Below are 115,343 nucleotides of genomic sequence, written 5' to 3'. Positions count from 1 at the left end.
TCATGGTTTCCCGGGCACGCGACCGGTCACCGGCGTAGTCGTAGGCGCGGGCGAGCCGGTAGGAGCTGCGCCAGTTGTCGGGGTCGGCCTCCCATTCGGCCTTGACCTCGACGAACAGGGCGTCCGCAGCGTCGCGATCGACCCGTCCGGACGGCATCGTCGGAAGGCCTGAGACGTCGAGGTCGCAGCCCTCCTCCCGGGCACGAGTCACGAGATGCTGGTGCTGGAAGCCGGAGCGCACGGTCGAGTAGACCATCCAGACTCCGAGCACCGGCAGGACCAACACCGCGATCCCGAGGACCACGGGCACTGCGCCGCCATCCCGGATCAGGTCGATGCCGCGCTGGCCGAGAAGGACGAAGTAGAAGCTGATCGCGACGATGATGCCCGCGATCAGCGCGACGACCTTCGTCGACGAACCCTTCACAGGTCCAGGAGAGGGTCGATGCCGATGGTCAGACCAGGACGTGACGCGATCTCGCGCACGCCCAGCAGCACGCCGGGAGCGAAGGAGTTCCGGTCGATGGAGTCGTGCCGGATGGTCAGCGTCTCGCCCTGCGTTCCCAGCAGCACCTCCTGATGCGCGACGAGACCGGCGAGGCGAACGGAGTGCACCCGCACCCCGTCGACGTCGGCGCCGCGGGCACCGTCGAGTTCGTCGGTGGTGGCGTCGGGGCTAGGCCCCCGACCGGCCGCGGCGCGGGCCTCCGCGATCAGTGCGGCGGTGCGGTAGGCGGTGCCGGACGGCGCGTCGACCTTGTTCGGGTGGTGCAGTTCGATGACCTCGACGGAGTCGAAGAAGCGGGCCGCCTGCGCGGCGAACCGCATCGACAGCACCGCACCGATCGCGAAGTTCGGGGCGATGAGCACACCGGTCTCGGGCCGCGCGGCCAACCAGCCACGCACCTTCGCGAGCCGCTCGTCGTCGAAACCGGTGGTGCCGACGACGGCGTGGATGCCGTTCGCGACGAGGAACTCGAGGTTCGGCATGACGACGGCGGGGCTGGTGAAGTCGACGACGACCTCGGTGCGGGCGTCGACGAACGTCTCGATCCTGTCGCCCGCGTCAACCTGCGCCACGAGCTCGAGGTCCGACGCGGCCTCGACGGCCTCACAGATCGCGCGGCCCACCTTGCCCTTGGCACCCAGGACTCCGACCCGAATCACCGTCACTTGATCTCACTCCGTCCGATCGTGTTCCTGCCGGTGCCAGCGACAACCGCGTGGCCCGGTACCAGAGCCTACGCAATCGGTGATACCGACCGGGACGGGTCGTCTCGGCTACGCCACCAATCACCGCCGTGGACGACACGTCGGGAGAGCTGAGAGACAGCGCTGCGGATCTCGTCGCGTCCGAGGTCAGTGACCCCCCGACTCTCCGGCCGCCGCCGTCCCACAGGAGTGGACCGGGCGAGGATGGACCCGACGACCACGGAGGCCCATTCGAACCCCGACGATTCGGGCATCGTCACACGATCGACATACGCGCACGTGGGAGCTCCCCTTCGCACCGAGAATCGCTGCCCGACGCCGCGGAGAACCCTCTCGAAATTGGCCCCGACGCCATTCACTGTGATAGGCAGGACGCAAGTTCATCGAGAATAGGGGAAAAAATTGACGCCAAGGATCGCGATTTTGGGAGCCGGTCCGAGTGGCCTCGCACAATTGAGGGCATTCGAATCCGCACACAAATCGGATCCCGGGTCGATGCCGCACATTGTCTGCTACGAGAAGCAGAGCGATCTCGGTGGAATGTGGAACTACACGTGGCGCACGGGGCTCGATCAACACGGCGAACCGGTACACGGAAGCATGTATCGATTCCTGTGGTCCAACGGCCCGAAGGAATGCCTCGAGTTCGCCGACTACTCGTTCGAGGAACACTTCGGCAGGCCCATCCCGTCGTACCCGCCACGGGCCGTCCTCCACGACTACATCATGGGCCGCGTCGACCAGAGCGACGCCCGCAAACACATCCGTTTCGACACCGCGGTACGGCAGGTCGAGTGGGTGGAATCCGGTGACGGGTCCGGGACAGGGCACTTCGACGTGACCGCAGCGGACCACTGTGCCGGCACCCTGCAGACCGAATCGTTCGACTACGTCGTCGTCGCAACCGGCCACTTTTCGACGCCGAACGTTCCGTATTTCGACGGATTGGAGGACTTCCCGGGTCGCGTGCTGCACGCCCACGACTTCCGGGACGCCCGCGAGTTCATTGGCAAGCGACTCCTTCTCGTCGGCAGCAGCTACTCCGCAGAGGACATTGGTACCCAATGCCACAAGTACGGTGCTGCGGAGGTCACGTTCAGCTACCGGACCGCGCCGATGGGACACGACTGGCCCGCCGGCCTCTCCGAGGCTCCGCTGCTGACCGGCGTGGACGGCAACACCGTGTACTTCGCGGACGGCAGCATTCGGGAGGTGGACGCGATCATCCTGTGCACCGGCTACCAGCACCACTTCCCGTTCCTGTCGGACGAGCTGACACTGACGACAGACAACCGGCTGTATCCCCGCGGCATCTACAAGGGTGTCGTCTCGCAGGCGAATTCGCGGCTGTTCTTCCTCGGCATGCAGGATCAGTACTTCACGTTCAACATGTTCGACGCCCAGGCATGGTACGTACGCGACGTGATCCTCGGCCGCGTCGAATTACCTGATCACGCATCACGCGAAGCCGATGTCGACGAATGGTGCGCTCGCCAAGAACTCCTCGACGGACCAGTTCAGGAAATTGATTTCCAAGCCGCATATATTCGCGACCTGGTCGACCGGACAGATTATCCGGAATTCCACGTGGAAAAGCAGGGCGAGCTTTTCAAGCAATGGAAGACGGACAAGAAGAACGACATCATGGGCTATCGGAACTGCAGTTACGCTTCGACTCTCACCGGAACAGTCGCACCACCACTCCCGGACAAGTGGATGAACATCATGGACGACTCCGCGGAATCGTTCCTGAAACACGAGTTCGACGCGACGTCACCTACGGGCACCGCGTCGACGCGGCCCCGGATCCCCACTCGCGAGCCGATTCGGACACCACAACCGGCGTGACCGACCGATCGGCGGGCGCCGCCGGTCTGCAGTTCGTGCCGGTTGGCTTGAAGGCGGCCGCCGCACCGTCGACGGGACACCCACCGCTGCCGCGCGTGCCGAAAGCCGTCAACGCCCGGCGTCGTATCGTCCACCCACCGTGTGCACGATCTGCAACGTCGGATCCCCCGGCACCAGGCTGTTCACGGTCCGCTGCAGGTCCTCGATCGGCGGCAGCTCGGTCGGCCCGAGGATCGTCACGGTGGCGGTGTCGCTCTGCCACTGTACGGCCACGACCTCGGCGTCGGGCGTACCCGACAGCCAGTCCTGGGTCGCCTCGAACACCTGCCTGGCCCACACCGAGGACAGTGAGTTGACCACCATCGGCACGACGACGGCACATGCCGCGACGCCCAGCGCCAGGTAGGCCCGCGCCCGCCCGGTGTCGGACTCGTGCCCGTAGCCGGCACCGAACAGCACCACGATTGCGGTGAACACCATCGCCACCACATTGGAGGCGAACAGGACGAACGCGCCGACCGCCAACGAGGGGGCGCCGGACCCGAGACACACCCCGACCACGCCGAGCGGTGGCACCAACGAGATCGCGATCGCGACACCGGGCAACACGTCACCGACATCGTGACGGGTGATGGCGATGGCCCCGGCGAACCCGGTCGCGATGGCGGCGAGCAGATCCATCAATGTCGGCGATGTTCGCCCTGTCACCTGCGAGTTCGCCAGCACGTTTGTCGGGTTGGGGAGCAACTGTGCGACGACGGCCCCGATCACGACGACCAGAACGACGCCCGCCGCGACGTACAGCATGCTCGTCGTCACGAGACGCGCTCTGCCCGTTGTGATTCCGAGACCGATTCCGAGGATCGGCGTGGACAGCGGTGCCACGATCATCGCGCCGATCACGGTGGCCGTGGAGTCACCCGCGACACCGGCGACCGCGATGACCGCGGACAGCGCCAGCATCGCCCAGAACGCTGATCGCTTGGCTCGCCGATCCCCCGACTCGAGGTCGAGGCGGTCGTCGAGTTCGTCCAGCGTCCGCCGCTGGTTGTCGGGTATGAGCAGCATGGCGATCCTCCATCCGGAGGGCAGGCCCACCCGTGGACCGGTCCTCGTACCAACCTCACGGCTCGGCGGCCGCGTGTCGTCACCCGGGCAGGGTGAACGGTGGATCGGCGAACACCGCTCGCATGATCCGCTCGGCCACCTCCAGCGCCGCACCCGCAACATTTCAGCAACCGGCCACCGGCGCTGCCGCGGATCGCCTCTGCTGCCCCTTCCGACCCGCTGGTCACTTGCATCTCGCGGCGCGGCGGCAACTGTCGGGTTCTTCCGCATTTCCAACCCGCGAGGGAACCGGCGTGGGCTACGGTCCGGCGACGGAACGAGAGGAACCTCACATGAAGACACTGCACACGAGTATCACGAACAACCCGGTGAAGGTCTCTGCCGCGTTGGCAGTGGCTGCGGGAACGCTCCTGGCGCTCTCCGCCGTGCCCGCCGCAGGCGCACAGGAGGTGGACAACGGACAGCGCACCGGACCGGTGCAGTTCTGGGCGAAGGACCTCGGCGGCTGCCAGGCCGAGTTCAACATCGAGAACCGCACCAACGTCACCACCTACACGATCGACTGGCGCATCGACGACGAAGAGGGCCGCGACATCGGCGTCGGATTCCCGGTGTGGCGGACCGGTACCCCGAACATGGCGTCCAAGTCGGAACTCCCGAGCTGGCCGGACGGCGGCGCGGGTGAGAACACCCCGGAGAACCGCACCATGGTCTCCGACCGCGACCCGGTGCTCGCCACGTACGTCCAGGACCTCAAGAACATCAACGCCAGCTGGAACCCGGCGTTGCCGAACCCGGAGGCCGACACCCACAAGGTCGACTACCGGATCGTGCTCGGCCCTCCCGGGAACAACGGCCAGACCCCGGACGGCAACCCGGAGTGGCTCGGTGACCGTCAGTGGCACACCGTCACGGTCACCGGCTGCAACCCGCCGGCAACCGGCGGATCGCTCGAATCACTCGACCTCGGCTCACTCGCCTCGCTGTTCGGAGCCTGAGCCGGCCCACAATCGGGACTCAGTCGAACACGATGACCTGACGGATCGCATTGCCGTCGGCCAGTTCGTCCATCCCCCGGTTGATCTCGTCGAGGGTGATCCGTGACGAGATGAGCTTCTCCACCGGCAGCCTGCCCTCCCGCCACATCTGCGCGTATAGCGGAATGTCACGGGAGGGCAGGGCCGACCCGAGATAGCTACCGACGATCGTGCGGGCCTCCGCGACCAGGCCCAGCGGCGAGATCTCCGATCGCGCCTGCGGATTGGGCAGGCCGACGGTCACGGTCGTGCCGCCGGGTGCCGTTGCGGCGACTGCCGTCTCGAATGCCCGCGCATTGCCTGCGGCCTCGACCACGAGGTCGGCGCGGACACCGCGTTCCACGAGCTCGGCGGGCGTGTACACCGCGGTCGCACCGAGTTCGATTGCAGTGGCGAGCTTCTCCGGCATCGCGTCGACGCCGATGACCGGGCCGTGCCCGAGGGAGACGGCTGTCAGCACCGCCGCCATCCCGACACCACCGAGCCCGACCACCATGATCGAATCGCCGGGCGCGGTGCGCGCGGCATTGAGCACGGCTCCCCCACCCGTGAGCACCGCACACCCGAGGACTGCCGCGATCTCGGCGGGCACATCGTTCTCCACCGCCACCACCGATCGCCGGTCCACGACGGCATGCGTCGCGAATCCGGAGACGCCCAGGTGGTGATGGACGTCGCCGCCGCCGCGGTGCAGGCGGCTGCCACCCGCGAGGAGAATGCCCTCGTTGTTCGCCACACTGCCCACACTGCACGGCATCCGCCCATTGGTGGCGCAGCCCGCACAGTCACCGCAGCGTGGAAGAAAAGTCATCACCACCCGGTCTCCGAGGGCGATGTCGGTCACCCCGTCGCCGAGTGCCTCGACGCGTCCGGCGGCCTCGTGCCCCAACAGCATGGGCACGGGCCGCACCCGATTCCCGTCGACAACCGACAGGTCCGAGTGACACAGTCCCGCCGCCTCGATGCGAACGAGCAGCTCACTCTGACGGGGTCCGTCCAGCTCCAGGTCGGAGATCGTGATGGGCCGGGATTGCGCGAAGGGTCGTGACCTGCCGATCTCCTCGAGCACCGCACCGCGTATCCGCATCACATACCTCCCAGATCAGTCGACGACCGCCGCCGACTTCTTCTTGCCTGCCTGCCATGCCACGACGAGGCCCAGTCCGACCAGAACGCCCACCGCGTCGGCGGCCCAGTCCCACACCGATCCGCTTCGCTCGATCGGCAGTACCGCCTGCACGATCTCGGAGACCGCCGCGTAGAGCAGTCCGCCGAGCAGCACCCACCGTGCCCGGAACCCCGCATATCGAGCCGCGACCGCCAGAGCCAGGAACATCAGAAGGTGGGTGACCTTGTCGCTGTACGGCGGCCCGCTCGGCACCGTCGATCCCGGCGAGAACAGCATCACCAGCGTCACCGCGAAAACGATGAGGAAGGGGACCGTTCGCCGCGACCACTGCACCTGCATCAGACGATCCCCCGCACCACCGCGGGCAGGTCCCTGGTACGCCGGTACGGGCCGACCACGGACGCCGCGAACGGGCGGCTGAGCAGCATCGCCGCGACCTCGCTCACTTCCTCTGTGGTGACGGCGTCGATGCGCCGCAGCGTCTCGGAGATGGTCCGGTGACTGCCGTAGCTCAGTTCCTGGCGACCGATGCGGTGCATCCGCGAGCTCGAATCCTCCAGGCCCAGAACCATTCCGCCGCGGATCGAACCCTTCGCGCGCGCCACCTCGGCATCGGTGATGCCGTTGGACGCGACCTGCGTGAGAACCTCGCGCACCAGCGTGGTGACGTCGGCGAGATTCTCCGGCTGGCATCCGGCGTACACGGAGAACGCGCCGGTGTCCGCGAACGTGTCGACGCTCGAGTACACCGAGTACGCCAGGCCGCGCTCCTCCCGGATCTCCTGGAACAGCCGCGACGACAGTCCGCCGCCGACGGCGGTGTTGAGCACCGACAGCGCCCACCGGTGGCCCTCGTGTCGGCCCAGGCCACGCACACCGACACACAGGTGCGCCTGCTCGCTGTCCCGTTCGAGAACGGTCAGGGCGGGAGCCGTCCTGGCCCGCAGTCGACCCGCGCGTCGCGGCGCAGGCTCGGCGCCACCCACCAGGTGGCCGTCGAATGCACGCCGGACGAGTTCGACGGTGTCGTCGTGGTCGACGTTGCCCGCGACCGCGACCACCATCCGCTCCGGCGTGTACCGGCGGACGTGGAAGGAATGCAGCTGTGTGCGGGTCATCGCCTCGATCGACTCGGTCGACCCGATCACCGGCCTGCCAACGGGGTGGTCACCGAACAGCGCGGTGAGGAACTCGTCGCCGAGCAGGTCCTCGGGGTCGTCGTCGCGCATCGCGATCTCCTCGAGCACCACCTGTCGCTCGACGTCGACGTCGGAGCTGCGGCACTTGCCGCGCAGCACGACGTCGCTGACGATGTCGATCGCGAGCGGTAGATCCTCGTCGAGGACGTGCGCGTAAAAGCAGGTGTGCTCACGCGAGGTGAAGGCGTTGAGCTCGCCGCCGATGCCGTCCACGACCTGGGCGATGTCGAGGGCGGTGCGCGTCGGGGTCGCCTTGAACAGCAGGTGCTCGAGGAAGTGCGCGGCCCCGGCGACCGACGCCTGCTCGTCGCGGGAACCGACACCCACCCAGACACCGACGGACGCCGATCGCACACCCGGCATGTGCTCGGTGACCACGCGCAGGCCGCCCGGGAGGACGGTGCGGCGCACAGTGGACCGCGGTGCGCGGACCTTCTTCTTCGGCGCCACGGACTTCGGCGTGACGGACTTCTGCTTCGCAGAAATCTGCGTGGCGGGCTTGCGGGCGGTCGTCGTGCGGGTGCGTGCGGTGTCGGCCATGAAGTGGTTCAGCGGTCCTCGGTGTCAGCTCTGACGGTGTCGGCTCTGAGGTTGTCAGTCGAAGACCAAACAGTACAGGTCCGGGTCACCACCCGCGGCGGTGCGGTTGGGAGCCGACGAGTTCACCCTTCCCCGCCGTGTCCCGGCTCCGGTACACGATGTAGGGACGGAACAGGTAGGCGAAGGGCGCGCTGAACGCATGCACCAGCCGCGTGAACGGCCATATCGCGAACAGCACCAGCGCAATGGTGACGTGAATGTGGAACGACAACGGTGCCTCCGCCATCAGCTCACCCTTGGGCTGGAAGTACCAGATGGACCGGAACCACGGCGACACCGTCTCGCGGTAGTTGTGTGCCTCGTTGCCCTCGAACGCACCGATCATGGTGGTCCCCAGCCCGGCAACGATTGCGGCGACGAGCACCACGTACATGACCTTGTCGTTGAGGGTCGTCGCGGTGAACACGGGGCCCGTGGAGCGGCGCCGGTAGATCAGCAACGCGACGCCGACCAGTGTCGCGACGCCCGCGATGACGCCGGGGATCGCGGCACCCCAGTGGTACATGTGTTCGCTGATACCGATGGCCTCGGTCCACGACTCCGGAATCACCAGACCGATGATGTGGCCGATGATCACGACCAGGATGCCGAAGTGGAACAGCGGGCTCCCGATTCGCAGCAGCCTGCTCTCGTACAGCTGCGACGAGCGCGTCGTCCACCCGAACTTGTCATAGCGGTAGCGCCACCACGTCCCGACGATGAGGATCGCGAGGGTCACGTAGGGGATGACGTCCCAGTAGATTTCGCCGGCCGACATGTCACTGCGCTCCTTCTGGTCGTGCGCTCTGGTCCCGGCGCGGTGGCACGGTCAGCGTGAACGGTTGCAGGCCAACGGCTTCGGCAGGAGGTCCCGACAACGCGAGGGCGCGAGCCCGCTGGCGCTCGAGTTCACTCGCGGGCGGCAAGGTGTCGGCCACCGCACCGATCACCCCTGCGTACGGCGACCCGCCGTCGCTCAGCTGCTCGTGCAACATGTCGATCGCCATCCGGTTCGTGGCCAGCAGGCGAGCCCCGCTGTCGGGGTCCACGGTGGCGGCGAATTCGAGGACCACTGCGAGGTGATCCGCGGACTCGTCGTCCGGCGGCTGCGCACCGGCAGTGCGATACGCGTCGGCGAACACGAGGATGGCGCTGCCGCGGTTACGGGTGTCACCGTCCGTCCAGTACGTCAGCAGCAGCGTGGTCTTGCGTCTCATGTCGAACGTCTCGACATAGGTGGTGGCCGCCTCGAGATCCGACTGTTCCCGCAACCGCCGCACCGCCGCCACCAGGGGCGCAGCACTCTCGTCGGGCAGCAGCGCGATCAACTCGTCGACCGTGGCCAGCCGGGCATGGTGCCCGCCGTCCGGGTAGGCGAGCAGCAGTGACGCCGCCTGCCAGACGATCCGGTGCTCGCGCAGGTTCCTGGCGGAGTCGCCGCGAGCCGGACGGCGGAGCAGCTTCATCGTCCACCGCCCGGGAACATGCCGTCGGGCGCACCCTTGCCATCCCAGTTCAGCAGGTTCACCCGCGACGGGCGGCTCTCGTTCGCACCCATCGCTTCGCTGGTCTGCCGCTGCCGCAGCGCGTGGAACGTCTCGACCGCCACCGGGACGGGCGTGCCGCTCACCTCGCCGAACGGTCCGGACCCCTGGTCGTACAGTCCGGGACCGCCCTCGAAGTCGAGGGCACATTCGGTGACCGTCTCCTCCAGTCCGTGGGCCTCCGCCGCGTACGCCGACGGAATCACATACCGCTCCTCGTACTTCGCGATCGCAAGGAGGCGGTACATCTCGTACATCTGCTCCTCGGTCATGCCGACCGCCGCGGGAATGTGCTCCTGCGGCGCACGTCCGAGGTTGATGTCCCGCATGTAGGACCGCATTGCGGCGAGCTTGCGCAGCACCCCTCCGACGACCTCGGTGTCCCCCGCCGTGAACAGCTCGGCCAGGTACTCGACCGGGATGCGCAACGACTCGAGAGCTCCGAAGAGGTTCCCGACATCCTCACCGTCGTGACCGTCACGGCTGACCGCGTCGACCACCGGCGACAGCGGCGGGACGTACCAGACCATCGGCATCGTTCGGTACTCCGGATGCAGCGGCAACGCCACCCGGAACTCCTTGATCAGCGCGTGGATCGGCGACTTCTGCGCCGCCTCGATCCAGGTTTCCGAGATACCCGAGGCGTGCGCGGCCGCGATGACATGCGGGTCGTTCGGATCGAGCAGGGTTCCCAACTGCGCCTCGTACAGGTCCTGATCGTTCTCCACCGACGCCGCCTCGAGCACCTTGTCTGCGTCGTAGAGGATCAGCCCGATGTAGCGCAGACGGCCGACACACGTTTCGGCGCAGACGGTCGGCAACCCGACCTCGACACGCGGGTAACAGAACGTGCACTTCTCGGCCTTGCCGGTCTTGTGATTGAAATACACCTTCTTGTACGGGCAACCCGACACACACATCCGCCACCCACGGCACTTGTCCTGGTCGACCAGGACGATGCCGTCCTCGACACGCTTGTACATGGCACCGGACGGGCACGAGGCGACGCAGGCCGGGTTCATGCAGTGCTCGCAGATACGGGGCAGATAGAACATGAAAGTCTGCTCGAGCTCGAGTTTGACCTGCTCGCTGACCTTCTTGAGTACCGGGTCGTCCTGCAGGATCTCCGGCGACCCACCCAGATTGTCGTCCCAGTTCGCCGACCACTCGACCTTCATCCTCTCGCCCGTGATCAGGCTTCGAGGCGGCGCCACCGGAATGTCGTCACCGAGCGGGGCGTTCGTCAGATTCTCGTAGTCGTACGTCCACGGCTCGTAATAGTCCTGAATCGCAGGCATCTTCGGGTTCGAGAAGATCCGCGAGAGCTTCTTGAGCCGTCCGCCGTCCTTGAGACGCAGCCGGCCCTTCGAGTCGCGCACCCAGCCGCCGCGCCAGCGATCCTGATCCTCGTACGTCCTCGGATATCCCTGTCCCGGACGGGTTTCGACGTTGTTGAACCACACGTACTCGGTGCCCGACCTGTTCGTCCACGCCTGCTTGCACGTCACCGAACAGGTGTGACACCCGATGCACTTGTCGAGGTTCATCACCATCGCCATCTGCGCCATGACCTTCATGATTCCCTCGCTTCGCAGGCTCCGGCCGTCACATCTCTCGCTCCGCGGGCTCCGCTCGTCACATCTCTCGCTCCGCGGGCTCCGCTCGTCACATCTCTCGCCTCACTGGCTGCGCTCGTGCCCATGTCAGTACGTCACTTCCTGGCTGCGGCGGCGAACCACCGTGACCTCGTCGCGCTGATTTCCGGTCGGGCCGAGGTAGTTCCACGCCCACGACGTCTGGGCGTAGCCGCCCGCGAGGTGGGTCGGTTTGATCAGCAGCCGCGTCAGCGAGTTGTGGATTCCGCCGCGCATGCCGGTCGTCTCGGACTTCGGAACGTCGATGGTGCGTTCCTGCGCGTGGTAGACGTACACGACGCCCTCGGGCATGCGATGCGAGACGATCGCCCGGCACACCACGACACCGTTGCGGTTCACCGCCTCGATCCAGTCGTTGTCCTTCACCGAGATCTTCGCCGCGTCCGCCGGGCTCATCCACATGGTCGGGCCGCCGCGAGACAGCGACAGCATGAACAGGTTGTCCTGGTACTCGGAGTGGATCGACCACTTGCTGTGCGGCGTCAGGTACCGCACCGTCAGTCCGATCCCGTCGCGCATCTCGCCGACGTGCGGTTCCTCGAACAGCCGCGCCATGTCCAGCGGTGGTCGGTAGACCGGCAACTGCTCCCCCAGTTCCTCCATCCAGTCGTGGTCGAGGAAGAAGTGCATGCGGCCGGTGAGCGTGTGAAACGGCTTGAGTTCCTCGATGTTCACCGTGAACGGCGCGTACCGCCTGCCCCCGGTCTCACTGCCCGACCATTCCGGGCTGGTGATCACCGGAACCGGCCTGGCCTGGGTGTCCGCAAAGGTGATGCGGCGCTCCTCACTGCCCTCGGCCAGGTGTACGAGGCGGCGTCCGGTGCGCTGCTCGAGCTGGCGGAATCCCTCGACCGCGAGCCTGCCGTTGGACGTGCCCGAGAGGCGCAGCACCGCCTCGCACATCTTCTCGGCGGTGTCGAGCGCCGGACGGCCCGCAGCCACACCGGAACTCATCACACCGTGCTTCTCCGCGAGCTCGACAACTTCCTCGTCGGGGTGGAAGGTGACACCCTTCGTCACCAGCCCCGCCTTCTCGACCAGCGGTCCGAGCGCCGACCACTTTTCCGCGATCGCCGTGTAGTCCCGCTCCACCACGACGAGCGGACCCATCGTCTTGCCCGGTACGGGCACCTCGCCGGTGGTGCGCCAATCCGATTCCGTACCACCCGGATACGCCATCGCGCCGGGGGTGTCGTGCTGCAACGTGCCCAGTACGACATCGGTTCGGGCACCCAGATGCGTCTTCGCCAACTGCGAGAAGGAGCGCGCGATCGCCCCGAACGCGTCGAAGTCCGATCTCGTCTCCCACGGCGGGTCGATCGCCGCGGTGAACGCGTGGATGTACGGGTGCATGTCGGTACTCGAGAGGTCCTGCTTCTCGTACCATGTCGCAGCCGGGAGAACGACGTCGGAGAGGAGCGTCGTCGACGTCATCCGGAAGTCGATCGACATGACGAGATCGAGTTTTCCTTCCGGAATCTCCTCGGGCCATTCGACGTCGTTGGGCCGCAATTCCTCCCGGGTCGGTTCCGCCTGCAGATTGGACGAGGTCCCCAGCAGGTGCTTGAGGAAGTACTCGTTGCCCTTGCTGGACGACCCGAGCAGATTCGCGCGCCACACACTGAGAACGCGCGGCCAGTTCCGTGGATTGTCGGGATCGGTGACGGCGAGCGACAATTCACCGGACGCCAACTGCTGCGCCACGTGTTTCGGAACGTCGACGCCAGCGGCGATGGCCTCCTCGGCGACGTCGAGGCTCGACCGATCGAACTGCGGGTAGAAGGGCGTCCAGCCCATCGCGACCGCCGAGGCCATGACGTCCATCGTGTGCCTGCCCGCGAATCGTCCCCGGCCGGTGGGACTCGCGAGGGCATCGGCCCGATATCCGTCGTAGCACCACTGATCGGTGTGCGCGTACCAGTACGAGGTACCGGCCATCTGCCGCGGTGGCCGGCTCCAGTCGCTACCCATCGCGACCGTCGCCCACCCGGTGACCGGTCGACACTTCTCCTGGCCGACGTAGTGCGCCCAGCCACCGCCGTTGCGACCCATCGAGCCGGTCAGGAGCAGCAGGCCCAGGATCGCCCGGTATGTGGCGTCGCCGTGGAACCACTGGCAGATGCCCGCGCCCATCACGATCATCGTCCGGCCGCCCGATTCGATCGCATTCGTGGCGAACTCGCGGGCGACGCGGATCACCTGGGCCGCCGACACGCCCGTGATCGGCTCCTGCCAAGCAGGGGTGTACAGCGCGGACTCGTCGTCGTACCCCGTCGGCCACTCGCCGGGCAGTCCGGGCCTCGCCACCCCGTACTGGGCGAGCATCAGGTCGAACACGGTGCACACCCGGTGGCCCGCGACGGTCCGGACAGGGACGCCGCGGTCGATCGTCTCACCGTGGCCGTCGACGGTGTCGAAGCGCGGAAACGTCACCGCGACGACGTCGCCGGGCACCCCGCCACCCAACCCGCCGTCCGAGGTCGCCACCGTCAGGGCAGGCACCAGGTCACCGAGGTCGAGGTTCCACTTCCCGACGCCCTCCTCGCCGAATCGGAAGCCGAGCGATCCGTGGGGAACGGCAGGGCGATCGGTCGCTCCGTCGATCAGCACCGGCTTGAACGCCGCGTTCTCCACGTCCTCACCGAGGTCCGCCGCGGTGAGGTTCTTCCCGGGGACGAGCCGACCGTCACGCTCCTCCAGTTTGACGAGGAATGGCAGGTCTGTGTAGCGCTGCACGTAGTCGACGAAGAACGGCTCCCGACGCTGGACGAAGAACTCGGAGAGGATCACCTGACCCATCGCCATCGCCATCGCACCGTCGGTGCCCGCGGCGCACGGCATCCACTCGTCGGCGAACTTCGTGTTGTCGGCATAGTCGGGACTGACGGTGACGACCTTCGTCCCGCGGTAGCGAACCTCGGCCATCCAGTGCGCATCGGGTGTCCGGGTCACCGGAACGTTCGAGCCCCACATCATCAGGTAGCTCGCATCCCACCAGTCGCCGGACTCGGGGACATCGGTCTGGTCGCCGAACACCTGCGGGGACGCCACCGGAAGGTCCGCGTACCAGTCGTAGAAGGACGTCATCACGCCCCCGACGAGTTCGACGAACCGGGACCCGGCCGCGAACGAGATCATCGACATCGCCGGAATCGGCGAGAACCCGGCGATCCGGTCCGGGCCGTACTCCTTGATCGTGTGCACGTGCGCGGCCGCGATCATCTCGGTGGCCTCGTCCCACGTGACGCGAACCAGCCCGCCCTTTCCCCGGGCCTGCTGATAGTGCCGTCGTCGCTCGGGGTCGTTCTGGATGTCCGCCCACGCCAGTACGGGGTCCCCCAGCCGCCCCCTCGCCTCGCGATACATCTCGACGAGGACGCCTCGGGCATACGGGTAGCGCACCCGCGTCGGCGAGTACGTGTACCAGGAGAAAGCCGCCCCGCGCGGACATCCGCGCGGCTCGTACTCGGGACGGTCCGGACCCACCGACGGATAGTCGGTCTCCTGGGTTTCCCAGGTGATGATCCCGTCCTTGACATAGATCTTCCAGGAACAGGAGCCGGTGCAGTTCACGCCGTGCGTCGACCGCACCACCTTGTCGTGACTCCACCGATCGCGGTAGAAGATGTCGCCTTCACGACCACCGTTGCGAGTGACTGTGCGGCGGTCGGGTGAGAACTGCCCGGGGGTGAAGAACCTCCCGCTTCGCAGCAGCACGTCCTCGACTGCGCCTCCGGTGATCGAACCACTCGACGTCACGTGCCCTCCTCCGCGCCGGGTGGCGCTTGAAAGATCTTCCGGTCAGGTCTGTTTCGGTGCCGCTTCCGCTTTCTCGGGCTCGCGGGCATGCAGCCTCAACGCGGTGTAGAGGAAGGCGACGACGGCGACCGCGGCCAGCAGCAGCAGGCCGACGGTGTAGTTGTTGTCCACCTCGTTGTACGTCGCGCCCATCACCAGCGGCGGGAAGTATCCACCCAAACCGCCTGCCGCAGCGACGATTCCGGTGACGCTACCGACGCTCTGAGCAGGCGAACGTCGTGCCACCCAAGCGAACACGCCGCCGGTACCGATACCGAGGAAGACAGCCAGCGAGATGAACGTGACCGCGGACCAGAAGTCGGCCGGCGGCTGGAACGTCGCGACGACCGCGAGAACCGCAGTGCCCGCGAGCGAGGCGAGCACGACCCATTTCGGAGCGATCCGATCCGAGAGCGTGCCACCGATCGGCCGAGCGACAACGGCGGCGAGCGCGAACGCCGCGGTCCGCGTGCCCGCGTCGACGGCGGAGAAGTCGTAGATGTTCTTGATGTACGTCGGCAGGTAGTTGCTGAAGGCGACGAACCCACCGAACACGATGGCGTACAGGAACGACATCTCCCATGTCACACCAAGTTTCGATGCCGCGACGAGCTTGGGAACCACCGGCTCGGTGTTGGGGACGAACACCGGAGAGTCCTTCATCAGCATCACGCACAGGACCGCGGTCGCGGCCAGCGCGAGCGCGATGATGACGTGTGTCGTGACGAGCCCGAACCAGCCCACGAACCGCGGAGTGAAGAACGCCGACAGCGCGGTACCGACCATGCCCGCGCCGAACACCCCGGTGGCGAATCCGTGCCTGCTGGCCTCGTACCAGGACTTCGCGAACGGGATGCCGATCGCGAACACCGTGCCCGCGACACCGAGGACGAAGCCGGAGGCCAGCAGGCCGACATACGAGTCGGCGTTGGCGGAGAACCCGACGGCGAGGACCGGGATGATCGACGCCAGGGCAACGAAGATGAAGAGGGCTCGACCACCGTATCGGTCGGTGAGCGGGCCGGTCACGATTCGGCCCAGCGACCCGACCAGGATCGGTGTTGCCACGAGCATCGACGCCTGCGAACTGCTCAAATCGAGACGCGCGGCGTAGGTCGTGGACATGGGGCCGATCATGTTCCAGGCCCAGAAACAGATCGTCGACGTCCAGGTGGCCAGAGCAAGATTCCGGACCTGGGCGGACTTGTCGAAAACAGGCGCTCCTGAGTTCACTCGTCCAGCAAAGCACCCGGCCGAAGGTGACGCAGTACGAAGACACGCTGCCGCAGGCAACGTTCCGGTCACGACGGAACAGAAAGGTGCCCCCGACCACACGGGTCGGGGGCACCTTCGTGAACTGCTACGCCGGTGACGTCACCGGCAGGTCATACCTACGCGTCCGCGTCGGTTGCCTTCGCCTCGGCGGCGGGCGCCGCAGCACCCTCCTCCTCGACGGGGACCAGCGAGATCTTGCCGCGGTTGTCGATGTCGGCGATCTCCACCCGGAGCTTGCTGCCGACGCTCACGACGTCCTCGACCTTGTTGATCCGCTTGCCGTTGCCCAGCTTGGAGATGTGCACCAGTCCGTCGCGGCCCGGGAGCAGCGAGACGAACGCACCGAAGGCGGTGGTCTTGACGACCGTGCCGAGGAAGCGCTCGCCAACCTTGGGCAGCTGCGGGTTGGCGATGGCGTTGATCAGATCGATCGCGGCCTGCGCAGACGGACCATCGGTGGCGCCGACGAACACGGTGCCGTCGTCCTCGATGGAGATGCTCGCACCGGTCTGCTCGGTGATCGAGTTGATCATCTTGCCCTTGGGGCCGATGACCTCGCCGATCTTGTCCACGGGCACCTTGATGGTCGTGATGCGCGGCGCGAACGGGCTCATCTCGTCCGGGGTGTCGATGGCCTCGGCCATGACCTCGAGGATGGTGGTCCGGGCGTCGTGGGCCTGCGACAGCGCACCGGCCAGAACCTGCGACGGGATGCCGTCGAGCTTCGTGTCCAGCTGCAGCGCCGTGACGAAGTTCTTGGTACCGGCGACCTTGAAGTCCATGTCACCGAAGGCATCCTCGGCGCCGAGGATGTCGGTCAGCGCCACGTAGCGGGTCTCGCCGTCGACCTCGTCGGAGACCAGGCCCATCGCGATGCCCGCGACGGGAGCCTTGAGGGGCACACCGGCGTTGAGCAGCGACAGGGTCGACGCGCACACGGAGCCCATCGAGGTCGAGCCGTTGGAGCTCAGCGCCTCGGAGACCTGGCGGATCGCGTACGGGAACTCCTCGACGCTCGGCAGGACCGGCATGAGGGCGCGCTCGGCGAGCGCGCCGTGGCCGATCTCGCGACGCTTCGGCGAACCGACGCGGCCCGTCTCACCGGTCGAGTACGGCGGGAAGTTGTAGTGGTGCATGTAGCGCTTGCTGGTCTCGGGACCGAGCGAGTCGACCTGCTGCGCCATCTTCACCATGTCCAGCGTGGTGACACCCATGATCTGGGTCTCGCCGCGCTCGAACAACGCGGAGCCGTGGGCACGCGGGATCACGGCGACCTCGGCCGAGAGCGACCGAATGTCGGTGATGCCACGACCGTCGATCCGGAAGTGGTCCTTGAGGATCCGCTGACGGACGAGCTTCTTGGTCAGCGAGCGGAACGCCGCGCCGATCTCCTTCTCGCGACCCTCGAACTGCGGTGCGACCAGGTCGAGGACGTCGACCTTGACCTCGTCGGTCTTGTCGTCGCGCTCCTGCTTGCCCGCGATGGTCAGTGCCGCCGACAGCTTCTCGGTGGCAGCGGCCTCGACCGCGGCGTACACGTCGGCCTGGTAGGCCGGGAACACCGGGTACTCGCCGGTCGGCTTCGCCGACGCGGCGGCAAGAGCCTGCTGCGCCTCGCAGAGGCGGGCGATGAACGGCTTGGCGGCCTCGAGGCCCTCGGCGACGATCGCCTCGGTCGGCGCCTGCGCGCCGCCGTCGATCAGCGCGATGACGTTGTCGGTGGCCTCGGCCTCGACCATCATGATCGCGACGTCACCGGACTCGACGACGCGGCCCGCGACGACCATGTCGAAGACTGCGTTCTCGAGCTGCTCGACGGTCGGGAAGGCGACCCACTGGCCGGCCTTGTTCTCGTCCGAGGTGATCAGCGCGACGCGCACGCCACCGACGGGGCCGGAGAACGGCAGGCCCGCGATCTGGGTGGACGCGGACGCGGCGTTGATCGCCACGACGTCGTACAGGTCCTTCGGGTCGAGGCTCAGGACCGTCACGACGACCTGGATCTCGTTGCGCAGGCCGTCGACGAACGACGGGCGCAGCGGCCGGTCGATCAGGCGGCAGGTCAGGATCGCGTCGGTGGAGGGGCGGCCCTCACGACGGAAGAACGAGCCGGGGATGCGACCCGCGGCGTACATGCGCTCCTCGACGTCCACCGTCAGGGGGAAGAAGTCGAAGTGCTCCTTGGGGTGCTTGCTGGCGGTGGTGGCCGACAGCAGCATGGTCTCGTCGTCGAGGTACGCGACAACGGCGCCGGCAGCCTGCTGGGCGAGGCGGCCGGTCTCGAAACGAATGGTGCGGGTTCCGTAGGACCCGTTGTCGATCACGGCGGTCGACTCGAAGACGCCCTCGTCGACCTCTACTGCAGTGTTTGCGGTCATGTCTTTCTCTTCTCTCCCTCTCGTCTTCGCCGTATCCGCATGGACGTGGCCGCCCTCCTGGCGGTCACGGCGCACCTGCCGGGTGCATTCCCTCTTTCGCGGAGGCGGCCATCGATCGAAGCCAATCGCAGGTCACCCCTCGTGGGTGATCGTCCGAGTGGCCACTACCGAGGACCGACTGCCACTACTGCAGGTACGTACGGCGGGATCCCTCGTGGATCCGATGGTTCGCGATGGAACCGGTCTGTCCGATGACTCGGGTCGCTTTCGATCCGGCCATCCGACAAACACCGGTAGCCAACGAGGTCAGTCTAAGCACTCGCCTCGTTGGCTACCGGGATGTTCACGTCCGGATCGGTGCGCTGTGTCGCGCATTCGCCCGGTGCGTCGAATCTTTTATCGGCGCAGGCCCAGACGCTCGATGAGCGAACGGTAACGCGCGATGTCGACCTTCTGAACGTACTTGAGCAGACGACGACGGCGTCCAACCAGCAGCAGCAGGCCGCGGCGGGAGTGGTGGTCGTGCTTGTGCTTCTTCAGGTGCTCGGTGAGGTCGACGATCCGCTTCGTCAGCAGCGCAACCTGCGCCTCCGGCGATCCGGTGTCGGTCTCGTGAACGCCGTACTCGGCGAGGACGGCCTTCTTCTCTTCGGTGGTCAGCGCCACTGTCACTCCTGTTACTGATGTCTGCGCGATGAGAACTCGGAACAAGCCCGAGTGGCGTGGCCACCACAGACCGCAGCACACACCGAGGAAACATCCTACCAGTGCCGGAAGCGGGTCCCGACGCCGCGGTCAGCCCCTCACGTCGGTGCGTGTGAGCAGCTCCCGGGTGTCGTCGACGTCGCGACCCATCTGCGCGATCAGCGAGTCGACCGAGTCGAACTTCTCCATGCCGCGCAGGCGCCGGACGAAGTCGACCGCCACGTGCTGGCCGTACAGATCCGCTGACGCGTCGAGGATGTACGCCTCGACGGTGCGCGTCCGACCCGAGAACGTCGGATTCGTGCCGACGGACACCGCAGCCATGTGCGCAACCCCCGGCTCCAAGGACCCCGCCACGGGGTCCTGCCCCAGCACCGTGAACCAGGCCGCGTAGACGCCGTCCGCGGGAATCGCGGCGTGTTCCGGCGGCGAGATGTTGGCCGTGGGGAAACCCAGGTCTCGGCCACGGCGCTCACCGTGCACGACGACACCCTCGACGCGGTGCGGTCGACCCAGCGCCTCGGCCGCGGCCGACACGTCACCGGCGTCGACGCAGGACCGGATGTAGGTCGACGAGAACGTGACCGCGTGCTCCGCGACCAGGTTCACCCCGTCGACAGCGAACCCGAAACGCGATCCGATCTGCCGCAGCAGGTCGACCGTGCCGGCCGCCTTCCGACCGAAGGTGAAGTTCTCCCCCACGACGACCTCGGCGACGTGTAACCGCTCGACCAGGATCTCGTGCGCGTACTGCTCCGGGCTCAGCTTCATGAACTCCGAGGTGAACGGGACGACGCAGAACACGTCGATTCCCAACTCCTCCGCCAGTTCGGACCGCCGACGCAGCGTCGTCAACTGCGCCGGGTGACTGCCCGGCCGCACGACCTCCATCGGGTGTGGGTCGAAAGTCATGAGCACACTGGGAATTCCGCGTTCGCTCGCCGACTTCACCGCACGGCTGATCAACTGCGCATGCCCACGATGCACACCGTCGAAGACGCCGATCGTGAGTACGCAGCGGCCCCAGTCGGCTGGAACGTCGTCGAGCCCTCGCCATCTCTGCACGCACCGAAGCCTACGACCCGCCGCCGCGAGCGTCACCTTCGGTGGGTCTTCCGGTGTCTCCGCGCCCACACGGATGCCTCGGCAGGTGTCGAAGTGCCACACCGCCTGTGCATTGCCTAAGCTCGTTCCGTGCCTGAGCGTAGAAACCAATCGGACAGATCAGCGGAAGGGGTCGCGCCATCGGCCGGCCGTGCGCCGTCGCTCACGACGGTCGCGCAGGACTATCTGAAGGTGATCTGGACCGCGGGCGAATGGTCGGGTGAACAGGTTTCGACGAAAATGCTCGCCGAGCGCATCGGTGTCTCGGCGTCGACGGTGTCCGAGGCGATCCGAAAGCTGTCCGATCAGGGCCTCGTCGACCACGCCAAGTACGGGTCGATCTCGCTGACCGACAGTGGCCGCGCCGCCGCCGTCGCCATGGTCCGCAGGCACCGTCTCATCGAGACGTACCTCGTCGGCGAACTCGGCTACGGCTGGGACGAGGTGCACGACGAGGCCGAGGTTCTCGAACACGCCGTCTCCGACCTGATGATCGAACGTATCGACGCCAAGCTCGGACATCCGGAACGCGACCCTCACGGCGATCCGATCCCCGCGGCCGACGGCACCATCCCGGCGCCGCAGGCACGTCAGCTGAGCGAACTCGCCGACGGCCAGTCCGGCACGGTGGCCCGGATCTCCGACTCGGACCCTGCGATGCTCAGGTACTTCGACAGCGTCGGCATCTGCCTCGACCTGACGATCACCGTGCTCGAACGGCGCGACTTCGCGGGCACCGTGTCGGTGCAGCTCGGCAACGGGTCCGTCATCGAGCTGGGAAACCTTGCTGCCGAGGCGATCTGGATCGTCGAGCGCTGATCCGACTAGAGGCCGCGCAACGTAGCGGGACGCACCACCATCACCGAACTCGCCCTCCTGCCACGCTCCTGCAGCAGCGCGATGGTGTGTCCGGTCGGGTCGATGGCCGCGTAGGTACCGGGGATGCCGATCGGGTCGAGCCAGCGGCCCTGGCTGATCGACTCCGCTTCCTCGGCCGAGATCTGACGGTGCTCGAACGCCGTCTGGCAGGCCTGGTCGATGTCGAGGCTCACGGACGGATCCTCGGCCAACTGCTCCAGCGTGCGGGCGTGGTCGAGGGTGAACGGGCCGACGCGGGTCCGCCGCAACACCGTGAGGTGCCCGCCGACACCGAGAGCAGCGCCGAGGTCACGGGCCAGTGCGCGGACGTAGGTTCCGGACGAGCACTCGACCTCGACGTCGAGGTCGACGAACGACTCCACACGCCGCGACGCCGTCACGTCGAAGCGGTCCACCGTGACCGGCCGGGCCGCGAGCTCGAAGTCCTCGCCGTCGCGGACCAGTTTGTGCGCGCGCTGCCCGTCCACCTTGATCGCGCTCACCCGTGTCGGGACCTGCTCGATGGCACCGGTCAGCGTCGCGATCACAGTCGCGACCTCGCCGTCCGTGACGCCGGACGCATCGGCAGTGCTGAGCACTTCGCCCTCCGCGTCGTCGGTGGTCGTGGCCTGACCGAGCCGGATCGTCGCGGTGTACGCCTTCGTGGTCAGCGACAGGAGGCCGAGCAGTTTCGTGGCCCGCTCGACTCCGAGCACCAGCACACCCGTCGCCATCGGATCCAGCGTGCCCGCGTGCCCGACCTTGCGAGTCTGCAGGATCTTGCGGCACCGGGCGACGACGTCGTGACTGGTCATCCCGCCGTCCTTGTCGACGATCAGCAGCCCGGCGCCGTGGAGGCCGGAGGACGGGGGACGGTGAGCAGACACGGGTTTCGAGCCTACTGGACGGTGATCGCGGCGATCACCAGGCCGTCGTCGACCAGCCACCGGCCGTCGAAGGAGGTCAGCGGCGGACCCGACACCGTCTCCCCCGGCACCAGGAGCTCGGTGTGGAAGGTGCCGGTGGTCCCGTCCTGACCCGAGCGCTCGAGCGCGAAGGTGATGTGGGCGTCCTCGAATCCGAGCCAGCGGTGCGTAAGCGGGAACCACGCCTTGTACGTTGCTTCCTTCGCACAGAACAGCAACCGGTCCCAGTGGATGTCGGTGCCAGCAGCGTCGGGCCGCTCGTTCAACACAGCGGCGGGCCGCTCGCTCAGCACGGTGGACAGCCAGTCACGTTCGGCGGGCAGGCTGACGGCGTCGAGCACGCCGTCCGGCAGCGGTCCGTGCGGCTCGGCGTCGATGCCGACGGAGCGCACGGCCATCGAGTACCCGAGGACCGCGCCGCGGTAGCCGTCGCAGTGCGTCAGGCTGCCGACCACCCCACGGGGGAAGAGCGGAACCCCTCTCTCGCCCTTGAGGATCGGTGCCGGGTCGACGCCGAGCTTGCCCATCGCCTGCCGGGCGCAGTGCCGGACGCTGATGAACTCTCGGCGACGCTTCTCCACTGCGCGCGCGATCAGCGCGGCCTCGCTCGGATGCGGCTCGAGTTCGGGCGGATCGGAGAACAGCTCGGCGTACTCGACACCGGTCGGAAGAATCTTCTCGATCACGCGCGCGCCGCCCTCATCCGCTCCATCTCCGCTTCCTGCTCGGGGGTCACCTTGAAATGACCGCCCCACTTGTTGAGAGTTCCCGGCGCATAGTCCGGGACCGGGAGAATCTGCCGCAGCAACCGCTCCGGCAGCCCGCGGCGCTGCCACTCACGCGGATAGCCGAGGGACACCTCCTCGAATCGGACGCCGTCGTACCAGGTGGTCCGCGGGATGTGCAGGTGCCCGTACACGCTGCAGATCGCGTTGTAGCGGGTGTGCCAGTCCGCGGTCTGCTCGGTGCCGCACCACAGCGAGAACTCCGGGTAGAGCAGCACTCGCGTCGGTTCGCGCACGAGCGGGAAATGATTGATCAGCACCGTCGGAATCGACAGGTCCAGCGCGTCGAGTCGGGCCCTCGTCGACTCCAGCCGGGCCGCGCACCACGCATCGCGGGTGGCGTACGGCTCGGACGAGAGCAGGAACTCGTCGGTGGCGACGACGTTCTTGTCCCGCGCGAACTCGAGCGCCTCCTCCTTGGTCCGCGTTCCCTCGGGCCGAAACGTGTAGTCGTACAGCAGGAACATCGGCACCAGCGTCGCCGGGCCGCCCTCCCCCTCCCACACCGGGTACGGGTCCTCCGGGGTGACGACTCCGAGCTCCCGGCACATCGTGACCAGATAGTCGTAGCGGGCCACTCCGTGGATCTGGACCGGGTCCTTCGCCGTCGTCCACAGTTCGTGGTTGCCAGGAACCCAGATCACCTTCTCGAACCGCCCGCGGAGCGTCTTCAGCGCCCACGCGATGTCGTCGGTCTTCTCGGAGACGTCACCCGCGAGGATCAGCCAGTCCTGCGGTGACTCCGGGTACAGCTCCTCGGTGATCGGCCGGTTGCCGCGATGCCCGACATGGGTGTCGCTCACCGCCCACAATTTGCGTGTCACGCTCTCTACCTTTCCACCTGAACATCGCCGCTCGCGTCTGCCCGAGCACCCCGCTGGATGTCGGCACCGCCGACGTCCCGCTGAATGTCGGCACCGCCGACGGCCCAACGCCCTGTACGCACCCGCCACACCACCGCGAACATCCGCAACACCAGGAACACCGTCAGGCCCGTCCAGATTCCGGCGAGTCCCCAGTCGAACACCAGCGACAGCCAGATGAGCGGCAGGAATCCGACAACGGCGCACCCCAGGGTGGCATTGCGGAGGAACTTCGCGTCACCCGCCCCGAGCAGCACCCCGTCGAGTGCGAAGACGACTCCCGCGACCGGCATGATCGCGACGAAGAACCACCACGCCACGTCCACCTGGTCCTGGACGCCTGCGTCGGCGGTGAAGAGCGCCGGGATCACGGCGTGCCCGAGCGCGAACATCGCGGCAAGGACGGATGCGAACACCGTCGACCAGCCCGTGAGGCGCCGCGCCAACCCCTTGGCACCGGCCACTCGTCCCGCCCCGAGCGCGGCGCCGACCAGTGTCTGGGCGGCGATGGCCAGCGAATCGAGGGTGAGGGCCACGAGGTTCCACAGCTGCAACACCACCTGGTGCGCCGCCACCGAGGCAGCCCCGAAACGGGCAGCCACCGCGGCCGCGGAGAGGAAGCAGGCCTGGAACGCCAGGCTCCGCAGGATCAGGTCGCGGCCGAGGACCAGCTGCGCACGCATGACCGAGGGCTGCGGCCGCAGCGGCACGCCCGAACGCACCACCGCGACGACGAAGCAGGTCGCCGTCACCACCTGACCCGCGACGTTCGCGATCGCGGAACCCACCAGTTCCAGGCGCGGCGCTCCGGCCAGGCCGTGCACCAACAGCGGACACAGAATCGCGGACAGCGCGAGCCCCGCCAGCACGAACCGCAGCGGCCGCAGAGTGTTCTGCACGCCCCGCATCCAGCCGTTGCCCGCCATCGCGATCAGGATCAGTGGTGCACCGAACACCGCGACCCGCAGCCACGACAGCGCCGCATCGGCGATGTCGTCGCCTCCCGCGATCACTGCGGTCACCGGCCTCGCGAACAACTGAACGGCAGCGACGATCAGCAGTCCGATCCCGGCCGCGAGCCACGTCGCCTGCACGCCCTCGGCGATCGCTCCGCGCTCGTCACCCGAGCCGTGCAGCCGGGACGCCCGCGCGGTTGTGCCGTACGACAGGAACGTCAACTGGGTACTGACCTGGGCCAGGATCAATCCGCCGACCGCGAGGCCTGCGAGGGCCAGAGCGTCGAGATGACCGACGACGGCAATATCGAAGAGCAGGTAGAGGGGCTCGGCGGCGAGCACCCCGAGCGCGGGCACCGCCAGGCCCAGGATTCTGCGGGCCGACGGCCGGTCGGAAGCTCCGACGCCCGTCGTCCCGTCCCCCGCGACCGCGTCAGCCAATGGTGTCCAGCAGGCCGGCCACCACGGCGTCCGCGTCACCTTCCGCGGTGTAGCCGGACGCGAACCGGTGCCCACCGCCTCCGAGACGACCCGCCACCTCGGACACGTCGATCGCGGCCTTCGAACGCAACGACACGGACCACACGCCGGGCACGTTCTCCTTGAACACCGCCGCGACCTCGGCCTGCGCGGTCGTGCGCACGATGTCGATGACGGACTCGATCTCCTCGGCGCCCATCCCTGTGGTGTCGTGATGCCGGACCAGCGCGTAGACCAGGCCCAGGCCGCCGACCGCCTCGGGCACCAACTGCGCCGACCCCAGAACGGAGGACAGCATCGGCAACCAACCGAACGGGTGCGTGTCGAGGAGGCGGCGCGTGATCTCCGCGGAGTCGATTCCGGTGTCGATGAGACGTTCCGCCAGAGCGTGGGTCCCCGGCTGCACCCACCGGAACGACCCGGTGTCGGTGGCGAGTCCGGCGAACAGGCAGTGCGCGATGTCCCGGTCGATCTCGACGTCCCACAGATCGAACAGTCGGCTCAGCACCGCCGCCGTCGCCTCGGCGGTGTCGTCGATCAGGTTGTACCGCCCGTACCGGGTGTTGGACCGGTGATGGTCGATGACGAGCGTGCTTCCCGCGGTGTCCAGCCGACCACCGAGCGACCCGAGCCTGCCGCGGCTGCCGCAGTCCACCGTCACGACCAGATCGACGGCCTCGGCGACCTCGTCGCGCGGAACGAGCAGTTCGATGCCCGGCAGTGTCCGCATCGACTCCGGCAGCGCATCGGGCTGCGCGAACGACACCTGAACCGGCGTACCGCGACGATCGAGAGCGATCGCCAGTGCGAGCCCGCTGCCGATGGTGTCCGCATCGGGCTGGACGTGGCAGAGCACCGTCACCGAACGGGCCTCCGACAGCAACTCGACCGCGCCGGCCAGGTCGATGTCGGCGGGCTCCTGTGGGCGCGTGGGCTGCGACGTCACGGTCATCGCCGAACCCTAGTCGCGGTCGGCGTCATCGTCGTCCGCGGCGCGGGACTCCTTGTACGGGTCCTCCTCGCCTGCGTGCGACGCACCCTCGCGGGCCTTGGCCACCTCGTCGTCCGCGGCGCGGGCCCGGGCCAGCAGCTCTTCCATGTGGCGTGCCGTGTGGGGAACGGTGTCCGCGACGAACGCCAACGTCGGAGTGAACCGAACACCGGTTCCTGCGCCGACCTTCGACCTGAGCACACCGGTCGCCTTGGCCAACCCGGCCGCGGCGCCCTCGAAGTCGGGTTCGCTGTCGAGGTCGACACCACGAACGGTGTAGTACACCGTCGCGTCGTGCAGATCCGCCGTCACCTTGGCGTCCGTGATGGTGACGTAGTCGAGTCGAGGATCCTTGATCTCCTGATCGATCGCCGACGCCACGATCGTCGAGATGCGCTTGGCGAGCTTGCGTGCTCGTGCCGGATCTGCCATGACCGAAGTCCCTTCTTCACACGACGGCGGGCCGTCTAGAACAACACGACGGCCGGACCGCCGAAACCACACGACGGCCGAGCCGCCGAATTCACCGACGGCATCGCCGTCGGGTCGATCAATTGGACTACACAGTGAATCGAACTACACCGGAGGCTCAACTGGAACCGGAAGTCAGTCCTCGGGACCGAAGATCCGCCTGCGTGCAGACAGTAGTTGCAGCTCCGGTCGGGCCGCGACGGTGCGCTCGCAGGTGTCGAGGATCTCCCCGACATGTCCCACGTCGACCCCCGCGACAGCCACCCCGATGTGGGCGCGTCGGTAGAGGTCGTGGTCGCCGGTCTCGGCCACCGACACGCCATAGCGGGCCAGGGCTGCGATCACGGGCTTGACCACGGATCTCTTCTCCTTCAGCGACCTGACGTCGCCGAGCAGAACGTCCAACTCGAGGGCACCGAGATACAACGAACCTCCCGATCGTCTGACTAACAGGCCGAACCCCGCGGGCCACGAATCTCTCGTGGCCCGCGGGTTCTCGGAGCCTAGTCGCGCGGCTTCTCGCGAAGCTCGTACGCCTCGATCACGTCACCGACCTTGATGTCGTTGTACGTGACGGTCAGACCGCACTCGTAACCCTCGCGCACCTCGGTGGCGTCATCCTTCTCCCGCTTGAGCGAGGAGATGGTGATCGTCTCCGCGACAACGACGTTGTCACGCAGCAAGCGCGCCTTGGCGTTGCGCCGCATGATGCCGGAGGTGACGAGGCAGCCCGCGATGTTGCCGACCTTGGAGGACCGGAACATGGCGCGGATTTCCGCCTTGCCGAGCTCGACCTCTTCGTAGATCGGCTTGAGCATGCCCTTGAGGGCCTTCTCGATCTCGTCGATGGCCTGGTAGATCACCGAGTAGTACCGGATGTCGACGCCCTCGCGGTTGGCGAGCTCGGTGGCCTTGCCCTCCGCGCGGACGTTGAAGCCGATGATGATCGCGTTCGACGCCGACGCCAGGTTGACGTTGGTTTCGGTGATGCCACCGACGCCGCGGTCGATGACCCGGAGCTGAACCTCGTCGTCGATCTGGATGCCGAGCAGTGCCTCTTCCAGGGCCTCCACGGTGCCGGAGTTGTCGCCCTTGAGGATGAGGTTGAGCTCGTTGTGCTCCTTGAGCGCCGCATCCAGATCTTCCAGGCTGATCCGCTTGCGGCTGCGTGCTGCGAGCGCGTTGCGCTTGCGGGCGTTACGCCGGTCCGCGATCTGCCGGGCGATCCGGTCCTCGTCGACGACGAGCAGGTTGTCGCCTGCACCGGGCACCGACGTGAAGCCGATGACCTGGACGGGACGCGACGGGAGCGCCTCGAGGACGTCCTCGCCGTGCTCGTCGACCATGCGCCGGACGCGACCGTAGGCGTCGCCGGCGACGATCGAGTCGCCGACCCGCAGGGTGCCGCGCTGGATGAGCACGGTCGCCACCGGACCACGGCCGCGGTCGAGGTGCGCCTCGATGGCGACACCCTGGGCGTCCATGTCCGGGTTGGCGCGCAGGTCGAGCGACGCGTCCGCGGTGAGGAGCACGGCTTCGAGCAGCTGCTCGATGTTCGTACCCTGCTTCGCGGAGATGTCGACGAACATGGTCTCTCCGCCGTACTCCTCGGCGACGAGGCCGTACTCGGTGAGCTGCCCGCGGATCTTGGCCGGGTCGGCACCTTCCTTGTCGATCTTGTTCACCGCGACCACGATCGGCACGTCGGCCGCCTGGGCGTGGTTGATCGCCTCGACCGTCTGCGGCATGACGCCGTCGTCGGCCGCGACCACGAGGATCGCGATGTCGGTGGCCTTCGCACCACGGGCACGCATGGCGGTGAACGCCTCGTGACCCGGGGTGTCGATGAACGTCACCAGACGCTCGACGCCGTCCAGCTCGGTCAGCACCTGGTAGGCGCCGATGTGCTGGGTGATGCCGCCCGCCTCGCCCTCGCGGACGTTGGCCTTGCGGATCGTGTCGAGCAGGCGGGTCTTGCCGTGGTCGACGTGACCCATGACGGTGACCACCGGGGGACGCTGCTCGAGGTCTTCCTCGCCGCCTTCGTCCTCGCCGTAGGTGAGGTCGAACGACTCGAGGAGCTCGCGGTCCTCGTCCTCCGGGCTGACGACCTGAACGACGTAGTTCATCTCGCCGCCGAGCAGCTCGAGGGTCTCGTCGTTGACGGACTGCGTCGCCGTGACCATCTCACCCAGGTTGAACAGCGCCTGGACCAGGGCCGACGGGTTGACGTCGATCTTCTCGGCGAAGTCCGACAGGGACGCACCGCGAGCGAGACGGATGGTCTCGCCGTTGCCGCGGGGCAGCCGCACGCCACCGACGGCGGGTGCCTGCATGGAGTCGTACTCTTGCCGCTTCTGACGCTTCGACTTGCGGCCACGACGGGGCGCGCCACCGGGACGACCGAACGCGCCTGCCGCGGCACCACGCTGGCCGGGACGGCCACCGCCGCCACCGGGACGACCGCGGAAACCACCTGCGGGAGCTCCACCGGGAGCCGGAGCACCACCGGTACCGGGGGCGCCGCCGCGGTAGCCTCCGCCACCGCCGCCGGGACGTCCACCGGGACCACCCGGACGACCGCCACCGGGGCGGCCTGCGCCGGGCGCGGGACGGGACGACCGTGCGGGCATGGCACCCGGGTTCGGGCGCGGAGGCATCGAGCCGGGGCTCGGACGCGGGCCACCCTGGCCGGGAGCCGGGCGGGGACCGCCGGGACCTGCCGCGGGACGCGGTGCGCCCGGAGCGGGACGCGGACCTGCCTGGCCGGGGCCGGGGCGGGGTCCACCGGGACGCGGTGCACCGGGAGCGGGACGCGGGGCCGGACGCTCGGCCGGAGCCGACGAGTACGGGTTGTTACCGACGCGCGGCGCCTTCGGGCCGGGCTTCGGGCCTGCTGCCGCCGGACGCGGTGCGGCCGGTCGGGGTGCCGGAGCCGGCGCCGGTGCTGCTGCCGCAGCCGGGGCTGCCGGTGCAGCGGGGGCCGCCGGTGCAGCGGGCGCTGCCGGAGCCGGAGCCGCAGGCTTCGGGCCCGGAACCGCAGGCTTGGGCGCCGCGGACACCGGGGTGGGTGCCGGAGCCGGTGCGGGCGCTGCCGCGGCCGGAGCAGCGGGCGCGGGTGCGCTCGGCTTCGGTCCGGGACGGGGGCCGCCGGGCTTGGCGGTGGTGGCCGGCTTTGCGGCCTCGGGACGCGATGCGGACGGGGCCGCCTCGCCCTTGGCCGACGGGAACGATTCCCGCAGCCGTCGCGCGACCGGTGCCTCCACGGTGGAAGACGCCGATTTCACGAATTCGCCCTGCTCCTTGAGCCGAGCGAGAAGTTCCTTGCTGGTGACACCGAGTTCCTTGGCCAACTCGTGCACGCGGGCCTTGCCTGCCACTGCTCTCCTCTACTGAGAGGCCGAGCGTGGCTGGTGCCCGCGCGACCTCGGGTTAACTCCGATGGACGATCATCGTTGGTGCTTCACGGTGTGCTCATGAGTGTGTTTGCCTGACTCTGCTCGAGAGATTGCCCTGTAGTTCCGGGCACTCCCGGACTACGAGGTACTGCTCTGTTGTGGATGCGGCTCATTCGCAAGATCCGAATCGATCGAGCTACCGAGGGCCGCCGTGTCCAGGCTTCCGGACACTCGAAGCGCTCTTCCGAACGCTCGACGCTTCTCTGCCTGACTCAGGCATTTCCGGTCGGGATGCAACCACGCACCTCGTCCGGGAAGCCTGCGCCGCGGATCCGGCACCACCATCCAGCCGTCCGGCTGGACCTGTCGTGCCACGACCCTCAGCAGATCAGCGGCTGGCGCGAGTTGCCGACATCCGATGCACGTACGGACCGGATCACCGGAACGTAGGCGCACTTCTGCCGAGTGCTCATGCCGAGCCATTGACCACTCTACCGCTGTTGTCCACTGAAACACGCATGGCGTCCTCTAGGACCGCGCGCGGGGCGCGTCGGAAGCCGATCCGTCGGTCGGTGCGGCATCACTTCGGATGTCGATCCGCCATCCCGTCAGCCGCGCAGCCAGACGGGCGTTTTGCCCCTCTTTACCGATCGCGAGGGACAGCTGGAAGTCGGGAACGACCACACGGGCGGCCCTGGCCTCGGCATCGACAACTGTGACGGACACCACCTTCGAGGGCGAGAGTGCGTTTCCGACGAACTTCGCCGGGTTCTCGTCGAAGTCGATGATGTCGATCTTCTCACCTGCGAGTTCGCTCATGACGTTGCGCACGCGCTGTCCCATCGGCCCGATGCACGCGCCCTTGGCGTTCAGCCCGGACACGCGCGAGGCGACAGCGATCTTCGACCGGTGACCGGCCTCGCGGGCGACCGCGACGATCTCCACCGAACCGTCCGCGATCTCGGGCACCTCGAGTGCGAACAACTTCCGAACCAGGTTCGGATGCGTCCGGGACAGTGTGATCTGCGGGCCGCGCTGACCGCGGGTGACACCGACGACGTAGCACTTGATCCGCTCGCCGTGCTCGTAGACCTCGCCGGGGACCTGCTCGGCGGCGGGCAGGATTCCTTCGGTGCCGTGAGCTTCGCTTCCGATCCGCACGACGACGACACCCCGTGCGTTGGCTCGGGTGTCGCGTTGGATGACGCCGCCGACGATCTCGCCCTCGTGGGTGGCGAACTCGCCGAAACTCTTCTCGTTCTCGGCGTCGCGGAGACGTTGCAGGATGACCTGACGCGCGGTGGTCGCGGCGATCCGGCCGAAACCCTCGGGGGTGTCGTCCCACTCTTCGCCGACGACGTTGCCGTCACCGTCGACCTCGTGCGCCATCACGCGGACGAGTCCCGTCTTGGTGTCGACGTCGATCCGGGCGTGCGGCTGGTGCCCCTCGGTGTGCCGATATGCGGTGAGGAGCGCACTCTTGATCGTCTCGATGATCGTGTCGACCGAAACGCCCTTGTCGTCCTCGATCGCGCGCAACACCGACATGTCGATATTCACTTGTCTAACCCTCCACCTTCGATGTCGTCGTCTGTCTCGATGCCTTCGGTGACCTCGCCCGCGGCGGCACGCCCCGCGGCCAGGCCACCGGCCAGTTCCATTTCCTGCGCGTTCGGCGGCGAGAACTCCACCTGCACCACGGCCTTCACCACGTCGGCCAGCGCGATCTCGCGGACCACGGGACCGCCCTTGGCCGGCACCACGAGGTCGACCACGCCGTCACCGAGCGCTCCGACCCGCGCGAGCACCTGCTCGTCGCCGATCTCGACCCGGACCCGGCGCCCCTGTGCACGACGCCAGTGACGCGGCTCGGTCAGCGGACGGTCGATGCCGGGTGACGTCACCTCGAGGGTGTACGGGGCTTCTCCGAACTCCGTCGCGGCGTCGAGTCGCTCGGAGATCTGCCTGCTGAGTTCGGCGACGTCGTCGAGATCGAGACCGCTGTCGCTGTCGACCATCACCCGGACCACACTTCGGCTGCCCGCCTTGCTGACCGTCACGTCCTCCAGGTCGTAGCCCTGGTCGGGCATCAGATCGGCGAGAAGCTCGATCACCCTCTCCCTCGACGGAACCGGCATCAGTGGAGCTCCTCGTTCAGTTGTGGTCGTCAGCACGCAGTCGGAACATGAAACATGCGCCGCGGAGACACTCGTGGCCGCCGGGCGTGAGAATCCAGGATAACCCGACCGACGGCCCCTCGGTGACCACGGCAAGCGTGCCGAGTCGACGGCAGGCGGGCGACGCCAGGCGTGCCTGGCGAGACGCACCGGCGCACCTGACAAGATGTGCGGCGTGCCAACAGCCCCCACTCCAGCGTCGTACACCGGCGCATCCATACATCGGAAGTTGTCTCGACGCACGGCGCTGAGGTTCGGTGCCGTCGTGGTCGGGTTCGCCGCCGCGGCAGGCGCCGCGGGGTGTGCAGGCACGGACGACGACGGCACCGCCGAACCCGATCCGCTCCTCGCCGCGCTGGACGCCGCCCGCCGGGACGCTCAGGCCGCCTCGGCCGCGGCCGCCGTGGCACCCGACCGCGCCGCGGCCCTCGCGGTGATCGCCTCGGAACGGACCGCGCACGCGGACGCGCTCGCCACCGAGATCGCCCGCGCCGCAGGCGAGGACCCGGACTCCCCGTCTGCCACCACCACCGCGTCGGCGACGCCGACGACGCCCGTGACGCCGCCGTCGGTCGAGGACCTGCGGGCGATGCTGGCCGAATCCCAGCGCGGCGCAGCGTCACTCGCGCGCACACTCGACGGCTACCGCGCGGGCCTCACCGGGTCGATCAGCGCGGCCCTCGGAACACAACAGGCGGTACTGCTGCGATGACCTCTCCGACCACCCCCGCGAAGTCCGCCCTGGGCCCGGAGCAGCAGGCTCTGGTCGATGCCCTGCGTGCCGAGCACGCCGCGATCTTCGCCTACGGCATCGTGGCCGCCTATTCCAATCCGACCAGGGCGGGCCAGATCGCGGCGGACACGGCCGCGCACCGCGCCCGCCGCGACGCGACGATCGACGCACTGACCGCCGCGGCGGTCGCCGCTCCGCCCACCGAGCCGGGCTACACGGTCCCGTTTCCGGTGACCGAGCCGACGGCGGCGATCCGCCTGGCCGTCGAGGTCGAGGAGGACACCGCGACGGCGTGGCTGTCGGTGATCGAGCGGGCGCAGTCCGAGTCGACGCGCTCGACGGCCGTCGACGCCCTCACCGAGTCCGCGGTCCGGGCGGCGAACTGGCGCGCCGTGCTCGGTGTCGCCCCGCCGACCGTCGCCTTCCCCGGCCGGCCCTGAGGTTTCCCCGACGCCTCAGGTTCCCTTCACGTTGAGGATCTGCCGCAGTTCGTGGACGATGCGCACGAGATCGCGCGCATCGTCCATGACGACGTCGATCTCCTTGTAGGCGTCGGGGATCTCGTCGATGAACTCGGCGCTGTCGCGGTACTCGATGCCGACCATCCGCGCCCGCAGATCGTCCTGTGTGAAACGCCTCTTCGCCTCCGTGCGGGAGAACCGACGTCCGGCGCCGTGGGGCGCCGAACACAGGCCGTCGGCATTGCCGAGACCCTCCACGACGTACGAGTGGGTGCCCATCGACCCCGGGATCACGGCCCGCACCCCGGCGTGGGCGTCGACGGCACCCTTCCGGGTCAGCCACACCTGCTCGCCGCCGTGCGTCTCCTGGCGGGTGTAGTTGTGGTGACAGTTGGTTCGCTCCGTCTCGCGATGATCGGACACACCCATCCACCGCGCGAACACGACACCGAACCGGTCCATCATCTCGGCGCGGTTGAGGTAGGCGAAACGCTGCGCCCAGTGCAGGTCCGTCAGGTACCGGTCGAACTCGGCGGTGCCCTCGGTCAGGTACGCGAGGTCGCGGTTGGGCAGGTCCACACCGACGCACATCCGCTGCGCAACGCGGATGTGGTGCTGCGCGATCTTGTTGCCCACTCCCCTGCTTCCGCTGTGCAGGAACAGCCACACCCGATCGGTCTCGTCGAGGCACAGCTCGATGAAATGGTTTCCGCCACCCAGGGATCCGAGCTGGCGACGCCACTTGGGCGAGTGCGTCAGGTCGACGTCGCCGGTTGCGGCGAGCGCCTCGAGCTCCTCGATGCGCCGCGCGGTGAAGTCCCAGTCGCCGGTTCCGCGGTTGTAGTTTCCCGGCGACAGCGGGATCGCGTCCTCGACAGCTTCACGGAGTGCGGCCAGTCCGGTGCCGGTCGCGGCGATGCGCGCGTCGATGTCGTCCTGGGTGAACTCGGTGCGGGCCGCGATCATGCCGCAACCGATGTCGACGCCGACCGCGGCGGGCATGACCGCGCCGCGGGTGGGGATGACGGTTCCGACGGCACTTCCCTTGCCACTGTGAGCGTCCGGCATCAGGGCGACGTGCGGGTGGATGAACGGCATGGCGGCGGTCTGCCGCGCCTGCGCGAGGGTGGACTCCTCGAGCTGGGATGCCCAGCTCATCAGTGCGGGGCCCTCCCGGGTCGGGGTCATGACTGCATTCTCCTTCACGGATTCCGATTTCGCAGCCGGCCGAATGCGGACTGCCCCTGAACCTTTGCACGGCCAGGGCACAGTCCGCATTCGCTTTTCTCAGCTGCGGCTGCGTCCCGGAATCCAGAACGCGGCGACGAGTGCGACGAGCACGGAGACCGCGCCCACCAGCAACGCGGGCTGCAGGGCGTCCGTGTACCCGGTCGGTGTGAGTGTTCCGCCGTTGGCGAGGAACACGGCCGTGAGGATCGCGATGCCCAGTGCGACACCGACTTCCCGGATCGTGGAGTTCACGGAGCTCGCCGTTGCGTGGTCCCGCTCCGGCATGTCGGCGAGCACGGCGGTGGCGCTCGGCGCGAACGTCATACCCATGCCGATTCCGGCCATCGCCAGTGCGGGCACCATCGCGGGATAGCCCGTGCTCGCCTCGAAGACGAACGACATCCACACCAGCGAGGCAGCCTGGAGCGAGAGCCCGGTGACGAGCAGCGCACGGAGGCCGACACGCGGCGCCAGAATCCCCGCGATCGGGGCGACGATCATCGGCGCCGCCGTCCACGGCAGTGTCCGAAGGCCGGCCTGGAACGGGCTGTAGCCCATCACGATCTGCAGGTACTGCGACAGCAGGAACACCGATCCCATCATTCCGAGGGTGAAGGTGAGCCCGATGACGTTGGCGGCGGAGAAGTTGCGCGAACGGAACATGTGCATCGGCATCACCGGATGAGCGGTGCGTGTCTCGCGAATCACGAATGCCACCAGCGCGATCGCTGCGACGGAGAGCGAGCCGATCACCGTCGCCGAGGTCCAGCCGTCGTCGTTGCCGCGGACGATTCCCCACACCCCGAGGAACACGCCGACACCGGCGAGTGCGACGCCGGGCAGGTCGAGCGGTCCGCTCCTCCCCCGAGACTCGCCGAGAGCGCGCAGCGCCAGTGGGACGGCGACGACGGCGACGGGCACGTTGATCCAGAAGATCGCCTGCCACGAGAAGCCGTCCACCACCGCGCCGCCGATGACGGGCCCGAGTGCGACACCGAGGCCGGAGACACCGCCCCACACCCCGATGGCGAGGGCTCGCTTCGCCTCGGGCACGGCGCCGGCGAGGAGGGTGAGCGACAGGGGCATGATCGCGGCCGCTCCGACGCCCTGGACGGTGCGCGCCGCAATCAGCATCTCGGCAGAGGTCGACAGCGCCGACGCGATCGACGCGACTGCGAACACGCCTATTCCCCAGAGGAAGACGCGGCGCCGGCCGAGCCGGTCACCGAGCCCTGCCGCGGCGAGCATGAGTGTCGCGAACGCGAGCGTGTAGGCGTTGAGGAACCACTGCAACTGCTCGACAGAGGCTCCGAGATCGGCCTGGATCACCGGCAGCGCACTGGTCATCACGAGGTTGTCGAGGGTCGCCATGAACATCGGCAGCGACGCTGCCAGCATCGCGAGCCACAGCGGAACGTGCCGGCGCCCCGTGGGCGCTGGCGCAAGCGAGGTGAGTTGGTCTGTCGAAACGGTCATCACAGCTCCCGGAGCGGAGTTACCAGTGGACGCGAAATTTGTAAGCATTGAATGATTACTTAGCTGCCATCGAAGCTAAGGCATCGAGTGATAACCTGTCAACATGCCCGCGACGAAGAGTTCCCGCCCGGCCACCCGCATGAACGCCGCGGATCGCCGCGAACTCGTCCTCGCCGCCGCGACCACCGCGTTCGCGCGCGGCGGCTGGTCCGGAACGAGCACCGACGCCGTCGCCAGGGAGGCAGGCGTCTCCCAGCCCTACGTGGTGCGCATGTTCGGCACCAAGGCCGAACTGTTCCGGGAGGTGTTCGCCCGAGCCCTCGGCCGGATCGTCGACGCCTTCGACACCGAGCTCGATCGCATCGCCGTCGACCCGGACGCCCCGGCGGCAGGCAGCGAGGAGTACTGGTCACGACTGGGTGCCGCATACGGCGACCTGATCGCCGACGGCGACATGCTTCTGGTCCTGATGCACGGCTTCACCGCAGGCGGAACACCGGAGATCGGTGCGCAGGCGCGCGCGGCGATGGCGCAGATCTACACGCTGATCCGGACCCGCACCGGCTGCGCACCCGAGGTCGCCCGCCAGTTCATCGCGAACGGCATGCTGCTCAATGTCCTGCTGGCCATGCGAGCGCCCGAGCACGTCGAGGACGACTCCGCGCTCGCCGAACTCGCCGAGTGCGCGTTCGGCGAATCGCTCCCGGACGCGACCGGCGGTTCGTAGCGAGTTCAGCTCACGGGGATCACGGCCGCGGCGGGACGCGTACCCGCCAGCACGGAACCGACCGCGTCACCGCAGGTCAGAGATTCCGACGCATCGGTGCAGTAGTGCGTGTCCGTGCGGGTTCCGGTTGCCAGATCGCGGGCCCACACGCTCCCGAAGTCGCGCAGCCGCGCCGTGTTCACCGGATCGGGCGCGCACATGGCTCCGACGATTCCGATCAGGTCGGTGTCCTCGCCCTCGACGTCGATGTGGCAACTGCCTCCGAGCAACCGGATGCCGACGAAGTCGGCGCCGAGGGAGGAGAGCGCACCGAAGGAGTTGCCGAAGAGGTTGATCACGCTCGGGCTCGCGGCGACGGTGAGCACAGGGCGGGTGCCCGACGCCGAGACCGACCGCAAGGCCGCCGAGAACCCCTCGGCCGCGACCGGGTCGAACAGCACCGCCCCGGCCAGATCGGGATACCCCTGCTCGACGAGGCCCGCGCCGACCAGTGCCGCGAAGTGTCCGCCGGCGGAATGGCCGCCGACCACGTACCGCTGCGGCAGCGGGGCGCCGTTCGGCGGGACGAGCGTCCGTGCTGCGAGCGCTTCCGCGAATTCGGCTGCAAGCGCCGGGTTTCCCGCGGTCATGTCCTCGTCGAGGCAGACGACCATGAGACCCTGGGCGGCGATCGCCTCGGCGGTGCCGTTCACGTTCGCGCAGCTTCGACTGAAGCCGTGTTCGAGGAGCATGAGGGCGCTCGCCCGGCCGTTCGGGAGGTACCAGACGGCATCGCGCTGCACGCCCGCCACCTCGACGGGCGACTCCACGCATGTGCCCGCCGTCGACACACAGCCACCCGCCGACGACGGAAACGACGACTGGGCGGTCGCCACGGCCGGGGCGACAGCGACCGCGGCCAACAGCATTGCTGCGGCCAGGATGAAGTGGCGGAGCGAGGCGGGACGGAACACGGCGACTCCTGAACTGAAGGGGGACGATCGACCGTCGCGCGGCACCCCCCATGGCCATGCACGCGAAAGAAGCACTCGGACACTAGTTCCTGCGTGGGTGGCGGCGCAGCAGTTCCGCGCGAGGAGGTTCGTCACCGCTGGGTGGGAGAACGACCCCGGCGCGAGCGCCGACGTTCTAGTGTCGTGGGCGTGACGGACACCATGGACCCAGGTCTCGCGCAGCGCGTCGAGAGACTCGAGCAGGTCGAAGCGATCAAGGCACTCAAGCACCAGTACTGGCGGGCATGCGACGCCAAGGACCCGAAGGCATTCCGGGACAGCTTCGTTCGCGAAGGCGCCCGAATCGATTACGGGCGGCTGGGCGCGTTCGACGACGCCGCACCGATGGCGGAGATCTTCACCAAGGTCGCGCTCCACCAGGTCGACGGCAAGCACGTGATCTTCGACATGCATCACGGCGTGCACCCAGAGATCACCGTGACCGGCCCCGGAACGGCCACCGGCCGGTGGACCCTGCGGTTCCGGCAGATCAATCTGCTCGACAACACCGAGAAGCTCATGACCGGCGAGTACGACGACGAGTACGTCGTGGAGGACGGCAGGTGGAAAATGTCGAAGTGCCACTTCACGGAGACGTGGGCGATGGTTCGTCCCCTGCCGGAAGGCTTCGTCGTGACCCCGGGTGCGTTTGCGGAGGTCACGCAGTGACCGGAAATCAGCGCGTCGCGCTCGTCACGGGTGCGAGCCGCAGTGTCGGCAAGGGCATCGCGTTGGCGCTCGGCTCCGACGGGTGGACGGTGTACGTCACCGGACGGGGCGAGGTCGGTACCGGCGGCAAGCTGGACCGGACTGCGGCGGAGGTCACCGAACGCGGCGGTCTCGGTATCGCCGTGCAGTGTGATCACACTGACGACGACCAGGTCAGGGCTCTTTTCACTAGGATCGCCGACGAGCAGGGCGGCCGACTCGACCTCCTGATCAACAACGCGTGGGCGGGCCCGTCCGACGGTTACGCCGGATTCGCCAAGCCGTTCTGGGAACGACCCGTCGACGACTGGGACAGCCTGATCGGCCTGGGGTTGCGAGCGCACTACGTCGCGAGTGTCGAGGCGGCAAAGCTGATGGTGCCCCGCGGCACGGGACTGATCGGCAACATCTCGTCGTTCGGTACCCGTGGTCACCTGCACTCGGTGCTGTACGGGATGTCGAAGGCCGGTTTGGACAAGATGGCCGCCGACATGGCCGTTGAGTTGAAGGGCACCGGCGTCACCGCGCTCAGCTTCTGGTTGGGCCTGATCCGCAACGAGCGAATGGTCGCCAGCGGCATGACGGAGTTCGAAGGTTTCTCCCTGTCGGACGCCGAGTCACCCGAGTTCGTCGGACGGGTGATCGTCGCCCTGGCGAACGACCCGAGTGTCGGTGAACGCAGTGGTCACACGCTGATCACCGCGGAAACCGCGCTCGAGTACGGCGTCACCGATGTCGACGGCGGTCAACCCGTCTCCCATCGCGGTGCGTTCGGTGGCGGGCCGCTGTTCGGCCCCTCCGCCTGACGGGAAACTGGCACAGCAGGCGTTCGAGGGGGACGATGAGTCCGTGACCGCGGACCCCCTCGCGTACGTCAGGTTGGCCGACGCGGCCGGCCGGGACGAGAACCGCTGGGAACTCGTCCCGGGTCGGCCCCGCGTCACCGTCGGAAGGTCGGCCGAGTCGGACGTGTCCCTGTCCGCCGACGACGAGGTCTCCCGAGTCCATGCAGTGATCGAGTTCGTCGGCGGACACTGGACGATCGTGGACGACGGACTGTCTCGTAACGGGACGTATGTCAACGGTGATCGCATCACCGGCCGCCGACGGCTCCACGCCGGCGACAGCGTCCGTGTCGGGGGGACGGTGTTGGTCTTCCAGGAGTTCGGCGGCGCGGAGGACGATGCGACGATGGTCGCGGGCACCGCCCCGGACGTCCGATCGGTGACGCAGACCCAGAGGTCGGTGCTGATCGCGTTGTGTCGGCCGTTCAAGCACGGCTCCTCGTTCGCGAATCCGGCGTCGAATCAGCAGATCGCCGACGAACTGTTCCTGACCGTGGACACCGTGAAGGCGCATCTGCGGACGCTGTTCGGCAAGTTCGGAGTCGAGGAACTGCCACAGAACCGCAAGCGGGTCGCGCTCGCCGAACGGGCTCTGCACCTGGGAGTGGTCAGCACCCGCGACCTGTGATTCAGCCTGTGGTCGCGAGGCTGCCGGGAACGGTCACCCGTTGGACGAGGGCGTCGAGTGCTGCCGCCACCTCGCTGGTCCGGTCCATGATGATCGAGTGCCCGGCGCCTGCGATGCGGACGAGTTCCGCTCCGGGCAGTCGCGCGGCGAGGGACTCCGAGTGGGCAACAGGGGTGAGCAGGTCGGCGGTGCCGCAGACCACGACGGCGGGAATCCCGGCGAGCACGGCCGTCGACGCGGCCTCGTCGAAGTCGGCGAACGAGGCGAGGAACCCCGCCATCGTCACCACCGACGTCTCGGCGGCCATCGCGGCAGCGACGACCACGACGCGGGGGTCGACGGTGCGGCCGCGGGTGCGGGCGACCCGGAGCGCAGCCCCACCTACGAGGCAGGTCACCCGCTTCGATCCGGCCGCCACCCGCGGTGCCCGTCGCACGGCGACGTGGAACGCGCCGATCGCCGGACTCCGTAGCATCTTCCCGAGGCCGATCTCGGCCAATCCTCCCGCGGCAGTGGAGATCAGTGCGATTCCGGCGAGGCGCGCGCGAATCTCGTCCGGCCGCTGCCGAGCGTAGGTCAGTGCGGCCATGCCGCCCATGGAGTGACCGATGAGAAGCAGCGGACCGGTCGGGGCGACGGAGGCGATGACGGCGTCGAGGTCCCGGCCGAGTTGGTCGATCGTATAGGTGCTGGCGGGCGCGTGCCCGGAGTTGCCGTGGCCGCGGTGGTCGTAGAACACCATGCGGACCCGACCGCGCCACGACGCTTCCAACGCCTCGCGGAGCAGACTCCACACCTGCGATCGCATGCAGTGCCCGTGCAGGAACACTGCGGTGACGTCGGCGTCGCGGGGCCCGTACTCGTGGACGGCGAGGGGGACGCCGTCGTCGGCGACGACAGTCGCGCGGCGAACGTGCCTTCCGGTGGTGTCCGACATGTCGCCTCCCTCATCCGTCGTGACGGGCATTCTGTGTATCGCCTCGGTGTGCCGCGGAATTACATGCCCAGAGCACCCAGGTCGATGCCGCCGAGCCCCACCCCGTCGGGTCCGGCGTTGAGACCACCGACCCCGAGTGGTCCGACGTTGACGCCGCCGAGGATCACTCCCCCGGGAGCGTTCTGCGTCGGCGCGCCGATCCCGGGATCGGCGACGGTGCCCGGTGTGGGGGTGATGGCCGCGAGTGCGACCCCACCGGAGAGCAGGGTGGCGGCGACGGCGAGCCCGGCGAAGCCGACTCGGACGGTGGTGGCGACGATCATGACGTGGTCCTCTCGAGTCTGGGGTGAATCTGCACAACTACGAATCTGTGGGGTCCGCACTGGGGGCGGATCCGGAGGCGGCTGCGGCTCAGCAGAAGGGCCAGTAGAAGGGGCAGTCCTTCACCTCGTCGGAGGTGCTGGTCGTGGTCGTGTTGCCACTGTTGTTGTTGCTGTTCGAGCTGTCGGTACCACCAGCACCACCGGTCCCGCCGTTGGCATTGGCATCACCACTGTTGCCACCGGCACCGCCCTGCGCGTTCCCGACATTCGTCCCGCCGTTCCCGTCACCGATGTTCACACCGCCGATGACCACTCCGCCGTTGGCCCCACCGGTCGCGGCACCACCGGCACCGCCCTGACCCGTCGTGGCCGACCCGCCGTTGGCGCTACCGCCATTGGCGTCGGCAGAAGCGATACCGGCGCCGCCGGCGACTGCGAAGGCGGCGATCGCCGCGGTGGCCAGAACTCGCTTGACGGTGTTCGACATTTCTTGTCTCCCTTGATCGGTGGGGGTTGGTCTTGCTTGATGTCTTCAAGACTGCGCCCAACCGACCGGTGTCGACAGGCACCCAAGGTGGTGTTCCGTCACCACCCCCCCTTCTGCCCAATGCCGCGAACAGACCCGTGCCCGACACCTTGTGGGGTGCCGGGCACGAGCTTGAGAGGGCAGTTCTCAGCAGAAGAACCAGAATCCGCAGTTGTCCTCCGTGGTGGTGGTCGTGGTGGTGTTGCCACTGTTGTTGTTGCTGTTCGAGCTGTCGGTGCCACCCGCACCACCGGTCCCGCCGTTGGCGTTGGCGTCACCACTGTTGCCACCGGCACCGCCCTGCGCGTTCCCGACATTCGTCCCGCCGTTCCCGTCGCCGATGTTCACACCGCCGATGACGACACCGCCGTTGGCCCCACCGGTCGCGGCACCACCGGCACCGCCCTGACCCGTCGTGGCCGTCCCGCCGTTGGCGCTACCGCCATTGGCGTCGGCAGAAGCGATACCGGCGCCGCCGGCGACTGCGAAGGCGGCGATCGCCGCGGTGGCCAGAACTCGCTTGATGGTGTTCGACATTTCTTGTCTCCCTTGATCGGTGGGGTTGGTCTTGCTTGGTGTCTTCAAGACTGCGCCCATTCGGACCGTGTCGACAGGCACCCAAGGTGGCGACTCACCCCACCCTTCGGGATGCACCCGGACACAGAACCGTGCCCGACACCTTGTGGGTGCCGGGCACGGGGCTGGAGGGGCGGTTCTCAGCAGAAGAGCCAGATGATTCCGCAGTTCTCCTCGGTAGTGGTGGTCGTGGTGGTGTTGCCACTGTTGTTGTTGCTGTTCGAGCTGTCGGTACCGCCCGCACCACCGGTCCCGCCGTTGGCATTGGCATCACCACTGTTGCCACCGGCACCGCCCTGCGCGTTCCCGACATTCGTCCCGCCGTTCCCGTCGCCGATGTTCACACCGCCGATGACGACACCGCCGTTGGCCCCACCGGTCGCGGCACCACCGGCACCGCCCTGACCCGTCGTGGCCGTCCCGCCGTTGGCGCTACCGCCATTGGCGTCGGCAGAAGCGATACCGGCGCCGCCGGCGACTGCGAAGGCGGCGATCGCCGCGGTGGCCAGAACTCGCTTGATGGTGTTCGACATTTTCTGTCTCCCTTGATCGGTGGGGGTTGGTCTTGCTTGGTGTCTTCAAGACTCCACCCATCCGACCGGTGTCGACAGGCACCCAAGGTGGTGTTCCGTCACCACCCCCACCGGGGAGCTCGCTTTGCTCAGATCGGGGTCAGTTCCCCGATTCGCCACTCCCCGTCGACCCGGTCGAGCCCGACCTCTATGCGACTGCCCGCGCTCGCCGGCGCCGGCCGTGTGGTCGAGGTGGTGATCTGGTTGACGAAAGCGAGTACACGCACGTGGTCTGCCGTTCCGTCCAGGTAGCCGACGTCGACCACTCGCGCCCGGGTACTCGTTCCGTCTTTCTTCGATTGCGGCGCAACGGTTGTCGCTGCGTAGTCGGTGAACTCGCCATGAAAGTCGCCGGTCGTGACGGCGGCGGCTTCGGACAGGTCCGCGTCCACCGTGGGCGAGTTGTAACTCAACACCGTCTCGACGAGGGAAGGCGCGGCAGCGAGTGCGTCGACGCGGGCAGCTTCACGTGCGGCGTCACCCCGTCCCACCCAGGTCAGGACTGCGAGCGCCACGACCGCCACGGTGGCGAACAGCGCAACCACCACCAGCACGATCCGCCGCCGACGCATCGGGTCCGATGTCGATGTCTCCGCGTTCGCGGTCATGGCACGAACTCGACCTTCGACATCATCAACTCGCCGTCCACGTCGTCGACGGTGACCCTCAGTCGATACGTGCGCGGTGTCGCATCGGGGCTCCCGGAGTTGACGACCTGCGCGGACGCGGCAACGATCACCACACCCGACTCCCCTGACTGCGAAGACAGCGCGGCGGCGTCGATGCGCCCGGTCGAGTCGACAGCTGAATCGCGGATCGCTGACGCCAATCCGCTTCCGCTGTCGGACAGTTCGGCGGCGAAGTCACCCGTGCTCAGATCTCGCAGATGTTGCAGGTCGGCGTCGGCGGTATCGGTGTGCACGTCGATCAGCGCCAGTACACCCTCGGTGGCGGCGGCGACGATCGCCTCCCGGTGCTGATCGCGGGACCGCTCGGAAAGGCGATCCCCAGCCACCGCGACTGTCGCGGCAGCCAGACCGATCAGTACGACAGAACCGATGAGTACCAGCATGATTCGCCAGCCACGCCGTGCTCCGTCCGGCGCGGACACCGAGCCGTCGCGTTCACCATCGGACAGTGTCACCGCGGACCGAGTAGCTGTTGCCATGCGTCGCCACCTCCCGTCGGCGCGACGTCCGTGTGCGTGTACTGCATCCCGTCCGGACCCGAGTACAGCTCACCCGGCGCGTTGGTGCCCGCGGGGACGAACGGTTCGGCGCTGCGACAGATCTCGGGCGTCGGTGCGCGTTTGCCCGGAACCTCGAGACACGGAATGTTGCGGGTGCCGCGAACCGCGAACTTGGAGTCCTGCGGCACGCTGCAGTACAGGTCGGGCGGGGTGTCCGGCACGCTCATGTCGGTGGGGTCGCGGCGCTGGTCCGCCGGCAGATAGCCGGTGGAGCAGGCCGCGGGATCCTGGATCTGAACGTGGAAGTTGACGTACGCCGCCCCGTCGGCCTGCCCCTTCTGCACAACCGTCTCCTGCGCCGCCACCAGCGGCGGCAGGATCACCAGCACCTGTTCGATCGACGGGTTGTAGGTGACTCCGACCTGGGCGGTACTCGTGAAGTTCGCCAGCATCAGCGGCAGCGTCGGACGCAGATCCTGGAACAGTGCGTCCGCTTCGGTTGCCGTGGCGGGCCCCTTCTCCAGAATCCCGCGGGTCGAGCCGTCGGCCTCCGCGAGCTGCTCGCTCAGGTGCGCCACACTGGCGGTCCACTCCCTGATCTGGTCGCCGGTCACGACCTGGGTGTCGAGGAGCGGCGCGAGCTGGCGCACCAGCGTCGTCGCGGGGGTCGTCGCGTCGGACGCCTGGTCGACGAACGACACCGTGGAATCGAGGAGTCGCGCCAGGTCGGGTCCGCGCCCGGCGAACGCGGCAGCGGACTCGTCGATCACGGCCCGCAGGGTGTCCCGCGGCACCGACTCGAGCATTGCCTTCGCCTGGTCCAGCACCGGGCCGATCTCCTGCGGCACGATGACCTGCGACGCCGGGATCACGTCACCGTCGGACAGGTACGGACCCTCCGTGGTCGACGGTTGCAGGTCCACGTACTGCTCACCGATCGCGGACACGCTGCGCACCGCGACCCCGAGATCTGTGACGGCGACCGGCACCGAACTCTCCAGCGACAGTTCTGCACGCACAGTTTCGGGGTCGAGGCGTACCTCGACCACCTTGCCGATGGTGTCGCCCCGGTAGGTGACGTTCGCGTTGCGGTAGAGGCCGCCCGCATTGTCCATCTCGAGCGTCACCGTGTACCGCCCGATGCCGAGTGCGGTCGGTACCCGGAGGTACGCCACCGCCGCGGCGGTCATCCCGACGACGGCGACGATCGCGAAGATGGTGAGCTGTATCCGAACGAGTTTCGTGAGGATCATCGGTCTCCCCCGTCGCCGGTGTCCGTGCCGAGCGGCGACGTGAGGGGGCTCGCCACCTCACCGTTGGTGGTCGGAATCGGTGGCCCCAACGGTGTCCCGAAGAACAGACTCTCCTGGAGCCGCGCCGCGGTGAGGTCGACGACCACCCACAGGTTGGCGTAGTCACCGCGCATGCCCTGGTCGATCGTGACCTGCGGGAACGGGAACGTCGTGAGGTTGCCCAGGTTGTCGATCAGGGTCGGCCCCGCTGCGACCACCTGCTCGAGCGTCGGTTCCAGTGCCTCCAGGTTGGCCTTGAGGTCCTCGCGACTGCGGCGGGCGAGATCGGTCCCCACCACCCCGAACCTGTCGACGGACGCGAGCGCCGCCGTGAGGTCTCCGCGCTGCTGCGCGAGCACCGTCATCGCCGGGTCGAGCGCGTCGAGTGCGCGGCCGAGCACCTCGCGCTGCGAGGCGATGTCGCCGGCGAAGCCGTCGAGGTTGGCCATCGTCCGCACCATCGCGTCCCGCTGTCCGTCGAGGGTGGCACTCAGGGAATCCAGCTGGGACAGCAGGTCTCGGACCGATTCCTCCCGCCCGCCGAGCGTGTTGTTGAGTTCGGTGGTGATCGTCTGGACGTGCGCGAGGCCGCCACCGTTGAGGACGACCGACAGCGCGGTCAGCGCCTCTTCCGTCGTCGGGTACACGCTCGCACTGGCGAGCGGGATGACCGCCCCCTCCTCCAGGTTCCCCTCCGGCGGCACGTCCGACGGTGGCGCCAGTGCGATGTGCTTGGACCCCAGCAGGCTGGTCTGCCCGATCCGCGCCACCGAGTTCGCGGGCAACGCGACCGAGTTGTCCAGGGAAACCGTCACTTTCGCGTGCCAATTGTCCGTCTCGATGGCCGTGATGCTGCCGACGGTCACATCGGCGACCAGCACCGGCGAGTTCGGACTGATCGTGGTCACGTCGGGCATCTCGATCGTCACGGAGAAGCTGTCCTCGCCGCGTCCGGCGGCGCCGGGCAGCGGAACCGAGTTCAGTCCGCTCCACTCACACCCGGACACCGCGATCATCGTGGCCACGGCGATGCCGACGGTCCCCCACGCGCGCCTGCTCATCGCTCCCCCATCCACGGTGCCAGCAGCCCGCCGAGATCCGGGACCGGCACGGTCGGCATCGTCAACGGTGCCATCGCGGCGCCGGTCGGCTTCGTGGTGGCGGCGGCCGCGGGCTCGAGCCCTGGCTCGCTGTACACCAGCTGGTCCGGTGTCGCGCCGAGGGCGCGACCCGGGTTGACGGTGATGTCCGGGTAGTTGGCCTTGACCGTGTTGAGCAGCGGCCCGAGGTACTCCGCGCAGAGGTCCGCTGCCTGATCGGACGTGGCGTTCGCAACGCCCGCAATTCCGCCACAGATGAAGTTGACCGGGTTGCCGACATTCTGCAGGGCCGGGACGCCGATCATCGACCCGAGTGCGGGGCGGTAGATGTTGTAGTAGTTCGCCAGGGCCGTCGGCGCCACGTGCAGGATCCGCTCGAGACCGTCCCTCTTGTCGACCAGGACCTGCGACACGTCGGCCAGCTTCGTGACCTGCTCGGACAGCCCGGCACGGTTCTGCGTGACGAAGCGCTGCATGTCCGCGACGGCGGCGTCGAGATCGGCGAGGGCAGGCGCTATCTGGGTCCTGCTGTCGGCCAGCAGGCCGGACACGGTGGCGAGCCTGCCCTGGAACTGCACGATCTGCTCGTTGCTCGCCGCGAGCGCGGTGGTGAACGTCTGCAGACCACGAACGGTGCCGAAGAGGTCGCCGCCGCTCTCGGAGAGCATGGTCATCGCGTCCGACAACTCGACGACGGAATCGCCCAGTGCCGCCCCGTTGCCGTCCAGTGCGGCGCCGGCGCCGTTCAGCAGGTTTGCTGCGGGACCGGGACCGTCCTCGGTCGGCCCGAGCGCCTCCGCGGCCCGGCCCAACTCGTTCTTGACCTGGTCCCATTCGACGGGGACCGCTGTGCGATCGACGCCGATCTCCGCCCCGTCCTCGAGGGCGGGCGTCCCGTCCTCGGTCACGGCGGGCGTCAACTGCACGAACCGCGCCGACACCAGCGACTGCGCGACGATGACGGCCCTCGCATCCGCGACGACCGGGACCGACCGGTCGAGCTTCAGGTCGACTCGCATGCGCTCGCCGTCGGGTTCGATTCCCGTGACTCGACCCACGTCGACGCCGACGACGCGCACGTCGTCACCGACGTAGAGCCCGGTCGTCGAGGTGAAGTACGCAGTGACCCGGTAGTACCGGAAGTGCTGCACGGCGAGGTAGCTCGCCGTTGCGATGGCGGCAACGACCGCTACGGCGACGACGGCGAGCACGACGGTGCGCCGACGTCCGGTCGGCCAGGTGATCGTCATCGGACCTCCGGGATGGGCAGCGGCGCAGGCGGCAGGCCGAATTGCGCGTTGACGAGCGGCTGGGTGAACTGCCCCGGCAGCAGGTTCTGGATGTACGAGTAGTAGAACGGACCGCTGGCGACGGTGTCGCTGAGTGTTCCGACATACGTGCCGAGGCCGTCGATACCCTGTGCGATGTTGTCCCGGTTCCGCTGCAGCACACCGACAACGGTGTCGAGCTTCTGCAGGACGGGACCGAACTCCGCCTCGTTGTCGCGCACGAATCCACTGAGCTGCTGGGACACCGCGGAGACGTTGGTGATGACCTCCGACAGGGCCACCCGGTGGCGGTCGAGTTCGCCGAGCAGGGCGTTGCCGTCGACGAGCAGGGCGTTCACCTGGGGGCCGCGTTCGGCAAGGATGCCCGCGACGTTGTTCGCGTCGGCGAGCAGGTCCCGGAGCATCTCGTCGCGCCGGTTCAGGCTGTCGGAGATCCGGGCGACGCCGTCGACGGCCGGGCGCAGCGTCGGGGCACTGTCCCCCATGACCTTCCCGACCTCGTCGAGCGAGGCGGCCAGCTGGTCGAGGTCGATGTCCTCGACTGTCGTGGTGAGGTCGCCGAGCACGTCGGGCAGCGAGTACGCGGACCTGGTCCGATCGAGCGGGATCTGCCCGCCGACCGCGATGCGACCGTCTCCCTCCAGATCGAGGGTGACGGCGCGCTTCCCGAGCAGCGACATCGTGGTGACGGACGCCGACGTCGCGGTGCCCACGTCCACCGACTCGTCGAGAATGAAATCGACTCGGGCCAGACCGTTTTCGACGTCGATCGAGGAGACGGTCCCGATCTTCACCCCCGCCGCGTTCACCTCGTCGCCCGACGAGAGTCCACTCGCGTCGGCGAACACGGCACTGTACGGGACGCCGGACTGCACGAACGGCAGGTTCTGGTACTGCAGCGCCGCGAGCACGGCAGCCGCGGTCACGGTCAGGCCGATGACGCCGACGCGCACCGCGCGGCTTTCCACCATGTTCCTCATCGCGGTGCACACCTCCCGGTGGTCTGGTCGACAAGGTCGACGGTCATCGGTTGTCCGTTCGCGCCGTCGACCTTCATCGCGATGCCGCAGAGATAGAAGTTGAAGAACGACCCGTAGGCGCCGATCCGGACGAGCTGGCGGTAGTTGGACGGCATCGACTCGACGATCCGGTTGAGCTCGGCTTGCTCCGCCGCGATCGGATCGAGGGCGGTGTTCAGCTCGGTCAGTGTTCCGGCGATGTTCGGGCGCGTGTCGGCGAGCAGATCCGCGAAGGTTCCCGTTGCCGTGTTCACACTCTCCACGGCACCACCCACGATGTCGCGGTCCGCCGAAAGGCCGGAGACGAGTTGCTGAACCTGGTCGAGTGTGTCACCGAACTGTCCTCCTCGACCACGCAGTTCGGCGAGTACGACGTCGAGGTTCTGGATCACCGAACCGATCAGCTCGTCACGGTCGGCGAGGGTGTTGGTGATCGACCCGGTGTGCGCGAGCAGCGAGGTAACCGTGCCGGACTGGCCCTGCAACACCTCGAGCAGCGACATCGACAACTGGTTCACCTGATCCGGGTCCAGCGCCTGGAACAGCGGTTTGAATCCGCCGAGCAGAGCGTCGAGGTCGAGCGCGGGCGCCGTTCGCTCCACCGGAATCGTGTCCCCCGCCGCGAGGGGTTCCGATGCGCCCGGACTGTCCAGAAGTTCCAGATAGCGGTTGCCCACGAGGTCTTGGTAGCGGACCGCTGCCCGAGTCTGCACAGTCAGGGTGTTTCCCTCGTCGACCGTGAACTCGACCTCCGCGCGGCGTCCTGCGCCGAGCTCGACCGAGCTGACGGCCCCGACCGGCACCCCCGCGATCCGCACCTTGTCGCCCGGCGACAGCCCCGACGCGCTGGTGAACTCGGCCGCGTAGGCCGTCGACCCGCCGCTGCGGAGCTGGCCGAACACCAGCACCAGTCCGGCGTTCACCAGGATCATCACCAGGGCGAAGATGCCGAACTTCACGGCATACCCCGGTACCTTCCGCTTCTCGTTCATCGCGTCACTCCGAACAGGTAGCTCATCAGGTCACCCGACACCGGCTGACCGCCGTTCGGCATCCGGTCCGGCGCAAAGGGGTTGACTCCGGTGTCGGTGACGAGGAAGGGAGCGGGGACGTTCGGATCACGGAGCGGAAGCCCCATGCAATGCGGACCGCCGGTCGCCGCGACCTTCGGCAGGTCGTCGGGGTACCGGTACGGTTCGGATCCCGGAACAAGGCTGATCGACATCTTCAATCCGGGCTGCGCGTTGTACGCGGCGTCACCGATCGCCTTGCTCTCCTCGAGTCCGCGGAACATGCAGGGAATCACCGAGGAGTACTCCGCCAGCAGCTCGGTCGACGGCTCCATCAGCGACAGCAGTTCGACTGTCCTGTCGGCATTCTCCCCGAGCACGTCGGCGCCGGTATCGGCGAGACCGGTCACGTTCAACAGCAACAGGTCCAGGTTCGCCTGCTGTTCTACGACGGTGTTGCCGACCGGCGTCAACGCCGACAGGGTGCGCATCAGGTCGGGGGCCACCTCGTCGTAGGTGCCGGACACGTCGGGCAGCGTGGTGAGTACGCGCTCCAATTCCGGTCGCGCCCCGGCGAACTCGACGAGTGAGACGTCGCCTCGCTGCAGTGCCCGACCGAGCTCGTCGCCACGACCCTGCAGCGCTCCCGCGAGAGCACCGAGTGTGGCGTCGAGCTTCTCGGGCTGCACGGTGCGCAACACCTGGGTCAAATTCTCGAACACGGTGTTCATCTCGACGGTGACGTCGGCCTCCTCGATCGTCGCCCCCGCCGCCAGCCTCTCGGCGGACGGGCTCGCGGGTTCGACGAAACTCACGAACTTCGCACCGAAGACGGTGTTCGACGTGATCTGCACCTGCACGTTCGCGGGAATCGCCGCCAGCGATTCCGGGTCGATCGACAGCGCCAGCGACGCGGTGTTGTCGGCGCCCGGGGTGATGGACTCGACGGACCCCACCGTCACCCCCGCCATCTTGACGCGGGCACCCGGCTCCATCACCAGGCCGGCCCGCTGCGCGTGCACGGTCACCGGCACCCGCTCGGTGAATGCCTGGCCGAACAGCGCGACCGACAGCGCGACGACACCGGCGACGGTCGCGATCAACGCGAGCGCGGCCAGCTTGTAGCCGTACCTCTCCATTCCGGACTTCTCGACACCGGATCTCTGCACGCCAGCCCCCTAGCCCGACAGGTTGAAGTTGCCGGAGCCGCCGTAGATGGCGAGCGAGACGAGGAGCGTCACCCCGACCACGCAGATCAGCGACAGGCGCACCCCCCTGCCGACCGCGGTCCCCACGCCCGACGGGCCTCCGGCCGCGTTGAACCCGTAGTACGTGTGGATCAGCATCACGAGCATCGCCATCACCAGCACCTGCACGAACGACCACGCGACGTCCATCGGGTTGAGGAAGGTCGAGAAGTAGTGGTCGTACAGACCTGGTGATTGTCCGAAGATCACGACAGTGGTGAACCGCCCGGCGAGGAACGAGGCCACCAGCGCCAGCGAGTACAGCGGCAGGATCGACAGCATCCCCGCGAGGACTCTCGTGCTCACCACATAAGGGACGGAGGAGATGGCCATCGATTCGAGGGCGTCGATCTCCTCGCTGATCCGCATCGCGCCGAGCTGAGCGGTGGAACCCGCTCCGATGGTGGCGGACAGCCCGATTCCCGCGATCACCGGTGCGGCGATGCGGACGTTGATGAACGCGGAGAAGAATCCCGTCAGCGCCTCGACACCGATGTTGCCGAGGGAGCTGAATCCCTGGATCGCGATGGTTCCGCCGGAGGCGAGGGTGAGGAAACCGACGACGGCGACCGTGCCGCCGATGAGCGCCAGGGCACCGGTACCCATACTGATCTCGGCGATCAGCCGCAGTACCTCCTTGGGATGCTTGCGCAGCGCCCACGGAATGTATGCGATCGCGCGGCCGAAGAACACCGCCTGACGTCCCAGGTCGTCCATCGACCGGGACGCGCGAGCGACCCGCGCCCGGGTGGGCCCGAACTTGCCGGTCAGTGAGAGTGCCATCGCCACCTATCCCGCCGCCAGCCGGATGCCGATCGCGGTGACGATGGTGTTCACCACGAACAGCGCCATGAACGCGTACACGACGGTCTCGTTGACCGCCTCCCCCACACCCTTCGGGCCGCCACGAACGGCGAGACCTCGATAGCAGGCGACGAGGCCGGCCAGGAGCCCGAACAGCGCGGCTTTCACCATCGAGATCGCGACCTCGGGAAGCCCGGTGAGCAGGGTGATTCCATCCGCGAAGGCGCCGGGGTTGACGCCCTGCAGGAACACCGAGAAGACGAAGCCGCCGGCGATACCGATCACGCAGACCAGGCCGTTGAGGAGCAACGCGACAACGGTCGACGCGACCACACGAGGGATCACCAGGCGGTTGACCGGGTCGATGCCGAGGACCTCCATCGCGTCGATCTCCTCACGGATCGTCCGCGAGCCGAGATCGGCGCAGATCGCGGTCGCTCCCGCGCCCGCGACGATGAGCACCGTCACCACCGGACCCACCTGGGTCACCGCGCCCAGTGCCGCACCCGCGCCGCTGAGGTCGGCAGCACCGATCTCGCGGAGCAGGATGTTCAGCGTGAAGCTCACCAGCACCGTGAACGGCACGGCAACCAGGATCGTCGGGACGATCGACACCCGCGCGATCATCCAACTCTGTTCCAGGAACTCCTGAACCTGGAATCGTGTCCGCACCAGCCCGACCGCGACGTCGGCCGCCATCTTGTAGAACTCGCCAAGCCCTCGCAGCGGCCCCCGCACCGCCGCCGCCGTCCGGCCTCCCCCCGCCGCCGCCGTCATGTCAGTGCACCACTGGGCACGCGTCGGAGGCCGCGGACGCCTGCGCCGATACCGGGCACCCGTAGTCGACCCGCAACTCCTTGATTCCGTTGATCCACCCGGACTGCAGGCGACGCGGATCACCGATCGCGGTGATGTCGGGCATGTGGTCGGCGATCTTGTTGAAGATGAGGTCGACCTCCATCCGCGCCAGGTTCGCACCGATGCAGTAGTGGGGGCCGGTGCCGCCGAACGCGAGGTGCGGGTTCGGGTCTCGCAGGATGTCGAAGGTCGTCGGGTTCTCGAACACCTCCTCGTCGAAGTTCGCGGACCCGTACAGCAGCACGACACGCTGTCCCGCCTTGATCGCGGTGCCGCCGATCTCGGTGTCCACCACTGCGGTGCGCTGCTGCGCGATGAGCGGCGACGCCCACCGGATGATCTCGTCGGCCGCGGTCTTCGGCCGCTCTCGCTTGAACAACTCCCACTGGTCCGGATTCTGAAGGAACGCCATCAGTCCGAGAGTGGTTGCGTTGCGGGTCGTTTCATTCCCCGCCACCGCGAGCATGACCACGAAGAAGCCGAATTGCTCCGAGGTGAGAGCTTCACCGTCGACGTCGGCCTGCACGAGGGCGGAGATGATGTCGTCGAGCGGCTCCGCCCGTCGGGCCTCCGCGAGTTCGTATGCGTAGCCGAGGATCTGCGCGGACGCCATCCGTGACTCGCCCCCGAGGGTGTCGTCGTCGTAGCCCGTCATCTGATTCGACCACTCGAACAGTTGCTGACGCGCCTCGGCCGGAACCCCGAGGAGCTCGGATATCGCCTGCATGGGAAGCTCACTCGCAACCTGGTGTACGAAGTCCCCCGTGCCGTTGGTGACGGCACCGCTGGCGATCTGCTCCGCCCGCTCGTCCAGTTCGTCGCGCATCGACTCCACCGACCGCGGCGTGAACAGGCGGGAGACCAGCTTGCGCAGTTTCGTGTGATCGGGTGCGTCCTTGTTGATCAGCACATGCTTGGTGACCTCGAGCTCCTCCGCGGAGATCGTCGGCTCGTGCCGGGGAATGGCGCCGTTGACGTTGGAGGAGAACTCCTCCGAACGCAGTGACACGTCCCGGATGTCGGCGTGCCGAGAGACGACCCAGTACCCGTCGTCATGGAACCCGTCGATGCCCGGTTCCTTGGCGTTCCACCACACCGGCGCGTGCTTGCGCAGCCTCGCGTACTCCTCGAACGGCATCCGTTCGCCGTGCAGGTGTGGATCGGTGAAGTCGAATCCCTCGGGAAGACCGAGGTCGATGTTGTCGGCCATGCAGTTGGCTCCTCGCCCGCCCGCGCCGCGCGCGGGAGCTAGTCGATGCGGTGATCGGCGTCGGTCGTCGCCGCGTGGTTCTTGGCCCAGCCGTAGTCGGGCTTTCCACTGGGTGTGCGTGCCACATCCGACGTGATCCAGAAGGCACGCGGGATCTTGTAGCCGGCGAGCTGGCTGCGCGTGTGCTTCTCGATCGATTCGAAATCGGCGTCCACGCCGTCCCGGAGGCGGACCACGGTCGCGACGCGACTACCCCACCGCTCGTCGGCGACGCCGATCACGATGGCGTCGTAGATGTCGGGATGCGCCTTGACGACGGCTTCCACCTCTTCGGCGAACACCTTCTCTCCACCGGTGTTGATCACCATGTTGCCGCGGCCGAGCAGGGTGATCGACCCGTCGTCCTCGATCCTGGCGCGGTCACCGGTGACGACGGCTCTCCCACCGTCCACCTCGCGGAAGATCTCCGCGGACTTGACCGGGTCGTTGTAGTAGCAGACCGGAACGTTGCCGAGCTTGGCGAGCCAGCCCTCGCCGCCCGAGCCCGGGGGAAGGATCCGGTTGTCGTCGTCGACGACGACGGTGTACTTGTTCGCCCCGACCTTGGGCCCGCCGTGCTGCTCGAGACCCTTGGTCGCGAAACCGATACCCCCGAAGCCTGTTTCGGAGGAACCGACGGAGTCCGAGATCATCAGGTTCGGCATCGCCTCGAAGAAGGCGTCCTTCACCGCGCCCGAGAACAGCGCCGCACCGGAGGCGAGGACCGCGAGGCTCGAGGTGTCGCCGTCCTGCTTGTGGAACTCCTCGACGAGGGGCCTGCCCATGGCGTCACCGGTGATCACCATGACCTGAGGCCGGTGCTCCGCGACGAGTTGCCAGACACGCGTTGCGTCGAACTTCGGAGTCATGATGACGGTGTTGCCGGAGAAGAACGCGTTGAACGTCGGCATCATCGCGGACGTGTGGATCAGCGGGGGCAGCATCACCCAGCGCATCGGCTCGCCGGCGGCAACACCGTTGCGAGACTGCTGGAACTCGTCGGCAACGGCCTCCCCACTGTAGAAGTCGATACCGCCGGCGAGCACCCGCCAGATGTCCTCGTGCCTCCAGACCACGCCTTTCGGTCGCCCGGTGGTGCCGCCCGTGTAGAAGATGTAATGGTCGTCGGGACTGCGCTCCCCGAATCCCCGCTCCGGGTTGCCCTCGGTGAGAACGTCCTCGTAGGCGAGCGCGCCCGGAAGTGGTCTCTCGTTCCCGGTCGCCAGCTCGTCGGGCACCGAGATCAGGTGCCGGATCCGGGGCGTGTCCGGCAGGACCTCGGCGATCGTGTCCGCGAAACCGCGGTGGTACACGAGTGCGACGAGATCGGCGTTGTCGTACAGGTAGTGCAGCTCGTCGCTGGTGTACCGGAAGTTGACGGTCAGCGGAACCGCGCGGAGCTTGAACGCGGCGATGATCGCGACCATCGTCTCGATCGAGTTGTGCATGTGGATGCCGATGTGGGCACCGGCGCCGAAACCCTCGTCCGCGAGGTGGTGGGCAAGCCGGTTCGCACGCTCGTCCAGCTCGCGATAGGTCACCTCCTCGCCGGAGACGATCATCGCGAGCCGGTCGGGCATCGCATCCACCGAATGTTCGAACAGATCAGCAAACGTGTAGGCCATTGTCGATGTCCTCAGTCTGGAGTTCGGCCGCACCGGTGTGGGCGTCGAAGAAACACCGAATGCGAGAGCGTCAGATTACATAGAGCGGGAGCGGAATTCCGCGATCTTCGAAAACAAAAGTGGCGCCGGAGCTGACCTTGGTGATCGCGACCTCGACGCACTCGCGTGCCGGTTCGTCGGCGGTGTCGACGACGAGCAGCAGCCCGGCCGGCTCCTCGCTCACCACACGGACGGTGAAATGCGGGTTCACGCCGCGGACCAACGACTGCATCGCATCGAGGTGATCGGCGTCCACCAGCGTCGGCCACGCACCATCGACGTCCGCGAGGCCACCGCGTCCGAGCCACAGTTGCAGCTCGCCGTCCTCGAAGCGAATCTCACTGTCCACGTACTGCTTCGGTGAGAACAGCGGATGCAGGGACAGAACGGACGCCAAGCCCTCCAGGTCCGCCGGAAGTCCGAGTGCATCCCGAATCCGCTGCGAGGTCACACCCGCGATGCCCGTGAGCTGCTTGCGGGTGATCTCGAGGGCCTTGTCCTCGTCGGCCCGCTTGCGGACCGCGATCAGGAAGCCCAGTGCGAGCAGGTGCTGCTGCAGGCAGACCTCCTCCGCGATCCGCACCAACGCCGACTTCGAGAAGTCTCCGAACCGGACATCCGAGAGGAGTGGACCGGAATAGTCGCCGTTTCCCTCATCCGCGGGGTCGATCGCGGAGAGTTCGACCGAGTTCGCGGCCGTGCGGCCGATCTGCTCGGTGTGCGGCTCCATCACCGGAGGCACGTGCGACTCGTCGATGATCACCGTCCACGCGCAGTGCGGGTTCCGGTCCGCGGGCCGGCGCGGGGGCCGATGGATCGGCCGCACCTGGGCATACGGATTCGTCGCCAGCGCGGTGGCATCGAAGGTCGGGTCCTCGATGTCGTGGCACATCGCGGTCACGTACTCGTCCCCGAGGGGCTCGACATCCATCAGCGCCCCGCAGTGGTCGAGCCAGAACTCGCCGTGCTGCGGATCGTCCACCCGGTAGCGGAAGTCCATGAACTGCGGTGGCGCCCCGATGTCGAGTTGCAGCCCCTTGAAGATCGTCACCACGTCGTCACCCTCGTACCGCAGCGCCTTCTGCATGCGCTTCGTGTACCAGGGGCTCGACGCCTGCCACTCCTCGATCGCGACCGCCGCCATCCCCTCGCGGCCGAACTCGACGATGAGATGTGCCATCCCGGACCGGTCGATGAGCTGGCCGCACAGCAGCAGTTCGGGAACGAGGACGGCGAGATCCGCCCGGGAGAGCGCCGCGAACGAGGGCGACGGATGCGGCCGAGTGCTCACCACAGCGGAACCGGCGCGGTGCCGACCTTGTACCAGCCCGGCAGGTCCTTGCCGGAAACGGAACGCTGGATCCGGGCCTGCATGCCCGCAGACAGGGCATTGTTCTGGATCATCTCGATGAACAGAGCCGAGACGTTGCCGAAGTCGAAGAAGTCCCGCTGCCACGACCACTGGAAGTTGCCGCCGTAGCGGAACCAGCTGCCACCGATGCCGTAGACGCTGTAGTTGGTGCCGTCCTCGCGCTTCGCGTCGGCGACCTGCTTCCACAGTCCGATGACGTTGCCGCTGCGCTCGTCGATGACGAAGTCCTGGTAGGGGTACTCCCAGCCCTCGAGTCCGTCCATCTCGAGGCCGAGGGCCACGTCGCGGATCTCCTCGCGGCCGACGGCCATGAAGTCCTGCTTGGGGCCGTAGTTCCATCCGTAGGTCGCATCCTCGGTGTAGAACTCCGCCAGCGGCTTCCAGTCGCCGGCCGCCTCGGCCTTCTTGTTGCCCTCCACCCAGCGCTCCACCATTTCGTCGAGCTCGGCGCGGTCGAATCCGGTCATGACGTTCTCCTCGAAAGTTGTTGTCGGGCAGTGACAGAATGTGGTTTCCGGATCAGTCGGGAACGATCCGCAGGGCTTGGGTCGGGCAGTACCGCACCGCGGCCTCCACGTCGGAGCGCAGCGACTCGGGCGGGTTCGCGTCCAGGATCTCGACCTTGCCCCGCTTCGGCACCGAGAACACGTCCGGCGCCTCCATCTCGCACGCGGCGTGCCCCTGGCACAGGTCCAGGTCCGCCTCGACGCGCACGGTCATGCCTCGCTATGGGCGACCGGGCAGCCGGTCGCGACAACAGGTGCGGCGCCGACGGACTCGGCCCGCGCCGTCCGCCTGCGGTAGCGCACCTTGCAGGGCTGCTGCAGCTGCACCACCATCTTGCTGTGATCGTTGCGGTAGGTGTCCGAGGGCTGAGCCATCTCGAATTCGAAGTCACGCAACAGGATCGAGAAGATCGCCTTGAGCTGCATTTGCGCGAACGCCGCGCCGACACAGCGGTGCCTGCCCGCGCCGAACGGAATCCACGTCCACCGGTTGACGATGTCCTCCTGATTCGGGTCGATGTACCGACCCGGGTCGAAGGCATCGGGGTTCGGGAAATCCTCGGGAATGCGGTTCGAGATCGCGGGCGTCGCCGCGACGAGGTCGCCCTCCGCGATCGCGTAGCCGCCTACCTCGAAGTCGCCGCGGGCGACTCGGAGCAGCAGGATCAGCGGCGGATGCAGACGCAGCGTCTCCTTGATGACGGCTTCGAGCACCGGAATCTGCCGCAGCGCGTGGAAGCTGATGTCGGCGCCGTCGGAGTACAGCTCGTCGAGCTCGGCGGTCACCTGCTCCATCGTCTCCGGGTGGCGCAACAATTCGATCAGCGACCAGGCCGCCGTTCCGGAGGTGGTGTGGTGCCCGGCGAACATCATCGAGATGAAGATGCCCGTGATCTCGTCGGCGCTGAACCGCAGGTTCCCGTCGTCCCCGGGAATGGACACCAGGACGTCGAGCATGTCCCGATCTTCCTTGCCCTGAGGGGGATTCGCGATGCGGCCGTCCATGATGCCCTGCACGAGATCCACGAGTGCGAGACGGGCCTCGTCGCGGCGCCGGAAACTCTCGATCGGCGCGTACGGGTCCACGAAGGCGAGCGCGTCGGTTCCCTGCTCCAGGTCGTGATACAGCTTGGCGAAGCGATCGTCGAGTTCGTCGCGGAACTTCTTGCCGATCAGGCACGCGGACGAGGTGTAGATGGTCAGCTCGGCGAAGAACTCCAACAGGTCGATCTCGCCCTCGTCGCCCCACTTGGCGACCATGTCCTCGACCTCGATGCCGATGGTCGTGGCGTGGCCCTTCATCTGCTCACCGCGCAGGGCCGAATTGTGCAGCATCTCCTTGCGGCGCTCGGGGCTCGCGTCGAACACGACACCCTCGCCGAACACCGGCTTCATGAACGGGTAGGCCGCCTGCTGGTCGAGGTCCTCGTCATCGGAACGGAAGAAGAACTCGTTGGCCTCCGCACCGGAGAGCATCACCACGTCACGGTCGACCAGCCGGAAGACTCCGACGTCGCCGCACTCCTCACGGACCCGCTTCATCAGCGCGATCGGATCCGTACGCAGCTCTTCGAGGTGGCCGTGCTCGTGTTCGCCACCGGACACGCGGGGCGGGTTGGGAAGTGTCATCGTCGGTCACCGTCCTTGCGGATCGAAGGTCATCGGAAGGGGCGCCAGGGGCGCTTCGGGCTGCACCTCGACGAGAACCAGGTGCGCCCCGCGGGGTGCCGAGACGACCGCGATGATCGCGTTCGCCATGTCGGACGCGCGCAGCATGTAACCGTGGCGCGCAAACCCCCACTTGGACCACAACTCGGCCACCGGGGCGAGGATCTCGGGTGTCGAGTTCATACCCATGCCCGTGAAGGTCGGGCCGGGCCGGACGACAGATGCGCGAATACCGGTGCCTTCGAGCTCCATTCGCATCTGCCTACCCATCGCCTCGAGGCCGGCCTTGGCGGCGTCGTAGGCGCCCATACCGGGACGCTGACGGTCCGCACAGTCGGAGCCGATCAGGACGAAGTCGCCGCGCCTGCGCTCCCGCATCCCGGGGAGGATCCGGTGCGCGAGCCGCTGAGCCCCGACCAGGTGCACGTCGATCTGCTTCGCGAACCGGACGGGGTCCATCTCGTCGGCCATCCCGAACTCGAGGTCGCCCGCACCGGAGACCGCGATCTCGATCGGACCGATCGCCGCCTCTGCTGCGGTGACGAAAGCGTCGACGGACTCGCCGTCCGTGACATCGAGGAAATGGGCGAACGCCTCACCGCCGTTGCTGCGAATCTTCTCCGCCGTCGCCTCGATCTGCTCGACGCGGCGCGCGCCGAGCGCGACCGGATGGCCCAGTTCGGCGAGCGCGTACGCGGTTGCCTCACCGATGCCGGAGGACGCGCCGCTGATCACTGCCGGGCGACGAGCGGGCTGGGGGTCGAAACGGGGCATCAGCGCACCTTCACCTTCACTGGCAGGGCCGCGAAGCCCCGCACGTTGGTCGAATGAACACGTTCGATTCCGGACTCGACGACCTCGTACTCCCGCACGCGGCGTGCGAACTCCTGCAGCGCGATGTTGGCCTCGAGTCGCGCGAGGTGGGCACCGAGGCAGAAGTGCACCCCGCCACCGAAACTCGCGAGCTTGTTGGTCGAGTCGCGGCCGATCCTGAACTCGTCGGCGTCGTCGAACACGTCGTCGTCGCGGTTCGCCGAACCCATCAGCAGCAGCATCTTCTCCCCCGCAGGCACCGTCACCCCGTGGTACTCGAGATCGACTGCGGTGGTCCGGGCGACGATCTGGCTGGACGTGTCGTAGCGCAGCGTCTCCTCGACCCACTCCGACACCCGCTCCGGATCGTCCAGAACCTGCGCGACCTGATCGGGGTTGTGTCCACCCCAGTACAGAGCGTTGCCGAGGAGCTTGGTGGTGGTTTCGTTTCCTGCCACCACCATCAGGAACATGAACCCGAGGATCTCCTGATCGGAGAGCTTGTCGCCGTCGATCTCCGCATCGAGCAGGGCGGATGTCATGTCCTCGGTCCGCGAGCGCCGACGCTCCGCGATCATCTCCTTGTAGTACGTCATCAGCGTGAGCGACGCCTCGACCGACGCCTGCGGCACGTCGAGCACGCCGTCCTCGCGGTGAACGACGAGATCGGCAAGCCTGCGGAGTTCGGCACGATCGGCCTGCGGGACACCCATCAACTCGGAGATCACGTCCATCGGCAGTTTCCCCGCCACCTCCGCGATCCAGTCGAACTCCCCCGACGCCAGCGCCGGCTCGAGATACCGAATCGTCAGTTCGTGGATCCGGCCGCTCAACTCCGTGACGCGACGCGGGGTGAATCCCCGAGACACCAACTGGCGCAGGCGCATGTGCCGCGGATCATCCATCGCGAGGAAGGACATCACCAGGTGCGCGTGGGGTCCGTATGCGGCCGGATCGAGCGAGACGCCGTTCGCACTGGACAACCGGGTGTTGTCCTTGAATGCGTCCTGCACGTCCGAATGCCGCGACAGTGCCCAGAACCCGATGTCCGGGTTGTGGTAGAGCGGAGCCTCCTCACGGAGCCGCCGATAGACCGGGTACGGATCGTCGTGGAAGTCATAGTCGTAGGGGTTGAAGACGAGAGGATCGATCAGAGCCGCACCTGTCGTCTCGATGCGAGCCCCTGGCGTCGGGTCGGGCATGTGATCACTCCAAAATGATTGTGGCGGAACGCTCCAGCTGGTCGGCCAGGTTCTCGTAGGACCCATAGCCCATACCGGCCCGGAGCAGCGCTCCGGCGTAGAGAAGTTCGAGTGTTTCGAGCAGGTCCGGGTTGTCCTCGGCGTCCAGTGCACCGAGTAGTCGTTCACGGATCTCGATGCCGATCCGCACCCGCAGGTGTTCGACATCGGGGTCGCTACCGAGCAGGGCGTTGGTGACGGCGGCCGAGAGTCCGGGTTCGTCGGCGAGCAGCAGAGCGATGTCGCGGAGCACGGTCACCACCCGACCCGTCCGGTCGAGACCGTCCGACTCGGGCCGTGGCGACTGTGCGAGCCTGCGCCAGAACACCTCTGCGACAAGGTGTTCCTTCGAGGAGAAGTACGTGTAGGCCGTGGCAGGGCCGACGCCTGCCCGCGCCGCGACGGTGCGGACGGTCAGGCCGGCGAAATCCTCTTCCCGCAGTACCTCGACAGCCGCCGCACAGAGACGGTCGACGGTTTCGGCCTGCTTGGGGGTCAGGCGCCGACGGGTGGACTCGAAGTTGGTGCTCGTCACTCTACTAGACACGTGTCCAGACATTACTACAGGTTGCCGCCCATAGCCATCCTTCCGGGCCGGCCCCCGGATCGCGTCGCGTGCCATCGTCGCTGCTCAGCAGGACCGCGCGGCCTACTGCGCACTCCTCGTCGATCGCGACGGCACAGTCCGCGCGGCTCGCGACGACACACTCCGCGTCGCTCGCGACGGCGAACGATCGCCGGCGACTCGACTCATGGCTGACTCCCTTCGATCGGTCGGACAGGGAAACGATGCGAGCGACTCGACCCACAGCCCGGCTGTTCGCTCCGGGGCGTCGAGGCGGTGCCCACAGTAGACATGCCGTTCCCGCTTTGTCGAGAGGTGTTCTCAAATCGCCTCTGCCCGATACCCATTGCGTGTGACATTTGTTCGAACTATAGTCCAGACACCTGTCCAGAAAGGAAGGCTTTTCGCAATGACGCTTCGACCTGCCGACAACTCGACACCGCTCGCCGAGACCACGTCGACGCTCCTCGTCGGTGACACTTCGACGCTCCTCGTCGACGGAAAGCTCGTTCCCGGCTCCGGCGGCACCTTCGAGGTCGTCAACCCGGCGACCGAAGAGGTGATCGGGCACGCGGCCGAGGCCACCGCGTCCGACATGGACGCGGCGATCGACGCCGCCCGCCGCGCGTTCGACACCACTGACTGGTCCCGCGATCACGCGTTCCGCGCACGCTGCCTGCGGCAACTGTGCGACGCCCTGCAATCGCACATCGAAGAACTGCGTCAGATCACGATCGCCGAGGTCGGCGCGCCCTCCATGCTCACCAACGGCCCCCAGCTCGAAGGGCCGATCGAGGACCTGCGCTACTGGGCCGATCTCGTCGAGACCTACGCCTGGGACCAGGACCTCGGCAAGGCCAGCCCGATGGGCATACCGACCCATCGACGCCTGCTCAAGGAGGCGATCGGCGTCGTCGGCGCGATCACCCCGTGGAACTTCCCGCACCAGATCAACTTCGCCAAGCTGGGCCCCGCACTGGCCGCAGGCAACACCGTCGTCCTCAAACCCGCACCGGACACACCGTGGTGTGCAGCCCTCGTCGGCAAGGTGATCGCCGAGGAGACGGACATCCCGGCGGGCGTCGTGAACATCGTGACCTCCACCGACCACGCTCTCGGTGCGCAGTTGTCCACCGACCCGCGCGTCGACCTGATCTCCTTCACCGGATCCACCGCAACCGGCCGCGCCGTGATGGCCGCGGCATCACAGACCCTCAAGAAGGTCTTCCTCGAACTGGGCGGCAAGTCCGCGTTCATCGTCCTCGACGACGCCAACATCAAGGCCGCCTGCTCGATGGCCGCGTTCTCCGTCTCGGTGCACGCCGGCCAGGGGTGCGCCCTGAGCACCCGCCTCCTCGTCCCCCGGGAGAAGTACGACGAGGCGGTCGCCGCGGCGGCGAAGGGAATGGCAGGCGTCGGGGTCGGCGATCCGACCAAACCCGGAACCATCTGCGGCCCACTGATCTCCGCGAAGCAACGCGAGCGCGTCGAGGGCTACCTCACGCTCGCCGTCGAGGAGGGCGGCACGATCGTCACCGGCGGCGGCCGCCCCGAGGGGCAGGATCGCGGCTACTTCGTCCAACCGACTCTCGTTGCCGGACTGGACAACTCCTCACGCGTTGCGCAGGAGGAGATCTTCGGCCCCGTCCTCGTGATCCTCCCGTACGACGGCGACGACGACGCGATCCGCATCGCCAACGACTCCCCGTACGGACTGTCGGGGACGGTCTTCGGCACGGACCCCGCCCGGATCGACCACGTGGTCCGCGGAGTGCGAACCGGCACCCTCGGCGTCAACGGCGGCATCTGGTACTCGGCCGACGCACCCTTCGGCGGATACAAGCAGTCCGGCATCGGCCGCGAGATGGGCGTCGCCGGTTTCGAGGAGTACCTCGAGACCAAGCTCGTCGCCGACCTTGCGACCTCCTGACGCCCGAGCGGCTCACCTCCGGACCCACAACCACGATCAGACCCAGCACTCACGACAGAAAGCAGGACCCAAAGATGGGACGTTTCGACGGACGCACCGCCATCGTCACCGGTGCCGCACAGGGCATCGGTGAGGTCTACGCCCAGCGCCTCGCGGCCGACGGCGCGAACGTGGTGGTCGCCGACCTGAACGCCGAACTCGGCGAACAGGTCGCGAAGCAGATCGTCGCCGACGGCGGCTCCGCGTTCTTCCAGCAGGTCGACGTCTCGGACGGCGCATCGGCACAGGCGCTGGCCGACGCGACGATCGAGAAGTTCGGCGGCATCGACCACCTCGTCAACAACGCCGCGATCTACGGCGGCATGAAGATCGATTCGCTGCTGACCGTGGACTGGGACTACTACCGCAGGTTCATGAGCGTCAACATGGACGGCGCCCTGCAGGTGTGCCGCGCCGTGGTCCCCCACATGCGCGCCAAGGGCGGCTCCATCGTCAACCAGTCCTCGACCGCGGCCTGGACCTACTCGAACTACTACGGCCTGGCCAAGGCCGGAATCAACAGCCTGACCCAGCAGCTGGCCACCGAACTCGGCTGGTCGAAGATCCGGATCAACGCGATCGCCCCGGGCCCGATCGACACCGAGGCCACCCGCACCTCCACCCCGAAGGTCATCGTCGACCAGATCGTGAGCCGGATCCCGTTGCAGCGCATGGGAACCCCGGAGGACCTGGCCGGCCTGTGCCTGTTCCTGCTCTCCGACGAGGCGAGTTGGATCAGCGGACAGATCTACAACGTCGACGGCGGGCAGGTGTACCGGTCGTGAGCGGCACCGAAGCCTTCGCCACCGCGGCAGGCGAAGCGGTGACGGTGGGGTACATCGGCCTCGGCAACATGGGTGCCCCGATGGCCAAGCGGCTCCTCGACTGGCCGGGCGGGCTCGTCGTGTGCGACGCGCGAGCCGAGGCCGTCGAACCGTTCACCGCGAAGGGTGCCCGCGCCGCGAGCACCCCCGCGGAGGTCGCGGCGGCGGCGTCCGTCATCTCCGTGACCGTGCTCGACGACGCGCAGGTGCGCGCCGTCGTCGCGGGCCCGGACGGCATCCTGTCGACCGCCCGGCCGGGCACGGTCGTCGCGGTGCACTCGACGATCTCGGACACCACCGCCGTCGAACTGGCCGCCACGTGCGAGAGCGTCGGGGTGCACCTGATCGACGCGCCGATCAGCGGCGGCGCGATGGGCGCCCAGCAGGGACGCCTCGCCATCATGGTCGGCGGCACCGACGAGGCGTTCGCCGCGGTCCGCGAACCGTTCGCTCGCTTCGCCGAACTGGTCGTGCACGCCGGAGAGGTCGGCGCCGGGACGCGGATGAAGCTGGCACGCAACCTGCTTCACTTCATCTCGTTCACCGCCGCGACCGAGGCCCAGCGTCTCGCCGAGGCGGCGGGCATCGACATCCGCGAGCTCGGCAAGGTGGTCCGGCACACCGACGCCATCACCGGCGGCGCCGGGGCGATCATGCTGCGCGAGACCACGGCACAACTCGCCGAGACCGATCCCTGGTTCCCGATCCTGTCTCACGCCCGCAACCTCGGGGAGAAGGACCTGTCCCTCGCGCTCGGCCTCGGTGACCGCCTCGACGTCGACCTGCCTCTCGCCGTGCGGGCCCTGGCCGGGCTCGGCGCGGGCCTCGGTGTCGGCCCCGGCGACATCTCGACCGCTTTCCAGAAGGAGCACGCATGACCGACCAGAACGGGATCAGCGAGGTCCGGGCCCGTGGCCTGAAGACGATGAAGACGGTGTACGGCTGGGACATGCCCTCGGGCGACCTCGGCAGCTTCTACACCCAGACCGTCGAGCACCTCTTCGGCGACATCTGGAACCGGCCGGGACTGACGATCCGCGACCGCAGGCTCCTCGTGCTCGGCGCCCTCGCCGCGCAGGGCCAGTTCGATCTGGCGAAGGTCCAGATCAACGCGGCGCTGCAGAACGAGGAACTGACCGAGGAGCAGATGGAGGAGATCGTCATCCTGCTGTCCCAGTACGTCGGCTACCCGCTCGCCAGCGGAATCAACGCCTCCCGCATCGCCGTCGTCGCGGACCGCGCCAAGGCGGCGCGCGCGGCGGCGAAGGCGGCCGAGAGCAAGGCCACCGAGAACGGTTCCACTCCGTAACGCAATTCCGCCCCGGACCCCGCCCGAAGCGGAAATACTGCATCAATGCGTGTGCCACGCCCGTGCGTGATCCTCGCCCCGGTCGGGGTGAGGATCACGCACGGCGTGGTACACGAACCGGCACCCGACGAGAAGGATCAGAACACTCATGGCCGAGGCCACACCCATCCGTCCCCTGCCCGCCGCGAGCGTCGAGACCTGGCACCGCGAGGCCGACGTGGTGATCGCCGGCTACGGCATCGCCGGCGTCTCCGCCGCGATCGAGGCCGCCCGCGCGGGCGCCGAGGTCCTCGTCCTGGAACGCACCAGCGGATGGGGCGGCGCGGCCGCCCTGGCAGGCGGGTTCATCTACCTCGGCGGCGGCACCCCGCTGCAGAAGGCCCTCGGGTTCGACGACACCCCCGAGAACATGAAGGCGTTCATGATGGCGGCGCTCGGGCCGGGCGCCGACGAGGAGAAGATCACCGACTACTGCGAGGGCAGCGTCGACCACTACAACTGGCTCGTCGACAACGGTGTGCCGTTCAAGGAGAGCTTCTACGGCCAGCCGGGCTGGGAGACCCCGTTCGACGACGGCCTCATGTACTCCGGCGGCGAGAACGCGTCCCCGTTCAAGGAGATCGCGAGCCCCGCACCGCGTGGCCACGTCCCCCAGATGACCGGCAAGCGGACCGGCGAGAAGGGCGGCGGTTACATGCTGATGAAGCCGCTCGTCGAGACCGCGGAGGCGCTCGGCGTCACCCCCGAGTACGACATGCGCGTCCAGCGGCTCATCGTCGACGACTCCGGTCGCGTCGTCGGCATCGTCGCCAAGCAGTACGGCAAGGAACTCGCGATCCGCGCCCGCCGCGGCGTCGTGCTGGCGACGGGCAGCTTCGCCTACAACAAGGAGATGGTGCAGCAGTACGCACCGCGACTGATCGGGCGGCCCGGCGCCTCGATCGAGGAGCACGACGGCAAGTCCATCCAGATGGCGCAGGCGCTCGGCGCCGACCTCGCCCACATGGACGCCACCGAGGTCGCGTTCTTCGGCGACCCTCAGCTGATGGTGCGCGGCATTCTCGTCAACGGTCGCGGCCAGCGGTACGTCAACGAGGACACCTACCCCGGCCGCATCGGCCAGGAAACCCTGCTGCGCAACGAGAACCAGGCCTTCCTCATCCTGGACGAGGAGGCATACGAGGAGGGCTGCGCGGCAACCAGTTCGACGCCGTTCTTCCGCTTCCAGCCGAAGTGGGTCGCCGAGACCGTCGAGGAACTCGAGTCCGACATGGGTCTGCCCACCGGCACGCTGCAGTCCACTGTCGAGGTGTACAACCGGCACGCGGCGAACGGCGAGGACCCGGTGCTCGGGAAGAAGCCGGAGTGGGTCAAGCCGATCGGCTCCCCCATCGCCGCGCTGGATCTGCGCAACTGCACCGCGGGCTTCACCCTCGGCGGGCTGCGTACCTCGATCAACTCCGAGGTCCTGCACGTCTCCGGCGAGCCGATCCCGGGGCTCTTCGCGGCCGGTCGCTGCACCGCGGGTGTCTGTGCGGGCGGCTACGCGTCCGGTACCTCGCTCGGTGACGGCAGCTTCTACGGCCGTCGCGCCGGGATCGCAGCGGCCAAGGCCTAGCAAGTCCGATCGGGAGGGGTCGGCCCGCAACCTCGGGCCTGCCCCTCCCGAACGTGTGTCAGCCGCCGAGCGCGGGCATCACCACGTCACCGATCAGGCGCAGGCTCTCCCACGACGGCTCCTCGGGCATGCCGCCGCACAGCGGATGACTCGTGACCACCTTGATCTCCCCCGCACGGCAGGCATCGATCAACGCGTCCGGGGTGTGCACCTGGTAGACGCCCGCGGCGCGCAGCTCGTCCACCGTGGTCGACGAGTCCTTCACGTGCGAGTCGCGCTCGCCGATCCACTCCCGGTAGGCGAGGGCGTCAGCGAGCAGGTGGCGGCCGTACTTCGCCCAGAAGGCATCCTGGTCGGACGAACAGAAGACCGTCGCGGGGCCGGGCGGAGCCATCATCACCAGCCCCGGCTCGCGACCGAGGGCGCGGCACTCGTCGATGTAGAGCCGCTTGAGCTCCCGACTCGCGACCTCCGGCTGGAAGTGCAGCCCCAGCCTTGCGGCACGCCTCGCCGCGGCCGCGACTCCCCCGCCGTAGAACATCACGGGGTGGGGATCGGTGAACGGAGCCGGGGTGACGGTTCCGCTCGCCCACGCATCGAAGATGCGCTCGACCGCAACCTCCAGATCGCGCGCTCGTGTCGCCCACGGGCGGCCGAACAGCGCGTATTCCTCGGGGCGGTAACCCAATCCAACGGTGTACGTCACCCGGCCGCCGCTGACGTGATCGAGGACCGCAATGTCCTCGGCGAGCCGGAGCGGGTCGTACAAATTCACGACCAGTGCTGCCACGGAGATCGGGATGCGGGTGGTGCGGGCCGCGAACGCCGACGCCACCAGCAGCGGACTCGGCAGGTACCCGTCCCGCGAGCCGTGGTGCTCGGAGAGTGTCAGCGCCGCCTGCCCCTGCGCGTCGACGTACGCCGCCTGCTCCAGTGCCAGCGCGAACAGCCGCCCCCGCGCTGCCGGCGTGAAACCCGGCGCGCGGAAGTCGTAGCGAGTCACGAAGAACGTCAACTGGATTCTCCTGCCGTACAGCCGTGCCCGGGCCGTCACACGTCACGGCCCGGGCACGGCGATCACCGATCTCAGTGTGCGGCGGGACTGCGGTCGAGCTTGCCCGCGAGCTTGTCGAGGTACGCGACGACGGTCGGTTCGTCGGCGTCGGGCATTCCGTAGACGACCTCGTCAACGCCGAGATCCTCCCAGCGCGCGAGGGTCTCGGGCACCGGCTTGCGGTCGAGGACGACGATCCGCGGCGAGCCCTCGCGGCCGGCATCCGCCCAGATCTTGCGGAGCAGCAGGACGTTGTCGTCGATGTCCTGCTCGATCGGGGTGGTCATCCAGCCGTCGGCAGCTCGGGCGATCCACTTGAAGTTCTTCTCGTTGCCCGCAGCGCCGACAATGACCGGAACACGGGGCTGCTGAATGGTTTTCGGCCACGCCCAGCTGGGACCGAAGCTGAGGAACTCACCCTCGTAGGACGCCTCCTGCTGCGACCACAGCGCCTGCATGCCTTCGAGGTACTCGCGGAGCATCGTCCGACGCTTGGCGATCGGGACGCCGTGATCGGTGAGTTCGTCGAGGTTCCAGCCGTACCCGACACCCAGGGTCACGCGACCACCCGAGAGGTGGTCGAGGGTCGCGATCGTCTTCGCGAGAGTGATCGGGTCATGCTCGACGGGCAGCGCCACCGCGGTGCCGAGGCGAATCCGCTCGGTCACCGATGCGCAGGTCCCGAGCGCCACCCACGGGTCGAGGGTGCGCATGTAGCGGTCGTCGGGAAGTGACTCGTCCCCGGTCTGCGGGTGAGCCGCATCGCGGCGAACCGGGATGTGCGTGTGCTCGGGAACGTAGAACGAGTCGAACCCGAATCGCTCCACCGCCCGCGCCGCCGCCGCGGGAGTGATCCCACGATCGCTCGTGAACAGCGTGATGCCAAACTCCACCGAATGCCTCCTTGCACCTGCCGACCAGCCGGTCCGATCGTCTCGACACTAGAGGCCTGGACACGTGTTTATCAAGGTGTCCAGAAAATTCGTGAGCTGCGCGTTCTCGTCGCGACACGCCGTCACCCTGCGATCCTCACCGGCGCGGCCCGGAGGTTTCCGACGCACGCCGACGTTGATTCAGGCGGGTCGAGAACCGAGACTGTACGTGTGTCCGTGCGCCGTCCCACGGTTCGCAGTCCAGGGAAGCCGGTCGCCGGGCCGCCGACAGCTGACCACGTCGAAAGGACCACAAAGTGCCCGCACCGAGCGACCTCACGGCCGACCCGACGCTGATCGCCCTGTACAAGGACCTGCACCAGCACCCCGAACTCGGATTTCAGGAACACCGCACCGCCGGGATCGTCGCCGAACGGCTGACGGCATCAGGGTTCGAGGTCACCACCGGAGTGGGTGGAACCGGAGTGGTCGGCATCCTGACGAACGGCTCGGGCCCGACCGCGTTGCTACGCGCGGACATGGACGCACTACCCATTCGGGAGGACACGGGCCTCGACTACGCCAGTACCGCGACGGCCACCGACGGCAACGGTGCCACCGTGCCGGTCGCGCACGCATGCGGCCACGACCTGCACACCACCTGCCTGCTGGGCGCGGCGAAGGTTCTCGCCGACGACAGATCCAGCTGGACCGGCACCGCGATGCTCGTGTTCCAACCCGCCGAGGAGCTGGGCGCGGGCGCACAGGCGATGGTGGACGACAACTTGTTCGACAGATTCCCGAAGCCGGACATCGTGCTCGGCCAGCACGTGTCACCACTGCCCGCGGGCAGGATCGCCGGACACCCCGGCCCGTCGTACGCGGCGTCGGATTCCCTGCGGGTACGACTGGTCGGCAGAGGAGCCCACGGATCGATGCCGGAGGCATCGGTCGACCCCATCGTGATGGCCGCCGGGACAATCCTGCGTCTGCAGACCGTGATCTCCCGCGAGATCCCGAGCACCGCGACCGCGGTGCTCACCGTCGGATCCATCCATTCCGGCGACGCCGCCAACGTCATTCCCGGTGTGGCCGAGATCCAGTTGAACATCCGCAGCTACGACACCGGCGTGCGCCGACGCATTCTCGACGCCGTCGAGCGCATCGTCCGCGGCGAGGCCGAAACCGCCGGCGCGCCGGAGGACCCGACGATCACCGAGATCGAGCGCTTTCCGGTCGTCACCAACGATCCCGAAGCGCTGAGCAAGAGCCTGGACGCCATGGCAACCTGGCTGGGCCCCGACAGCATCCTCGATCCGGGAGCCGGAGCGGGGAGCGAGGATGTCGGCATCCTCGCGACCAGTTCGGGTGCACCGCTGTCCTACTGGCTGTTGGGCGGGGCGGATCCGTCCCTCTTCACCACAGGAGACATGACCGATCCGGCGCTCCTGAAGGTGCCCTCCAACCACTCCCCTCGCTACGCGCCCGTCATCGAACCGACACTGCCGATCGGCGTGGCCGCATTGGCGACCGCAGCACGGACGTGGCTGCCTCCGGCACTGTGACTCGGTCGTCTCGATTTCGCAGATCTGCGTTGTGCAACGCGGGGTGCCTGTTGCGCACGTCCCGACGAGGATCAGTGTCGGACATCGAACGAGTGGGGTGGCCGCGCCGGCAGCGCGAGCACGGTCCACCCCACCTGGTCAGGGCCGCATCTCGTAGGCACCGTCCTGGGCGACGACCCGCTCCCACATCCGGGCGAACCGATCGGCGTCGACCTCGGACTTGCGGATCGCGCCGAGTGCCCACTCCTGCTGCGCAGGCGTCGAGGAAGCCTTGCCGTGCAGCGCGACCGCCTGCGCCGAGAAGTCCCGCACCTGGAAGTCGAAGATCTGGTCGACGGTGTCGCGGTCCACGCCCGTGAGTTCGGCCTGCTCGAGGATCAGCTGGCCGTACACGATCTGCGAGAACAGGTGCCCGACCACGAGCATGAAGTCGAGGTCGGCGCGCTGGGCCTCGTCCGGTGCCGCGGCGGTCAGCAGCACCTTCAGCCCCTGCGCCTGCTCGAAGAACCGAGCGACGTTCGGGACGTCGGCGAAGCGGGTGTAGACCTGCGTCCAGTCGGCGAACTGGACCTTCGCGGCGCCGCGCGTCGGACCCTGGTTCCAGAAGAAGACGTCGTCCGCGGCGTCGGTGCGGGTTCCGACCTCGGGACGCTCGGCGGGGGCGAACAGGTAGTTCGGCAGGAACTTGAGCACGAGTCCGACGTTGACGTGCACCGTCCCCTCCAGCTTGGGCAGCGTGCCGATGTAGCGCGCCGCCTCCTGGAAGTAGGTGTTCTTCTCGTAGCCCTTCGCCGCGATGACGTCGTGCAGCAGCGCGACGACCTTCTCGCCCTCCATCGTCACCTTGGACTTGGTCATCGGATTGAACAGCAGGTAGCGCCTGTCGTCGAGGGATGCGCTGCGGAAGTAGTCGACGGCGCGCGCGCTGAACAGCTTCATCGCGAGGGTGCGCGAGTACGCGTCGACGAAATTCGCCCGGACGTGCGCGAAGTCGGTGACGGGGTTGCCGTACAGAATTCGGTTGTGTGCGTGGGTGATCGACTCGAAGAACGCGTGCTCGGTGATGCCGGTGGAACCGGTGCACAGGTTGAACTTGCCGACGTTCACGGTGTTGAGTGCTGCCTCGAACGCGGCGACACCGGTGTGCAGGATGTCCTCCTCGCGCACCGGGTAGTCCTCGAGCCGGAAGGTGCTGACGTACATCTGAGCGCGCAGCACGTTGCCGAGCAGGTTGTAGTTCGGGTGCCTGCTGTCGACGACGAAGAAGACGTAGCCCTCGGGTCCGTCGACGTCGGTGCGGCGACCGAAGACGGACACCATGCCCGCCACGTTGCCGTTGCCGATGTAGTACTTGTCGCCGGTGGCCCGGAAGGCGACGCCGTCGTCGTCCGAGGCGGCGGTGAGCAGCATGTCGGTCGAGTAGACGTCGGCACCGTGATCGCGCTCCGACAGCCCGAAGGCCATCACCTCGCCGTCCACGAGTTGCCGGGCGGCACGGCGCTTGGCGTCGACGTTGTCGCTCATCCAGATCGGGCCGAGACCGAGAACGGTGACCTGCCACGCGTACCAGTAGGCCAGGCCGTAGAAGCCGAGAATCTCGCTCAGCGCGGCGTTGCGAGCGGCGTCCCAACGGCGGTTGGGGTCGCCGTCGGCGAACTCCGCCGGAGTGAGGAAGGTGGCGAACAACTTCTCCTGGCGGACGAAGTCGAGGAAGTCCGCGGGCCACACCGCTTCGAGGTCGTCCTCGAGGACCTGCTGCTTGCCCCGGGCCTCGAACCAGTCGATGGTGGCGCGCAGCAGCCTGCGGGTCTCCGGGTCGAATTCCTGCGGGTCGTAGGTGTTCGGGTTGAACAGCTGCACGGTCACGGATCGGCCTTTCGTCGGATTACCGCCCAAATTACCAGCCAGTAACATTCGTGGGCCACCGCCGCCACCGAACTGTGATCACCGGTCGAGATATGCGACGATCGCGTTCGCCAACCCCCGCCTGGCAACACCGAGGTCGGAGTACGTACCGAGCTGATGCTCCGAGACGATCCCGCGCATCGCACCGGGCATGAACGCCGCGACCTCGTCGACGCGCACCGGGTCGACGCCCAGGTCGGCAAAAGCCTTCTGACACAGGGCAGCCCAGGTCTCACGCCAGGAGGCGAGCTCGGCAGCGGTCTTGGGGTACGCCCGTTCGAGTTCCGCGTGGTCACGAGGAAGCGCCGCGCGGAGGTTCTCGATCGCGCGCGAATCCGGGGCGAGCAGACCCGCGTACATCGTCTCGACGAAACCGACCACGCGCTCACGGAGCGAAACGGGCACACCCCCGACGAACGGCAGGTCGCCGCGCCGCTCGGCGGTGTGACGGAGTACCGCCGCCCAGAATCCGTCGACATCGCCGAACTGGTACTTGACCGCACCCCAGGTCGCGCCGGCCTCCTTCGCGATGCGGTTGGCCGACACGGCCGCCGGATCGCCGGTCGCGAGTGCCGTCAGCGCGGCCGCGAGCATGTTCTCCCGCGTTGCCGAGCCACGCCGGTTGGCCCTTCTGCCCGCCGCATCCGCTGTGGTCATAGCCGCCGATGCTAGTTGTTCCGATCCGCGTCGCATTTTCATAGAGCTATCTATGATTCGTACATGGCCAAACCCACCCTTCCGATGAACCCGACCGGATGGTTCCAGGTCGCCTGGTCAGCGGAGGTCGGCATCGGCACCGTGCGCCGCATGACGTACTTCGACCGCGAGATGATCGCGTGGCGGACCGCCTCGGGCTCGGTGACGGTGATGGACGCCTACTGCGAGCATCTCGGCGCGCACCTCGGGCACGGCGGCCACGTCGACGGCGAGAACATCGTGTGCCCCTTCCACGGCTGGCAGTGGAACACGCAGGGCCACAACGTCTGCATCCCCTACGAGAAGCACCCGAATCGCGGACGCCGGATCCGCACGTACCCCGTGGTCGAGCGCAACGAGTCGATCTACATCTGGCACGACGCACTGCGCCGCGAGCCGTACTTCGACGTCCCGGACGTGTTCACCGGCTTCGACGACGGCCGGACCGCTGCCGACTATCACCCCGCTCACCCGTCGGGAACCCTGCATCGGGAGCGCCTGGAACTGCACCCGCAGTACGTCCTCGAGAACGGCGTGGACGTCGCCCACTTCACCTACGTGCACAAGGTGCCGATCGTTCCGGTCTTCACCCGCCACGACTTCGACGAGCCGGTCTCCTACGTGGACTTCACCATCACCTTCGACGACTCGGTCGACGGCGGCACCGCCGTCGCGGACATCCACAGCGGCGTCAACGCGATCAACGCCGGACTGGGAGTGGCGGTCACCAGGAGCTGGGGGATGATCGACAACCGCACCATCTCGGCGGTCACCCCGGTCGACGACCACACCTGCGACGTCCGGTTCACCGTCTGGATCGGGAAGTCGCCGCAGGACGGCGGCGCATCCGACCCGGCACGCGCCGATCGGTTCGCCCGCGGCGTCATCGAGCAGTTCGAGGCCGACATCCACATCTGGTCCCACCAGCGCTATGCGTCGCCCGGTGCCTTCTCCCGCGGCGAGTACCCCGGCTTCACCGCGTTGCGCACCTGGGCGACCCGGTTCTATCCGGACGACACCATCACCGCCACGAACGCCGACGCGTAGGAGTGACCAGGCCATGACGAACGACCCGAAGCGACCCATCCGCGTGTTCCAGGTGGCGACAGGCAACCTCGGCACCGAGATGATCAAACGTGTTGCCGCGCACCCCGACCTGGAACTGGTCGGCGTGCACTGTTACACACCCGAGAAGGTCGGCCGGGACTCCGGTGAACTCGCGGGACTGGCACCGAACGGCGTCGTCGCCACCGGCTCGGTGGACGACATTCTCGCCGCGCAGCCGGACGTGATGACCTTCCACGGCGTCTTCCCGGACGAAGACCTCTATGTCACGGTGCTCGAGGCGGGCATCGACATCGTCACCACGGCCGACTGGATCACCGGCCACCACCGCGACCGCAACCATCCGCACCGGTCGGGCCGACCGGTGAGCGAGCTTCTCGCGGACGCGTGCCGCCGTGGCGGCTCGACCTTCTACGGCACCGGCATGAACCCGGGACTGAACCAGATCCTCGGCATCGTGCACACTGCGGACGTCGCCGACATCGAGAACGTCACGGTCATCGAATCGGTCGACGTCTCGTGCCACCACTCGGTCGAGACCTGGCGGGCCGTCGGCTACGGCCGGCCGGTCGACGATCCCACGATCCCGGCCTCGCTCGAGAAGTACACGAGCGTGTTCGCGGATTCGGTGTATCTGATGGCGGACTGCTTCGACCTCGAACTCGACGAGGTGAGGTTCACCGCCGAACTCGGCGCCTGCACCAAGGACGTCGACCTGGGCTGGTATCAGCTGCCGAAGGGGTCCCTCGGCGGTAGCTACATCAAGTACCAGGGCCTCGTCGACGGTGTTCCCCGCATCGAGTCCCACATCGAATGGCAGATGACGCCGCAGACCGAGCCGAAGTGGGACGTGAAGGGCTGCTACATCACGAAGATTCAGGGCGATCCGTGCGTCTACTCCAAACACATGGTTCTCCCGAAGCCGGGCACCGACTTCTCGTCGCCCGCGGCGTTCGCGTCGATCGGGATGTCCGTCACCGGGCTGCCGGTCCTCAACTCCATCCGTTCGGTGGTCGCCGCGCCGCCCGGGATCGTCACGAGCGCGGACCTGCCGCTGCGAGCGTTCGCGGGTCGCTTCTCGCTCTAGACCACGGACCGACCTCCGGCCGACCTCGCCAGGCACCCGCCTGACGAGGTCGGCCGTCTTTGTTTTCACACCCGGCACTCGTTTCACATCGCATCTTGTGTGAGGCCGGCCACGTTGCTACGGTCTGTCACAGATACTTTGACACAGAGAAACGATTTTGTTTCAACGTCCTACGCGGCAGGAGTTCGCATGACGTCAACCCACGAATCCACCGGCGAGGCAGTCCAGGGGTCCGTCTCGCTGCCGTTCGACGAAGGCATCCGCGAGGCGGTGCCGATGCCCGTCGACGACCGCGACCCGGACCTGCGCCTCGGGCCGGACTCGCTGGTGTGGAAGTTCTACGGAGACATCCGCGGAGTCCTCGGCTTCCAACGGCTCGCGGGCACCGAGAACTGCATCGAACAGCTCGGCAAGGCGGTCGAGGACCACTCGGTGATCTTCTCCGACACCCTCGGCCGGGCCCGTCGGAGCGGCCCGCCGATCATGAAGACGGTCTACAGCGAGGACCCCCACCACTGGGGACGGACGGTCCGCGACTTCCACAAGCCGATCAAGGGCACCATCTCCGACGGCTCGCGCTACCACGCCCTCAACCCCGAGCTCTTCTACTGGGCGCACGCAACCTTCGTCGACCAGGTCCTCACCATCACCGACACCTTCATCCGGCGACTCTCGTACGACGAGAAGGTGCAGATCTTCGAAGAGGGCAAGCTCTGGTACCAGCTCTACGGGGTGAGTGACCGCAATCAGCCGCAGACGTACGAGGAGTTCCTCGAGTACTGGGACGGCATGCTCGACCGCTTCGTCCCGACGAAGACGATCACCTACGCCACCGGCTACATCCGCAAGGGCATTCCCGGCCCACGCCAGATCCCCGCCCCGGTGTGGCGAGTGCTCTCGGTGCCACTGAACGCGTTCACCCGCACCATCGTCGTCGGTACCCTGCCTCCGCAGATGCGCGCGGTGTGCGGACTCGAATGGGACACCAAGAAGGAGAAGCGCTTCCAGCGTTTCGCCCGCGGCATGCGCGCCCTCAACCCGGTGTTCAACCGCCTCCCCCTCGGCGTGCTGTACATGCCGTGGGCACGGGACGCCTGGCGCCGCGTCGGCATCGATCCGCGTCCGCTGCACAATCGGCCTGCCTGAGCATCGCTGCTTCACACAACCTTTCAGCCACACCGACTTTCAGGAGTCACCATGCGTCGCAAGCAGTTGGCCGCCATTCCTACGGGTAGCGACCTCAAGCCGATCTACGGCACGGGGGATCCCGGCGTCGTCGAGGTGCTGCGCTTCTTCAAGGACCCGATCGGCATGGTCACCAAGCGCCGCGCAGAGTTCGGCGACATCACCTACATCAACTCGTTCGGACTCAAGTTCGTCATTCCGCTCGAAGCGGACGGCAGCGAGGCCATCGCGATGAACCGCAACAAGGCGTTCGCGAACGAGCCCGCGTGGGGATTTCTGATCGGGCCGTTCTTCCGCCGCGGCATCATGCTGATGGACTTCGAGGAGCACCGGTACCACCGCCGGATCATGCAGCAGGCGTTCACGAACACTCACCTCAAGGGCTATCTGCAGGACATGCAGCCCATGCTCCGGGACCGGGTCGCGCACCTGCCGGTCAGCGACGGAGTCGCATCCAACGGCACCGCCGAGCCCGTCCGCCTCCTCGACGAGTTCAAGCAGATCACCCTCGACCTCGCGCTCGAGATCTTCCTCGGACTCGACCTTCCACGCGCCGAAGCGGACCGGATCAACAAGGCGTTCATCGACTGCGTCAACGCCGGCCTGTCGATCATCCGCAAGCCCATCCCCGGCCTTCGGTGGTCGAAAGGCCTCAAGGGTCGCAAGGTGCTCGAGGACTTCTTCTACGAGCACCTGCCCGAGAAGCGGGCAACACAGACCCCCGACCTGTTCTCGGTGCTGTGTCACGCCGAGTCCGAGGACGGGCACACGTTCACCGACGAGGACGTCGTCAACCACATGATCTTCGTGCTCATGGCGGCGCACGACACGTCGACGATCACCCTCACGACGATGGCGTACTACATGGCCAAGCATCCCGAGTGGCAGGAGAAGGCGCGCGAGCAGTCGCGCACCCTGCCTCCGGAGATCTCGTACGACACCCTCGACGAGTTCACCGTCCTGGACCGGATCATGAAGGAATCCCTTCGGCTGAACTCCCCCGTCCCCGGCCTCCCGCGCCAGGCGAAGGAGGACACCGAGATCTGCGGCCACTACATCCCCAAGGGCACGTACGTCTCCGCGATCAACCTGGTCAGTCACCACAATCCGAAACTGTGGAACGACCCGGAGCGGTTCGATCCCGACCGCTTCACCAAGGAACGCGCCGAGGACAAGGTGCACCGCTACGCGTGGATGCCGTTCGGTGGTGGCGTGCACAAGTGCATCGGCCTCTACTTCGCGCAGATGGAAATCAAGACGATCATGCACAACATGCTGCTGCACTACGAGTGGTCGGTGCCCGACGACTACGTGTGGAAGCTCGACAACTCCACCCTGCCGGTCCCGAAGGACCGCCTTCCGGTGCGCGTCCGCGCACTGTAGGTGGTGCCCGACGTGCAGGCGGGCTGTCGATATGCTGCCTTCGATGTCCACTCCCACCGAACGCCCCGTGACGGCCGCCGCGCCCAGCTCGCCCGAGACGGTGATGCTCGACGCCGCCCGCGAGGAGTTCGAGCGGTACGGGATTCGGCGCACCAACATGGACGACATCGCGCGGCGGGCCGGGATCTCCCGCAGCACCCTCTACCGACGGTTCCCGAACAAGGACGCGCTGGTGGAGATGCTGGTGCTCCACGACACCGCCGCCTTCTTCGGTGCACTGGATCAGGTGGCGGCGGATCGCGATCCGCGCGGCGCGGTGGTGGAGTGCTTCACCCGGGGCGTCCGCCTCACGCAGGAGATGCCGCTCGTCGCGCGGATCCTGGAGAGCGAGCCCGAGTTGGTGCTCGGACTCACCACCCGCACGGACGGCGCGCCCATCATCCAGGCGGCGAAGCAGGTCGCGAGTACACTGCGCCGCAGCGGCGCCACGATGTCCGATGCCGATCTGGCAGCGGTGTCGGAGCTGCTCGTGCGGATCGCCGTCTCCCTGATGCTCAATCCGCAGGGACAGCTGGACATCTCGGACCAGGACGCGGTGCGGCAGTACGCCGATCGCTACCTCGCCCGCCTCGTCTGGTAGTTCCCTCCCCCGATCCCGGCACCACCGGAATCGACTTCACCACACGGATATCCACCACACGCGACCACACCGCGTGTGGGTTCGCGCTGTCCGCTCACACCGACGGCACCCGCCTGACCGCCCTCACCTCTCGCCGAGGAGCCCTCCCGTGACCTCCCTCATCACCCCTCCAGCCGACGGCCCCGCTGCTGCCGATCCCCCTGCCGCCGACCACCCGGGATCAGTCGATCCCCGCCTGATCGACGCTCTGCGCGCGCAGCTGCCGAAGTCCGACGACGTGCACCGCGCCGTCGCCCCCTTCACCGGCATGCCGCTCCCCGGTGTCCCGCAGTCCGATCCCGCCGCGGTGGCCGCAACCGCGGCAGCCGCCCGAGTAGCGCAGGAAGGCTGGGCCCGGACTCCTGTTGCGGCTCGCGCAGCGGCCGTGCGCCGGTTCGCACGCGCACTCGTCGACAACAACGACCTGCTGTGCGACCTGATGCAGTGGGAAACCGGCAAGGCTCGCGTCCATGCCGCGATCGAGGTTCAGGGCGTCATCTCGGTGGCCGTCTACTACGGCCGATCCGGTGCCCGGCACCTACGGGTGCGCCGGGCGACGACCGCATTGCCCGGAGTGGTGGCCGCGCGCGTCGGCTACCGCCCCAAGGGCCTCGTCGGCGTCATCGCACCGTGGAACTACCCGCTCTTCCTCGCGGTCGGCGACGTCATTCCCGCACTCGTCGCCGGCAACGCCGTGCTCAGCAAGGCCGACTCCCAGGCGCCGTGGACCCTGCTGCTGGCTCGAAAACTGGCCGTGGACGCGGGAATTCCCGCCGACGTGTGGCAGGTCGTCGCGGGCCCGGGACGCCTGATCGGCCCCGCCGTGATCGAGGCCGTCGACTACCTGTGCTTCACCGGGTCCACCGCCACCGGCCGCGACATCGCGCGGCGATGCGCGGACCGCCTCATCGGCGCCTCGCTCGAACTCGGCGGCAAGAACGCGATGATCGTCCGCGCCGACGCGGACATCGACGCCGCCGCGACCGGCGCCGTGCAGGCCTGCTTCTCCAATGCGGGTCAGATGTGCATCGGCATCGAACGCATCATCGTGCACGATGCGGTGTACCCGCAGTTCGTCGCGGCATTCGTCGAACGGACCCGCGGCATGCGCCTGGGCTCCGGATACGACTACGACGTCGACATGGGGTCACTGACGTCACCGCGCCAGTTGGAGGCGACGGTCGCGCACGTCGAGGACGCCGTCGCGAAGGGTGCCACCGTCCTCACCGGCGGACGCCGTCGCCCCGATCTGGGCCGCCTGTTCCACGAGCCGACGGTCCTCGCCGACGTCACGCCCGAGATGGCGGTGTACGCGGACGAGACGTTCGGCCCGGTGGTGTCGGTGTACCGCGTCTCCTCCGACGAGGAGTCGCTCACCCTGGCCAACGAGGGCGAGTACGGACTCAGCGCCAGCGTGTGGACACGAGACCTGGGGCGCGGCAGCGAGATCGCCTCGCGCATCGTCGCGGGTGCGGTGAACGTCAACGACGGCTACCTGTCCGCGATCGCCGCACTGGACGCCCCCATGGGGGGCATGCGGACCAGCGGCGTCGGCCGCAGGCACGGGCGTGACGGCATCGTCCGCTACACCGAACCGCAGACCGTCACCACCCAGCGGGTGCCCACCGGCTACCCCGACCGCTTCCGCTCCCTCCTGCTGGGCGCGATGAACGTCAGCACGCGAGTCCGCCTCGCGCTGCCCCACCGATCGTGAGGACAACGATGAACCTCGAAACCGCCCTGACCAGGGCGCGGAACGAAATCACCGCCGCCGGGATCCTCCGCAGGTCGGGCATGTTCCGTCACAACCCGCGACACCTGGCCGCAGGCGCCCGCTGCGTCGGCCGACTCGGCCCGTTCGGCGGACTGCCCGCCTACTGCGCGGCCGTTCACTCCGGCGTCGCGATCGTCGACGACCGAGGCGAACTGACCTTCGCCGACTTCGTCCGACGGACGAACCGCCTCGCGAACGCGCTGCTCACCGAACTCCGCGGCGCGACAGGCAGACCCAGCGTCGGGATCCTGTGCCGCAACCACGCCGACGCACTGGTCACCCTGTGCGGCGCCGCCGCGACCGGCGCCCGCGTCGTGCTGCTCGGCTCCGACTTCGGGCCCCGCCAGGTCGCCGCCGTCGCCGAGCGGGAGAAGCTCGACGCGATCGTGTACGACGAGGAGTTCGCCGAGGCCGCCGCCGCTTTCGACGGCCCCAAGTGGTGCGCCTGGTACGACGGCGATCAGCCCGCCGACGCGCTCGAGCGCCTGATCACCGGAAGCACGGACGCCGTGCCGCCGCGGCCGAAACAGGCCGCGGCGCTGGTCATCCTCACCAGCGGAACCAGCGGCATCCCCAAGGGCGCACCCCGCGGAGAGCCGAGGACGCTCATGCTGACCGCCGGCCTGCTGCAACGAATCCCGTTGCGTGGCAACGAGAGGGTCCTGCTGTCGGCGCCGGTGTTCCACGGGTGGGGCCTGCTCGTCGCGGTCCTCGTGCTCATGCTCGGCTCGACCCTCGTCATGCACCGCCGTTTCGACGCGCAACGCGCACTCGACGACCTCGCGCGCCTCGAATGCTCGACGTTCATCGCGGTCCCCACCATGATCCGCCGCCTTCTCGCCCTCGGCGACGAGGTGACGTCGGCGAACCTGGCGGCACTGCAGATCGTGGCGAGCGGCGGCGCCCGCCTCGACCCGGCCCTCGTCGCGCAGGTCCAGGACGTCCTCGGACCGGTGCTGCACAACCTGTACGGCTCCACCGAGGCCGCGTACATCAGCATCGCCACCCCGGACGACCTCGCCGTCGCCCCCGACTGCGCGGGGCGTCCGCCGGTCGGCAACACCGTGCGCATCGCCGACGTGCACGGCAACTCGGTTCCCTCCGGGACCGAAGGCCGGATCCTCGTCCGCACCCCCGGTCAGATCGAGGCGTACACCGACGGCACCAGCCGCAGCGGCGCCGACGGATTCCTCGACACCGGCGACCGTGGTCACCTCGACTCGGCAGGCCGATTGTTCGTCGCGGGCCGCTCCGACTCGATGGTCGTCTCGGGCGGCGAGAACGTCTTCCCCGAGGAACTCGAGATCGTCCTCCATTCGCACCCGGCGATCGCCGACGCGGCGGTGACCCCCGTCGAGGACGCCGAGTTCGGGCAGCGTCTGCGGGCCTACGTCGTCCGCGTCGAGGCCACCGACCTCGACGAGGCCTCGATCCGCGCCCACGTCGCCGCCGAGCTGCCCCGGTCCCGGATGCCACGCGACATCGTGTTCGTGGCAGAGCTTCCGCGCGGATCGTCCGGAAAGGTCCTGCGCCACACCATCGACGAGTTGAAGGAGACCCACGCGTGAAGGGAATCGACCTGACGGGCAAGGTCGCGGTCGTGACCGGCGGTGCCCGTGGAATCGGCCGGGCGACCGCCCGCGCCCTGCAGAACGCGGGCGCGAAGGTCGCGATCGGTGACGTCGACGTCACGCAGACCGCACTGACCGCAGACGAACTCGGCATCGTCGGGGTGCGTCTCGACGTCACCGACCCGGCGTCCGTCGAGTCCTTCCTCGACGAGGTCGAATCGATCCTCGGACCGGTGGACGTGTGGGTCAACAACGCGGGCATCATGCCGATCGGTGCCGTCCTCGACCAGGACGACGCCGTGGTGCGGCGTGCCGTTGACATCAACGTCCTCGGCGTCATGAACGGCGCACGCGGCGCCGCTCGCCGCATGGTCGCGGGATCGGGCGGACGGATCGTCAACGTCGCGTCCATCGCGGGCCGCATGCCCGCACCCGGCATGACCGTCTACACCGGCACCAAGTTCGCGGTGGTCGGATTCGGCGAGGCTCTCGACGCGGAACTCGCCGGCCGGGGAGTGCGCGTGTCGACCGTGCTGCCGTCGTTCACGAACACCGAACTGATCGCAGGCACGAAGCCCGGCCCGCTGACGCGACCGATTCCGCCCGAGAAGGTCGCCGACACCGTCGTGCGGGTGTTGCGCCGCGGCAGCAGGCACGCCGTGGTGCCGGGCCGGCTGTCCGGGGGAAGCGCTCTGTGGCAACTCTTCCCGCGTCCTGCGGCCAAGGTGATGCGCCGCTGGTTCGGACTCGACCGGGTGTTCCTCGACGTGGGAGCCGACCGCGCCGCCTACGACAGGCGGATCGCAGGCGAGACCGCCGAGAAGAACCAGGCACGGCCGTCGCAGAGTTGAACCAGCGGCAACGCCGCTGTGGGACGGCCGTCACCGTTTCCGACACCGGCGTCCCGGCCTGCGCTCACAGGCCGGGACGCCGGGCGGATCGAACGGGTTCGGGTCAGGCCCGAACGACTGCCAGCACCTCGTCGAGAGCCGAGTCCACCGGCACCTCGCGGGACTCGCCGGTGAACCGGTCGCGCAGTTCGACATTGCCTTCGGCGTATCCGCGGCCCACGACGACGACCAACGGCACACCGAGCAGTTCGGAATCCTTGAACTTCACGCCCGGCGACGCCTTGCGGTCGTCGAGGATCACGGACAGGCCCGCCGCGTCCAGCTTCGCTGCCAGCGCCTCGCCGCCCTCGCGTGCGGCGTCGTCCTTGTTCGCGATGACGAGGTGCACGTTCGCCGGAGACACCTCCGCGGGCCAGCGCAGACCCTTGTCGTCGTGCTGCTGCTCCGCGATGACCGCGACGAGGCGCGACACGCCGATTCCGTAGGAGCCCATCGTCGGGCGCACCGGCTTGCCGTTCTCGCCGAGGACGTTCACCTCGAACGCGTCGGTGTACTTGCGGCCGAGCTGGAAGACGTGGCCGACCTCGATGCCGCGGGCAGCGACGAGCGCTCCGGCACCGTCGGGCGACGGATCGCCGTCGCGGACCTCGGCGGCTTCGATGGTGCCGTCCGGGGTGAAGTCACGGCCGGCGACGAGACCGACGACGTGCTTGCCCTCCTCGTCGGCGCCGGTGATCCAGCTCGTGCCGTCGACCACGCGCGGGTCGACGAGGTAGCGGACACCGTTCTCCTGCAGCGCCTTCGGGCCGATGTAGCCCTTGACGAGGAACGGGTTGTTCTTGAAGTCGGTCTCGGTGATGAGCACGTACTCGGCGGGCTCCAGCGACGCCTCGAGGCGCTTCGCGTCGACCTCACGGTCGCCCGGGATGCCGATCGCGAGCAGCTCCCACTCCCCACCGGGAACGCGCGTCTTGACCATGATGTTCTTCAGGGTGTCGGCCGCGGTCACGGCCTTGCCCAGGCCGGCTCCGTTGGCCCAGTCGACGAGCGAATCGATCGTCGGGGTGTCCGGCGTGTCGTACACCTTCGCCTCCGGCAGCCCGTCGAACGGGATCGGCGCGGGCGCCAGCGTCTTGACGGCTTCGACGTTCGCGGCGTATCCGGACTCGAGGCAGCGGACGTAGGTGTCCTCGCCGACCTCGGATTCGGCCAGGAACTCCTCGGAGGCGCTGCCGCCCATGGCACCGGAGGTCGCGGAGACGATGACGTACTTGACGCCGAGGCGCTGCAGGATCCGCTCGTAGGCGTCGCGGTGCGCCCGGTACGAAGCGGCCAGGCCTTCGTCGGTGAGGTCGAAGGAGTACGAGTCCTTCATCACGAACTCGCGGCCACGCAGGATGCCCGCGCGGGGCCGCTCCTCGTCGCGGTACTTGGTCTGCACCTGGTAGAGGGTGACCGGGAAGTCCTTGTAGGAGTTGTACTCACCCTTGACGGTGAGCGCGAACAGCTCCTCGTGGGTGGGCCCGAGCAGGTAGTCGTTGCCCTTTCGGTCCTTCAACCGGAACAGCCCGGCACCGTACTCGGTCCACCGGTTGCTGGTCTCGTACGGATCGCGGGGCAGCAGCGCGGGCAACAGGATCTCCTGGGCGCCAATGGCGTCCATCTCCTCGCGGACCACTCGCTCGACCTCACGCATGACCCTGAGGCCGAGCGGTAGCCAGGAATAGACGCCCGGAGCGATACGGCGGACGTACCCGGCGCGGACGAGCAGCTTGTGGCTGGGGACCTCGGCGTCGGCCGGGTCGTCACGGAGGGTGCGCAGGAACAGCTGAGACAGGCGGGTGATCACGGGATATCAGGATAGTCGGCGGTCCCACCTCAACCTGAACCGCCGGTGCACAACCAGCTGTGACCGACGCCACAACTAGACACTCTTCCTGGTTACTGTCGGGTAAGTTACCAGTGTCCGGCGCCACATCCCGCCTCGGGATCGCGCTCGGTCACCTCACGAACACACACGAATCCACAGGGGGAGCTCACGTGCTGGGACACGGTTGGACACGCGACAGGCGGCGCCCACGGCATCGAGCAGGCACGACGGCCCTCACCGCCGGCCTGGCGCTCGGAATCGCTGCGGCACTCTGCGCGAGCCCTACCGTCGCGGCACCCGTGAGCGGCTTCTACGTGCCTCCCGCGCAGTTCGACTCGACCCCGGGTGCCGTGATCAGGAACGAGCCCCTGCCGATCCTCGCCACCGTGCCGGGCGGCGACGGGACCTGGCCCGCAGCCGGCCGACAGGTCCTGTACACCTCGACGACCCAGGACGGGACGCCCGTCGCCGTCAGCGGCACGTTCGTCGACACCAACCGCCCCTGGACCGGATCCGGCGCTCGCCCGACGGTCGTCATCGCACCCGGAACCTCGGGGCAGGGCGATCAGTGCGCGGTCTCGGCGGCCTTCCAGAACGGCATGTACGTCGACATCTCCAAGGCCTCCTTCTCGGCAAACCAGGAGATCCTGTCGGCCGCGGCGTGGAGCGCCATGGGTGCGCGGGTGTTCGTCACCGATCACATCGGCCTCGGAACGCCGGGCGTCCACACCTACGTCAACAACAAGGAGGGCGGGCACGCCGTCCTCGACGCAGCTCGTGCCGCGAACACCCTCTCTGGTGGGCCGGGGACACCGATCGTTCTCTGGGGCTACTCCCAGGGCGGCGGCGCCACCGCTGCCGCCGCCGAGATGCAGCCGACCTACGCCCCTGAGGTGAACCTCAAGGGGACCTGGGCAGGAGGCCCGACCGCGAACCTGATCGAGATCCTCGGCAAGGTCGACGGAAGCCTCATCGGCGGCGTCGTCGGATTCGCCCTCAACGGATTCCTCGACCGCCAGCCCGAACTGCGAGCCCAGGCCGAGCAGGTTCTCAACCCGAGAGGACTGGCGTTTCTCGACGAGATGCGGGACGCGTGCATCGGTGACGTGATCCTCAAGCACCCCTTCCTGAAGTCGAGCACCCTCACCGTCGACGGCCGACCGCTCCTCGACCACTTCCGTGAGATGCCCGATGCCATGCGCACCCTCGACGCCCAGCGCATCGGCCGGCTCACCCCGACCAACCCCGTCCTGATCACCAGCGGCCGCAACGACGACACCGTTCCCTACGGTCAGGCGAGGCAACTGGCCGAGGACTGGTGCGCGAAGGGCGCCACGGTCCGATTCGACACGAACGACCTGCCGCCGATCGCGTCCGGCGCGACCATTCCGAACCACTTCGGCCCGCAGATCGCCGACGGGTACATGAGCGACAAGGTCGTGACGTACCTGCTCGACCGACTCGCCGACAAGCCGATCTCCGGCTGCACCATCTCCTGATCCGCACGACACTGCCGCCCCCTCGGCCCGGATGACCGGACCGGCGTCACCGCGCCGACCCGAGGGAGCAGCACCGGGGTAGCGTTACCGGCCGTGCTGGTACTGCTGCCTCCCTCCGAGACCAAGTCCGACGGCGGCAAGGGCGCGCCGCTCGATCTCGGGGAGCTGTCCCTGCCGAAGCTGACCGCGACACGCGAGATGCTGGTCGACGCCCTCGTCGCGCTGGCCGCGGACGTCGAGGCGTCGAGCGTCGCGCTCGGACTCAGCGCCGGACAGTCCGACGAGGTGGCCCGCAACGCCGCGCTGTGGACCTCGTCGACGACACCGGCCCTCGAGCGGTACACCGGCGTCCTGTTCGACGCGCTCGACGCGAAATCCCTCACCCGCGTGCAGAAGTCGAAGGCGTTCGCGCGGCTGGCGATCGGGTCGGCACTGTTCGGTGTCGTGCGGTCCGGAGACTTCATCCCGGCGTACCGCCTGTCGGGCGGATCGAAGCTGCCCGGCATGGGCACCCTGCAGTCGCTGTGGAAACCGGAACTCACCCCCGCGCTCGAAGCGGAGGACGAGGGGCTGATCGTGGACCTGCGATCGGGCACCTATCAGCAACTGGGCCCGGCGCCCGGAGCGGTGACCGCGACGGTGCTGACCGAGAAGCCCGACGGCAGCCGGTCGGTGGTGAGCCATTTCAACAAGCACCACAAGGGACTGCTCGCGCGTGCGCTCGTCGTCTCCCGGGCCGAGCCGTCGGATGTGAAGGGCGTCGCTCGCGTCGCGTCGAAGGCGGGCCTGACCGTCGAGATCGCCTCGCCCACCGAGCTCGTCATCCTGACGTAGGCGGCTCCGCCTGAACGGGCGTCCAGCAAATAGGTTAGCCTCACCTCTCGTTCGAGTGTGGTGCCGCCACAGCGGCCCGGACCAGGGAGTTGGGGAATGCGCGTGTTCAGTCGGGCAGCGATCGCGGCAGCGGTCGTCGCGATGTCGGCAGCGATACCGTTCGGTCTCACGCAGTCGCAGGTCGCACAGGCTCAGCAGGCCCCGTCGGGGTCCGCCGACGGCGGCATCTCGATCGGTCCCGTCGACGTCGATTTCGGTGCAGGCACCGGAGCCATCATCCTGTCCCGGACCACCGACCTCGGAACCGGCGACGCGGTCACGGTGACCGGAACCGGGTTCAAGGCGAACACGCCCCTGTACCTCGCGCAGACCGTCGCCAAGCCCGCTGTCGGCTTCCCGACCACGTACGGCCAGGAAGCGAAGGTCACCACCGAGGCCGACGGTTCCTTCACCGCCGACATCGAGGTCAGCCGCAACGTCAAGAACATCGACTGCCTCCAGAACGACTGCTACATCGCGACTTTCGCGGCGTTCCCGTCGATCTTCACCGACCGCAGCCAGGACGTGTGGGTGCCGATCTCGTTCGCATCCGACGCCGCTGTCGGACAGCAGGGTTCCGGCGCAGCACCGGGCACCGGCGGTCCGGTCACCACCGTCTCCAAGCCGTCAGGCATCAACGCGTCGGGTGAGACGCTGCGCGTGTCGGGCACCGGCTTCTCCGCCGCGGGCGCGGGCATCTACGTCGGCCTCGCCGAGACCGGACGCTACAACCCGGCCAACGCCGACTCCTTCGCGTCCACCGTGTACGTGCGCAGCACCGAGATCAACGGCGGCGCGTGGACCGTCGACCTACCTGTTCAGGCCCGGACCGGCGAAACCGACTGCCTCGCACGCAGCTGCGCCGTCTACACGCTCGCCGCACACGGCTCGCCGGACCGCAGCCAGGACACCATCGTCCCCGTCACCTTCGACCCCGCAGGAGCCCGGGAAACCCCCGGCACGACTCCGGCCGCAGCCGCCGGAACCCCATCGGTATCGGCATCGAAGACGTCGGGCCTGAACGCGGCGGGTGACACGATCACCGTGTCCGGCACCGGCTTCGCCACCACCGGCCCCGGCATCTACGTCGGTGTCGCACAGTCCGATCGGTTCTCGACGACGAACGCCTCCGCCTTCCAGGACACCAGGTACATCCGCGCCGCGGACATGGCGGGTGGCTCGTGGTCGACGACGCTGAACGTCGCGGGTGCCTTCGGCGACAGCGACTGCACCCGCAACGCCTGCGCGGTGTACACCTTCGCCGCGCACGGCTCGGCCGACCGCAGCCAGGACACCACTATTCCGATCAGCTTCGTCGGGACCGCGACCCCCACCACCACGACCACGGCAGCCCCGGCCGGTACCGCCGCGGTGTCGGCATCGAAGACCGCCGGAGTCGATCCGGCCGGTGAGACGGTGACCGTCAGCGGCACCGGATTCTCGGGTGCCGGCGCGGGCATCTACGTCGGACTGATCCAGGACGACAGATTCTCGGCCACCGACGCGTCCGCATGGATGACGACCGCGTACCTCACCCCCGACAAGATCGTCGACGGCGCCTGGTCCACAGAGATGGAACTGGCTGCGATGAAGGGTGACTCGGACTGCATCCGCAACACCTGCTCGATCTACACGGTCGCCGCACACGGCACGGCCGACCGCAGCCAGGACACCCGCACGGCCGTCACCTTCGGCACCGCCGGATCGACCTCCTCGCCTGCGACGACGTCCGCGGCCCCGACCGCACATGCGGACCCGGAGGTTCGCACCCTCGCCGACACGAAGAGTGCGGCCGAGGAATCCGGCACGTCGACCGAGACGGCCGTGATCAGTGTGATCCTGGTGACCATCGCCGCAGTCGTTGCAGGCGCATTCGTGCTGCGACGCAAGGACTGACCGGAGCGTCGGGTGGGTGGCGGGTCAGGCCCGCGCCACCCACCCGACCCGGCCGATTCGCACGGTCAGGTCGTCGCGGAGCAGCACCGAGTCCGGATGATCGTCCGTGAGCAGATCGTCGAGAAGGCGTCGATCCGCCTCACCCAACCGGTCGGCGAGGGCGCTGCGCATCCTCTCGACGTTCAGCCGCGCATAGCGGCGGTTCGACTCGGTCGCGGGTCGTACGACTTCGAACGATCGCTGGTCTGCGACGTCGAATCCGGCGCGATCGAGGTGCTCACGCCAGTCTGGGAACGAGTTCCATCCGTCCGCGGCGAGCGTCGCGTGGCATCGGGCCTCGAGTCCGTCCCCGACGGAATCGGGGAGGAACCGCGGCAGCGAGTCCATCTCGACGACGACCAGCACGCCACCCGGCGCCAGGGCCTCTCGCACGTCGCGGAGCAGCCGGTCCGGGTCGGCGACCTCGTGCAGCGACGCCGACGCCCACGCGACGTCGACGGCACCCGTTCCGTTGCCGCCGAGATCGGCGGGCCATCCGGCGTCGAGGTCGGCTTCCACGACCCGCAGCCGCCCGTCGAGGCCGTGCGCCGCACCCGCGGCGCGGACCCGCTCGACCATCGTCGGCCACCGGTCGATCGCGACGAGATCGGCGGCATCGAATCGGCGGGCCAGCGCGAGCGTCCCGGTGCCTGTGCCGGCCCCGATGTCGAGTACGCGTCGGACACTGCCCGGCGCGTACTCCGCCGCCCACGCCGTGATGTCGTCGAGGCGCGACCCCAGTACCTCCGCGTCTCGGTCGAGGAGATCGGCCAGGCGCTCCAGGGTCTCCACGTCCTGCGGACCATGCCCGTGTCCGTGGCCATGTCCGTGCCCATGCGAATGCGAATGCGAATGCGAATGCGAATGCGAATGCTCGTGGTGCTCTGCCATGACTCCACGCTAGCGCGGGTGTGCCAACCGCGCATACACTCTTGCTCATGACGCAAGAACCCGGCCTCGAGAACGTCATCCGCCAGCGCATCCGCAGCCTCCGCCTGGCCCGCGGCTGGTCCCTCGACGCGCTCGCCGCTCGCTGCCACCTCAGCCCGTCCACCCTCAGCCGCATCGAGACGGGCCACCGTCGGATCGCTCTCGATCAGCTCGTGCCGATCGCGCGCGCCCTCGACACCACCCTCGACCAACTCGTCGAGTCCCCCACCGACGAGGACGTCGTTATCCGGCCGGAGCCTCAGCGCCATCACGGCATCACGACGTGGCTGCTGTCCCGGGAAGGCAGCCTGCCTGGCGTCACCGTCGCCAAGATGCGCATCACCGACAAGACGCCGATATCCGTCGACCAGCTCGGCGTCCATCCCGGCCACGAGTGGTTCACGGTGCTGTCCGGGACCGTGCGGCTCCAGCTCGGCGACCGCACGATCCGCGTCGAGGCGGGCCAGGCAGCCCAGTTCTCCACGATGACGCCGCACGCGTTCACCGCGTACGGCGGTCCGACGGAGATCCTGTCGATCCTCGACCGCGACGGCCAGCGAGCCCACCTCCAGCCCGCTGACAACCAGACGCGGAACTGACTCGTCGCACGTCACCCAGCTCCCCGCGGCCTCACCCTCACCGCGGGCGGGCCGTCATGGCTCGATCGTGGCGTGCTCGTGCACCTGCCCGGCGTCGGACTCGCCGAAGCCGGGGTCGAGAACCCGGCGGATCAGCTGCCACAGCTCCTGCCTGGCCGGCCCGGTCAGCGACAGCTGCGGGAAGGTGAGGAATCCGTGGAACAGGCCGTCGAAGCGGCGCTCGATCACCGGAACGCCATCCGCGGCGAGCCGCCGCGCGTACGCCTCGCCCTCAGAGCACGGCGGGTCCAGTTCCGCGGTGACCACCACGGCAGGCGGCAGTCCCGCGAGCGTCGTCGCGCGGGTCGGGATGACGAGTTCACTGTCCCGGCCGTGTGGCGCGTACTGCTCCCAGTACCAGCGCATCGCCTTCGTGGTGTTGTAGTAACCGACGCCGTACCGCTGGTACGACTCGGTCTCGAAGTCGTCCTCGATCACCGGGTACAGCAGGATCTGCGCCGCGATCGCCGGGCCACCCCGTTCCCGCGCCGCCACCGAGACCGTCGCCGAAAGGTTGCCTCCCGCGCTGTCACCCGCGATCGCAACCCGCGCCGGGTCTCCGCCGTAGGTCGCGGCGTTGGCCACGGTCCAGCACACCGCCGCGTACACGTCCTCCATCGCCGCCGGTGCCGGATGCTCCGGCGCCAGCCGGTAGTCCACCGCGACTACGACGGCGTCGACGGCCTCTGCCATAGACCGGCAGAACTCGTCGTGGCTGTCGAGGTCGCAGAACACGAAACCGCCGCCGTGGGCGAACACGATCACCGGACGGGACACGGAATCGCCGTGCGGGACGTACACCCGCAACGCCAGGTCGCCACCCGGTCCGTCGATCACCACGTCCCGCGCCATCCGCATGTCGGGCGTCCGGGCCAGCGGCGCACGACGCGAGGCGATGATCGCGCGCAGTTCGGCGGCGGGGTACGCCGTCACGTCGGGGAACCCGGACTCCAGGGCGGCGAGCATCGTCTCGACGTCGGGATGCAGGTCGGATCGGCGCACGCCGTTCTCCTTCGGGTTGGGTGGATTCTGACTGGGTAGAGCGCAAAAGCTGTGGCAGACACGGTCCTTGACGATGTAGTCGACACTCTCCGGGTCGAACCACTTGTCGACGTAGCCCCAGTGCACGGGGTGGGCCATGTACTGACCGAGCAGGCCGTCGACGTCGGTGAAGGACTGCTCCCAGACGTGGGTCCACTCGCCGGCACCGGTCGAAGCGGTCACGCGACTCAACTGCCACGACAGCATGGACGTCACGTGCTGCGGCATCCTGAGCATCTCCCGTTCGAACCGCTCCACCACGTCCCGCGCTGCAGCGGCGTCGACGCGCAGGAGCAGGGTGCGGTACACCGTGGGAGCCGCGGCGTCGGTGCGTGACCCGCTCCACGATTCCCGCCCGCTGCCGGGGAGGTAGTCGGCGCCATCGACGTGCCGGACGTCCGGTCCTCCGGTTGCCGACTCGACGGCCGACCGACAGCTCTCCCACTCCCGCTGCGTCGTGAATCGAAGGTGAACGAGGACGTCGCCGCCGTTGCGGACGCCGTCGAGCGTCGGCTGCACGAGGGCATACCGGTGCGGTGTCGCATCCACTGCGGCGCGGATCCGGTGGACGACGGCCGCCACCGCGGCCGCATCGCTCGGGTCGGTCAGGTGAACGAGACGGGTCACGCTAAACACGGCACATGTCCTCCACACTCTCCGCCGTGGCCGCCATCGAGCGCGAACGCTGCGCCACCATCGGTTCGACGCGATCCCAGAAGTCGACGAAGCCTGCGTCGAACCGGCGGGCGATCGCGGTCTGCCACCATTGCGCGTGTCCGGAGACCGTCCAGATCGCGGTCACCGTGTTTCCGTCGTCCTCCAACCACACCGGCGGACTCACCAACACCCGGTCGAGTGTCATCCCGGTCCGGACGGCCTGCGGCACATAGTCCGACAGGTACGCGTCGACGAAGGCGCGCCCACGCCCTGATTCGGTCGTCACCCGATCGACTATGTGGATCCTCTGGTCGGCCATTCGCTCACGCTAGGTTTGCGAAGGCGACCACGGATCACCGTCTCCCGTTGTGCGGGAGATCAAGTCGAGCGGCCCGCCTCACCGGGCCGCCCACGAAAACTCGCGGCCTCCCGCTCACCGGTGGGCCGCCCGGTCATGTCATCGACTGCTTGCGCCTGTGGCTCCGGAGATCGGACGCCACTGGCGGTCGCCGCCGTTCGGCGAGGCATTCACGGGCCTGGCGGCTACGGGCGTGGCGGCCGGTCGCTCGCCGGGTGGGGACGTAGCCTGTCGATCACCCGGCCCGAGGAGAGCACATGACCGTCAGCCTGTCCCGACTGGAGATCTCACGCGGCGAACTGTCCTTCTTCGAGGCGGTTCCCGACGCGGGCACGGACGTGCTGGGCACCGTCGTCATGGTCCCCGGCTTCACGGGCTCCCGTGAGGACTTCCTGCCGATGGCCCCGTTCGTGACCGCCGCCGGGTACCGGCTGATCTCGTACTCTCAGCTCGGTCAGTACGACTCGGACGGACCGGACGGCCGCGACGCGGTCGGCGAGTACACCATCGCCAAGTTCGCCGTCGATCTCGCCGAGGTGTTGGACAGGGTGGCGCCCGCCGAGAAGGTGCACCTCCTCGGCCACAGCTTCGGCGGACTCGTCACCCGGGCCGCCGTCCTCGCCGACCCGGCGCGGTTCCTGGACTACACGATCCTCGACTCGCCGCCGAGCGGCCAGAGCCTGGGCATGCCCATGGACCCGGCCCGGATCCCGGACCTGCTGTGGGCGGGCGGCAACGAGGCGCTGTGGCAGGCCATGTTCGGCGCGTTCGAGGAGATCTTCCCGGCACCGGTCAGGGAGTTCCTGCACCACCGCATCATGGTCACCCGGACCGCGAACATCGCAGGCATCGCCGTGTCCATGAGTGCCGAGCCCGACCGCGTCGAGGAACTCGCCGCGACCGGCCTGCCGATCCTCGTCGTCGCGGGTGAACACGACGTCATTCCGGTGGACGTCCAGGCCGACGCCGCGTCCCGGCTCGGCGTGCGGTTCGAGATCATCGCCGGCGCCGCTCACACACCGAACGAGGAGAAGCCCGCAGAACTCACGAAGGTGCTCGTCGACTTCTGGGCCGGGTCCGCCTAGGCCTCCTGGGCTGCCTTCTCCGCAGCCTGCGCCTGCGCCACTTGCTCCGGCGTGAACCGGATGAACAGTGCGGCCACCGTCGCCAAGGCGGCCAGGATCGCGCACCCGAGCAACGCGAACGTGTAGCCCTGGCTGAGAGCGTCGAGCTGGGCCGCGTCCATCTCCGCGGCGGGCACACCGGAGACGCCACCGAGCGACAGCGTCTTCGACGTCGCCATGGCGCCGACGATCGCGAGCCCGATCGGACCGAACAGCACATTCGCGACCTGCGCGATCGCGGCGAGCGGCCCGATCTCGTGCGGCCCGACTCCGGAGATCGCGCACAGCGGGAGCGGCACGACCGCCAAGCCGACGCCGAATCCGACGCCGATCACCAGCCCGAGCAGGTGCGCGACGTAGGTCGTGGACGTGTCGAGTGTGGAGCCGTACAGCAGGCCGGCGAAGGTGAGCAGGGTGCCGGTCGCGACCAGCCATCGCGGCGGGACGCGGACCGCCAGTTTCGACGCGACGAACGCGGCAGCACCGAGCCCGAACGCGAACGGCACGAACGCCAGGCCCGCCCGCAGCGGCGTGTATCCGAGCACGTCCTGCACGAACAGCGCGACGAACGGCGCCAGCGAGAACATCACCATGCCGACGAGGGCGATGGCGATGAACGTCGCGACACGGTCGCTGTTGCGGAACAGGGAGAACGGCAGCAGGGGGTTCTCGGCGCGCCGTTCCACCATCAGGAACACACCGAGCAGCAGGAGGCCGCCGATAAGCCCGGCGAGCACGAGCGGACTCCCCCAGCCCATCTCGGGTCCCTCGGTGAATCCGAACACGACGGCGGTGCAGCCCAGCGTCGCGAGAATCGCTCCGGGTACGTCGAGCTTGAGCCGTTCGGCGTTGGTCTCCGTGAGCGAACTGAACGCGAACGCGAGGATGACGAGGCCGATGGGCACGTTGATCAGGAAGATCCACCGCCAGGACACCTCGGTGAGCGCGCCGCCCGCGATCAGTCCGGTAACCGATCCGACACCGGTCATGGCCGCGAAGATCGCGATGGCCTGGTTCCGGACCGGACCGGGAGCGAACGTGGTCGCGACGAGCGCCAACGCGGTCGGTGACGCGATCGCGGCGCCGACGCCCTGTAGTGCCCGCGCCGCGACGAGGGTTGCCTCGTTGAACGCCAGTCCGCACAGCAGCGAGGTGACGGTGAAGATCGCGACACCCGCGATGAACACCCGTTTACGACCGAAGGCGTCGCCGAGGCGGCCGCCCAGCAACATCAGTCCACCGAACGTCAACGCGTACGACGTGATGACCCAGTTACGGCCGGCGTCACTGAGGCCGAGGTCCTCCTGGATCCGGGACAGTGCCAGCGACGCCACCGTCCCGTCGAGGACCATCATCAGCTGCATTCCGCTGAGGACGACGATCGCGAGACCGAACGCCCGCGTCGTCACGGGGTACTTCACGGCGGTGGAGTCAGACACGAGAGTCCACGTTACCGACCGTTTACCGAGAACCCCGCCACCGGACCGACGACGATGATCGCGGGCGGGCGGATGCCCTCCTCGCGGACCCGCGCGGCGACGGTGCCGAGATCGGCACGCAGCTCACGCTGCCCTCGAGTGGTGCCCTCCTGGACCACCGTGACGGGCGTGTCCGCGCTGCGGCCGCCCTCGACGAGCGTTGCGGCGAACTTCTCGATCCGCTCGACACCCATCAGGATCACGAGGGTCCCGCGCAGCTTCGCCAGTGCCGACCAGTCGGTCAGCGAGTCGGGGTGGTCGGGGGCGACGTGACCGCTGACGACGACGAACTCGTGGGTGACCCCGCGGTGCGTGACCGGGATACCGGCGGCGGACGGGACCGCGATCGCACTGGTGATGCCAGGCACGACCGTGACCGGAACACCCGCTTCGACGCACGCCTCCAGTTCCTCGAAGCCGCGACCGAACACGTACGGGTCGCCGCCCTTGAGGCGGACGACGAACTTGCCCGCCCTGGCGTTGTCGATGAGCGCGGCGTTGATGGCCTCCTGCGCCATCGCCCGGCCGTACGGAATCTTGGCGGCGTCGATCACCTCGACCTGCGGGCCGAGCTCGGCGAGCAGCTCCGGCGGCGCCAACCGGTCGGCGACGACGACATCGGCGCGGGCGAGCAACCTGCGTCCGCGGACAGTGATCAGGTCGGGGTCGCCGGGACCGCCGCCGACCAGCGCGACGCCCGCCGCGTGCGGCTCGTCGTCGGTGAGCGAACCGGCCTGGAGCGCTTCGACGATGGCAGTGCGGACCGCGGCGGACCGACGATGCGCTCCTCCCGCGAGGACACCGATCTCGAGGCCGTCGAACGAGGCGCTGGCCGGGGTGACGGCGGTGCCCTGCTTGGCACTGTCGGCGCGGACGCAGAAGATCCGGTGACGCTCCGCTTCCGCGACGATCGCGGCGTTGGTGCCGGGCTCGTCGGTGCAGGCGATCGCGTACCAGGCGCCCTCGAGGTCGCCGTCGGTGTAGTCGCGCAGCTCCGCGGTGATCTGGCCGCCGGTGACCATGCCCTCGACTGCGGGGGTGACGGTGCGGGCGATGACATGGACCTGGGCGCCCGACGCAACGAGCAGGCCGAGACGACGCTGGGCGACGGTGCCGCCGCCGACGACGACCACGCGTCGGCCGGTCAGATTCAGGCCGACGAGGTAATTCGTCTCGTCTGCAGCCACTTCACTTCTCCTTCATGGGGCGGGATGTTCAAACAGTACGGGCGAGCGCGACGGTGACGCCATTGCGGGCACGCTTGTGCACGACGAGGTCGCCGCCGTCCGATCCCAGGACCGCCGCTGCCTCGGCAACGCTGGGCGTCCCGGTCTCCGCGGCGACGCGGCCCGACGGGTTCGGGACGTGTACGACGGACAGCTCCTCGGCGGAGAAGCCGAGAACCGGGACCCCGAGTTCGGCGGCCGCGGTCGCCACCGACGACTCGGTGACCTTTCGGTCGAGCGTGGCCAACGCGACGAGATCGGTCGGATCGTCGACGATCTCCGCGACCGCGTCGAGCACCGCGTCCGCGCCGACGCCGTCGCGGAGTCCGACACCGACCACCAGGTCAGCCATGCCTCTCCGCGAATGTCGCTGCGGCAGAAACGAATCGGTGAATCGAAGCCGGGTTTCCCGCCGGGTGGGTGTGCAGGTACGACGCGTGCACGTTGCCGCCGACAAATCCTTCCTTCGCCGCGGACCCGCTCACGTGCCAGCCCCACGCGGGCGCCCAGCCCGCCGCGGACTGCTCGGCCAGCACGGTGCGATGGAACTCGTGCCCGACGACGCGCTCCCCCGATTCGAACAGCACGGACGGCTCCAGCGCGACCGCCTCGCGGTAGCCGAGGGTCAGTGCTGACCCGAACGTCGAGTCGACGTCGATCACCCGCGCCATCGGATGCCCGTCGAGGGCGCGCGTCAGGTACAGCAGGCCCGCGCACTCCGCATGAATCGGAAGTCCGCGGCGCGCCAACTCCCGCACCGACGTCAGCAGCGCGGTGTTCGCAGCGAGCGCGGTCGCGTGTTCCTCCGGGAACCCGCCCGGCAACACCAGCCCCGCGACCCCGTCGGGCAGCCCGTCCGCCGCGGGATCGAACACGACCACACGCGCCCCCGCCGCCTCCAGCAGTTCGCGGTGTTCGGCATAACCGAAGGTGAACGCCGAACCGCCCGCCACCGCGACCAGCGGCGAGCCGGCGACCTGCCCACCCACCTCTGCGTGAGAATCCCACACAGGCGCCGCGACGGAAGCCGTCGCGAGTGCGCGCACGGCGTCCAGGTCGACGTGCCGCGTGATCAGCTCCGTCATCGCGTCGACCGCAGCCGCCGCCGCGCCGCCGTGCTCGACGGCGGTCACGAGACCGAGATGCCGCGACGGCACCGCGAGTTCGGCAAGCCGCGGCACCACACCGAGCACGGGGACGCCGACCTTCTCGCAGGCCTGCCGCAGCACCTGCTCGTGCCGGGCACTGCCGACCCGATTGAGAATCACGCCGCCGATCCGCACGCCGCGATCGAACGTGGCGAAACCGTGCAGCACCGCCGCAAGCGACTGACTGTGGCCACGGGCATCGACGACGAGGACGACCGGAGCGCCGAGCAGACCCGCGACCTGCGCCGTCGATCCCTCCGCGGCGCCCTCCGGGGCCGGCTCGGAGATCTTGCCGTCGAACAGACCCATCACACCCTCGACGACGGCGATGTCGCAGCCGGTGCTGCCGTGCCGGTAGAGCGGCCCGATGCGGTCCGTGCCGACCAGGACCGGATCGAGGTTGCGGCCGACCCGGCCTGCCGCCAGTGCGTGGTATCCGGGGTCGATGTAGTCGGGGCCGACCTTGAACGGAGCGACCCGGTCACCGGCGGCCCGCAGCGCACCGATCAAACCCGTTGCGATGGTGGTCTTTCCGCTGCCCGACGCGGGCGCCGCGATGACCACAGCGGGCGTCACGGGAACGGGAGTCACCACTCGATGCCCCGCTGCCCCTTGCGTCCGGCGTCCATCGGGTGCTTCACCTTCGTCATCTCGGTGACCAGGTCCGCGGCGTCGAGCAACGCCTGTGGCGCGTCCCGGCCGGTGATCACCACATGCTGGGTTCCGGGCCGGTTCACCAGGACCTCGACGACCTCGTCGACGTCGACCCACCCCCACTTGAGCGGGTAGGTGAACTCGTCGAGAACGTAGAAACGGTGCTCCTCGTTCGCGATTCGCCGAGCCACCTCACGCCAGCCGTCGAGCGCGACGCGGGCGTGGTCCTCGTCGTCACCCTTCTTCCGGGTCCACGACCAGCCGTCGCCCATCTTGTTCCACTGCACGGGCCCGCCGACCCCGGTGTTCTCGTGCAACTCGCCCAGCGCGCGGAACGCGGCCTCCTCGCCGACCTTCCACTTGGCGGACTTCACGAACTGGAAGACGCCGATGTCGAAGCCCTGGTTCCAGGCGCGCAGCGCCATCCCGAACGCGGCGGTCGACTTGCCCTTGCCGGGGCCGGTGTGGACGGCGAGCACGGGTGCGTTGCGGCGCTGCCGGGTGGTCAGACCGTCGTCGGGGACGCTGACAGGGACTCCTTGGGGCATGGTCGAGCTCCTCTTTCAGGCGGGTGATCTACCGGAGGCGGTACGTCAGGCGGCGGCGCGGACGACGCCTGCCACCTGCTCCGCGGACAGTTCGGTCAGTCGGACACACGCCCCCCGCATCGCGATCGCGAGCTCCGGTGCCAAGCCGAGGCGCACCATCCCCGATTCGCAGTCGACGACGACGCCGGCGACAGCGGTGTCGGCGAGCAGGCCCGCCGCGACCTTCGCCCGGTGCACCGGATCGGTGCCGCCGGTGGCCCGGCCGTCGGTGAGCGCCACCACCATCGCGCGGCGCTGCGGGTCACGGACCCGTTCCCGCAGGACCACCTCGCGTGCCTTCAAGAACCCTTGCGCCAGCGGACTCTTGCCGCCGGTGCGCAGCGACTTCAGTCGCCGCACCGCGACGTCCACCGACGACGTCGGCGGCAGGACGACCTCCGCGGACGAGCCCCGGACGGTGATGACGGCGACCTTGTCGCGGCGCTGGTAGGCGTCGCGCAGCAGGGACACCACCGCGCCCGTCACGGCGGACAGTCGGTCGCGGGCGGCCATCGACCCCGACGCGTCGACCACGAAGACGATCAGGTTGCCCTCGCGTCCCTCCTTGATCGCACCGCGAACATCGCCCGGCGCCAACAACATTCGACCGTCGGTCCGGCCGCGGGCCACCTGGTGCTCGGCAGCGGCGAACAGGGTCCCGACCAGATGCAGGCCGCGGCCCGGTTCCGTCGTGGCACGGACCGTACGCCCCCGCGGCGAACGGGAACGCGACCGGCGACCGGGCGCACCCTCGCCGACGCCGGGGATGGTGAGCAGGCGCGTGCGGAACTGTGCGGCCGGAGCGCCGACGGGGCGTTCGTGGCCCGGTCCCGGCGCTGCGGGACTGTCGTCGGCCGCGTCGTCCGCGTCGGCGGACGGTGCCGGAGCGCCGCCATCCTGCGGCTGCGGTGCCCCGCCACCCGGGCCGTCGGGATCCGTGTCCGGGTCGGGATCGGTGTCGGGGTCCGGTTCCTGGGCGGCCTGCTCGGCGGCGTCACGCATGGCATCGTCGAGTTGCTGCGGATCGAGTCCCGGTTCGTCGAACGGATCGCGGCGGCGCCGGTGCGGCAACGTCAGTTCGGCCGCGACCCGCACGTCCTCCTCGACAACCTCACTCGCGCCACGCCACGCGGCGTGCGCGGTGGCGGTGCGCGCGAGGACCAGGTCGGCGCGCATCCCGTCCACGTCGAACGACGCGCACAGCGCCGCGATCCGGCGCAGCTCACGATCCGGCAGCGCGACACCGGCGAGCGCGACGCGGGCTTCGGCGATCCGTGCGGCGGTGTCGGCATCGACAGCCTCGTATCGGGCGGCGAACGCGACGGGATCGGCCTCGAAGTCGAGCCGACGCCGCACCACCTGCATGCGGACGTCGACGTCACGGGACGCGGCGACGTCCACGGCGAGCCCGAACCGGTCGAGGAGCTGCGGTCGCAGCTCACCCTCCTCCGGGTTCATCGTGCCGACGAGCACGAACTTCGCCGGGTGGGAGTGCGAGACGCCGTCCCGCTCGACGTGGACGCGGCCCATCGCGGCGGCGTCGAGCAGCACGTCCACCAGGTGGTCGTGCAGCAGGTTCACTTCGTCGACGTAGAGGACACCGTCGTGAGCGGCGGCGAGCAGACCGGGCTGGAAGGCACGCTCCCCGTCCCGCAGCACCTTCTCGAGGTCCAGAGAGCCGATCACGCGGTCCTCGGTGGCACCGACCGGAAGTTCGACCAGACGCGCGGCCGTACCGTCCGACGTGGGGGGCAGCAGCGCGGCGAGAGCCCGGACGACCGTCGACTTCGCGGTTCCCTTCTCGCCGCGCACCAGCACACCACCGATGCCGGGGTGCACCGCGCAGAGGATCAACGCCAGCCGTAGCTGGTCCTGTCCGACGATCGCACCGAACGGGAAGCCCGGATCCGAATCCTGGTGTGCCACGGCCCAGTCCCCTCACTCCCCGGTTTCCGCGCCGGGGGTCGGTCGTTGATTCCTTGCCGCGGCGATCTGACTTCCGGCGACGGCGCATGGCCGTCGACCGTCACAGTGGCGGGACCGTGCCTGAATCGCACAGGCTTTCCCGCGGCGAGGAACGTCGAGTTCGTCCCGAACAATAGGCCACGGCCGCCACCACGACCCGTGTGGGTCCGGTGACGGCCGTGTACGCCTGCCTGGAGATTAAGCGTTCGCGCCTGCTGCGACGGGGGCGTCCGCCTCGAGCTCGAGCGCCTTGTTGCTCCAGTCCCACACCTCGCGGAAGAGGGACTCGTTGTCGGACAGCTTGACGCCGAGCGAGGGCACCATCTGCTTGAGCTGCGGCTCCCACGACGCCCAGCGGTCGCCGAAGCAGCGCTCCAGCACGTCGAGCATCGCGGGGACGGCCGTCGACGCACCGGGCGACGCACCGAGCAGACCCGCGATGGTGCCGTCGGCCGCGTTGATGACGGCGGTGCCGAACTCGAGAACGCCGCCGTTGCCCTTCTTACGAATGACCTGAACGCGCTGACCTGCGGTGATGAGCTCCCAGTCGCCACCGGTCGCGCGGGGCACGAACTCGCGCAGCGTCTCGATGCGGTCGTCGGCGCCCTGCAGCAGCTCACCGATGAGGTACTTGGTCAGACCCAACTCGGTGACGCCGACACCGAGCATCGACATGAGGTTGTTGGGCTTGACGGAACCGGGCAGGTCGGTGACCTTGCCCTGCTTGAGGAACTTGGGCGACCAACCGGCGTACGGGCCGAACAGCAGGCCCTTCTTGCCGTTGATGACGCGGGTGTCGAGGTGCGGAACCGACATCGGAGGCGCGCCGACCGCGGCCTTGCCGTAGACCTTCGCGCTGTGCTGATCGATCAGCTCGGGGTTCGTGCAGCGCAGGAACTGGCCGCTGACCGGGAAGCCGCCGAAGCCCTTCGCCTCCTTGATGCCGGACTTCTGCAGCAGGTGCAGCGCCCCGCCGCCTGCGCCGACGAAGACGAACTTCGCGTTGACCGTCTTCTTCGCACCGGTCCGCAGGTTCTCGACCTTGACGAGCCAGCTGCCGTCGGACTGCTGGGTGAGGTTGCGGACGTCGTGGCCGAAGTAGACGCTGCCACCGGAGGCGCCGATGTGACCGAGGAGCTGCTTGGTGAGGGCGCCGAAGTCGACGTCGGTACCGCCATCGGTCCAGTTCAGCGCGACGGGATCGGAGAAGTCACGACCTGCGGCCATCAGCGGCAGACGCTTCGTGAACTCCTCGGGGCGCTCCGTGTACTCCATCCCCGCGAACAGCGGGTGGCCGGCGAGCGCGTCGTAACGGGCCCGCAGGTACTTCACGTTGTCGGCCCCGTGCACGAAGCTGACGTGCGGAACCGGGTTGATGAATTCCTTGGGCTCGGTGAGGATGCCGTTCTCGATCGCATGGGCCCAGAACTGCCGCGAGACCTGGAACTGCTCGTTGACGTTGACCGCCTTCGCGACGTCGACGGAGCCGTCCTTGTTCTGTGGGGTGTAGTTGAGCTCACAGAGTGCCGAGTGGCCAGTACCCGCGTTGTTCCACGGGTCGCTGCTCTCGGCTGCTGCGGCGTCGAGCCGCTCGAACACGCTGATCGACCAGTCCGGCTGCAACTGCCGAAGGATCGACCCGAGCGTGGCACTCATGATGCCCGCTCCCACGAGAACTACATCGGCCTTCTGTACCGCGGTGTTGTCTGACACTGGAAAATCGACTTCCTTGTCCATTGGCAGTGGGCAGTCGCGCCGACTGCAAGCGGATAGGTTACCCGCGCGTACCCGCGCAGTTCACCTCGCATCAATTGTGCTCCTCCGATGCGTCAGGATTGCACACGTAGGATTGTGATCTGTGACTACCTGGGCTCCCGACCTCCTCGGCGACGGCTACGAACAGACCACGCTCGCGCTCGGTGAGGATCCCGACGGCGAGGGCGAGATCGTCGCGACGCTCGTCCGCTACCAGCCGTCCGGCTCTGCTCCGCGGCGCAAAGCCGTGCTCTACGTTCATGGTTTCACCGACTACTTCTTCCAGAAGCACGTCGCCGAGCACTTCCACGATCAGGGTTACGACTTCTTCGCCCTCGATCTGCGCAAGTGCGGACGTTCTCGGCGTCCCGATCAGACTCCCCATTTCGTGACGGATCTCGCACTCTACGATCGCGAGCTCGACTGGGCCCTCGAGACGGTGCGTGAGCAGGTCCAGGGCGGTTCGGTCCTGCTGACCGCGCACTCCACGGGCGGGCTGATCCTGCCGCTGTGGCTGGATCGAGTGAACCGTCGACCGGGTGGCACCGCAGGCGCGGGCGTCGTCGGGCTGATCCTGAACAGCCCGTGGTTCGACCTGCAGGGCCCCTCGTACGTTCGCAGCGTCGGCACCGTCGCGATCCGCGCGATCGGACGCGTCAAGGACAAGCTCGAACTCAAACAGCCGCCCATCGACGTCTACGGGCGCACCCTGCACCGCGACCACGGCGGCGAATGGGACTACGACCTCGAATGGAAGCCGCTGCGCGGGTTCGGCGTCACCTTCGGATGGCTGCGCGCGGTCCGGCGTGGGCAGGCTGTCCTGCACCGCGGGCTCGACATCGGTGTTCCGTCGCTGGTCCTGCGGTCCAAGGCGACGCACTACTCCATGCGCTACACCGCCAGGTCGGAGGCAGCCGACCTGGTGCTCGACGTGCGGCAGATCGCCCGGTGGGCCGGATGCCTCGGCGACCGCACGACGATCGTGCCGATCGAAGGAGCCCGGCACGATGTGTTCCTGTCCCGGGAGCTGCCCCGCAAACAGGCATTCGACGAGGTGGACCTGTGGCTGGAATGGCTCGTGGGACACGGACTTTCGGAGGGACGGGCATGACGCACTTCGATCTGGCCATCATCGGATCCGGTTCCGGCAACACCATTCTCGACGACCGCTTCGCCGACATGAAGGTCGCGATCTGCGAGGGCGGCACCTTCGGTGGCACGTGCCTGAACGTGGGCTGCATCCCGACGAAGATGTTCGTCTTTGCCGCCGAGGTGGCGCGGACGATCCGCGAGTCCGCCCGCTACGGCGTCGACGCCCGGATCGAGAAGGTCCGCTGGTCCGACATCGTGGACCGGGTCTTCGACCGCATCGACCCGATCTCGGCCGGCGGTGAGCGCTACCGGCGTGACGGAAACCCGGGCACCACACTGTTCTCCGGGTACGCCACCTTCACCGGACCGAAGCGGATCCGCACCGGAAGCGGCGAGGAGATCACAGCAGACCAGGTCGTGATCGCCGCCGGGTCGCGGCCGGTGATCCCCGACGAGGTCACCCGATCCGGCGTTCCGTTCCACACCAACGACGACATCATGCGACTGCCGACGCAACCCGAGCACCTCGTGATCATCGGCAGCGGCTTCATCGCCTCCGAGTTCGCGCACGTGTTCTCGGCGCTCGGCAGCAAGGTGTCCATCATCGGCCGCGGGCCACGCCTGCTCCGCGACCTCGACGACGACATCTCGCAGCAGTTCACCGATCTCGCACGCTCGAAGTGGGATGTGCACCTCGGCAATCCGGTTGCCGAGGTTCGAGGCGACGCGGCGCGGGTCGAGGTGGTCCTCGCCGACGGCACCGTGGTCGCGGGCGACACCCTGCTCGTCGCCGCCGGACGCACACCCAACGGGGACCGGCTCAACGCACAGGCCGCGGGCGTCGATGTCGACGAGCGCGGACGTGTCGTCGTCGACGAGTTCCAGCGCACCACCGCCGAGGGCGTGTTCGCACTCGGCGACGTGTCGTCGCCGCATCAGCTCAAGCACGTCGCGAACCACGAGGCGCGGGTCGTGCAGGCCAACCTGCTGCGAGATGCGTGGAGCGCCGGCGCCGACCTGGTTCGCACCGATCACCGGTTCGTTCCGGCTGCGGTGTTCACCGATCCGCAGATCGCGTCGGTCGGACTCACCGAGGCGCAGGCCCGCGAACGGGGTCTGGACATCTCGGTGAAGGTGCAGCGGTACGCCGATGTCGCGTACGGGTGGGCGATGGAGGACGACGAGGGCCTGTGCAAGGTCATCGCCGACCGCGCCACCGGGCAACTCGTCGGCGCGCACGTGATCGGCGCGCAGGCGTCGACGGTCCTCCAACCCCTCATCCAGGCGATGAGCTTCGGTCTACCGGCCCGGGAGATGGCGTTGGGCCAGTACTGGATTCACCCTGCCCTCACCGAGGTCGTGGAGAACGCACTGCTCGGCCTCGACGTCTGCCGCGACGAATAGGACGGGCCCTTCTGTCAGGGGACGTCCTCGTCTCCCACATCACTCTGCCCGCCACGTTCTCGGCTTCTGTTGTGACGTAGTTCGGCTTCGCGCCGGGTGCGGGCGTGGTCGAGTATTTCGGCGATCAGTTCGCCGAGGTGGTGACGATGGTTGATCCGGGGTTCCCGGCGGGGGGCAATGTGTTTCGGCGCGGTCCACTGGGTCCGCCCGGCATGGCTGGTGCCATCTGGTGCGGTACCGGTTGCCCAGCCGCCTGGTCCGTCGCGGACGAGGGCGTGGCAGTGATCGCACGCGAGATCCAGATTGCCGATGTCGGTGCGACCACCGTCGCGCCATTCGGTGACGTGATGGACCGCGGTCATCGACGCCGGAGCATCGCACCCGGGACGAGTACACCCACCGGACGCGGCGATCAGCGCGAGCCTCTGGTCCGCGGACGCGAGTCGGCGGGCACGGCCGAGGTGCAGTGGCCGGCCGCGGTGATCGAACACCGCCAACACCGGATGTGCCTTCTCCGCCATCCGTAGCGCGTCGGCGATCGGGACGATGCCACCCGACGCGGTGGTGACGATCCCCTGCTCTTCCTCGATCTGCTGGACGCTCAGGGTGATGATTGCCGTGACCGGCAGCCCCCGATGACTACCCAACACTCCTGACGAGAGCAGATGACGGAGACCGGTTTTCAACGCGTCGTGATTGCGTTGTACGGCCGTGCGGGTGTCGCGGGCCGCGGCCTTGGCGAGGGCATCACGGTCGAGGTCCGGCGACTCCACGTCACCGGTGGGCGATTCGGGATCGTCGGAATTGTTCATCCCCGGCCGCGCCAACCTCGCGAGCACCGGCTCGAGCAACGCCCGCACCTCCGGATCCAACAAGCCCGAGATCGGTGTCATGAGGTCCGCACCCTGCTTCCCGATGCGGAGGCCGCGCATCCGGCGGCGGTCTCGGTCATCGGGGGCGTTGCCGTCGGCAGCGAGGTGTGCGAGCAGATGCAGCCCGATTCTGGTCACGTCTTCAGGGGTCGTGGAGCGGGCGGCGTCGGCCAGAATATGCTCGGCGACTTCGATCTTGTCGGCGTCGGTGCCGTGCGGGATCTTCCGCATCACCTGCGCGATCGCGCGGACATGGTCTGTTCCGATGGCACCTGCAGTCAGTGCGGCGGCGGTGTCCGGGAGGGTCGGTTCCATGGACTCGCCGGACATGGTGTGCCACACACCGGTTTTGCGTGCCCGCTTGACTCGTGCAGCGGCGTCGCCGCCGGAGATCCGCAGCGTCTGGATCAGGAACTCGGTGGTCGAGCGGCAGGCGAGGTTCCCCGGAATGGACCGTTCCACGGCCTCGACGACGAGCCGGTTCCCCACCGCCGCAGCTTTCCGCAGCGACACCTCCACCCGCTGCAGGGCTTCGACCACGGCGTCGTCGGACAAGCCGGTCAACCCCGCGCCCAGGAGTCCGTCCACGGCGGCATCGAGTGCGGCCAGGTGCTGTTCGACCCGGTCACCGCCCGAAACCTCAGAACTCGAACTCATGTTCGAAACATTACCGCGACCCACCGACAACTCTCGGTCGTCGGTCAACACTCGAACACCTACGAGATCTTGGCGTGGACAGCCGACCTGAGATCCTGTGTGTTCTGTCAAGCCACGGAGGTTTCGAACACCACCAGTGGCGAGGGTGTGGCGCGGTCCGGCAAGAGAAGCGTCGGGCCTCTCCAGGCTCTCGCCGCAGCCAGCCGTTGACCCTTTGCCGTGGCAGTCAGGGTGTCGTTCGCCATCGTGCCTGCGCTCTGTCCGCTGCGCGGCGTCGCTGGTGTTCCGCGCAGCGAATCGTGGATTAGAAGCACAGAGGGCGCCCGGGGTACGCTCCCGGGCCCTCGATTGTGGATTGGCGATCAGAGAGCAATCAATGCCGCGATGCCGAGGATGGACGGGGTGAACATCACCCAGTCATTGATGATGTGAGCGCCGGTGGAGACCCACAGGTTCTTCGTGCGGATGTAGGCCAGCGTCAGGACGATTCGGGCGCCACCGATGACGATCAATGCCTGCGCGAAGTTCCAGTCGTAGGTCGGAAGGTGCGCCGCCCCGAACCAGACCGCGCTGATCAGCCAGGCGAGGATGATCGCGGTCTTGCGGGACACTTTCGCCTTGGCGTAGAGGAAGTACAACAGCGCGAGGAACGGCAGCATCGTGAAGATTTCTTCGCCGAGCAGTTGGATGGCGGTGCCGACGTAGAACGCGGTGATGTCGAGCGCACCCTCGATACCGTCTGTCGCCTCGTTCGCCGATGCGCCGAACAGCGCCTTGACGATCAGACCCAGGATCAGTGACACGGCGATGTTGAGGGCGGCGAACCCGAACATGAGAAGCACGTCCCGGCCGGTGACCCGGCGAAACAGCGAAGTCCAGTGTTCCCTGGTGACCAGGGCGAGGACGGTCAGGGGGATCGCGACGAACAGAATTCGCGGAATCAGGTCGACGACGTCGTTCGGCGCCGGGATCAGAACGAGAGCGGCGAAGCCGACCGCGACCGAGGCCCACAGGGTGATCCATTGGCCGACCGACAGTGTTGTCGGCTTGCCGTTGTAGAAGGGGAAGTCGGCGTTGTCGTCGCGTTCGATCAGGTGACCGAATCGTTCAGTCGACGCTGCGGACTCGTGGCGAGGGTGTTCTCGAGTTTCGGGCACTTCGCTCATGTTCGTCTCCTCGGGCGTGATCCCGCGACGTGCTGGGTGTGGCTGATCCTTGCATGAGCCGGGGTCCGCTGCCCTTCGACAGCGCCGGGAGCCGCTACGCGCACTGCGCTTCATCGTGAAAGCCCGTGACTAGGCCGTCAGCGCCGCGCTCCGCTGCCTCTCGGTATCTGCACAGATCGTGCGCCACAACCGTTTCGCCACTTGCCGTTTCAGGCAGCGCATCGCCTCCCGTGAGATCTTACCTTCCGCCATTTTCGCTGGTGATAGGCATATCCGCCGCTGCTCGGCGTTCTGGCCTGTGTGACTGCGACGATGTGGATAGCCGAGTTCGTCGGCACTGACGATCTCGACGGGTGCGGTGCCACTGTAGTTCGCGAACGCGGCCTCGTTCGAGAACTGGGTGGGATCGCCGGTGCGGGCGAGGATCCGGGCTGCGGTGACGGTACCGACGCCGGGAATCTTCAGCGGCGTGGTGCCGCTGGCGGCGAGTTCGGTTTTGATGCGGGTGGTGATGTCCTCGATCTCGAACCGGGTCCGCCGCAGGTAACCGACGATGTCGAGGGCGACGTTCTTGCGCATCGCGTCCGCCGTTGTCCCGAGCAGGAACGCCTCGAGCTGGCGGGCGGCGTCCTCGGTGTCGAATTCACGTTCCATCCCGCCTGGGAACAGCTCACGCAGTAGTGCATGGAGCTGGTTGACGAGCCGGCCATTCTGCTTGACCAGGTCGATCCGGCGTTCGTCGAGGATCCGCCTCACATCGGTGCGCCCTTCCGGGGCGACCGGCCGGAAGTCGCCCTGGCTGAACGCCACACACGCCGACGCGGCCGCGTCGATGCGGTCATTCATCCTGCGCCCACCGCGGGAGAGCAGGAAGCTCCTCGGGCCACCCCCACCGTCTCCTGCGGCACGCTACGACCCGTCGGTTCGAACACGACGCCGCTCCGACATACAAGTCGGAAGCGTCGACCCGCACCGTTCAATCTGGGGGTTTACTGCTGTCGGTTGTGCATCGCGAGAGGGAACTAGCCTTCAAGCATCGACCGAAGAGGCTTCCAGAGACGCACAAGTAGATACCCATTTGCCGCGACCATCGCAAGGTACGGGACAACGAACAGTGCCGTTCCGATTATGCCTGCACCCGGCCAATCTGTGCACTGAGCGGAGCCTCGAGGCGCCGCCGGAAGTCTTCGCTCCTTGTGCGCCAGAGGCGTTTGGCGACTTGTCGTTTGAGGCAGCGCATGGCTGGGCATAAGGTCTTGCCTTCCCCACTTCGAACCAAAGCGCATGGCTCGTTGCAGTATTCGAATCAGGGCCTCAGCCCTTACTTGCCTGACGGTGAACCCCACTGTTGTCGGGCGCCGGCATCGATCTTCAGTGTCCACAAGGACACCACGATCAGGACGATGCCGAGGGAGGCGAGCGCAGTGGCTGTCCAGTCGACGACCCACGCGGTAGCTGTGATGCCGGTGCCCTCGATCCCTGTCGTGCATCGAGCGACGGGAATCGGCAGTGGACCGCGGCCCGTCACGTAGTCGACTCCATAGGCCCCGGGTCCGGGAGGTGCAGGCGCCGGCATGTGGTCGTAGCAGACCGTGTCGGGAGTCGATACGAGGAAGGCGAAGCCCCAGATCCCCAGTCCGACCAGGACGCCTACGCACGCTCGGATCCACCGCATCGTGCCATCACACCTCACGCGAGCAGGTGAGTGTGCGCGTACCACTAGTCGCGATTCACCCGCAGCCGCAGGTCGTCGAGTTTGACGTCGTCGCCTGCGTCGGTGCGCACGCGCACGCTGACGGGTGCGCCGGTGGCGTCGTCGACGACCTGCAGTGGCGCGCCGTCGCGTTGGAGGTACTTGTCGCCCCACTGCATGAGCGCAACCACGGCAGGCAGTAGGTCGCGGCCCATGTCGGTGAGGACGTATTCATAGCGGGTGCGCTGCCCCGGTTCGCGGTAGGGACTCTTGGCGAGCAGGCCCGCCTCGACGAGTTCCTTGAGTCGCGCGGAGGCGACGGCGTCGGTGATTCCGACGCGGCGCGCGAAGTCGTCGAAGCGCGTCGTTCCGTAGTAGGCCTCGCGGAGCAGCAGCATCGCGGACCGGGTGCCGACGATGCCCATGGCGCGGCTGATCGAGCACCGCTCGTCGGCGTCCCACGCCGAACGGTCCGCGAGGGGTCCCTGCAACTTCATCGCCACGAGCCCAGCCTACTGACTTCGGATATATGTAGCCAGCTGCGCGGCAGCTGGGTATGGTTTTGCATAGTTAGAACGTTTGAACTGCCAGAGGACCACCGGGTCCTCCGAACGGAGAAGGACACACGATGAGCATCAGCAGCACGAGGGACGCAGTAATCGTCGAAGCGGTCCGCACTCCCCTGGGCCGAGGAAAGGCCACCGGCGCCCTGCACGACGTACATCCGGTGGACCTGTTCGCCCACAGCCTCCGCGAGGTCGTGGACCGTAGCGGCATCGACGCGACCCTGATCGACGACGTCATCGGCGGCGTGGTCAGTGCGGTCGGCGAGCAGGGCTCCAACATGACCCGGCGGGCGACGCTCGCCGCCGGCTACCCGGAATCCGTGCCCGCGACGACCGTGGACCGGCAGTGCGGCAGCAGCCAGCAGGCCGTGCACTTCGCGGCGCAGGGCCTCATCTCGGGCGCCTACGACATCGTGGTCGCGGGCGGTGTCGAGTCCATGAGCCGCGTACCGATGGGCTCGAGCATGCTCGGGACAACCGATCCGAGCGGCGTGGCGTTCGCGGAACGCTATCCCGACGGCCTCGTCCCGCAGGGCATCAGCGCCGAATTGATCGCCGCGCGCTGGGGTATCACCCGCATGCAGATGGACGAGTTCGCGCTCGCGAGCCATGCCAAGGCCGCGGACGCGACGAAGAACGGATTGTTCGACGCCGAACTCAGCAGGGTCGGGGAGCTCCGAACCGACGAGGGCATCCGCGTCGGCAGCACGCTGGAGACGATGGGCGGGCTGCGTTCGGCCTACTACGACGAGGCGATGGCGCAGCGCTTCCCTCAGATCGGATGGAACGTCACGGCGGGCAACGCGAGTCAGGTCACCGACGGCAGTTCCGCACTGCTGATGACCACCAGCGAACGCGCGGAGCAGTTGGGACTGCGACCGCTGGCACGGATCCACAGTGTCGCGGTCGCGGGCGACGACCCGCTCTACATGCTGACCGCGGTCATCCCCGCCACCCGGAAGGTGCTCGAACGCGCGGGCCTCACTCTCGACGACATCGACCTGTTCGAGGTCAACGAGGCCTTCGCGTCGGTGGTGCTGGCCTGGGCGAAGGAGGTCGGTGCCGACCCGGACAAGGTGAACGTCCACGGCGGCGCGATCGCGCTCGGCCATCCGCTCGGCGCGAGCGGCGCACGCCTGATGACGACGCTGACGCACGCCCTGCACGAGCGAGGTGGCCGTTTCGGTCTCCAAACCATGTGCGAGGCAGGTGGATTGGCGAACGCCACCATCATCGAGCGGCTCTGACCGCGATCACTCACCGGTCTCACCCATCAACAGGAAGAACACCGATGAATCTGCAAGGACGCACCGTTCTCGTCACCGGATCCACCGGCGGACTCGGTCGCGAGTTCGTCAGCCAGTCCCTCGCCCGGGGCGCGAGCACGGTCTACGCCGCCGCGCGACGGGACCACGAATGGCACGACGATCGGGGCATCCCGCTGCGTCTGGACGTCACCGACACCGCGTCGGTGGCGTCCGCCGCAGCGGCGGCCCGTGACGTGGACGTACTCGTGAACAACGCCGGAATCACCGGCGCGGCATCACTTCTCGAATCTCCGATGGACGAGATCCGGAACACGTTCGAGACGAACGTGTTCGCCCCGCTCGAATTGGTTCGCACGTTCGCCCCGATCCTCGCGCACCGTGGCGGCGGTGCCGTCGTCGACGTGCACTCGGTGCTCAGCTGGCTCGCCGCACCCGGCGCCTACAGTCCGTCGAAGGCAGCGTTCTGGGGCGTGACGAACTCTCTGCGGATCGAACTGGCCGGGCAGGGCACACACGTCCTCGGGGCACACCTCGCATACACCGACACCCCGATGACCGCGAACCTCGACGTACCCAAATCGGACCCCGCCGTCATCGTCGGCCGCATCCTCGACGCACTGGAGGCCGGGGAGGACGAAGCGATCGCCGACGAGACGACAGCGGGATTCAGATCGGTTCTCGGACAGGCGACCACCGGACGGATCCCGAGCCGAACCTGACGGAGGACGGCGGTCATCCCCTAAGGACCGGCAGGTCCAGAAGGTCGCGGTGGTAGCGCTCCGTGACGTTGGGGTGCGCGCGCAGGCGGGACTTGAGGGCGTTGAGCCCGTAGCGCGCGTGGAGGGTGCCGCCGTGCTGATCCGAACCGACACCCGCTGCCGCTGCCGCCAGCTCGGGCGGCAGCGGCACCGTCGGCAGCTCCGCGTCGTAGCCGGGGTTGAGGAAGAAGGGCAGCGAAACGCGGTCGGTGCCCGCGGCGGGCGGCAGGACCCGGTGCACGGTGGCACGGAGGTAGCCGCCCGTCGCCACCTCGAGCAGTTCGCCGATGTTGACGAGGAAATGTCCGGGGATCGGGTCGACACCGAGCCACGCCGGTCCCCCGTCCGGGGTGCCGATGTCGACCTGGAACCCGGTGCTCGTCGCCTCCGGGTAGAGCAGGGTGAGCGCACCGACATCCTTGTGACTGCCGACGCCCTGCCCGGTGACCGAGCCGTCATGGCCTGGGTAGCGGGCGATCTTCAACAAGGGGTCCGGGTCGGCGAACGCGGCGTCGAAGAAGTCGGCCGGGGCCCCGAGCGAGGAAGCCCATCCGCGGATCAGCCGCAGGCCCGCGTCCTGGGCTTGGGCCATCCACTCCAGCGCCAGGGCGCGCAGTTGCGGGACGCCCTCGGGCCACAGGTTCGGACCGTGGAGGACCTCCCATGGACGGTCGGGATCGACCTGGTCGACGGCGGCGCGTTCGGGACCGATGTCGAGTTGCTCGCGCCAGTCGACGTAACCCTGCGTGCGTTCACCACCGACGCGCGTGTATCCGCGGAACTGCGGCGAGTGGGAGTTCTCGATCGTGAGCTTCTCCGCCTCAGGTAGGGCGAAGAAGGTGCGCGCGGTCGCGATCAGGTCGTCGGTGAGACGCTGATCGATCCCGTGGCCGGTGAGATGGAAGAACCCGATCTCGTGCGTCACCGTCCGCAATGCATCGACGTCGAGGTCTTCCAGATCGATGATCGGGAGCGACGAGGTGGGACGAGAATGAGCAGCCATCGGCCCAGGTTCCTTTCGCGTGTTACTCGACCTCAGGCTACGCCGCGGGGTCGATCACCCCAGCCGGCCGGACAACCGTTGGAGGCGATCCAGACTCGCCCCGTCGAGGCCGACGATGCGCACGGCCTTCCCGCGCTCCGCGTACTTGTGTTGCACCGTGTCGAGGGTCGCGACGGTCGAGGCGTCCCACACCTCGGCGGCGGTGAGGTCGATGACGACCGAGTCCGGGTCGCCGACGTAGTCGAACCGGTGCACGAGGTCGTTGCTCGACGCCCAGAACAGCTGGCCGGTGACCCGGTACACCCGTTCGTCGTCGCCACTCACGGTCACATCGGCCATGTGCGCGACGCGTCTGGCGAACGCGACCATCGCCGTCAGCACTCCCGCGATGACGCCGACCGCGAGGTTCTCGGTGGCGAGGGTGCCGACCACGGTCACGAGCATGACAAGGGTTTCGCTGCGCGGCATGAGTCGCAGGGTGCGCGGGGCGATGCTGTGCCAGTCGAAGGTGGTCGCCGCGATCACCACCATCACGGCCACGAGTGCCGCCATCGGGATCGCCCCGACGACGTCACCGATGGTCACGCACGAGACCAGTAGGAACAGTCCCGCGAGGAACGTCGAGATGCGGGTGCGGGCCCGACCTTCCTTGACGTTGATCATCGTCTGGCCGATCATCGCGCAGCCGCCCATACCGCCGAACAGTGCGCCTGCCATGTTCGCGACTCCCTGCCCCCACGCCTCGCGGGTCTTGTCGGAGGGCGTGTCGGTGATGTCGTCGACGAGCTTCGCGGTGAGCAGCGACTCGAGCAGGCCGACGAGGGCGAGGCCGAGCGCGAAGGGCGCGATGATCGTCAGCGTCTCCCAGGTCATGGGAACGTCGGGGATCATCCACGTCGGCAGCCCGGACGGCAACTCCCCCTGGTCGGCCACGTCGGGGACGTCCAGGTGAAAGAGGGTCACGACGCTGGTGAGGACGACGATCGCGATCAGCGGCGCGGGCACCACCGTCGTGAGCCTCGGGATCGCGACCACCATCAGGATCCCGCCCACGACGAGCGGGTACACCAGCCACGGCACGTCGATCAGGTGTCGCACCTGCGCGCTGAAGATGAGGATCGCGAGCGCGTTGACGAATCCGATCATCACCGACCGCGGGATGAAGCGGACGAGGCGCGCGAGTCCCCCTGCGGCAAAAGCGATCTGCAGTGCACCCGCGAGCCACACCGCGGCGATCAGGTAGTCGATGCCGTGCGAGGCGACGAGCGGCGCGACGACCAGAGCTGTCGCGCCTGCTGCCGCCGACACCATCGCGGGCCTGCCGCCGACGAAGGCGATCGTCATCGCCATGATGCACGACGTGTACAGCGCGACCTTGGGGTCGACGCCCGCGATGACCGCGAACGAGATCACCTCGGGAATCAGCGCGAGCGAGGTGACGAGGCCGGCGAGCACTTCGGTTGTCAGGCGTCGCGGGGATCGTACGGCCGCGCGTACCGAGGTGACGTCATGGGAAATGGGGCTGGTGTCGAGCACCGAAGGAGTCTAGGTGTACCCGGCCATCAGGTTGGTGTCAGGCGGCTGACCGGCGGGAGCCCTCCGAGTGCGCTGTGGCGTCGTCGAGTGTTGTAGTACTCGACCCAGGGCGCAAGTGCTTCGGCGC

At 68.0% G+C, this 115,343-nt stretch carries 107 protein-coding genes and 1 pseudogene (1 of these 108 running past the window's edge); 32 read left to right on the top strand and 76 right to left on the bottom strand.

Translation table 11 applies throughout. The annotated features are described in order from the left end of the window. Together FFS72_RS06125 and dapB are read right to left on the bottom strand one after the other, a co-directional pair. Positions 1-427, bottom strand: partial view of a tetratricopeptide repeat protein gene (locus FFS72_RS06125; protein ID WP_137873111.1) — the 5' portion only. 41 nt of this gene lie to the left of the window's left edge; the window shows 427 of its 468 coding nt (coding positions 1-427); the start codon lies at positions 425-427; its stop codon lies beyond the left edge, outside the window. Beyond that, the gene (dapB, locus tag FFS72_RS06120) at positions 424-1,167 is read right to left on the bottom strand and encodes a 4-hydroxy-tetrahydrodipicolinate reductase (protein ID WP_137873246.1); all 744 of its coding nucleotides are present in this window, start codon (positions 1,165-1,167) and stop codon (positions 424-426) included. The genes FFS72_RS06125 and dapB overlap by 4 nt, the downstream gene beginning before the upstream one ends. A gap of 447 nt (positions 1,168-1,614) precedes the next feature. Between dapB and FFS72_RS06115 the strand changes: the two genes are divergently transcribed. After that, on the top strand, positions 1,615-3,060 hold the full coding sequence (locus tag FFS72_RS06115; RefSeq protein ID WP_137873110.1) for a trimethylamine monooxygenase: 1,446 nt from the start codon (positions 1,615-1,617) through the stop codon (positions 3,058-3,060). 108 nt (positions 3,061-3,168) lie between these two features. Here FFS72_RS06115 and FFS72_RS06110 read toward each other — a convergent pair whose 3' ends face one another. Continuing rightward, the gene (locus tag FFS72_RS06110) at positions 3,169-4,128 is read right to left on the bottom strand and encodes a TIGR00341 family protein (RefSeq protein ID WP_137873109.1); all 960 of its coding nucleotides are present in this window, start codon (positions 4,126-4,128) and stop codon (positions 3,169-3,171) included. Positions 4,129-4,460: 332 nt separating this feature from the next. Between FFS72_RS06110 and FFS72_RS06105 the strand changes: the two genes are divergently transcribed. Beyond that, positions 4,461-5,126, top strand: coding sequence for a hypothetical protein (locus FFS72_RS06105; RefSeq protein WP_212744327.1), 666 nt, complete (start codon positions 4,461-4,463; stop codon positions 5,124-5,126). Between the two features lie 19 nt (positions 5,127-5,145). Here FFS72_RS06105 and FFS72_RS06100 read toward each other — a convergent pair whose 3' ends face one another. The 11 genes from FFS72_RS06100 to FFS72_RS06050 form a co-directional block, all read right to left on the bottom strand. Continuing rightward, positions 5,146-6,252 carry an alcohol dehydrogenase catalytic domain-containing protein gene (locus FFS72_RS06100; protein WP_137873108.1) on the bottom strand — a complete coding sequence of 369 codons (1,107 nt, stop codon included), beginning with the start codon at positions 6,250-6,252 and terminating at the stop codon, positions 5,146-5,148. A gap of 15 nt (positions 6,253-6,267) precedes the next feature. Beyond that, complete coding sequence (locus FFS72_RS06095) at positions 6,268-6,633, bottom strand: VanZ family protein (protein WP_137873107.1); 366 nt, start codon at positions 6,631-6,633, stop codon at positions 6,268-6,270. Beyond that, positions 6,633-8,033, bottom strand: coding sequence for a M16 family metallopeptidase (locus tag FFS72_RS06090; protein WP_249353148.1), 1,401 nt, complete (start codon positions 8,031-8,033; stop codon positions 6,633-6,635). Before FFS72_RS06090 ends, FFS72_RS06095 begins: the two co-directional genes overlap by 1 nt. A gap of 85 nt (positions 8,034-8,118) precedes the next feature. Further along, a complete protein-coding gene (gene narI, locus FFS72_RS06085; protein ID WP_137873106.1) occupies positions 8,119-8,850 on the bottom strand; it encodes a respiratory nitrate reductase subunit gamma in 732 nt (243 codons plus the stop codon). Between the two features lies 1 nt (position 8,851). Further along, complete coding sequence (narJ, locus tag FFS72_RS06080) at positions 8,852-9,538, bottom strand: nitrate reductase molybdenum cofactor assembly chaperone (RefSeq protein ID WP_137873105.1); 687 nt, start codon at positions 9,536-9,538, stop codon at positions 8,852-8,854. After that, positions 9,535-11,193, bottom strand: a complete 1,659-nt coding sequence (narH, locus tag FFS72_RS06075; RefSeq protein ID WP_137873104.1) for a nitrate reductase subunit beta — start codon at positions 11,191-11,193, stop codon at positions 9,535-9,537. The genes narJ and narH overlap by 4 nt, the downstream gene beginning before the upstream one ends. Positions 11,194-11,319: 126 nt before the next feature. Continuing rightward, positions 11,320-15,030 carry a nitrate reductase subunit alpha gene (locus tag FFS72_RS06070; protein WP_137873103.1) on the bottom strand — a complete coding sequence of 1,237 codons (3,711 nt, stop codon included), beginning with the start codon at positions 15,028-15,030 and terminating at the stop codon, positions 11,320-11,322. 42 nt (positions 15,031-15,072) lie between these two features. Beyond that, positions 15,073-16,206 (bottom strand): MFS transporter, encoded by a 1,134-nt coding sequence (locus FFS72_RS06065; RefSeq protein ID WP_212744329.1) that lies wholly within the window; start codon positions 16,204-16,206, stop codon positions 15,073-15,075. Positions 16,207-16,460: 254 nt separating this feature from the next. Continuing rightward, positions 16,461-18,722, bottom strand: coding sequence for a polyribonucleotide nucleotidyltransferase (locus tag FFS72_RS06060; protein WP_137873101.1), 2,262 nt, complete (start codon positions 18,720-18,722; stop codon positions 16,461-16,463). A gap of 396 nt (positions 18,723-19,118) precedes the next feature. Next, a complete protein-coding gene (rpsO, locus tag FFS72_RS06055) occupies positions 19,119-19,388 on the bottom strand; it encodes a 30S ribosomal protein S15 (protein WP_050066212.1) in 270 nt (89 codons plus the stop codon). A 129-nt stretch (positions 19,389-19,517) separates the two neighbouring features. Further along, positions 19,518-20,492 (bottom strand): bifunctional riboflavin kinase/FAD synthetase, encoded by a 975-nt coding sequence (locus FFS72_RS06050; protein WP_171018573.1) that lies wholly within the window; start codon positions 20,490-20,492, stop codon positions 19,518-19,520. A 129-nt stretch (positions 20,493-20,621) separates the two neighbouring features. On the opposite strand from FFS72_RS06050, the gene FFS72_RS06045 reads away from it, so the two are divergent. Further along, on the top strand, positions 20,622-21,350 hold the full coding sequence (locus FFS72_RS06045) for a metal-dependent transcriptional regulator (protein WP_137873100.1): 729 nt from the start codon (positions 20,622-20,624) through the stop codon (positions 21,348-21,350). A 5-nt stretch (positions 21,351-21,355) separates the two neighbouring features. Here the strand turns inward: FFS72_RS06045 and truB are convergent, their stop codons facing one another. From truB to rimP, 11 genes are all read right to left on the bottom strand, one after another. After that, positions 21,356-22,276: a tRNA pseudouridine(55) synthase TruB gene (gene truB / locus FFS72_RS06040; protein WP_137873099.1), complete on the bottom strand. Its 921-nt coding sequence runs from the start codon at positions 22,274-22,276 to the stop codon at positions 21,356-21,358. Positions 22,277-22,287: 11 nt separating this feature from the next. Next, positions 22,288-23,001: a 4'-phosphopantetheinyl transferase Npt gene (gene npt / locus FFS72_RS06035; protein WP_137873098.1), complete on the bottom strand. Its 714-nt coding sequence runs from the start codon at positions 22,999-23,001 to the stop codon at positions 22,288-22,290. Beyond that, complete coding sequence (locus FFS72_RS06030) at positions 22,998-23,924, bottom strand: metallophosphoesterase family protein (protein ID WP_137873097.1); 927 nt, start codon at positions 23,922-23,924, stop codon at positions 22,998-23,000. The genes npt and FFS72_RS06030 overlap by 4 nt, the downstream gene beginning before the upstream one ends. A gap of 5 nt (positions 23,925-23,929) precedes the next feature. Next, positions 23,930-25,360, bottom strand: coding sequence for an MATE family efflux transporter (locus tag FFS72_RS06025; protein ID WP_137873243.1), 1,431 nt, complete (start codon positions 25,358-25,360; stop codon positions 23,930-23,932). After that, positions 25,353-26,351, bottom strand: coding sequence for a DHH family phosphoesterase (locus FFS72_RS06020; RefSeq protein ID WP_137873096.1), 999 nt, complete (start codon positions 26,349-26,351; stop codon positions 25,353-25,355). The genes FFS72_RS06025 and FFS72_RS06020 overlap by 8 nt, the downstream gene beginning before the upstream one ends. A gap of 9 nt (positions 26,352-26,360) precedes the next feature. Continuing rightward, positions 26,361-26,822, bottom strand: a complete 462-nt coding sequence (gene rbfA / locus FFS72_RS06015; protein WP_137873095.1) for a 30S ribosome-binding factor RbfA — start codon at positions 26,820-26,822, stop codon at positions 26,361-26,363. A 174-nt stretch (positions 26,823-26,996) separates the two neighbouring features. Beyond that, entirely contained in the window at positions 26,997-27,287 is a 291-nt protein-coding gene (locus FFS72_RS06010) for a DUF503 domain-containing protein (protein WP_137873094.1), read from the bottom strand. A 77-nt stretch (positions 27,288-27,364) separates the two neighbouring features. Then, entirely contained in the window at positions 27,365-30,241 is a 2,877-nt protein-coding gene (gene infB, locus FFS72_RS06005) for a translation initiation factor IF-2 (protein ID WP_137873093.1), read from the bottom strand. A gap of 156 nt (positions 30,242-30,397) precedes the next feature. Next, positions 30,398-30,742 (bottom strand): YlxR family protein, encoded by a 345-nt coding sequence (locus FFS72_RS06000; protein ID WP_137873242.1) that lies wholly within the window; start codon positions 30,740-30,742, stop codon positions 30,398-30,400. Positions 30,743-30,787: 45 nt separating this feature from the next. Then, entirely contained in the window at positions 30,788-31,819 is a 1,032-nt protein-coding gene (gene nusA, locus FFS72_RS05995; RefSeq protein WP_137873092.1) for a transcription termination factor NusA, read from the bottom strand. After that, positions 31,816-32,397: a ribosome maturation factor RimP gene (gene rimP, locus FFS72_RS05990; protein ID WP_137873091.1), complete on the bottom strand. Its 582-nt coding sequence runs from the start codon at positions 32,395-32,397 to the stop codon at positions 31,816-31,818. The genes nusA and rimP overlap by 4 nt, the downstream gene beginning before the upstream one ends. 268 nt (positions 32,398-32,665) lie before the next feature. Between rimP and FFS72_RS05985 the strand changes: the two genes are divergently transcribed. Both FFS72_RS05985 and FFS72_RS05980 read left to right on the top strand, forming a co-directional pair. Next, the gene (locus FFS72_RS05985; protein ID WP_212744326.1) at positions 32,666-33,148 is read left to right on the top strand and encodes a hypothetical protein; all 483 of its coding nucleotides are present in this window, start codon (positions 32,666-32,668) and stop codon (positions 33,146-33,148) included. Further along, entirely contained in the window at positions 33,145-33,609 is a 465-nt protein-coding gene (locus tag FFS72_RS05980; RefSeq protein ID WP_137873090.1) for a ferritin-like domain-containing protein, read from the top strand. Before FFS72_RS05985 ends, FFS72_RS05980 begins: the two co-directional genes overlap by 4 nt. Positions 33,610-33,624: 15 nt before the next feature. On the opposite strand, the gene FFS72_RS05975 is transcribed toward FFS72_RS05980, so the two are convergent. Both FFS72_RS05975 and FFS72_RS05970 read right to left on the bottom strand, forming a co-directional pair. Continuing rightward, positions 33,625-34,818, bottom strand: a complete 1,194-nt coding sequence (locus FFS72_RS05975; protein ID WP_137873089.1) for an RtcB family protein — start codon at positions 34,816-34,818, stop codon at positions 33,625-33,627. Between the two features lie 99 nt (positions 34,819-34,917). Further along, entirely contained in the window at positions 34,918-36,336 is a 1,419-nt protein-coding gene (locus tag FFS72_RS05970; protein WP_137873088.1) for a DHA2 family efflux MFS transporter permease subunit, read from the bottom strand. 103 nt (positions 36,337-36,439) lie between these two features. Here FFS72_RS05970 and FFS72_RS05965 point away from each other — a divergent pair, with 103 nt between their 5' ends. Next, on the top strand, positions 36,440-37,063 hold the full coding sequence (locus FFS72_RS05965; RefSeq protein ID WP_137873087.1) for a TetR/AcrR family transcriptional regulator: 624 nt from the start codon (positions 36,440-36,442) through the stop codon (positions 37,061-37,063). A 5-nt stretch (positions 37,064-37,068) separates the two neighbouring features. Here FFS72_RS05965 and FFS72_RS05960 read toward each other — a convergent pair whose 3' ends face one another. Next, entirely contained in the window at positions 37,069-38,016 is a 948-nt protein-coding gene (locus FFS72_RS05960; RefSeq protein ID WP_137873086.1) for an alpha/beta hydrolase, read from the bottom strand. Positions 38,017-38,217: 201 nt separating this feature from the next. On the opposite strand from FFS72_RS05960, the gene FFS72_RS05955 reads away from it, so the two are divergent. The 3 genes from FFS72_RS05955 (at position 38,218) to FFS72_RS05945 (ending at position 40,236) form a co-directional block, all read left to right on the top strand. Next, on the top strand, positions 38,218-38,724 hold the full coding sequence (locus tag FFS72_RS05955) for a nuclear transport factor 2 family protein (protein WP_137873240.1): 507 nt from the start codon (positions 38,218-38,220) through the stop codon (positions 38,722-38,724). Next, a complete protein-coding gene (locus FFS72_RS05950) occupies positions 38,721-39,569 on the top strand; it encodes an SDR family NAD(P)-dependent oxidoreductase (RefSeq protein WP_137873085.1) in 849 nt (282 codons plus the stop codon). The genes FFS72_RS05955 and FFS72_RS05950 overlap by 4 nt, the downstream gene beginning before the upstream one ends. A 73-nt stretch (positions 39,570-39,642) precedes the next feature. Beyond that, entirely contained in the window at positions 39,643-40,236 is a 594-nt protein-coding gene (locus tag FFS72_RS05945) for an FHA domain-containing protein (RefSeq protein WP_249353167.1), read from the top strand. 1 nt (position 40,237) lies between these two features. Here the strand turns inward: FFS72_RS05945 and FFS72_RS05940 are convergent, their stop codons facing one another. From FFS72_RS05940 to FFS72_RS05825, 24 genes are all read right to left on the bottom strand, one after another. After that, complete coding sequence (locus FFS72_RS05940; RefSeq protein WP_137873083.1) at positions 40,238-41,173, bottom strand: alpha/beta fold hydrolase; 936 nt, start codon at positions 41,171-41,173, stop codon at positions 40,238-40,240. A 59-nt stretch (positions 41,174-41,232) separates the two neighbouring features. After that, the gene (locus FFS72_RS05935; protein ID WP_137873082.1) at positions 41,233-41,496 is read right to left on the bottom strand and encodes a hypothetical protein; all 264 of its coding nucleotides are present in this window, start codon (positions 41,494-41,496) and stop codon (positions 41,233-41,235) included. Positions 41,497-41,584: 88 nt separating this feature from the next. Next, entirely contained in the window at positions 41,585-41,983 is a 399-nt protein-coding gene (locus FFS72_RS05930; protein WP_137873081.1) for a hypothetical protein, read from the bottom strand. A gap of 186 nt (positions 41,984-42,169) precedes the next feature. Then, complete coding sequence (locus FFS72_RS05925; protein WP_137873080.1) at positions 42,170-42,559, bottom strand: hypothetical protein; 390 nt, start codon at positions 42,557-42,559, stop codon at positions 42,170-42,172. A 179-nt stretch (positions 42,560-42,738) separates the two neighbouring features. Then, entirely contained in the window at positions 42,739-43,131 is a 393-nt protein-coding gene (locus tag FFS72_RS05920) for a hypothetical protein (RefSeq protein ID WP_137873079.1), read from the bottom strand. 128 nt (positions 43,132-43,259) lie between these two features. Next, positions 43,260-43,778 (bottom strand): hypothetical protein, encoded by a 519-nt coding sequence (locus FFS72_RS05915; RefSeq protein WP_137873078.1) that lies wholly within the window; start codon positions 43,776-43,778, stop codon positions 43,260-43,262. Further along, positions 43,775-44,338 (bottom strand): Rv1363c family protein, encoded by a 564-nt coding sequence (locus FFS72_RS05910; protein ID WP_249353147.1) that lies wholly within the window; start codon positions 44,336-44,338, stop codon positions 43,775-43,777. Before FFS72_RS05910 ends, FFS72_RS05915 begins: the two co-directional genes overlap by 4 nt. Beyond that, complete coding sequence (locus FFS72_RS05905; protein WP_137873077.1) at positions 44,311-45,612, bottom strand: MCE family protein; 1,302 nt, start codon at positions 45,610-45,612, stop codon at positions 44,311-44,313. The genes FFS72_RS05910 and FFS72_RS05905 overlap by 28 nt, the downstream gene beginning before the upstream one ends. Further along, complete coding sequence (locus FFS72_RS05900) at positions 45,609-46,712, bottom strand: MCE family protein (protein ID WP_212744325.1); 1,104 nt, start codon at positions 46,710-46,712, stop codon at positions 45,609-45,611. The genes FFS72_RS05905 and FFS72_RS05900 overlap by 4 nt, the downstream gene beginning before the upstream one ends. Next, positions 46,709-48,001, bottom strand: a complete 1,293-nt coding sequence (locus tag FFS72_RS05895) for an MCE family protein (RefSeq protein ID WP_137873076.1) — start codon at positions 47,999-48,001, stop codon at positions 46,709-46,711. Before FFS72_RS05895 ends, FFS72_RS05900 begins: the two co-directional genes overlap by 4 nt. Beyond that, a complete protein-coding gene (locus FFS72_RS05890) occupies positions 47,998-49,020 on the bottom strand; it encodes an MCE family protein (RefSeq protein ID WP_249353146.1) in 1,023 nt (340 codons plus the stop codon). The genes FFS72_RS05895 and FFS72_RS05890 overlap by 4 nt, the downstream gene beginning before the upstream one ends. Further along, a complete protein-coding gene (locus FFS72_RS05885; RefSeq protein ID WP_137873075.1) occupies positions 49,017-50,051 on the bottom strand; it encodes an MCE family protein in 1,035 nt (344 codons plus the stop codon). Before FFS72_RS05885 ends, FFS72_RS05890 begins: the two co-directional genes overlap by 4 nt. Beyond that, positions 50,048-51,238 (bottom strand): MCE family protein, encoded by a 1,191-nt coding sequence (locus FFS72_RS05880; RefSeq protein WP_249353145.1) that lies wholly within the window; start codon positions 51,236-51,238, stop codon positions 50,048-50,050. Before FFS72_RS05880 ends, FFS72_RS05885 begins: the two co-directional genes overlap by 4 nt. Before the next feature lie 9 nt (positions 51,239-51,247). Then, positions 51,248-52,099, bottom strand: coding sequence for an MlaE family ABC transporter permease (locus FFS72_RS05875; protein ID WP_137873074.1), 852 nt, complete (start codon positions 52,097-52,099; stop codon positions 51,248-51,250). A 6-nt stretch (positions 52,100-52,105) separates the two neighbouring features. Beyond that, complete coding sequence (locus FFS72_RS05870; protein WP_050067257.1) at positions 52,106-52,819, bottom strand: MlaE family ABC transporter permease; 714 nt, start codon at positions 52,817-52,819, stop codon at positions 52,106-52,108. A gap of 79 nt (positions 52,820-52,898) precedes the next feature. Then, a complete protein-coding gene (locus FFS72_RS05865) occupies positions 52,899-54,188 on the bottom strand; it encodes a cytochrome P450 (RefSeq protein WP_137873072.1) in 1,290 nt (429 codons plus the stop codon). Positions 54,189-54,226: 38 nt separating this feature from the next. Next, positions 54,227-55,852, bottom strand: a complete 1,626-nt coding sequence (locus tag FFS72_RS05860; protein WP_137873071.1) for an acyl-CoA synthetase — start codon at positions 55,850-55,852, stop codon at positions 54,227-54,229. Between the two features lie 70 nt (positions 55,853-55,922). After that, positions 55,923-57,185 carry a hypothetical protein gene (locus tag FFS72_RS05855; RefSeq protein ID WP_137873070.1) on the bottom strand — a complete coding sequence of 421 codons (1,263 nt, stop codon included), beginning with the start codon at positions 57,183-57,185 and terminating at the stop codon, positions 55,923-55,925. After that, on the bottom strand, positions 57,179-57,730 hold the full coding sequence (locus FFS72_RS05850; RefSeq protein WP_137873069.1) for a Cif family virulence factor: 552 nt from the start codon (positions 57,728-57,730) through the stop codon (positions 57,179-57,181). The genes FFS72_RS05855 and FFS72_RS05850 overlap by 7 nt, the downstream gene beginning before the upstream one ends. Positions 57,731-57,782: 52 nt before the next feature. Beyond that, entirely contained in the window at positions 57,783-57,983 is a 201-nt protein-coding gene (locus tag FFS72_RS05845; RefSeq protein WP_171018572.1) for a ferredoxin, read from the bottom strand. Continuing rightward, the gene (cyp51, locus tag FFS72_RS05840) at positions 57,980-59,398 is read right to left on the bottom strand and encodes a lanosterol 14-alpha demethylase (protein ID WP_137873068.1); all 1,419 of its coding nucleotides are present in this window, start codon (positions 59,396-59,398) and stop codon (positions 57,980-57,982) included. The genes FFS72_RS05845 and cyp51 overlap by 4 nt, the downstream gene beginning before the upstream one ends. A gap of 6 nt (positions 59,399-59,404) precedes the next feature. Next, positions 59,405-60,211, bottom strand: a complete 807-nt coding sequence (locus FFS72_RS05835; RefSeq protein ID WP_137873067.1) for an SDR family oxidoreductase — start codon at positions 60,209-60,211, stop codon at positions 59,405-59,407. Continuing rightward, positions 60,211-61,452, bottom strand: coding sequence for a cytochrome P450 (locus tag FFS72_RS05830; protein ID WP_137873066.1), 1,242 nt, complete (start codon positions 61,450-61,452; stop codon positions 60,211-60,213). The genes FFS72_RS05835 and FFS72_RS05830 overlap by 1 nt, the downstream gene beginning before the upstream one ends. Before the next feature lie 4 nt (positions 61,453-61,456). After that, complete coding sequence (locus FFS72_RS05825; RefSeq protein WP_050067207.1) at positions 61,457-62,050, bottom strand: TetR/AcrR family transcriptional regulator; 594 nt, start codon at positions 62,048-62,050, stop codon at positions 61,457-61,459. 415 nt (positions 62,051-62,465) lie between these two features. Between FFS72_RS05825 and FFS72_RS05820 the strand changes: the two genes are divergently transcribed. The 5 genes from FFS72_RS05820 to FFS72_RS05800 all read left to right on the top strand — a co-directional run bounded on the left by FFS72_RS05820 (position 62,466) and on the right by FFS72_RS05800 (position 67,776). Further along, positions 62,466-63,986 carry an aldehyde dehydrogenase gene (locus tag FFS72_RS05820; protein WP_137873065.1) on the top strand — a complete coding sequence of 507 codons (1,521 nt, stop codon included), beginning with the start codon at positions 62,466-62,468 and terminating at the stop codon, positions 63,984-63,986. 74 nt (positions 63,987-64,060) lie between these two features. Then, positions 64,061-64,810: an SDR family oxidoreductase gene (locus FFS72_RS05815; RefSeq protein WP_050067205.1), complete on the top strand. Its 750-nt coding sequence runs from the start codon at positions 64,061-64,063 to the stop codon at positions 64,808-64,810. Further along, complete coding sequence (locus tag FFS72_RS05810) at positions 64,807-65,727, top strand: NAD(P)-dependent oxidoreductase (RefSeq protein WP_137873064.1); 921 nt, start codon at positions 64,807-64,809, stop codon at positions 65,725-65,727. Before FFS72_RS05815 ends, FFS72_RS05810 begins: the two co-directional genes overlap by 4 nt. Then, positions 65,724-66,158 carry a carboxymuconolactone decarboxylase family protein gene (locus tag FFS72_RS05805; protein ID WP_137873063.1) on the top strand — a complete coding sequence of 145 codons (435 nt, stop codon included), beginning with the start codon at positions 65,724-65,726 and terminating at the stop codon, positions 66,156-66,158. The genes FFS72_RS05810 and FFS72_RS05805 overlap by 4 nt, the downstream gene beginning before the upstream one ends. 148 nt (positions 66,159-66,306) lie before the next feature. Next, positions 66,307-67,776: an FAD-dependent oxidoreductase gene (locus FFS72_RS05800; protein WP_137873062.1), complete on the top strand. Its 1,470-nt coding sequence runs from the start codon at positions 66,307-66,309 to the stop codon at positions 67,774-67,776. 58 nt (positions 67,777-67,834) lie between these two features. Here the strand turns inward: FFS72_RS05800 and FFS72_RS05795 are convergent, their stop codons facing one another. Both FFS72_RS05795 and FFS72_RS05790 read right to left on the bottom strand, forming a co-directional pair. After that, positions 67,835-68,791 (bottom strand): LLM class flavin-dependent oxidoreductase, encoded by a 957-nt coding sequence (locus FFS72_RS05795; protein ID WP_137873061.1) that lies wholly within the window; start codon positions 68,789-68,791, stop codon positions 67,835-67,837. A gap of 71 nt (positions 68,792-68,862) precedes the next feature. Continuing rightward, positions 68,863-69,723, bottom strand: coding sequence for an LLM class F420-dependent oxidoreductase (locus FFS72_RS05790; protein WP_137873060.1), 861 nt, complete (start codon positions 69,721-69,723; stop codon positions 68,863-68,865). A 296-nt stretch (positions 69,724-70,019) separates the two neighbouring features. Here FFS72_RS05790 and FFS72_RS05785 point away from each other — a divergent pair, with 296 nt between their 5' ends. After that, entirely contained in the window at positions 70,020-71,267 is a 1,248-nt protein-coding gene (locus tag FFS72_RS05785; protein WP_137873059.1) for an amidohydrolase, read from the top strand. 138 nt (positions 71,268-71,405) lie between these two features. Here the strand turns inward: FFS72_RS05785 and FFS72_RS05780 are convergent, their stop codons facing one another. Together FFS72_RS05780 and FFS72_RS05775 are read right to left on the bottom strand one after the other, a co-directional pair. Continuing rightward, positions 71,406-73,181, bottom strand: coding sequence for an acyl-CoA dehydrogenase family protein (locus tag FFS72_RS05780; RefSeq protein WP_137873058.1), 1,776 nt, complete (start codon positions 73,179-73,181; stop codon positions 71,406-71,408). 30 nt (positions 73,182-73,211) lie between these two features. Next, positions 73,212-73,829: a TetR/AcrR family transcriptional regulator gene (locus tag FFS72_RS05775; RefSeq protein ID WP_137873057.1), complete on the bottom strand. Its 618-nt coding sequence runs from the start codon at positions 73,827-73,829 to the stop codon at positions 73,212-73,214. A gap of 63 nt (positions 73,830-73,892) precedes the next feature. On the opposite strand from FFS72_RS05775, the gene FFS72_RS05770 reads away from it, so the two are divergent. The 8 genes from FFS72_RS05770 (at position 73,893) to FFS72_RS05735 (ending at position 83,463) form a co-directional block, all read left to right on the top strand. After that, complete coding sequence (locus FFS72_RS05770) at positions 73,893-74,915, top strand: aromatic ring-hydroxylating dioxygenase subunit alpha (protein ID WP_137873056.1); 1,023 nt, start codon at positions 73,893-73,895, stop codon at positions 74,913-74,915. Positions 74,916-74,928: 13 nt separating this feature from the next. Continuing rightward, complete coding sequence (locus FFS72_RS05765) at positions 74,929-76,020, top strand: NAD(P)H-dependent amine dehydrogenase family protein (RefSeq protein ID WP_137873055.1); 1,092 nt, start codon at positions 74,929-74,931, stop codon at positions 76,018-76,020. 189 nt (positions 76,021-76,209) lie between these two features. Then, the gene (locus tag FFS72_RS05760; protein ID WP_137873054.1) at positions 76,210-77,166 is read left to right on the top strand and encodes an oxygenase MpaB family protein; all 957 of its coding nucleotides are present in this window, start codon (positions 76,210-76,212) and stop codon (positions 77,164-77,166) included. 51 nt (positions 77,167-77,217) lie between these two features. Further along, the gene (locus FFS72_RS05755) at positions 77,218-78,588 is read left to right on the top strand and encodes a cytochrome P450 (protein ID WP_137873053.1); all 1,371 of its coding nucleotides are present in this window, start codon (positions 77,218-77,220) and stop codon (positions 78,586-78,588) included. Positions 78,589-78,631: 43 nt separating this feature from the next. Next, positions 78,632-79,228, top strand: a complete 597-nt coding sequence (locus FFS72_RS05750) for a TetR/AcrR family transcriptional regulator (protein ID WP_249353144.1) — start codon at positions 78,632-78,634, stop codon at positions 79,226-79,228. 148 nt (positions 79,229-79,376) lie between these two features. After that, the gene (locus FFS72_RS05745) at positions 79,377-80,981 is read left to right on the top strand and encodes a succinic semialdehyde dehydrogenase (protein WP_137873051.1); all 1,605 of its coding nucleotides are present in this window, start codon (positions 79,377-79,379) and stop codon (positions 80,979-80,981) included. Positions 80,982-80,989: 8 nt separating this feature from the next. Beyond that, positions 80,990-82,609 (top strand): AMP-binding protein, encoded by a 1,620-nt coding sequence (locus FFS72_RS05740; protein ID WP_137873050.1) that lies wholly within the window; start codon positions 80,990-80,992, stop codon positions 82,607-82,609. Beyond that, complete coding sequence (locus FFS72_RS05735; RefSeq protein WP_137873049.1) at positions 82,606-83,463, top strand: SDR family oxidoreductase; 858 nt, start codon at positions 82,606-82,608, stop codon at positions 83,461-83,463. The genes FFS72_RS05740 and FFS72_RS05735 overlap by 4 nt, the downstream gene beginning before the upstream one ends. Positions 83,464-83,566: 103 nt before the next feature. On the opposite strand, the gene FFS72_RS05730 is transcribed toward FFS72_RS05735, so the two are convergent. Then, positions 83,567-85,312, bottom strand: a complete 1,746-nt coding sequence (locus tag FFS72_RS05730) for a proline--tRNA ligase (protein ID WP_137873048.1) — start codon at positions 85,310-85,312, stop codon at positions 83,567-83,569. Positions 85,313-85,503: 191 nt separating this feature from the next. Between FFS72_RS05730 and FFS72_RS05725 the strand changes: the two genes are divergently transcribed. The 3 genes from FFS72_RS05725 (at position 85,504) to FFS72_RS05715 (ending at position 89,601) form a co-directional block, all read left to right on the top strand. Next, entirely contained in the window at positions 85,504-86,832 is a 1,329-nt protein-coding gene (locus FFS72_RS05725; RefSeq protein WP_137873047.1) for a lipase family protein, read from the top strand. Between the two features lie 93 nt (positions 86,833-86,925). Further along, the gene (yaaA, locus tag FFS72_RS05720) at positions 86,926-87,666 is read left to right on the top strand and encodes a peroxide stress protein YaaA (RefSeq protein ID WP_137873046.1); all 741 of its coding nucleotides are present in this window, start codon (positions 86,926-86,928) and stop codon (positions 87,664-87,666) included. 96 nt (positions 87,667-87,762) lie between these two features. Further along, a complete protein-coding gene (locus FFS72_RS05715; protein ID WP_137873045.1) occupies positions 87,763-89,601 on the top strand; it encodes a neocarzinostatin apoprotein domain-containing protein in 1,839 nt (612 codons plus the stop codon). 24 nt (positions 89,602-89,625) lie between these two features. Here the strand turns inward: FFS72_RS05715 and FFS72_RS05710 are convergent, their stop codons facing one another. Next, entirely contained in the window at positions 89,626-90,531 is a 906-nt protein-coding gene (locus tag FFS72_RS05710) for a class I SAM-dependent methyltransferase (protein ID WP_137873044.1), read from the bottom strand. A 47-nt stretch (positions 90,532-90,578) separates the two neighbouring features. Between FFS72_RS05710 and FFS72_RS05705 the strand changes: the two genes are divergently transcribed. Continuing rightward, a complete protein-coding gene (locus FFS72_RS05705) occupies positions 90,579-91,169 on the top strand; it encodes a helix-turn-helix domain-containing protein (protein ID WP_137873043.1) in 591 nt (196 codons plus the stop codon). Between the two features lie 54 nt (positions 91,170-91,223). Here the strand turns inward: FFS72_RS05705 and FFS72_RS26755 are convergent, their stop codons facing one another. From FFS72_RS26755 to FFS72_RS05695, 3 genes and pseudogenes are all read right to left on the bottom strand, one after another. Then, positions 91,224-92,174 carry an alpha/beta hydrolase gene (locus FFS72_RS26755; protein ID WP_171018580.1) on the bottom strand — a complete coding sequence of 317 codons (951 nt, stop codon included), beginning with the start codon at positions 92,172-92,174 and terminating at the stop codon, positions 91,224-91,226. Between the two features lie 108 nt (positions 92,175-92,282). Continuing rightward, positions 92,283-92,558, bottom strand: a pseudogene (locus FFS72_RS26940) (Dabb family protein); the annotation flags it as partial. Positions 92,559-92,877: 319 nt separating this feature from the next. Then, positions 92,878-93,225, bottom strand: coding sequence for a hypothetical protein (locus FFS72_RS05695; protein ID WP_137873041.1), 348 nt, complete (start codon positions 93,223-93,225; stop codon positions 92,878-92,880). A 296-nt stretch (positions 93,226-93,521) separates the two neighbouring features. Here FFS72_RS05695 and FFS72_RS05690 point away from each other — a divergent pair, with 296 nt between their 5' ends. Next, on the top strand, positions 93,522-94,349 hold the full coding sequence (locus tag FFS72_RS05690; protein ID WP_137873040.1) for an alpha/beta fold hydrolase: 828 nt from the start codon (positions 93,522-93,524) through the stop codon (positions 94,347-94,349). On the opposite strand, the gene FFS72_RS05685 is transcribed toward FFS72_RS05690, so the two are convergent. The 7 genes from FFS72_RS05685 to mqo form a co-directional block, all read right to left on the bottom strand. Continuing rightward, positions 94,346-95,752, bottom strand: a complete 1,407-nt coding sequence (locus tag FFS72_RS05685; protein ID WP_249353164.1) for an MFS transporter — start codon at positions 95,750-95,752, stop codon at positions 94,346-94,348. The two genes, FFS72_RS05690 and FFS72_RS05685, sit on opposite strands and share 4 nt — an antisense overlap. 86 nt (positions 95,753-95,838) lie before the next feature. Continuing rightward, positions 95,839-97,053 carry a uroporphyrinogen-III C-methyltransferase gene (gene cobA / locus FFS72_RS05680; RefSeq protein WP_137873038.1) on the bottom strand — a complete coding sequence of 405 codons (1,215 nt, stop codon included), beginning with the start codon at positions 97,051-97,053 and terminating at the stop codon, positions 95,839-95,841. 28 nt (positions 97,054-97,081) lie between these two features. After that, positions 97,082-97,444, bottom strand: a complete 363-nt coding sequence (locus FFS72_RS05675) for a cobalamin biosynthesis protein (protein WP_137873037.1) — start codon at positions 97,442-97,444, stop codon at positions 97,082-97,084. Next, positions 97,437-98,834, bottom strand: a complete 1,398-nt coding sequence (locus tag FFS72_RS05670) for a cobyrinic acid a,c-diamide synthase CobB (protein WP_137873036.1) — start codon at positions 98,832-98,834, stop codon at positions 97,437-97,439. Before FFS72_RS05670 ends, FFS72_RS05675 begins: the two co-directional genes overlap by 8 nt. Beyond that, positions 98,828-99,442: a cob(I)yrinic acid a,c-diamide adenosyltransferase gene (gene cobO / locus FFS72_RS05665; RefSeq protein WP_137873035.1), complete on the bottom strand. Its 615-nt coding sequence runs from the start codon at positions 99,440-99,442 to the stop codon at positions 98,828-98,830. The genes FFS72_RS05670 and cobO overlap by 7 nt, the downstream gene beginning before the upstream one ends. Before the next feature lie 45 nt (positions 99,443-99,487). Then, complete coding sequence (locus FFS72_RS05660) at positions 99,488-101,407, bottom strand: VWA domain-containing protein (protein WP_137873034.1); 1,920 nt, start codon at positions 101,405-101,407, stop codon at positions 99,488-99,490. 237 nt (positions 101,408-101,644) lie between these two features. After that, complete coding sequence (gene mqo / locus FFS72_RS05655) at positions 101,645-103,183, bottom strand: malate dehydrogenase (quinone) (RefSeq protein WP_137873033.1); 1,539 nt, start codon at positions 103,181-103,183, stop codon at positions 101,645-101,647. 121 nt (positions 103,184-103,304) lie between these two features. Here mqo and FFS72_RS05650 point away from each other — a divergent pair, with 121 nt between their 5' ends. Further along, the gene (locus tag FFS72_RS05650) at positions 103,305-104,312 is read left to right on the top strand and encodes an alpha/beta hydrolase (protein WP_137873032.1); all 1,008 of its coding nucleotides are present in this window, start codon (positions 103,305-103,307) and stop codon (positions 104,310-104,312) included. Beyond that, positions 104,309-105,697 (top strand): mycothione reductase, encoded by a 1,389-nt coding sequence (gene mtr / locus FFS72_RS05645; protein ID WP_137873031.1) that lies wholly within the window; start codon positions 104,309-104,311, stop codon positions 105,695-105,697. Before FFS72_RS05650 ends, mtr begins: the two co-directional genes overlap by 4 nt. Before the next feature lie 14 nt (positions 105,698-105,711). Here the strand turns inward: mtr and FFS72_RS05640 are convergent, their stop codons facing one another. The 5 genes from FFS72_RS05640 to FFS72_RS05620 form a co-directional block, all read right to left on the bottom strand. Then, entirely contained in the window at positions 105,712-107,226 is a 1,515-nt protein-coding gene (locus FFS72_RS05640; RefSeq protein WP_137873030.1) for an HNH endonuclease signature motif containing protein, read from the bottom strand. Positions 107,227-107,588: 362 nt separating this feature from the next. Next, on the bottom strand, positions 107,589-108,392 hold the full coding sequence (locus FFS72_RS05635) for a CPBP family intramembrane glutamic endopeptidase (protein WP_137873029.1): 804 nt from the start codon (positions 108,390-108,392) through the stop codon (positions 107,589-107,591). Positions 108,393-108,521: 129 nt separating this feature from the next. Then, positions 108,522-109,238, bottom strand: a complete 717-nt coding sequence (locus FFS72_RS05630; RefSeq protein WP_137873028.1) for a transposase — start codon at positions 109,236-109,238, stop codon at positions 108,522-108,524. Between the two features lie 475 nt (positions 109,239-109,713). Beyond that, positions 109,714-110,067, bottom strand: coding sequence for a hypothetical protein (locus FFS72_RS05625; RefSeq protein ID WP_137873027.1), 354 nt, complete (start codon positions 110,065-110,067; stop codon positions 109,714-109,716). 44 nt (positions 110,068-110,111) lie between these two features. Next, positions 110,112-110,582, bottom strand: coding sequence for a winged helix-turn-helix transcriptional regulator (locus FFS72_RS05620; RefSeq protein WP_137873235.1), 471 nt, complete (start codon positions 110,580-110,582; stop codon positions 110,112-110,114). A 131-nt stretch (positions 110,583-110,713) separates the two neighbouring features. On the opposite strand from FFS72_RS05620, the gene FFS72_RS05615 reads away from it, so the two are divergent. Together FFS72_RS05615 and FFS72_RS05610 are read left to right on the top strand one after the other, a co-directional pair. Then, the gene (locus tag FFS72_RS05615) at positions 110,714-111,898 is read left to right on the top strand and encodes a thiolase family protein (RefSeq protein WP_137873026.1); all 1,185 of its coding nucleotides are present in this window, start codon (positions 110,714-110,716) and stop codon (positions 111,896-111,898) included. Between the two features lie 44 nt (positions 111,899-111,942). After that, a complete protein-coding gene (locus tag FFS72_RS05610) occupies positions 111,943-112,638 on the top strand; it encodes an SDR family oxidoreductase (protein WP_137873025.1) in 696 nt (231 codons plus the stop codon). A gap of 13 nt (positions 112,639-112,651) precedes the next feature. On the opposite strand, the gene FFS72_RS05605 is transcribed toward FFS72_RS05610, so the two are convergent. The 3 genes from FFS72_RS05605 to FFS72_RS05595 form a co-directional block, all read right to left on the bottom strand. Further along, positions 112,652-113,680 (bottom strand): isopenicillin N synthase family dioxygenase, encoded by a 1,029-nt coding sequence (locus tag FFS72_RS05605; RefSeq protein ID WP_137873024.1) that lies wholly within the window; start codon positions 113,678-113,680, stop codon positions 112,652-112,654. Positions 113,681-113,734: 54 nt separating this feature from the next. Beyond that, complete coding sequence (locus FFS72_RS05600; RefSeq protein ID WP_137873023.1) at positions 113,735-115,216, bottom strand: SulP family inorganic anion transporter; 1,482 nt, start codon at positions 115,214-115,216, stop codon at positions 113,735-113,737. 26 nt (positions 115,217-115,242) lie between these two features. Beyond that, positions 115,243-115,343: integrase core domain-containing protein (locus tag FFS72_RS05595; protein WP_137873022.1), on the bottom strand; the 101-nt coding region annotated here is incomplete at its 5' end.

This window comes from Rhodococcus sp. Q, assembly GCF_005503035.1.
Taxonomy (GTDB): Bacteria; Actinomycetota; Actinomycetes; order Mycobacteriales; family Mycobacteriaceae; genus Rhodococcus_G.
Note: the sequence above shows the minus strand (reverse complement) of the source record. Positions and strands in the feature narration are given on the sequence as shown.

Bases quoted from the DNA above. Each gene is read 5' to 3' on its own strand.
- FFS72_RS05690 (WP_137873040.1), top strand. From the start codon at position 93,522: ATGACCGTCAGCCTGTCCCGACTGGAGATCTCACGCGGCGAACTGTCC.
- FFS72_RS05845 (WP_171018572.1), bottom strand. From the start codon at position 57,983: ATGACCGTGCGCGTCGAGGCGGACCTGGACCTGTGCCAGGGGCACGCC.
- FFS72_RS06000 (WP_137873242.1), bottom strand. From the start codon at position 30,742: ATGGCTCGGCATGAGCACTCGGCAGAAGTGCGCCTACGTTCCGGTGAT.
- FFS72_RS06020 (WP_137873096.1), bottom strand. From the start codon at position 26,351: ATGACCGTGACGTCGCAGCCCACGCGCCCACAGGAGCCCGCCGACATC.
- narJ (WP_137873105.1), bottom strand. From the start codon at position 9,538: ATGAAGCTGCTCCGCCGTCCGGCTCGCGGCGACTCCGCCAGGAACCTG.
- FFS72_RS05940 (WP_137873083.1), bottom strand. From the start codon at position 41,173: ATGTCGGACACCACCGGAAGGCACGTTCGCCGCGCGACTGTCGTCGCC.
- FFS72_RS05955 (WP_137873240.1), top strand. From the start codon at position 38,218: ATGGACCCAGGTCTCGCGCAGCGCGTCGAGAGACTCGAGCAGGTCGAA.
- FFS72_RS05895 (WP_137873076.1), bottom strand. From the start codon at position 48,001: ATGACGATCACCTGGCCGACCGGACGTCGGCGCACCGTCGTGCTCGCC.
- rbfA (WP_137873095.1), bottom strand. From the start codon at position 26,822: ATGGCAGATCCGGCACGAGCACGCAAGCTCGCCAAGCGCATCTCGACG.
- FFS72_RS05775 (WP_137873057.1), bottom strand. From the start codon at position 73,829: ATGACCACAGCGGATGCGGCGGGCAGAAGGGCCAACCGGCGTGGCTCG.
- FFS72_RS05910 (WP_249353147.1), bottom strand. From the start codon at position 44,338: ATGGCAACAGCTACTCGGTCCGCGGTGACACTGTCCGATGGTGAACGC.
- FFS72_RS05925 (WP_137873080.1), bottom strand. From the start codon at position 42,559: ATGTCGAACACCATCAAGCGAGTTCTGGCCACCGCGGCGATCGCCGCC.
- FFS72_RS05815 (WP_050067205.1), top strand. From the start codon at position 64,061: ATGGGACGTTTCGACGGACGCACCGCCATCGTCACCGGTGCCGCACAG.
- FFS72_RS05870 (WP_050067257.1), bottom strand. From the start codon at position 52,819: ATGGCGGCCGACGTCGCGGTCGGGCTGGTGCGGACACGATTCCAGGTT.
- FFS72_RS05970 (WP_137873088.1), bottom strand. From the start codon at position 36,336: ATGACCGTTTCGACAGACCAACTCACCTCGCTTGCGCCAGCGCCCACG.
- FFS72_RS05780 (WP_137873058.1), bottom strand. From the start codon at position 73,181: ATGTTACTGGCTGGTAATTTGGGCGGTAATCCGACGAAAGGCCGATCC.
- FFS72_RS05900 (WP_212744325.1), bottom strand. From the start codon at position 46,712: ATGAGCAGGCGCGCGTGGGGGACCGTCGGCATCGCCGTGGCCACGATG.
- FFS72_RS05930 (WP_137873081.1), bottom strand. From the start codon at position 41,983: ATGTCGAACACCGTCAAGCGAGTTCTGGCCACCGCGGCGATCGCCGCC.
- FFS72_RS05750 (WP_249353144.1), top strand. From the start codon at position 78,632: ATGTCCACTCCCACCGAACGCCCCGTGACGGCCGCCGCGCCCAGCTCG.
- FFS72_RS05885 (WP_137873075.1), bottom strand. From the start codon at position 50,051: ATGAACGAGAAGCGGAAGGTACCGGGGTATGCCGTGAAGTTCGGCATC.
- FFS72_RS05610 (WP_137873025.1), top strand. From the start codon at position 111,943: ATGAATCTGCAAGGACGCACCGTTCTCGTCACCGGATCCACCGGCGGA.
- FFS72_RS05835 (WP_137873067.1), bottom strand. From the start codon at position 60,211: ATGCCCCGTTTCGACCCCCAGCCCGCTCGTCGCCCGGCAGTGATCAGC.
- FFS72_RS05630 (WP_137873028.1), bottom strand. From the start codon at position 109,238: ATGAATGACCGCATCGACGCGGCCGCGTCGGCGTGTGTGGCGTTCAGC.
- FFS72_RS05675 (WP_137873037.1), bottom strand. From the start codon at position 97,444: ATGGCTGACCTGGTGGTCGGTGTCGGACTCCGCGACGGCGTCGGCGCG.
- FFS72_RS05805 (WP_137873063.1), top strand. From the start codon at position 65,724: ATGACCGACCAGAACGGGATCAGCGAGGTCCGGGCCCGTGGCCTGAAG.
- mtr (WP_137873031.1), top strand. From the start codon at position 104,309: ATGACGCACTTCGATCTGGCCATCATCGGATCCGGTTCCGGCAACACC.
- FFS72_RS06090 (WP_249353148.1), bottom strand. From the start codon at position 8,033: ATGGCCGACACCGCACGCACCCGCACGACGACCGCCCGCAAGCCCGCC.
- FFS72_RS05865 (WP_137873072.1), bottom strand. From the start codon at position 54,188: ATGGCCGACAACATCGACCTCGGTCTTCCCGAGGGATTCGACTTCACC.
- FFS72_RS05760 (WP_137873054.1), top strand. From the start codon at position 76,210: ATGACGTCAACCCACGAATCCACCGGCGAGGCAGTCCAGGGGTCCGTC.
- FFS72_RS05820 (WP_137873065.1), top strand. From the start codon at position 62,466: ATGACGCTTCGACCTGCCGACAACTCGACACCGCTCGCCGAGACCACG.
- FFS72_RS06100 (WP_137873108.1), bottom strand. From the start codon at position 6,252: ATGCGGATACGCGGTGCGGTGCTCGAGGAGATCGGCAGGTCACGACCC.
- FFS72_RS05915 (WP_137873078.1), bottom strand. From the start codon at position 43,778: ATGACCGCGAACGCGGAGACATCGACATCGGACCCGATGCGTCGGCGG.
- cyp51 (WP_137873068.1), bottom strand. From the start codon at position 59,398: ATGACACTTCCCAACCCGCCCCGCGTGTCCGGTGGCGAACACGAGCAC.
- FFS72_RS06095 (WP_137873107.1), bottom strand. From the start codon at position 6,633: ATGCAGGTGCAGTGGTCGCGGCGAACGGTCCCCTTCCTCATCGTTTTC.
- FFS72_RS06105 (WP_212744327.1), top strand. From the start codon at position 4,461: ATGAAGACACTGCACACGAGTATCACGAACAACCCGGTGAAGGTCTCT.
- FFS72_RS26755 (WP_171018580.1), bottom strand. From the start codon at position 92,174: ATGCTCGCCGCCCTGGAGTCCGGGTTCCCCGACGTGACGGCGTACCCC.
- FFS72_RS05965 (WP_137873087.1), top strand. From the start codon at position 36,440: ATGCCCGCGACGAAGAGTTCCCGCCCGGCCACCCGCATGAACGCCGCG.
- FFS72_RS05825 (WP_050067207.1), bottom strand. From the start codon at position 62,050: ATGTCTGGACACGTGTCTAGTAGAGTGACGAGCACCAACTTCGAGTCC.
- FFS72_RS05860 (WP_137873071.1), bottom strand. From the start codon at position 55,852: ATGGCCTACACGTTTGCTGATCTGTTCGAACATTCGGTGGATGCGATG.
- FFS72_RS05685 (WP_249353164.1), bottom strand. From the start codon at position 95,752: ATGCAGCTGATGATGGTCCTCGACGGGACGGTGGCGTCGCTGGCACTG.
- FFS72_RS05800 (WP_137873062.1), top strand. From the start codon at position 66,307: ATGGCCGAGGCCACACCCATCCGTCCCCTGCCCGCCGCGAGCGTCGAG.
- rimP (WP_137873091.1), bottom strand. From the start codon at position 32,397: ATGCCGGTTCCGTCGAGGGAGAGGGTGATCGAGCTTCTCGCCGATCTG.
- FFS72_RS05620 (WP_137873235.1), bottom strand. From the start codon at position 110,582: ATGAAGTTGCAGGGACCCCTCGCGGACCGTTCGGCGTGGGACGCCGAC.
- FFS72_RS05830 (WP_137873066.1), bottom strand. From the start codon at position 61,452: ATGCCCGACCCGACGCCAGGGGCTCGCATCGAGACGACAGGTGCGGCT.
- FFS72_RS06110 (WP_137873109.1), bottom strand. From the start codon at position 4,128: ATGCTGCTCATACCCGACAACCAGCGGCGGACGCTGGACGAACTCGAC.
- FFS72_RS05740 (WP_137873050.1), top strand. From the start codon at position 80,990: ATGAACCTCGAAACCGCCCTGACCAGGGCGCGGAACGAAATCACCGCC.
- narI (WP_137873106.1), bottom strand. From the start codon at position 8,850: ATGTCGGCCGGCGAAATCTACTGGGACGTCATCCCCTACGTGACCCTC.
- FFS72_RS05640 (WP_137873030.1), bottom strand. From the start codon at position 107,226: ATGAGTTCGAGTTCTGAGGTTTCGGGCGGTGACCGGGTCGAACAGCAC.
- FFS72_RS05615 (WP_137873026.1), top strand. From the start codon at position 110,714: ATGAGCATCAGCAGCACGAGGGACGCAGTAATCGTCGAAGCGGTCCGC.
- FFS72_RS05935 (WP_137873082.1), bottom strand. From the start codon at position 41,496: ATGATCGTCGCCACCACCGTCCGAGTCGGCTTCGCCGGGCTCGCCGTC.
- cobO (WP_137873035.1), bottom strand. From the start codon at position 99,442: ATGCCCCAAGGAGTCCCTGTCAGCGTCCCCGACGACGGTCTGACCACC.
- FFS72_RS05890 (WP_249353146.1), bottom strand. From the start codon at position 49,020: ATGAGGAACATGGTGGAAAGCCGCGCGGTGCGCGTCGGCGTCATCGGC.
- FFS72_RS05850 (WP_137873069.1), bottom strand. From the start codon at position 57,730: ATGACCGGATTCGACCGCGCCGAGCTCGACGAAATGGTGGAGCGCTGG.
- FFS72_RS05625 (WP_137873027.1), bottom strand. From the start codon at position 110,067: ATGCGGTGGATCCGAGCGTGCGTAGGCGTCCTGGTCGGACTGGGGATC.
- FFS72_RS05705 (WP_137873043.1), top strand. From the start codon at position 90,579: ATGACGCAAGAACCCGGCCTCGAGAACGTCATCCGCCAGCGCATCCGC.
- FFS72_RS05755 (WP_137873053.1), top strand. From the start codon at position 77,218: ATGCGTCGCAAGCAGTTGGCCGCCATTCCTACGGGTAGCGACCTCAAG.
- mqo (WP_137873033.1), bottom strand. From the start codon at position 103,183: ATGGACAAGGAAGTCGATTTTCCAGTGTCAGACAACACCGCGGTACAG.
- FFS72_RS05695 (WP_137873041.1), bottom strand. From the start codon at position 93,225: ATGGCCGACCAGAGGATCCACATAGTCGATCGGGTGACGACCGAATCA.
- narH (WP_137873104.1), bottom strand. From the start codon at position 11,193: ATGAAGGTCATGGCGCAGATGGCGATGGTGATGAACCTCGACAAGTGC.
- FFS72_RS05635 (WP_137873029.1), bottom strand. From the start codon at position 108,392: ATGAGCGAAGTGCCCGAAACTCGAGAACACCCTCGCCACGAGTCCGCA.
- FFS72_RS06060 (WP_137873101.1), bottom strand. From the start codon at position 18,722: ATGACCGCAAACACTGCAGTAGAGGTCGACGAGGGCGTCTTCGAGTCG.
- FFS72_RS05975 (WP_137873089.1), bottom strand. From the start codon at position 34,818: ATGACCCCGACCCGGGAGGGCCCCGCACTGATGAGCTGGGCATCCCAG.
- FFS72_RS05710 (WP_137873044.1), bottom strand. From the start codon at position 90,531: ATGGCAGAGCACCACGAGCATTCGCATTCGCATTCGCATTCGCATTCG.
- FFS72_RS05715 (WP_137873045.1), top strand. From the start codon at position 87,763: ATGCGCGTGTTCAGTCGGGCAGCGATCGCGGCAGCGGTCGTCGCGATG.
- FFS72_RS05605 (WP_137873024.1), bottom strand. From the start codon at position 113,680: ATGGCTGCTCATTCTCGTCCCACCTCGTCGCTCCCGATCATCGATCTG.
- FFS72_RS05770 (WP_137873056.1), top strand. From the start codon at position 73,893: ATGGCCAAACCCACCCTTCCGATGAACCCGACCGGATGGTTCCAGGTC.
- FFS72_RS05980 (WP_137873090.1), top strand. From the start codon at position 33,145: ATGACCTCTCCGACCACCCCCGCGAAGTCCGCCCTGGGCCCGGAGCAG.
- FFS72_RS05905 (WP_137873077.1), bottom strand. From the start codon at position 45,612: ATGATCCTCACGAAACTCGTTCGGATACAGCTCACCATCTTCGCGATC.
- FFS72_RS06065 (WP_212744329.1), bottom strand. From the start codon at position 16,206: ATGATCGGCCCCATGTCCACGACCTACGCCGCGCGTCTCGATTTGAGC.
- FFS72_RS05875 (WP_137873074.1), bottom strand. From the start codon at position 52,099: ATGGCACTCTCACTGACCGGCAAGTTCGGGCCCACCCGGGCGCGGGTC.
- FFS72_RS05920 (WP_137873079.1), bottom strand. From the start codon at position 43,131: ATGTCGAACACCATCAAGCGAGTTCTGGCCACCGCGGCGATCGCCGCC.
- FFS72_RS05765 (WP_137873055.1), top strand. From the start codon at position 74,929: ATGACGAACGACCCGAAGCGACCCATCCGCGTGTTCCAGGTGGCGACA.